This window comes from Bradyrhizobium sp. BRP56, assembly GCF_020194035.1.
Classification (GTDB): domain Bacteria; phylum Pseudomonadota; class Alphaproteobacteria; order Rhizobiales; family Xanthobacteraceae; genus Bradyrhizobium; species Bradyrhizobium australafricanum.
In genome coordinates this window covers 1-82,069 of the sequence record NZ_JADYVV010000040.1, presented here as the reverse complement: position 1 = coordinate 82,069, position 82,069 = coordinate 1, and the positions used below count along the sequence as shown (strand labels likewise).

Sequence of the window (82,069 nt, the reverse complement as noted above, 5' to 3'; positions counted from 1 at the left end):
ATGTACCGGAGACGTCGGCCGACGTCTCCGACCTGGAGCGTGAAATCGGCTTCCGCCCGCAGACGCGGATCGAGGATGGCATTGCCAGGTTTGTCGCCTGGTATCGGGCCTATCACGACGTCGATCGCACTTAGTGCGCTCATTGCGAGACCTGGTTCGAGAAAGCCTGATGGGACGTGCAGCGGGGTGCTGAAGTGGACGTTGTCGCTCGTTTGGCGGCTGCTTCGGACTGATCATCACCTCCAGCGCAGTCGCTCCGGCACAAACGGCCGACGCCTAGGTCGCTCTTTCGTTGGTCCATCCTGTGCGCTTCGCTATAGGATTTTGGTCCGGAAGAAGCCGAGGACTTGCGTAAGGTCCTTGGCGTCTTGATCTCTGGTGATCGCTCGATAAACTCTCTGCACGGCCGCTTGTGCGCGCTGATGCCTTGGAGACCGAACGAAGGAAAATGCCATGGTTGAGGTTGGCCGAGGGCTTGACCTGGAGGCGCAGCGGGCGCCGGATCTGGATCGTTATTCGGTCATGGTCGCACGAGCTAGGGCGCTTATACCGGCTTTGCACGAACGAGCGCCACGGACCGAAGAACTTCGCCGCCTGCCGCCGGAGACTGAGCGGGATCTCCTTGATAGCGGCCTTTTCCGGATCCTGCAGCCCAAGCGCGTCGGAGGCAGCGAGCTCGACTATGTTGCCCTGGTCGACTGCGCCGATGCCCTCGGTCAGGGAGACGCCTCGGTCTCCTGGAATTTTGCCAACCTTGCAAGTCACCACTGGATGCTGGCTATGTTCGCGCCCGAAGCGCAGAGCGCGGTATGGGGAGAGGATCCGGATGCGCTGATCGCGTCCTCCTTTGTCTTCCCGGCAGGTCGTGCGAGGAAGGCCGGCGGCGGATATGTTCTGAGTGGTCATTGGCCGTTTTCGTCCGGGGTGGAATCCTGCGGATGGAACATGCTCGCGAGCGTGGTCGCCTCGGATGATGAGGCCGATGGTGTCGAGTATCGGCTGTTCCTGTTGAACAGGCGGGATTACAGCATCGACGACACCTGGAATGCGGCTGGTTTGCGCGGAACGGGATCGAACGACGTGCGGGTAACCGACGCATTCGTTCCCGAGCATATGACGGTTGCCGTCAGCGATCTTGCGGGAGGTGCGACGCCGGGCAGTGTCGTCAATCCGAATGCGCTCTACATGCTTCCGGTGTTTTCGTTGTTTCCCTATGTGTTGTCCGGGGTTGGTTTGGGAAATGCGCAGGCTTGCCTTGATGACTATGTCGAGATCGCGCGACACCGCGCTTCGACATATAACCGGGCCAAGATCGGGGATCTGCAAAGCACACAGATCAAGATCGCCGAGGCGTCCGCGAAGATAGATGCCGCGCGGCTAATCATGCGCACGAACTGCGTTGAGGCACTTGCGGAGGTCCGGCGTGGCGATATCCCGGGCATCGCAGCGAAGACAAGGCTTCGGCGCGACGGTGCGTTCGCGGTCAATTTGTGCACCGAGGCGGTGTCTCTTCTATTTGCGGCGGGCGGCGCACGCAGCCTGTTCACCTCGGGGGCGTTGCAGCGCCAATTCCGCGACGCGCATGCGGTGAATTCGCATCTCGCGTTCAATTTCGACGCGGCGGGCACCAATTACGGGCGGGTGGCTCTTGGGCTGCCGTCTGAAAACCTGACGCTTTGAGGTTAGCCGGATGTCCGACTCGCCCAAACATCCGCTGGATCCCGCCAGTGAGCTCGCAAGCGATAGTTCGGCGATCGATCCCCGTGATTTCCGCAATGCGCTCGGTACGTTCGCAACAGGTGTGACGATAGTCACCGCGATGTCGGCCGAAGGAAGGCCGTATGGAATTACTTGTAATTCCTTTGCATCGGTGTCGCTCAACCCGCCACTGGTGTTGTGGAGCCTGGGCATGTTTTCGCAGGGGCTACCGATCTTCCAGAACGCCAGCCATTTTACGGTCAACGTTCTGGACGCGTCGCAACAGGCGTTGGCGATGCAGTTTGCCAGATCGTCGGATGACAAGTTCGCGGGTGTGAGCTGGACGCCGGGTCTCGGGAATGCTCCCGTGCTTGCTGATGTGGTCGCGAATTTCCAATGCCGTGCCGCCAACCGCTACTATGGCGGGGATCACGTCATTTTCCTGGGCGCGGTGGAAGCCTACGCTTATAACCGGAACAGTCCGCTGTTGTTCGCGCGCGGAGGTTTTGGCCGGTTTTTGGCTGACGGTGGTGACAAGACATCATGAATCGAAAGACGCCCGTCAAGCGTGTTCGTGCCAAGCAGAGGCGACTATCAGCTGTCGATCGTCGCAGTGAATTCGTTACCAAGGCAACCGAGCTATTTGCGGAGGAGGGATTTGGCGGCGGCACGCGTGCCCTTGCCCACAAGCTCGGCGTGACGCAGCCGCTGCTTTACCGCTACTTTCCGAGCAAGGACGATCTCATCAAGGAGGTCTACCGCAAGGTATATCTCGAGCCGCTTGAAATCGGCTGGGAGAAGGTGCTCTCGGATCGGTCACGTCCGCTCCGCGTGCGGCTCCAGGAATTTTACGAAATCTATACCGACGCGATTTTCAACCGAAGATGGCTCCGGATCTATCTCTACTCCGGCTTGAAGGGCCTCGATATCAATCGCTGGTATGTTGGCATGGTCAAGGACAAGATCCTGACGCGCATTCTCAGGGAATGCCGCCACGACGCGGGCCTCGCGACGCAAGGCAGGCCCAGCGCCGCAGAACTCGAGCTGGCCTGGGTGTTTCACGGCGGCATCTTCTATTATGGCGTACGCAAGTACATCTACGAAGCGCCTGTTCTCGAGGACAAAGCGCAGATGATCAGTGACGCGCTGGATATCTTCCTCGCGGGATTTGAGAGGATGGCCGAGAGCGCGACCGATCGTCGACGGGCGCCGATCAAGGTCGTCGGCTGACCCGCGCTACATTGTCGCCATCTGACCCCGATACCAATCTCCGATCTCGCTTGCCGTCATGAGGGCGACGCCGTCATGGCCGATGACATAATCGAGCAGGGCCTCCAGGTACTTGATACGATGCGGCACGCCCGTGATGTAGGGATGCACCGAGATGGCCATGATCCGCGCGTTCTCTGCGCCCTCAAGATACAGCCGATCGAACTGGTCAGTGCAGCGCGTCAGGAACTGTTCCGACGGAAGGTGTTGCAGCGCGTGAATGACAATGTCGTTGGTCTCGACCGAATAGGGAATCGTCGTCACGGTGCCGTGCGGCGTGGCGATGTCCTGGGGGAGATCGTCGATCACCCAATCGGCCACGTATTCGATCCCGTTGAGGCGCAGGAGATCGAGCGTGTCTTCGGTTTCGGTCAGGCCCGGGCTTTCCCATGATCGCGGCGGCTTGCCGGTAAATCCAGCAATCGTGTCGACCGCGCGCTTGATTGCGTCCGCCTGGTTCTCGACCTTGTGCATCGGGCCCTGAACAAACCCGTGTCCCATGAATTCGAATCCCGCCTCGCGCGCCGCCGACGCCACACGCGGATAGCTGTTGCAGACGTTGGCGTTCGCAGCCAGCGTCACCGGTATCTTTCGATCGGTGAGGGCTTTGAACTGCCGCCAGAAGCCGGCGCGCATGCCGTATTCATGCCACGACCAGTTCGGCACGTCGGGCAGCAGGGGCTGGCCCATCGGTGGGCTCAGCACGGTGCGTGGCATCGCATTCTCGATGCGCCATTCCTCGACATTGAGGATAACCCATACGGCAAGCTTCTTGCCGTCAGGTAATGTCAGTTTCGGTCGGTCGACCTGCGCCTGGTACGGAATGCGATCAGTAAAGGCCATGTCGAACCTCCTTCACGTCGATGATCCGGCAGCGGTGGCATTGATCCGCGGCAGGACCCTCTCGGCCATCAGGATCATCGATTGACGGCCAAGCTCGCGATCTTTCCAGTCCTTGCCGGCATAAAGCAGGGTTCCGAAGGTGCCAATGTCTTCCTGGAACGCCAGCAACTGGTCAGCCACGCTTTCAGGCGTGCCGTGGATGATCAATTTGTCGCAGATCGATTCCAGTGTGACCTCAGCGTCGGCTTGATCCCGTCGCGTCTTGAACAATTCGAGCCGGCCGCTGCGCTTCAGCTTCGTGAACAACTGGTGATAATAGTACACGTACGGACTGTCGGGCGACGTGGCATAGGCCTTCGCAGTTGCTGCATCCTTTGCCACGAACACGCTCTTGGCGACGCGCCAATTGGCAGGCTCGGCTGCCCGGTTCACGCGCGCACAACCCTCGACATATTTCGGCCAGTGGCTCTTCACCCAGGCCGGCATCAGGAAGTTTGCCGAGATTGGATCCCAGCCGCGCGCCGCCGCCTCCGTGACGCCTCTTGAGAATGGCGCCACCGCGGTTACCACGATTGGCGGGTGAGGAGCCTGCAAAGGGCGAGCGACGATTCCCTGGCCGATGTCCTCGATCAGAGTCCGCTTGACCGAGACGTTCCAATATTTGCCCTGCAGATCATAGGGCGGTTTACCAGCCCAGATATCAAGAACCTGGTTGATGGCTTCGAGGAACATGGCATTGCGGTCGGCATCGAGATTGCCGAAAACCTCCGCGTCGGACAGCAATCCACCAGGGCTGATTCCGAGGATGAAGCGGCCATCAAGCATGTGATCGAGCATGGCGACGGACGCTGCGATGGCTGCCGGATGCGTGTTTGGCAGGTTGATGGTGCCGGTTCCAAGCTTGATCTGCTTGGTTGCGGCTGCGAGCCAGGCAATGAAGGCGATGCTGGAGGTGATGTTCTCGGCCTTGTCGGTGACATGCTCGCCGACATACGCCTCGGTGAACCCGAGTTCGTCCGCGAGCAGAAAAGCCTCGCGATCCTCCCGGAGCGATTGTCGCCAATCCTTGTCGAGAGGATGGATCGGCATCGTAAAAAAACCGAGCTTCATGATCCGCCTCCCCGCGATTTGAGCTTTTGTTGGCAAGGAACCTGCGTCCTTCCCGACGCGAAGACAAGCCCTGCCGCACAAATAATCACTCGATAAACAAGCTTGACCTTTGAAGGGGGCGGCCCTCTAATCGGGCAAACCAAAATTGGGCCCGGGAGGCCACGCCCACATGAAAGCTGCGGCTTTCGCCTACGCCCGCGCGACCAGCGTCGTGAATGCGCTGGAGTTGCTCGCCATGCATGGCGACAAGGCGAAGGTTCTGTCGGGAGGTCAGAGCCTGATGCCGGCGATGAACCTTCGGCTCCTGTCCCCGGACATTCTGGTCGATATCGGCGGCCTCGCCGAGTTGCGCGGCATCACCGTAAGGGGAGACGTGCTGGTCGTCGGCGCGCTGACCCGGCACGTCGATCTGCTCGGATCGCCGGAGGTTGCACTGCACGCGCGGCTGTTGCGCGATGCCGTTGCCCACGTTGCCCATCCCGCAATTCGCAATCGCGGAACGATCGGCGGTAGCCTCGCTCACGCCGATCCTGCCTCGGAGCTGCCGGCCTGTGTTGTGGCGCTTGACGCCACCATCGTTGTTCGGGGCTCGGCCGGCGAGCGCCGGATTGCTGCGACTGAGTTTTTCAGGGGAATCTACGAAACAGCTCTGCTGCCGGACGAGTTGCTTGTCGCGGTCGAGGTGCCGGTCGCGGGCCAAGGCTCGACATTTTTCTTTCAGGAGTATGCCCGGCGGCATGGCGACTACGCTGTTGTTGGCCTCGCCGCCCGTGCGGTAGTTGCGGCCGGCGGATTCTCAGCTCTTCGGCTCGGCTTCTTTGCTGTTGGCGATCGCCCGTTGCTCGCGGCGACCGCCGGCAAGCTGATCGATGCCACCGTAACGCCGACCTTGCTCGCAGAGGCGGCGACCGCACTTGCCGATGAACTCGATCCACACGAGGACCAGCAGGCGACCGCGGCCATGCGTCGACACCTCGCGACGGTCTTGCTCCGGCGCTGCGTGGCAGCATTGCTCGCACGGCCAGAACTGGAAACGGGAGTCGGCAAGTGAACGCTCCGGTGCCGGTCTCGCTTCTGGTCAACGGCGAACCCATCGACGCCTTCGTCTTGCCGCGGCTCAATCTTGCTGATTTCCTCCGCGAAAATCTCAAGCTGACCGGAACCCACGTTGGGTGCGAGCACGGCGTTTGCGGTGCCTGCACGGTCCGACTCGATGGCGAGATCGTTCGCTCCTGTCTGATGCTGACGGTCCAGGCGCAGGGCGCGTCAGTTGAGACAATCGAGGGGCTGTCTGACAGCGGTGAAATAGCCGATCTTCAGGCGGCATTTCGCGAACGCAATGCATTGCAGTGTGGCTATTGCACGCCTGGGATGCTGATCACGGCGCAGGACCTGCTGAAGCACGTGTCCGTGCCTGATCGTCGAGCAATCCGCGAGCATCTTTCCGGCAACTATTGCCGCTGCACGGGCTATCAGGCCATCGTGGATGCGGTGGAGGCGACAGCCAAGACGCGCGCGGAGCGGGACGTATGACGGTGACGCGGGCGCCAGCAGACACGCTTTCGGTGCTTGATCGCCCGAATTCCTACATCGGCAAGGCCGTGCCGCGGCCGAACCTCGACAGGTTGCTGCAGGGGCGCGGCCAATATGTCAGTGATCTCGAATTGCCGCGGATGGCGCATGTGGTTTTTCTACGGTCGCCACATGCCCACGCCAAAATCGCAGCGATCGACGCCGACGCGGCAAGGCGCATGCCCGGTGTCGTTTCCATCGTCACAGGCCGTGAACTTGAAGCGGTCATCACGCCGTGGGTCGGGGTGCTCTCGCACCTGAAGGGACTGAAGTCAGCGCCGCAGCACGCGATCGCGGTCGACCGCGTGTGCTGGCAGGGCGAGGCCGTTGCAGCGATTGTGGCGACCAGCCGTGCGGCAGCCGAAGATGCCATGGAGCATATTTCAGTCGACTACGAGGAGCTCGAGGGGGTGACGGACACGCGAGCTGCGCTCGACCCGGCAGCTCCCGTCATTCATGCCGCGCTCGGCGACAATCTTGCCTTTGAGCGGACGCTCGACGCCGGCGACGTCGATCTTGCATTGTCGGGGTCCGAACTGGTCGAGGCCGACTTCATATTCGGGCGCCACACCGGCGTGACGCTTGAACCGCGGGCCGTCGTTGCCGACTGGAATCCGGCCGAGGCACGGCTCACGATCTATCAGGGCACGCAGGCGCCTCACATGGTGCAGAACATCGCAGCGCTCCATCTTGGGTTAAGGGAAGCGCAGGTCCGGGTGGTCTGCAAGGATGTCGGCGGCTCGTTCGGCATCAAGGTCCATATCTACGCCGACGAAATGGCGACCTACGCGCTGTCCAAACTGTTGCGCCGGCCGGTCAAGTTCGTGGCGGACCGCGTCGAGAGTTTCAACACGGACATCCACGCCCGCGATCATCGATGCAGGGGACGGATCGGCGTCAGGCCGGACGGTACGATTACGGCCTTCGAGATCGATGATCTGACGGGGATCGGCCCCTATTCGATGTATCCGCGCACCAGCGCCATCGAGGCCAATCAGGTGGTCAATCTGGTCGGTGGGCCCTACGTCACGGCGAACTATCGAGCGCGGGCGCGCGTCGTCTTCCAGAACAAGAACGTGATGTGCCAGTACCGGGCGGTTGGACACCCGATCGCCTGTTCGGTCACCGAAGGCCTGGTCGATCTGGCGGCAGCGAAGATCGGCATGGACCCCGTCGAAATCCGGCGGCGCAATCTGATCGCCGACGATGCCTATCCCTGTGCTTCACCCTCGGGTATGAAGTTCGAGCAGCTCTCGCATCACGCCTCGTTGACCAAGCTGCTTCAGATGATGGATTACGACGCGTTGCGCGCTGAGCAGGCGGCCTTGCGGGCCAGAAACGTCCATCGAGGCATCGGAATCGCGAGCTTCATCGAGGTGACCAATCCCAGCGCTGCCTTTTATGGCGTGGGCGGCGCGAAAATTTCATCGCAGGATGGTGTTGCGGTCCGGCTCGACGCGCAAGGGTCGGTGATCTGCCAGACCAGCATCACGGAACAGGGGCAAGGGTCGGAATCGCTGACGGCCCAGATCGTCGGCAGCGTGCTTGGGGTTTCGATGGAACGCGTTCGCGTCATCCTGGGCGACACCGACAACACGCCCTATGGCGGTGGCACCTGGGCCTCGCGCGGTGCCGGCATCGGCGGCGAAGCTGCATTGCAGGCAGCCAAGGGCCTGCGAGAGAACATTCTGAACGTCGCCGCGGCCATCCTGCAATCGACGCCGGACGGGCTCGATATCATCAACAACACGATCGTCAATGCCGACGACGGCGCGCCGCGCATCGAACTGAACGAGCTGGCGCGGATCGTCTATTTTCGACCGGACACCCTGCCGCCTGGTATCCAGCCCGAATTGATGGCGACCCGGCATTTCGTTCCGCGCCAATATCCCTTTGCGTTCACCAACGGCGTTCAGGCCTCATGGCTTGAGGTCGATACCGAGACCGGGTTCGTTCAGCTGCTGAAGCATTGGGTTGTCGAAGACTGCGGCACCATCATCAACCCGCAACTGGTCGACGAGCAGATCCGGGGCGGGGTCGTGCAGGGGCTCGGCGCGGCGCTGTTCGAGAAGTGCATCTACGACGAACGCGGTCAGCTGACCAATGCCAATATGGCGGACTATCTGGTCCCGATGTCCGGGGAGATGCCCGATATCGAGGTCGGCCACGTGGTGTCTCCGACGCAGGAATCGGAGCTGGGAGCCAAAGGGGCAGGGGAGGCGGGTACGGCCGGCGCGGCAGCGGCGGTTGCCAACGCGGTCAATGACGCGCTCCGGCCGTTTGGCGCAACAATTACCGAGATTCCGCTCACGCCTCAGGTTATCCTGACCGCCTTGGGACGGATCTGAGCGGAGACGTTCCGGGCAACGATAATACGATAAGCAAAGCGCAGACAGTTCTTGGGGAGGAATAGTCATGACGAAGAAGGTCACCAAAGCTGGATCGATATCACGGCGTCGTCTGCTGACGACGGCAAGCGCCGGCGCCGTTCTCGCCGTCTCGCCTTTTCGCATCAATCTGCTTCAGGCCCAGGAAGCGCCCATCAAGATCGGCTTCCCGGTTCCTTTGACCGGTCCATACGGTGCCGAGGCCCAGGACCAGGTGCGGGCGGGTCAGCTTGCTGTCGCCCAGTTCAATGATACCGGCGGTCTCAACGGCCGCAAGGCCGAGCTCGTGGTGCGCGACGACAAGCTCAATCCCGGCGAGGCGGCGACGCGGACCCTGGAATTGGTCGAGAAGGAAAAGGTGAATTTCGTCGTCGGCAGTCTGTCCGCGGCGGTTCAGCTCGCGATCAACAACGTCACCAAGGAGCGCGGCGTCATCTTCAATTCGATCAGCCAGTCCGACGCCATCAACGAGGCGGCAGATTTCAGCAAATACACGTTCCACGAAGCGCTGAACCCGCACATGACGTCAGGGGCGGTCGGTCGCTACGCCTTCACCAAATTCGGCAAGAAGGTGGCGTTTCTCACGGCGGACTATGCTTACGGTCACGAGATGGTTCGCGGCTTTCTCGAGGTCGGCAAGGAGTTCAACATCGAGAATCTCGGTGACATCCGCCATCCGTTAGGGACGACTGATTTCTCGACCCTGCTGCCACGTCTCCAGGCGCTGAAGCCCGATATTCTATGCATCAGCAATTTCGGCCGGGACCAGCAAATCGCACTGAAACAGGCAACCGACTTCGGCATCAAGAAATCAATCCAGATCATCGCGCCGCTGCTGTCGCACGCCAGTCGCGTTGCGGCGGGCCCTCAGGCATTCGAAGGCGTCGTCGGCGGCTGCTCGTTCTTCTGGGGCATCGAGGACAAGTTCGCCTCGACCAAGGCGTTCAACGACGCGTTCCGCAAGATGTATGACGGCAAATTGCCTACCGACTACGGTGCGCTCGGCTATGGCGGTGTTCGGACGGTGCTCGAGGCGGTCAAGGGCGCGGGCAGCGTGGAGACCGACAAGGTCGTCGCGGCGTTGGAGGCTCTGAAGTACGACTACTACAAGGGGCCGCAATACTATCGCAAATGCGATCACCAGTCGGTGCAATCGGTGCTCGTGATCAAGTCGAAGTCCAAGGACATGAAGAACGAGTCCGACGTGTTCGAGGTTCTATCGACCGAAGAGCCTGACGAGAAGAACCTGCGTAGCTGCGACGCGCTTGGCCACAAGAGCTGAGCCATGCGCCGGCGCGCACCGCGGGGCGGTGCGCGTCGTGCTGAGGGGGACAAATGGCGGGCCTGAGCTTTGATCTGATTGCACTGCAACTATTCGCCGGGCTGGCGCTCGGCGCGATCTATGTGCTGTTTGCGATCGGCCTCTCGCTGATCTTCGGAATGTTGACTGTCGTCAACTTCGCCCATGGCGCCTTCTACATGGTCGGCGCCTATGTCGGGCTGTACCTGATCTCGATCGGCGGCAATTTCTGGCTCTGCTTGCTGGCGGTACCGCTTCTGATCGGGCTGTTCGGCCTTGCCGTCGAGCGCGTGCTGATCCGGCCGCTCTACGGCCGCGGCATCGATTATCCGCTGCTGCTGACCTTCGGGCTGAGCTACGTCATGGTCGAATGCGTGCGCATTGCCTTCGGCAAGACCGGTTATCCTTTCGACACGCCCGAGCTTCTGCAGGGGGCTGTCAACATCGGTGTCGGATATTTTCCGCTCTACCGCCTGTTCGTGATCGGCGCGACGGCCGTCGTCTTGTTGGCGCTCTGGCTGTTTCTGGAGAAGACCAGCTTCGGGCTCATTATCCGCGCCGGCGCGCGCGATCCGCAAATCGTCCGCGTCCTTGGGGTCGACGTTTCCAGGGTCTGGTTGATCGTGTTCGGGATAGGCACCGCGATTGCGGGCTTTGCCGGGCTGTTGGCTGCGCCGCTTCAAGGCGTCATTCCCGAGATGGGCGGCACGATTCTGGCCGAGGCTTTCGTGGTTACGGTCGTAGGAGGCATGGGTTCGATCGGTGGTGCCGTACTGGCGGGCCTCCTCGTCGGTGTGGTGGTCAGCATGACCTCGCTGTTTGCACCCGAGATGGCCAAGGTATCGATCTTCGCCCTGATGGCGATCGTCCTGATCGTTCGTCCCCAAGGCTTCTTCGGCCGCGCCGGATTGATGAGCTGAGAGCCAGGGATGACCGGAGCCACCGAATCCGTCAAACAACCTCATGCCACGACGGGCAGTTGGTACGAATTCGTAACGCGCCGTCGCGCCAGCATTGTGGCCGCGGCGATCCTGATTTTCCCGTTGGTGATGCCGTTCACGGCCCTCGCGGTGAACATCCTGATCTATGGATTGTACGCCGTCGGCTTCAACCTCGTCTTTGGTTATCTCGGTCTGCTGTCGTTTGGTCACGCGGCGCTGTTCGGAACCGGTGCCTACCTTTGTGGCATCGCCATCGTGCATTTTGGCTGGCCATGGTATGCGGCCATCGCGGCCGGGATCGCCGGCGGCCTGTTGATGGCATCGTTGATTGGTGTGCTCGCGATCAGGACCCGCGGCATCTACTTCGCGATGGTGACGATGGCGCTGTCGCAATGTGTCTACTACCTGTTCTATCAGGCGGTTGACCTGACCGGCGGCGAAAACGGCCTCCGCGGCATCAACGTCCGCACCATCGATCTGTTCGGCTTGCGGCTCGACTTCATCAATCCGATGATCCGTTACTATGTCATCGCGGCTTTCGTGATTGCCGCTTTTTTCGTGATGTCGCGCATTCTCGCCTCGCCATTTGGCGCCGTCATTGAGGCCGTGCGGGAGAATGAGATGCGCGCCCGCGCGTCAGGCTATGACGTCACCAAGACCCGATTGCTGACCTTCGTTTTGTCTGGCGGCTTCTGCGGTCTCGCGGGAGCCTTGCAGGCGCTGCATCTGTCGATCGTTCCGATCGAGATCCTGCACTACGAGACGTCGGGCCTGGTCGTGATGATCGCATTGCTGGGCGGTATGGGAACGTTCTTCGGGCCGATGATCGGCGCCGCCGTCTTCCTGGTCCTGGAGAACGTGGTCTCGGTGTGGACGGTTCACTGGCAATTGATCGTTGGCGCCATCTTCATTGCATGCGTGCTGTTCTTCCCCGCCGGCATCTGGGGCACGCTGATCGCGCGAGGCAGGCGATGAGTGCCGCGGAACGTCAAACCGAGGAAATCATTCTGCGCACCAGGGGCGTCGGCAAGACGTTCGGGAAGTTTGTCGCGCTGAACAATATCTCGGCGGAGTTTTCCCGAGGAGCGATCACCTCCATTATTGGTCCGAACGGGGCCGGCAAGAGCACCTATTTCAATTTGCTGTGCGGCGCGTTTGCGCCCACCAAGGGCAGCGTTGAATTCGAGGGGAAGGATGTCACCGGCCTGCCGCAGCACCGCTTTGCGCATATGGGCATCGCAAAGTCCTTTCAGATCACCAGCGTGTTTCCGCAGCTCACGACCCGTGAAAACATCCGCGTCGGTCTGCAGGCGCTGGTGTCGAGATACGATATCTGGCGTCCCCGCGCGCGCCTGACCGAGCTCGTCGAGCGGGCGGACGAGCTGCTTGCCCTGGTCGGATTGTGGGAATCTCGCGAACGGGCCGCCAAGACGCTGGCCCATGGCGAGCAGCGGGCGCTGGAAATCGGCATGGCACTTGCCAGCCAACCCCGGTTGCTGTTGCTGGACGAGCCGACGGCCGGCATGAGCCCGGAGGAAACCCGGACCATGATGGATCTGATCGTGAAGCTCGCAAAGGAGCGTACGGTCATCCTCGTCGAGCACAAGATGAAGCTGGTGCTCGGGATCAGCGATCGCATCCTCGTGCTGCATCACGGAGAACTCCTCGCCGAAGGAACGCCGCAGGAGGTCCGGCAGAACGAGGCGGTGAAGCGGGTCTATCTCGGCCAGCGGGAGCATTGACGAATGCTGCAGATCAGCAAGCTCAATGCCTGGTACGGCGCAAGTCACGCGCTGCAAGACATCACTCTCGAGGTGACCAAAGGCGAGATCGTCTGCCTGATCGGTCGCAATGGAGCGGGCAAGACAACGACGCTGAAATCGATCATGGGGTTGATGGGACGAACGCGCGGCTCGGTCACCTTCAAGGGCAAGGAGCTGCTGAGCCGGCCGGCGCATGTGCGCTTCGCGCTGGGACTTGCCTATGTTCCCGAAGAGCGGCGGATTGTGCAGGGATTGTCGGTCCGGGAAAATTTGCGGCTCGGGCTGGTGGCATCGCCGGCCAAGAAGCGGGAAGCCGAGCTGATCGACGAGATTGCAGGAGTATTCCCACGGCTGGCCGAGCGCATGGACCAGGAGGCGGTCACGATGTCCGGCGGCGAGCAGCAGATGCTGGCGATCGCGCGGGCGATGATCGCAAAGCCCGACCTGATCATGCTGGATGAGCCTTCGGAGGGCATCATGCCGGTCCTGGTCGACGAGATGTTCGAGCTATTTCGCAACATGAAGGCGCAGGGAACGACGGTGCTGCTGGTTGAACAGAATGTCGAGCTCGCGCTTGGCATCGCCGATCGTGCCTACGTCCTTGATCAGGGGGCGGTGGTGCACCAAGCGTCGGCGCAGGCCCTGCTGGCCGACGACGAGATCAAGGAACGATATTGTTCGGTGTGAGCGGGCTGTCCGATCTCCCGCCGGCGCGAACAGACCTTACTCCGCAGCGCGCGCGATCGCGCCAGCCTTGCTTGTGGTGACGACGACCTTGATCGCGTCATCCACGCGATCCCGTGCATATCTGAGCGCCGTCGGCAGGTCTTCCAGCGGAAACGTATGCGTGTGGATCCTCGTCGCGTCGAACCGCTTTGCCGCCATCAATTCCATGGCGCGGCGAGTGGCGCTGCGGCCCTCGCCGCGGATCCCGTAAGCGTAGATGTTGTTTCGCACGAGATGCGCGATGTCCAGCGTCGCGGCCTCGTGCGGGAAGGCGGCCAGACAAATCTTGCCGCCACGATTGGCCATGTGAATGGCCTGGTTGAGTGTCGCTTCGGTGCCGGCACATTCGACGACATAGTCCGCGCCGATCCCCCCTGTTAGTTGCTTCACGACCGCAACGGCGTCTTCGTCGTTGTTGTTGATGACGCGGTCGGCCCCCAATTCCCCGCCGATCGCCAGCCGCTTGTTGCGCGTGCCGGTCAAAATCACCGGGCTTGCGCCAAGCGCCTTGGCCACAGCAACTGCGAGAAGTCCGATCGGCCCCGGGCCGATCACCACGACGCTCTCGCCCGCCACCAATCCCCCCAATTCCGTCAGGCCATACATCGACGTGCCCGCGGTCACCACGAGCGTCGCCTCCGCGTCGCTCATGCTATCCGGGACGCGCGCCAGCGTATTGATGTGGTTGACCGCGTACTCCGCGAATCCGCCGTCGGTCGTAAAGCCGTTGGCGCGGTGGCCCTTCTCCGGCTTTCCATAGTTGAGACAGGATGTGTACATGCCCTGGCGGCAGCGTTTGCATTGGCCGCAGCCGGCGTGGATTTCGACGCTGACCCGCTCACCGATCCTGAATTCGTCAACGTCCGGTCCGAGTGCGGCGACCGTGCCCATGTATTCGTGGCCTGGCGTGAAGTTCTTGTTGAAGGGCAGGCCGCCCTGAATGCTTGCCGGCGACCCGGCATGGATAATTTCGAGATCGGTGGCGCAGATCGCAACCGCGTCGATGCGCACCAGCACCTCGGCACGCGAGGGGACCGGCGTCGGCTTTTCGCAAAGCAGGAGTTGGCCGGGGTCACCAAGGACCCAGGCCTTCATCAGGCCGGGAACGGGCAGATCAGGCGATGTGTTGACGCCGGGCGGCTGGTACATGCGCTTCCTCTTTTGGCCGGCAGCCTAGCGCGAAACGACGGGCTGCCGCGAGCACCCGATGGTCGGCATCGGAGCCGTTGCATTTGCTGCACGGCAGCAAGCGCGTCGCAAAACATTCATACGCGGCCTATACTTGGTCGCCCGGTTGATGTTGAAATCCTCATTGCATCCTCTCCCAGACCGGAGCCTCCCATGAAGACCGTCCGCCTTGTCCTTGCGTTGCTGGCGCTGACGCTGATCGCGCCGTGGCAATCCGCCAGGGCGGCCGACGTGATCTGCTACAATTGTCCGCCGGAATGGGCGGATTGGGCCTCGATGCTGAAGGCGATCAAGGCGGACCTCAACTACGATATCCCGCACGACAACAAGAATTCCGGCCAGGCGCTGGCTCAGATCCTGGCCGAGAAGAGCAATCCGGTTGGCGATATCGGCTATTTCGGCGTGACCTTCGGCATGAAGGCCAAGGCCCAGGATGCGCTCGAGCCCTACAAGCCGGCGCATTGGGATCAGGTCCCGGCCGGCCTCAAGGACCCCGACGGCTACTGGACCACGATCCACTCCGGCACGCTCGGCCTGTTCGTGAACAAGGATGCGCTTGGCGGCAAGCCGGTGCCGGCCTGCTGGAAGGATCTCCTGAAGCCCGACTACAAGGGGATGGTCGGCTATCTCGATCCGTCGTCGGCGGCGGTCGGCTATGTCGGCGCGGTCGCCGTCAATCTGGCGCTCGGCGGCTCGCCAGGCAACTTCGATCCGGCGATCAGCTTCTTCAAGGAGCTGCGCAAGAACGATCCGATCGTACCCAAGCAGACGTCGTATGCCCGCGTCGTCTCCGGTGAGATGCCGATCCTGTTCGACTACGACTTCAATGCCTATCGCGCGAAATATTCGGAGAAGGGCAACTTCGAGTTTGTGATTCCCTGCGAGGGATCGGTGGTGTTTCCCTATGTCGTTGGTCTTGTGAAGAACGCACCCGACAAGGAGAAGGCCAAGAAGGTGATGGACTATCTCTTGTCCGACAAGGGGCAGGCGATCTGGACCAATGCCTATCTGCGTCCGGCCCGCCCGATCGAGCTGCCGGCTTCCGTGAAGGGGAAATTCCTCCCCGACAGCGACTATGCCCGCGCCAAGAGCGTCGACTGGGGCGAGATGGAAAACGTGCAAAAAGCCTTCGTCGACCGCTATCTCGCCGAGGTTCGCTGAGGCAATATGGTGCCCTTCGCCGGGGCACCATTCTTCCGATGTCGCAAAAATCCTTCGTTTGGTTCTGCCTGCTGCCGCTCGCGGTCGTGACCACGGCATTCTTCCTGCTGCCGATGGCACGGCTGGTGGTTGCGGGTGCCGAAGGACCGCACGGGCTCGCCGGATATCTCGCCATCCTGACCGAAGCTCGTTATCGCGCGACGCTGATCAATACCGTGTTGCTGGCTGCGGCAACGACGGTCGTCACGCTGATCGTGGCGACGATTGCCGGAATGTTTCTGCAGCGGCACCGCTTTCCCGGGCGGGCCGTGCTGATCGCGATGCTGACCTTTCCGCTGGCGTTTCCCGGCGTGGTGGTCGGCTTCATGATCATTCTGCTGGCCGGGCGGCAGGGGCTGATCGGCGATCTGTCGAACCGGATCTTCGACGAGAAATTCGTCTTCGCCTATTCGATCTACGGGTTGTTCCTCGGCTATCTCTACTTCTCGATCCCGCGCGTGATCCTCACCATCATGGCGGCAGTGCAAAAGCTCGATGTCGGTCAGGAAGAAGCCGCGCGTTCGCTCGGCGCCAGCCCATGGGCGGTGCAGCGTGACGTCGTGCTGCCGGCGCTGGCGCCAGCCTTCGTTGCGTCCGGCGCGATCGCATTTGCGACCGCGATGGGGGCCTTCGGGACTGCGTTTACGCTGGCGACGAATATCGATGTGCTGCCGATGCTGATCTATACCGAGTTCACGCTGGCCGCCAATTTCGCGACCTCGGCCGCGCTGTCGGTGGGACTTGGCCTGATCACCTGGCTCATCCTCGCGCTCGCCCGCTCGTTCAGCGGCAGCGCGGTCGCGGCGGCCGGGTGAACGCATGCGTGATCGCTTGATCTTCACCGGCCAGTTCATCTTCACGCTGCTCGTGGCGGCATTCCTGGTGGTCCCCGCGGGGTTGTCGATCTCCGCCGGCGTCACCGTCAACTACTTCCGGGGCATCCAGTCCGGCGTGACCCTGCAATGGGTCGCGCAGGTCTGGGAGCTCTATGCCGGCACCATCCTGCTCTCTTTCGTGATCGCATTCGCGACCCTTGCCGTCACACTGCTCGCCGGCGTTCCCGCAGCCTATGCGCTGCATGCGCGGGGAGGCCGGCTTGCGCGCATCGTCGAGGAGATCATCACATTGCCCTTGGCGATCCCAGGGCTTGCGATTGCGCTTGCACTGCTGCTCGCCTATGGCAGCTTCGGCGATTTTCGTCGCTCCTGGTTGTTCATCCTGGTCGGTCACGTGATCTTCACCATGCCGTTCATGGTGCGGTCGGTGATGGCGGTGTTCGCGACCGTGGACATCAAGACGCTGGATGAGGGGGCGGCTTCGCTGGGGGCGTCGCCATGGCGGCGCTTCCGCGACGTCATCGTGCCGAACGCACTGCCGGGAATTCTCGCCGGCGCGTTGATGGTGGTCACGCTGTCGCTTGGTGAATTCAACCTGACCTGGATGCTGCATACGCCGTTGACGAAGACACTGCCGATCGGGCTCGCCGACAGCTACGCCTCGATGCGGCTCGAAGTGGCGTCGGCCTATACGCTGATCTTCTTCGTGATGATCATTCCGCTCTTGGTCGCGATGCAGCTGCTGGCCGACAGGGATCACAAGCGATGAGTACGGCCGGGCACGGTGCAGCGGTGCGGATCGAGGCGTGCGGCAAGACCTTTGCCGACGGCACGCGCGCGCTCGACCCTGCTACCCTAGACATCGCGCGCGGCGAGACGCTGGTGCTGCTCGGGCCGTCCGGCTGCGGCAAGACCACGATGCTGCGCATCATCGCAGGGCTCGAGCTGCCGGATGCCGGCGGCAAGGTCCTGTTCGACGGCACGGACATGACTTCGGTCCCGATCGAACGGCGCAATGTCGGGATGGTGTTCCAGTCCTACGCCCTGTTCCCCAACATGTCGGTGGCGGACAATATCGCCTACGGGCTGAAGGTCCGCGGTGTTGCCAGGAGCGAGCGTGCCGCGCGCGTCGCCGAGCTGGTTGCTCTGACGAACATCACCGGATTGGAGAATCGCCGCATCGACCAACTTTCGGGCGGCCAGCGTCAGCGCGTCGCACTGGCACGCGCCGTCGCGATCCGGCCCGGCATCTTGCTGCTCGACGAGCCCTTGACCGCGCTCGACGCCGCGCTGCGGGACCGGCTGCGCAGCGAGCTCAACCGGCTGTTGCGCGCGCTTGGGATCACGACGATCTATGTCACCCATGATCAGGCCGAAGCCATGGAATTGGGCGACCGGATTGTCGTGATGCGGAAAGGCGCAATCGCCCAGATCGGCACGCCGCGCGAGGTCTACTTCGCGCCGAAGGACCGGTTTGTGGCGGAGTTCATCGGAGCGGCGAACATTGTCGAGGCTCCGGTCGAGAACGGCGTGTTGATCCTGCCCGGCGGGCGACTGCCGATCGAGGGTGGCGCGACGACCGCGAACGCGACCGTCATGATCCGCCCCGAAACCATTGGCGTGACAGAGGCGGGCGAGGGGATACTCTCGGGAACCGTCGATTCCGTCAGCTTTATCGGCGACCGACAGCGGCTCGTCGTGAGTGATGCATCGAGCAAGCCGCTCAATGTCGACGCCCCCAACACGGTTCAAGCCAGGATCGGCGATCGTGTCGGACTTTCGATTGCGCCCGACGCTGTTCGTCTGCTTCCCTCCGAACCACGAGAATGATCGATGCCGTCGAAACCGGTCCTCATCGCCCAGATTTCCGACCTCCACATCAAGCCGCCGGGAGCGTTCGCCTATGGCCGGGTCGATACCGCGAAGGCGCTTGAACGCTGCGTGGCGGCGATCAATGGATTCGAGCCGACGCCCGATTTCGTCGTCATCTCGGGCGACCTTGTCGATACGCCGTCGGTCGAGGAATACGACCATCTCAAACGGCTGCTCGCGCCGCTGCGCGTTCCGTTTGCCGGAATTCCCGGCAATCACGACTCGCGTGCGTGGATGCGCGCCGCGTTTCCTGCCGCACCCTATGTTCACGCGACAGGCCCGCTCGACCAGAAGATCGAGGTGGATGGCCTCGATCTGCTGCTGCTTGATTCAAGCGTTGCCGGGAAGCCTCATGGCATGCTCGAACCGTCGACACTGCAATGGCTGGACGCGAGACTGGCGGCAGCAGTCGACCGGCCCGCGCTGCTTTTCCTGCATCACCCGCCGTTCAAGGGCGGCATCTGGCACATGGACCGCCAGGACCTTTTCAATGCCGCAGAGCTGGCAGCAATCGTCAGGCGTCACCCGCGGGCGCGTTTGATCGGTTGCGGGCACGTCCATCGTGCCATGCTGACCTCCTTCGCCGGGATTCCCGCGACATTGTGCCCCGCGCCGAACCATGCGGTCGACCTGGACCTCGGAGAGCTCCGCGAACCATCGTTCAAGGTGGAACCGCCGGCATTTCACTTGCACACGTGGTTTGGCGGGCCGGATTTTGGACAATTGGTTACGCACCAGGTCCCGATCGGTCAGTTTGACGGGCCGCATCCGTTCTTTGGGCCAGACGGCAAGCTGCTGTGAGTTGGCTGCGTTGACCCCTCGTACAGACGGATCCACCAGGCGAGATTGTCGCGGATGGGCCGGGCAGTCAGATCAAGGGCAGCCCGCAGCTGCAATTGAGCGTTGCATCGACGCAGATTTATTCCAAATTGTACCTTGCATGCCTTCCATCCCAACTGCGCCGGAACGGACCTTTGTTGCTGTAGGGCCCCGGGGGGGCTATACTTCTATCTGCTTCATTGATCGATGGCTTTGTCGGCGTCCGCTGTGCTGGCGGGCCGATTGAACGCAACACAATCAGTCTGGATCACGATGACCGGAGCGCCGCCCATAGAACGAATTTCCGGCGCGCCGTTGTTTTCGAACAACAAGCTGTCGGTGTTGCGCAAGCACCCCTATTTCGCCGATCTCGAGCCCGAGGCATTCGATCAGCTCTGCCGCTATGCCAAGCACACCACGCTGAAGCGGGGCACGACGATCTTTTCCAAGGGCGATCCGGGCACCAGCCTGATTGCGGTGATCTCGGGCACGGTCAAGATCAGCATCTCGTCGCCGGATGGTCGCAACGCAATTTTGAACCTGATCGAGGCCGGAGAGATCTTCGGCGAGATCGCGCTGCTCGACGGCTTGTCGCGGACGGCCGATGCCACCGCCAACACCAATTGCGAGCTGTTCGTCATTGACCGGCGCGAGTTCATTCCGTTCGTGCGCAGCCAGCCGACGCTTGCGATGAAGTTCATCGAGCTGCTTTGCGAAAGACTGCGCCGGACCAGCGATCAGGTCGAGCAGGTCATCCTGCAGAACCTGCCCGGCCGTCTGGCCAGCGCGCTGCTGCGCCTGAGCGACAAGCACAAGCCGCAGGGGCGCGCCATCTCGATCACCCAGCAGGAGATCAGCGAGATGGTCGGGATGACGCGCGAGAGCATCAACAAGCAGCTCCGCGCGTGGGCGATACGCGGCTGGGTCAGGCTCGAGCATGGCGCGATCGTCGTGCTGAAGCCCGAGACGCTCCAGGAACTGGTCGACGCCGGGGCGAACGACGGCGAGTAGTCGCGCCGGCTGCCCGGTCGGTCGCGCATCTCACGAAACGGTGAGCTGAAGAACGCCTGTGAAGCCATTCACATCGGCCTTGCGTGCGCTGCGGTAAGTGACGCGTCAGGGGAGCACATATGGAGGAATCCATGCACAGCTCTTTCGACAAGCGGCGGCAGGACTTACAGCATAATTACCAGAGCTTCAGCATCAAGCTTGTCGCGTTGCCGCTGCTCGTCGTCGTTGCCTTGATCGGGATGCTGGTCAGTCATCCGGCGGCGGTCAGATGGATATCGGACGCGGCGCAAGCGGAGTTCGTCGGAACCGACACCGTCTACACCGATCCGATACCCAATATCGCGCAGGTGGCACCAACGGTTCGGCCGGGCAGCGAGATCCGGATGGTGAGGGCCTACTGATCGTTGATGCCGTCGTCGCGCGGCAAGGCGCGACGACAGCCGCTTGTCCGCCAGCAAGCCGTCCTCAAGCGGCTACGCCAAGCAGCTTTGCTGCGGTCCGCCCGAGAATATTGGCCTTGTCATCGTCGCTCAGCGACGACGAGGCGAAGATGTGGTCGACCGGTGCCAGTTGCCATGGATAGGGATAGTCGCTTCCCAGCACGATCTGGCCGGCGCCGACCTGGGCGGCGAGGTGCCTGATCGCCTCCGGCGTGAAGATCAGAGAGTCGAAATAAATCTGCTTCAGGTACTCCGCCGGCGCTTTCTGGAGCTTGATCTCCGGATTGCATCCCTTCGGTCCAACCAGACAGGCATGGTCCGAGCGGTCGGCATACGAGCCGAGATAACCGCCGCCATGTGCGGCGATGATCTTCAGTCCCGGGAAGCGGTCGAGCGTGCCTTCGAAGATCAAATGGGAGAGTGCGATCGTGGTCTCGAGCGGATTGCCTATCGTGTTGCCAAGCCACCCATTGCCGGAGAGCCGCTTGTTGAGCTCGGGCACGCCCTGCGGATGGATAAACAGGGGAACGCCGAGTTCCTCGGCCTTGGCCCATACCGGATGAAACTTCGGATTTGAGAATTCGGTGCCATCGACGACTCCGCCGATCGCCGCGCCCTTCAGCCCCTGCTTTTTCACCGCCATCTCCAGCTCCTGCACCGCCAGGTCCGGTGCCTGCAGCGTCAGCGAGGCGAAAGCTGCGAACCGGTCTGGCTTCGAGGCACAGAGTTCGGCGAGCTTTTCATTTTGGATTTTCACGATCTTTCCGGCCAGATCGCGGTCGCGGTCGTACCAGAACGGATTGATCGAAAGCACCTCCATGTCGACGGCCTGCGCGTCCATCGCAGCCAGCCGCTTGTCGATCTCGACAAAGGCCTCGGAGGCGCCGTTGACCGGCGGCAATTGATATTTTCCGGCGTCCGCGCCGAGCAGCGCACCCGCCTCGCGGAAATGGCAATGCGAATGGATGTCGATCGTCTTGACACGCTTGCCGTTGACCGTGACCGGCAACTGCTGGCGCGATTGCTGCGCATTTGCGTTGTGCACGAGCCCGCAGCCGCAGAACACGATGCCTGCCGCCGCCGTTGCTCCCGCTTTCAGGAAATCCCGCCTTGTGGTCATGACGATCGCCTCCCTGGTTGTTTTGTTATGGAGGGGGAGCGTAGGGATGCTGGCTATTGCTCGCAAGATCACACGCTGTGCGTGTCGCGCAATGTTGATCTGCTCAGACCGGCTTGATCCCCGCCTTTGCGACGATGTCACGCCATTTCGGCACTTCGTCTGCAGTACGCCGGCGCATGCCATCGCGCTGTTTGCGGGCAAGTCGCAGTGTAATGGATAGCATTCGGTCAGATCGGCAATGCGTCACCCTCGCTCGACTTTGATCAGGCCACGAACACGACAAACGCCAATATCACGACCGCACCGTTCAGTATGCAAGTGAAGGAATTGATCACTATCGCCACTTTCGCGAGCGCTATTTGAGCGGATTGGCGCCGCCAGCAATCTCGCTGGATCAAAGGCCACTCAGCCCTCTCGCGATTTCGCGCCGATGCCGGACATCAAAGCCCGCTGGTGCCCCCAATCGTCAATTCCCCGTCGGGCTGAAACCGCGACAGACCGCCGTCCGTCCCCATCCGCTTCATGATCCACTAACCTTGCGCTTTCACCGCATTTACTAGCTGCCCAACGCGATGTAGATGCCGATCAATTAAGACGAATTTCCTGTTAACGACGAATAGCGGGATTTTCTCAAGAGCCGACGCGATCCAGCGCTGTGCGGCGGAGCCGCGTAATCTGTTGGCGGAACGGAACGGCGATTTCATGCTAAAATGAAAGAAGCGAGGTGAAATAGAGTCTGCTTACGCCGAAGCCAAGCCGACGGTAGCACTGCCTCGTCTAGGCAACGAGGAAGCGTCCTCGTGAGGAGACGGGTTCGATGGGAGGGAAAATGGACCGAAACCTTGTGATCCTGAATGTGACTGGTTCGGAGACGATGTTGCGTTCCGACGGACATGCTGCCATTCGACTGGAGACCAAGGAGATGGGCCCCGTCGCCTTCGAGGTGAATCTTCAAGCAATTGCCGCACTTCGTCGCCACTTGGCGCGCGCCGAAATACACATTCTGCAGAGCCAGAATCAGACCAAAAACTGATTATCTTCAGAAGACGTCACTAAACTAAGCTGGCTATCAGATTGCCCCCTGAGGTCCGAGGGCGGGAATCCAATCGGAGGCGCCTGCAAGTCTAGAACGGCGTTCGTTGACCGCGGCGGGTTTTGATTCCGCCATTCGGAGGTTCGATCCCTCCCGCCTCCCTGGCATGCGAGCGTGCTTCATACGAGATACGTCGCTTGTCCAACTGTCTGGCAGAAAGAGACGTAAGGCGACCATCACTGGCACTTCGCCGCGCGCAAGCGTTAAAGACACCAGCGTTTGGCAATTTGCCGTTTTACCGAGAGCCGACGCGTATGTGTACTCATAAACGTTGGCTTGCGGTCATAAAGCGGAAGTCGCCCGGTCTGACCGCCAAGGGCGACTTTTGACCCAGCTTGAAACATCGCAGCTCTTTGCGTTTGATGTTATGATTGGGCACCAACGGCGGTGCAGCATCTGAGTTTCGGGGAGCGGCCATTGGGGCCTAAAAACGAGTCGGGATTTCAACTCAAGCCGTTGGCCAGCGAGCGGGCTCTGGAGCGCGCCGAGCGATTGGCCAATCTTCTGGCCTCCATCGTCGAGTCCAGCGACGATGCTATTGTGAGCAAGAATCTAGATGGCATTGTTACGAGTTGGAACAAGGCGGCCGAGCGCATTTTCGGTTACTCGGCCACGGAAGCTATTGGTCAGCCCATTACACTCGTGATTCCGCAAGACCGGCTCAGCGAAGAACGGGAGATTTTAACCCGCATCCGACGAGGTGAGCGCATCGACCATTTCGAGACGGTCCGGCGACGTCGGGATGGTAGCTCAATCATCGTTTCGCTAACTGTTTCTCCTGTCAAAGACGCCCACGGCAACATCGTCGGCGCATCAAAAATTGCTAGAGATATTACCCAGCAGAAGCGAACTCAGGAGCAGATTAGCATTCTGGCTCGCGAGGCGGAGCATCGAAGCAAGAACATCCTTTCTAACGTACAGGCAATTATCAACCTTTCTCAGTCCGACACCTCCGAGGGCCTCAAGGAAGTGATCAGCGGGCGCATCCAAGCGATGGCAAATGTTCACTCGCTGTTTGTTGAAACGCGGTGGATAGGAGCCGAAGTCTCGGCGATCGCCAAGCAGGAGTTTGCCCCTTACCTCGAAGAGAGTCACCAGAAGCGGATTGTGATGGAGGGGCTGCAGACGGTGTTAGAACCCATCGCTGCGCAGGCGATTGCTGTTGTCCTGCATGAGTTAGCAACCAATGCTATCAAGTATGGAGCGCTATCCAACACAAGAGGCCGGATAGAATTGGCCTGGTCGCGCGCCGAGGATGGACAGCTGGTGCTCCGCTGGACCGAACTGGGCGGACCGAGGGTAAAGGCGCCCCAACGCAAGGGATTTGGTAGTCGGCTCATCGAAGGGACGATCAATCCACTTGGCGGGAAGGTGCTCTTTGACTGGCGCGCGGAAGGGCTGGTTTGCGAAATCGCCGTTCCGACGTGAGATGCCAATCGAGCTTCGCTGCTCTCGCCGCTACAACTTTTGCTTATGGCCGATTCTGTTGAAAATGGCGGCTGTTGCGACGCAGAGATATCGGTGATTCAGTCTGTCTAGTTGGCAGGACTGAAGATCATGATAGAGCATCGGAAAGTCGAACAGGCCGCGTTGTTCTATGAGTTCTCGCTCGAAAGACATATCCCGACTGATCACTTGCTGCGGTTGATTGACAGGTTTGTCGATCTTGAACAGGTCCGGCGGGACCTGGCGCTTTTCTACAGCAGCATCGGTCGGCCTTCGATCGCTGATCATCCGGATGCTCCTGATCGGTTACTGCTTCGGTATCCGATCGGAGCGGCGCCTGTGCGATCAGGTTCACCTCAATTGGCCTACCGGTGGTTTTGCCGGCTCGGTCTGGATGGGCGGTGCCAGATCATTCGACATTCTCCAAGAACAGGCATAGGCGCTTCCGGCAGAGCGACCTCTTCCGTCGCGTGTTCGAGAGCGTGCTGCGCCACTGCATCGAGGAACGACTGGTCGGCGGCGAAGGATTTGCAGTCGATGCGAGCCTAGTCAAGGCCGATGCAAATCGGCAGAAGGCGATCGAAGGCGATAAGGGACTTGGGCAACGACGGCAATCCGGCAGGCGGAGGTATTGACCGCTAAGCGCATGATTGAGCGGTCGCTGGAGCGGTTTGATCTCTATCCGAGCCGGCTCCTCGGCGACAGTGGCTATGGCTCGGCCGAGATGCTCGCCTGGCTGGTCTATGAGCACGGCATCGAGCCGCACGTTACAGTCTTCGACAAGTCGGCCCGCACAGGCGGGATCTTCTCGCGCGACGACTTCACCTACGACCATGCTGGGGACATCTATCGTTGCCCTGGCGGCAAATTTCTTACCACGACGGGAACGTTGGTGAATGATGGTGCCACCATGCTTTACCTCGCCAGCAAGCGCGATTGTGATCGATGCACATTGAAGGCTCGGTGTTGCCCCAAGCAGGCCTCACGGAGAGTGCCGCGCTCGATCTACGAGGGCGCTCGCGACATGGCGCGCCACATCGCGAGATCGTGGGAGGGAGGCACCTCGCGCCGGCTCCGCTTGTTGGCGCACCTCAAGCGCATTCTCAAGCTCGACCGTTTGCGTTTACGAGGTCCAAACGGCGCGCGCGACGAGTTCATCCTCGCAGCCACCGCCCAAAACCTTCGAAAGATGGCCAGTTGATCCCGATGCCCACCCCGAGGCTCGCATAGGGTCGGTAGAGCAGTTCGGCCACGTCGCGACGGAGCTATTACAACGAAATACTGCCAGCCTTTTTCGACGGAATCGGTCATATGCAAACATTCTTCACCCCGGCCCGCGCCCTCTCGGCTTCGGCTCGGCCAACGGTGCGACCTCGACCGTGGCGCTCTCTAGAGCGCGCTCTCGTTCAATAGTCAGCCGAACTTGCTGACCGACCGCGGTCAGCCCGATGAGGTTGCGCATTTGCGTGGCGCTGCGGATCGGGATGTCGTTGGCCTTCAGAATGATGTCGCCGCGGCGAAGGCCCGCGCGCTCTGCGGGCGAGCCGGGACTGACCTCCTTGATACGGGCCCCCTGCGTCACACCGGCAGCGGGCGCCTCGAGATCCTCCAGCGCAACGCCGATGCGGCCACGCTCGACCCGCCCTGTCTGGGCGAGCTGCTCCATCACCTTGCGGGCCATGTTGATGGGTACCGCGAAGCCAATTCCCACATTGCCTCCTCCCGGAGAGATGATCGCCGTGTTGATGCCAACGAGTTCGCCGCGCAGATTGATCAAGCCGCCACCGGAGTTGCCGGGATTGATCGCAGCATCAGTCTGGATGAAGTCTTCATAGCCGTGCTTGCCAAGGCCGGTGCGCCCGAGCGCGCTGACAAGGCCTGACGTGACGGTCTGGCCCAGGCCGAAGGGATTACCCACCGCGATGACGAAGTCGCCGACCTGAAGCGCGTCGCTGTCGCCCAGCGCGATGGCCCTCAGCCCGACTGGCTCCTTGACCTGTAGTAGTGCGATATCGGTCGGCGCATCGCGGCCGACCACGCGACCGGCAAACTTTCGGCCATCCTTGGTTCTGATCTGCACTGCGGTCGCGTTGGCAACAACGTGGTTTGCTGTCAACACATAGCCGCGCTGGGCGTCGACAATCACGCCCGATCCGGCGGCGTTGATTTCCTTCTCCAGCTGTTTCGGAACGTCGAAGAACTCCCGAAAAAAGGGATCCTGGTACAGCGGATTGTCCTCACGCACGCGTCCCTGCACCGAGATGTTGACGACGCTCGGCGTCACCTCCTTGACCAACGGCGCAAGGGTTGGCACGCGGCCGATGTTGATGTCTGGAATTTGGGCGAGAACTGGCGGTCCGGAAAGGGTTAACACCAGCGTCGAGCCGAGCCCGAGTCGCGCAAGCCCACGCAAGTATCGCATCGTTTCTCTCCGGCAGCACACCGCGTTTATCGCCCCGTCCTCCGGGGCGGTGGCGGCGATTAACTGGTTGGCTCAAGTCGACTGTTCAAGAGCCTTCAGTGCATCGTTCGGATGAGGCGCAAAATTTTCGTAGAAGCTCTTGAACGGATTTTGTGCGTTACCTAAGTCGCTTCCGCCCGGGGACCGGTTCCCGGACCCGGATTTTTGACATCGCTGACCTAATCAGGAGGATGTGCATGCATTTCCGCCCATTGCACGATCGCGTGCTCGTGCGCCGCATTGATGCCGAGGAAAAGACCGCTGGCGGCATCATCATTCCCGACACCGCAAAGGAGAAACCGCAGGAGGGTGAAATCGTCGCCGCGGGCCCTGGCGGTCGGAATGAGCAAGGGCAATTGGTGCCCCTCGACGTTGATCCCGGCGACCGCGTGCTTTTCGGTAAGTGGTCCGGCAACGAAGTGAAAATCGACGGCCAGGACTACCTCATCATGAAGGAAAGCGATCTTCTGGGCGTGGTCGACAAGGCCGCCTCGCTCAAGAGGGCCGCCTGAGCAAGCTGGAAGCTGACAGTCATTCGAGAAAGGAGCAGATAATATGGCTGCCAAAGACGTGAAATTCTCAACTGAGGCCCGCGAGCGGATGCTGCGCGGCGTCGATACGCTCGCCAATGCGGTCAAGGTGACGCTTGGTCCCAAGGGACGCAACGTCGTCATCGAGAAATCCTTCGGCGCCCCGCGCATCACCAAGGATGGCGTCACTGTTGCCAAGGAAATCGAGCTCGAAGACAAGTTCGAGAATACGGGTGCACAGATGGTGCGCGAAGTCGCCTCGAAGACAAACGATCTCGCCGGTGACGGCACCACGACGGCGACCGTGCTAGCCCAAGCCATCGTCAAGGAAGGCGCAAAATCGGTCGCCGCCGGCATGAACCCGATGGACCTCAAGCGCGGTATCGATCTAGCGGTCGAAGCCATCGTCAAGGACCTGCAGGCGCATGCCAAGAAGGTCACCTCAAACGAGGAAATCGCGCAGATCGGCACCATTTCCGCCAACGGCGACACCGAGATCGGCCGTTTCCTTGCCGATGCCATGCAGAAAGTCGGCAATGAGGGCGTGATCACCGTCGAGGAAGCCAAGAGCCTCGATTCCGAGCTCGAAGTGGTCGAAGGCATGCAGTTCGATCGCGGTTATGTCTCGCCCTACTTCGTGACCAACGCAGAGAAGATGCGGGTCGAGCTCGAGGATCCCTACATCTTGATCCACGAGAAAAAGCTCTCCGGGCTCCAGACCATGCTGCCGCTGCTGGAGGCGGTGGTGCAGTCGGGCAAGCCACTGCTCATCGTCGCCGAGGACGTCGAGGGCGAAGCACTCGCGACTCTTGTCGTCAATCGGCTGCGCGGTGGCTTGAAAGTGGCAGCCGTCAAGGCGCCCGGGTTCGGCGACCGCCGCAAGGCCATGCTCGAGGACATTGCGATTCTCAGCGGCGGAACGGCGATATCGGAGGATCTCGGAATCAAGCTCGAGAACGTAACCCTCAACATGCTCGGGCGCGCCAAGAAGGTCGTCATCGACAAGGAGAACACGACCATCGTCAACGGCGCAGGCGCCAAGAAGGACATCGAGGCCCGCGTCACCCAAATCAAGGCGCAGATCGAGGAGACCACCTCCGACTACGATCGGGAGAAGCTGCAGGAGCGTTTGGCGAAACTCGCTGGCGGCGTCGCCGTAATCCGCGTCGGCGGTGCCACCGAGGTCGAAGTCAAGGAGAAAAAGGATCGCGTCGACGATGCAATGCATGCAACGCGCGCCGCGGTCGAGGAGGGTATCCTGCCCGGAGGCGGCGTGGCGCTTCTGCGCGCGTGGAAGGCGCTCGATGGTCTCAAAGCTTCTAATGCAGATCAGAAGGCCGGCATCGATATCGTGCGTCGCGCCATCCAGGTTCCTGCCCGGCAGATCGTCCAGAACGCCGGTGAAGACGGCTCGCTCGTCGTCGGCAAGCTGCTCGAGAACGCCGACTACAATTGGGGCTTCAACGCAGCCACGGGAGAGTACCAGGACATGGTCAAAGCGGGCGTGATCGATCCTGCCAAGGTCGTCCGCACCGCGCTGCAGGACGCGGCTTCAGTCGCCGCCTTGCTCATCACGACGGAGGCACTGGTGGCCGACAAGCCGAAGAAGGCGGAGACGGCGCCTGCCGCGCAGTCCATGGACTTCTGATCAACCCTGAGCCCGGCCGGCGACGGCCGGGCTCATCCGATCCACCACGAGAAAGCAACGATAGTACCAAGGAGCTTCAGATGAGCAGGCGCATGCAATCTCCACCACCCAACGGCGGGGCGGCTGTGATGCATTGGCTCATGTTCGCCCTCAGCCTTCCGACCATCGCTTGGATCAGCTTGCCGAAATTAGGAGGATGAGATGACAAGAAATGATACCCTTTCCGCTCGTGCTGAGACTTCAGACCGCCGGGCCCGAATGATGATTGCGGGCGCGTTCGCTTATGCGGCAATGCTGCTCCCGGCGGGTGCCTGGGGCCTGGACGGTCCGTCAAAACAGATCCCCGAGCGCGCGAACCACCTTCTGCCGCTTCCGCCCATCCCCTATCCGGATTCGATGCAGTGGATGAGCTGGAAACCGAGCCCGCCGCTGTTCAAGATGGACACGCTGCTGTTGCCAGACAGCAATGAACCCCATGTCCTTCGTCTTCCGTCCGACCTCGAGGGGACTGCCCCCCGGGTGAGCTAATGCTCCACGCGCGACCCGTCTATGGGTCACGCAGCTTCCCTGGCACGCGAGGACGGCGAACCTGCGCCTCAACCGCGCTGCCGAATTGCGGGCCCGTGCATAACTCGCTTTGGCCCTTGTTAACGAAACGGACGTCAGGTCAGGTTACCGAGGACCAAAGCCCTAAAAAATTTTTGGCCCCCTCTTGAAACCAAAAACGACTTTGCTAATTTTTTTGTCGCCACCGAACGGTGGTGTCCGGGCGCCGCATGGGTCCGGCCGTTGAGACGGGCACCGGTCGTGTCCGGTGCCGCTCGTAACCATCTTGCTCTTTGGAGGATTTGGCTATGCGCACTTATGATTTCTCGCCCCTTTGGCGTTCGACCATTGGCTTCGATCGCCTTTTTGACCTCGCGGAAATGGCCCAGCGGGCCGGCGAGGACAACTATCCGCCCTACAATATCGAACGGCTGTCTGAGGACCGCTACCAGATTTCGTTGGCGGTTGCAGGTTTTGCGCCCAACGAGATCGCGATCACGGCCGAACAGAACGTGATCACCATTGAGGGCAGCAAGTCGGAGAAGGCTGAGCGCGATTTTCTCTACCGCGGCATCTCCACCCGCAGCTTCAAGCGGCAGTTTAACCTGGCGGATTACGTTCAGGTCAAGAGCGCCGCATTCGATAACGGCTTGCTCAAAATTGAGCTGGTCCGGGAAATCCCGGAAGCCATGAAGCCGCGCCGTATCGCAATCAACGGCGTATCGGCCGACAATGTCCAGAAATTGGAAGCCAAGGCAGCCTAAGCAGGCTCCGACCGGCGCCGCGCGAGGCTTCGCGCGGCTGCCGCTCGTCGTCAATGCAAAGGAGGATACCATGCGGCCGACGACCGCTGACGACAACGTGTTTGACTTCAACGCGCTCCTGCATCCCGGCACCGCTTTCGAACATCCCAGGGATGTCGTGTGCCATGCCGGCCTGACGACGGCCGAGAAGCGGGCAATTCTGGCATCCTGGGCGTCCGACGCATCGGCGATAGCATCATGCCCGTCGCTCCGCTCGCCCGCCGGACTGAAGAAGCCCGTATCGATCGATGAAATCCTCGAGGCCCTGTGCGAACTCGACGGCGGACCCCGGAATCCTCCGGGTGGAAAGCCTTGTCGGTTGCGCTCAACCGAACGTGCCTTGGCCGCCTGAGCCGGAAGGGGACGAGTGATGATCAAGGGAAATCTTGAACGCCTGCGTGCCCATCGCGCCAATATTCGGCGCTACCGCAGGCTGCTCGCGACGCGGCTGTCGGACCTAGAGCGAGCGTATATCGCACGCCGGATGAGCGAAGAGCAGCATTCCGTGGAGGCCCTTTTGCACGAGACGTTTCCCGATCGCCTCTCGCTGCAGACGGATCGCCGACGAACAATGAACTTGGAGATGGCTCGGCTGCTGCATCCAGCCGAGGCGTTTGCTCATCCGATGGACGTTGTCGATGATTGCGACCTCACCTCGTACGAGAAACGGGCCATTCTATCGCTTTGGGCCGCGGATGCTTGCGCCTTGAAAGACGATCCAGAATTGAACCGGACAATCGATGGAGCTGTGAGCTTCGACGACATCGTGGATGCCCTGCGCCTTCTGGAGTCCGATTCGGATCGAAGGACCAATGGCTCCAACCGAAAAGGCCGACGTTTTGGCAGCCATGAGGCGGACGATAGTCCCGCTTTGTAGACCGATGCTTTTGTTGCTCTGCCGCGACCCTGACGAGAGCGCGGCAGAGGTGGGAATTTGTTGAGCGCTGCGAGGGGGAAATGTCTCAAGCTGTTTCTCAGAAATTGCCGTCGCTCGGCACCGGGCTGACGAAGTATTTAACGGAAATTAGACAATTTCCGATCCTCACTCGGGAAGAAGAGACCACTCTTGGTCGGCGATGGCGAAACCGCGGCGATCGTGAAGCGGCTTATCGCCTGGTGACAAGCCACCTGCGTCTCGTTGCGAAAATCGCCATGCGATATCGAGGTTATGGGCTACCCATTGCCGATATCATTTCCGAGGGCAATGTCGGCCTGATGCAGGCCGTGCGGCGATTCGATCCGGAGCGGGGCATCCGCCTTTCCACCTATGCCATGTGGTGGATCAAGGCAACGATCCAGGATTTTGTTCTTCGCTCATGGTCGCTGGTGAAGATCACGGCGGATGCTGCCCAGAAGAAGTTATTCTTCAAACTGAGGCAATCGAAGAGTGCGATCTCCGCCTTGGAGGACGGGGATCTGAGGCCAGAACAGGTCAAGACGATCGCCGCTCAGCTCAAGGTACCCGAACGTGAAGTCGTGAATATGGACCGTCGCCTGCGCGGCGACCTGTCCCTGAATTTACGTCACAAGGATGCCGGCGACGTCGGAGATGCCCTCGAACGGCTGGTAGATCCGTCGCCTACTCACGACGTGACGTTGGCCGAGGACCAGGAACTGGCTCAACGGCGGCAAGCTCTGACAGCAGCCATTGAGAAGCTAAGCCCCCGTGAAAGGCATATCTTCACAGCACGCTATTTGAGTGAAGATCCCCCGAAGCTCGAGGCGCTTGCCTTAGAGTACGAAATATCGCGCGAGCGTGTCCGCCAAATCGAGCAACGGTCATTTGAAAAGGTACAGTCCGCGATGCTGACAGGAGGAGCCTGTCTGAAAAGTCCATACAACATTCGAAGGAACGGTAAACACACTTTCGGCTCAGGCGCTTGACTGTACGATGCTAACGCCATTCATTCTTTGTCTGATGACCGCGAATAGCATGGCCGCGGCAGGAGCCATTTGCGCGGCACGACATATCTTGCTGCTCTTCGCGCATGGGACCGATAACGACCGTGCCATTCCGCAGATCGAGCAGCCAGGCAAGAGCGGGGCGCCTTCTGCGTTGGTTTCAAGCAATGCCTCAAAGCTGCAACTATGAGCGGGCCGTCAGTCCACGCAGCGGATTGTCCATGCGCTCGACGCTTCATGCGCACACCACCCGCAGAAGTCAGCGAGCGACTCTCTCTTGGCGATGCAATGAGCCATGCCCCGAGATGTCTCTTTCGACGCCCGCGCCACGAGCGAACAAGAGCGGACTAAGCTTGAATCCCTGATCCGCGAGGATTTTGAGCGCTGGCATCCCGGTCACAACCTGGAAGATCTGAAGCGAAGGGCTTCCTTCTCGTAAGCCTCCGAGGGAAGACGCCTTGTGGCGTGCTGGGCTGATGGTTGAGAACTGTACGTATGGACAGCCACACGATCAGTACGCTGAATCGACTTGAAGTGGTCGATAGTCGATGTCCTCGACGCAGGCCTGCTGACGCACCTTGGCGTATTGCAGCCTCTTGGAGAGCCGCTTGTCGCGTCGCAGCCACGCTTCGCGTTCGGGCAGGAGCGCAAGCCATTCGGCATGGCCGAGGCTTGCAGCATCGCCGCCGGCTTCGATGTCGGCAAAGGCTTTGGCCATGCCATGAAGGCCGAGCGCGTGGAGTTGATCGAGGGGCGGACGCGTGATGTTGGGATGAAGGATCGGCGCATTGTCCGCGGAGCGCTTGGTTGAAGGACGTCGATCATTGTTGGTGAGGATTGATTTGACCGAGCCGTAGGTGCGAGCGCCGATGTCGATCGCCCGCAGGGCGGCGGCACCGAGCCGCTCTTGCCCGTAAGATCGAGCGAGCCGGATGATGCCGGGGCGGGCGCGGAAGCCCTGCTCGGGGTGTGCCCGCTCATCGAGGATCAGGTTGCACAGCGCCGCGGTGGCAGGCCCGATCGTGGCGGCCTCCTTGCGGATGCGCTCGATGGTCCAGCCGGCGTAGCGCCGATGACTGGACGCCATGTGCTCCGGCACGGTGGTGTGCTTGTGGTTGCCGCTCATGCGCTGACGCCCGGCGATCCGCTCGCCCCTGTGGAAAATCTCGACAGTGCGGGCGGTGAAGCGCACCTCGACCCTCGGCGCGGAGGAAGCGATGCGGGACGCTGTAGTAATGCGCTTCGACCTCGACGTGATAGTCGATGCTGACCCGGCAGATCCGCCACTTCGGCGAACACTTAGGGGCTCTCCGGCAAGTCCTTCAGCGCCGGCCGGCCATCTCGTTTGCGGCGAGCCACGCCGAGCCGCCGGATCGACCGTTCCTCGTTGAGCCGGGTGAGCAAGTCGGCGATCGCCGCGTTGACCTTGGCAAGGCTGTGGAACGTGCGGTAGGGCAGCCGCCCGAGCAGCCAGCGCTCGACCATGAGAACCGCCTGCTCGACCTTGGCTTTGTCCGAGGCCGGCGCGGCCTGGCCGGCAGAATAGCGGTGTCGTAATGCGCTGCCATGTCGGCGTGGCTGCGGTTGATCCTGGGATCGTAGAGGCAGGCTTTGATCACCGCGACCTTGGTGTTGTCCGGGACCAATAGCGCTGGCACGCCGCCGATCGCCTTGAAGGCGCCGACGTGGCCGCTGATCCAGTCGGCGAGCCCCTGCGTCCAGGTCGCCTGCGCGTAGGTGGAGCTCGAAGCGCCGAGCACCGCGACGAAAATCTGTGCGGTGCGCCGCTCGCCGGTGAGCCGATCGATCACCACCGGCACGCCGTCGCCGGCATAGTCGACGAACAGCTTGTCGCCCGCCGTATGCGGACTGGCGCATCGTCACCGACAGGCGACCTTCCCAGGCGCGGTAGAGCTCGCAGAACCGCGAATAGCGATACCCGCCGGGTTCGCCCGCGATGTACTCGTCCCACAGGATCGACAGCGTCACATCCTTGCGCCGGAGTTCGCGGTGCATCAAAGCCCAGTCCGGCTCGGCCAGACGCCGCTGGCCGCGCCGGGTGCCAGGACCGGCTCCCGCGCTGGCAAACAGCCGGGCTTCCAACTCAGCGTCGGTGATGTCGTCGGGCAATGGCCAGGTCAGCCCCGCCGCCTCGAACCGGTGGATCGTCAACCGTCAACCGCACCGTCGAAGGGGCTTTCCCCACCCGCCACGCAATCTCGCGGGTCGGCATCCCGGCCGACTTCAATCTGATCACATTCCGCACATGGCGCATCGCGACATCGAGCGGAATCAGCAGGCAGGTCGGAAAACTGCCGCCACACCACGGTGTCGAAAAAGCGGCGCGGCGCCCTGACCATGATCGTCGTCGCGCGCTGCCGCGGATATCGGAACGGCCGGATGCCATAACGCCGGCACGGGCAATGAACAGCCGGACCGACCATTGGTCTGGCAGGCTGAACTTCATCTCGATCGGAGGATCGCGACGATTGACCTCCTCAAGCTTGGCCTTCAGCAGCTCTGCTGCGGCTTCAGCGGCGTCGCGTTCTCCCGCCGTGGCCGCGCCGAAATAGAGCGCCTCCACCTTTTTCAGCCGATCGCGAAGCTGGTCTTCGATCCGCATGCCCTCGCTCCTCGAAAGCAACGAGGCCATCGCACGAACCGGCCATCAACCGCGGAAAACAAGCCGTCCACACATCATCGCACCGGAACTAGGCTCCGCGGCCCTGGGCGAATGCTTACTGCGTATCGCGCAACCATCGCGCTCTAACTACTAAATTTCATGAGGAAGGCAGTGCTGCGCATGTGCAGTATTCGGCGAGCTCATTAGCAACTCCTCATCATACATGCCGTTGACCCTGTCACGCATCAGGCCATAGCACTCGCATGCAATCGTCTCGAGCCGCGTTCGGTCGATCTCTAGCATTCGTCGCTGTTCTGAAATGATGCCGCCGGCCGCTCGAAGTTTACGCATCGTTAGCGTCACGGTCGTTCGGCGCACCCCGAGGAGTTGTGCTAACGCCTCCTGCGTTAATTGAATTCGGCTGTCCGCACCTCGGTCGTGAATGTCGAGCAGCCATCGGGCCATACGGCATTCCACCGAATGGACCGCGTTGCAGGCTGCTACGTTCTGAAGCTGCAACAATTGCGTGCGAAAATGGAAACGAAGAACACGCCTAATCGCAGCGCTTTGCTCAAAGACATGCTGCAATTGTGAAACAGGTACATGGAGCGCGCTTCCGGCGACATAGGCCGTTGCCGTGACCGGCGATCGCGACCGGGAGGGACTTAGGACGGAGAGCGCGCCGACCGCTCCTTCTGAGCCCATGAGAGTGGACGCCACAATCTGACCGCCCGACATTTCGACTAAGAACGAGATGGCGCCGCTGAGGGGGAAATAGACCTGCTTGAACTCGTCTCCTGTTCGTACCAGCACAGCATCGAACCCGAAAGACGTTTTCTGAAGATGGGGCGCAAGCAAATTGAAGTCGGCTGCGGGCAACGCCGCCAAAAGTCTATTCCCAAGGCGGGTCTGGAGCGCCATCACGGATGTTCCCTGAAACCGCGCAGAAACAACCAAAGTTTGAAACCCGCGCCAAGCGCGCACGTTCCTAACTGGCCTGTTGTCCTTGATCCAAACTGCCGCTTCGGTCCAAAAGCCGGCCTTGGCGGTCAGACCGGGCGACGTCCCACCGCGGCATTCCTATGTATGGCCACCAAGCGATTTCCCGTTCCGCTCCGGTGTCGCGCGCGCCAGAAGCGCATAGGACACCCCCAATCCGAGGGGCATTTGAGGGTGAGGCGCTCATCGCGCGCGGCAGGTGACTTTTGACGCGAACCCAGAAGCCATGCGTCAGCGCCGGGAGACGGTCGAGCATCTGTTCGGCACGATGAAGGCCCGCATGGGAGCGACACACTTCCTTACCAAAACGCTCCCAAAAGTAGCGGCCGAGATGGACTCTCGGTCTTGGCCTATAATCTGACCCGGGTCATTAACATCGTCGGGACCAAGTCACTGATCTCCGCGATCATCCTCTGAGAGTGGCACGCTTCCTGGGCTTCCGAGCCGACACCCTTTGAAGCCGTTTTTACACGGGTGCGCCGGGAGACCGGCGAGGAGTAGGTGGTGCAAGTCCACTACGATGAAGGAATAGCGAACCGCATCGACCCCAAGCCGTGCGCAGGCCTCCGCGAGGATGCCGGCGAAGCATCGGCAGGGGGACGTGCAGGCCAACCATTGAGCCGCGATAGAAAACTGATTCCGAGTGCCGACGCTGACGCCGGTGTTAGTCACGACCCCGATTCATCATAGGACGACTGGCCTCAGCGCCGGCCTCCAGGCCCCCAAAGGTGCTGACGCCTTTTCTAGCGGCGCAGGAACGACGGAACGACATGGCCGACTCTTGTTTATCGGACGTTCGGATGCCGTCAGGTTTCTCGCCGAGCCGGTGCGACTGCCTGCAAAGTAGACTGCCCATATCGTGGGTCCTCGATTCGTTCTCAATCCATAGCGCGAATGGATTACCGGGGTTCTCCGTGGGAGAACGGAGTTCCTAGCTCTATTGGCGTCCGCTAAAATCGGCTCCGCAGGCCTCGACCGAATGGCGGGGATCTGACGAGGGTTACCCTCGGGAAGAGCCGGGTGCGGGAAATCCGCCCGTCCGGATCTGTGAGGGCGAAAGCCAAATGGCTGAGCTACTCGACCACAACTGGGGGCGCGGCTCGGAACTTGGCTCTGTGGTTGCTTCGCCCTGGACATTGGTCCGGCCACAAGGGGCCAATCAGGCCAACCGCTATCAGCGCGACCCCTGCGATTAATAGCCAATGCAGCAATTGCAATGAGAGCAGTAAGGCCTTTGCCATTTTCACTCCAGGACAGCGTACTCAAATGCCACGCCGCGCTCCGGGGCGTTTTCCTCGAACCATTTCTCGGCGGCCTCGATCGAAGCGAAAACTTTGATGTGGTCCTCGTCGCCGATTTACTTGGCCGCGTCCGTGTAGATCCAGACAGTTTAACTGCACGGCCTTGAAAGGTAGGGCTCGATCATTCGATCGCTCGATGTGCCGCCCGAAATGGATCCTAGTTAGCTGCGCCGGCAGACTGCGTTGGTATACGAAGTCAGTGCCCAAAGAACAACCACAGCAGGATGATCACAGGAATTGGCACGCCCAAAAGCCAAAGCAAAACGCCTCGTCCCATCGCTTCCCTCCTTATTTATTCACGCCAATGGCAACTCCGAAGACGCGGCCAATGTTCCTAGCCCACCGATCGTGTCGTCCTTGCCGTCGCGCAGGGAGCGGAAGGCGGTGGTCATCCCTCAATGAGGAGGCGCCCCAGGAACGCATTGCAGGCCCGCTCGGCTTCAGCGAACGAACTGAGGGGAGACCCGGATACGTGAGCCGCTGGCATATTCAGAAAGTCGGGGCGATATGATGCAACAAAGCCCGGCTCTCCATGCAATCCAGGTCCACTCCGGCACTCGTTGCTGATGACGAATGAATAGTCGTCGCTGCTTGCGATCCATATCTCCAGTTCAGTATCGACTCGGCGGAAGTGCAGGGCCATTCCACCCTCCACCTCCGTGATCATCCAGATGGGACGCTTAGCCCGCTCTTGTGCGGTTGGCCGCTTCGGCGCTCCCGCGCCAGCCGTTCGGCCTTTAGGCGCTTTCGATTATCGTGAATCGCTTTTTGCGCTTTGGCGTAATCCGTCATGGCTTCCGTCGGCGTGACAGCTTTGAATGCTTTGTTTGCTTCGCGCTCCGCAGCCGTCGGCGCCCGTCGGTCTCGGTCTTTAATGATTGTTGACCTCCCATTTGAGCTGGCTAATCAACGCGCGGAGCTAGTCTTCGACCCTTCAACGAACTTGAGGCTGCGATCATTTTCGGTTTCTGTCGCGGCGCACCTTTTGAAACGGCTCCGGCTCTTGGATGAGCTTGCGCTTGCGGCTGGCCGGATCGTCAGGCCTGGCTTCGGGGTCGGTCACGTTGGCGATTGCACCGGCGAACCGGAGCGCTCGGCGATCATGCCACGTGGATGTCACCGTAGAAGATGTGCCAGCATTCCTGGCGCTCGCGATCACGGCGGCGGATGAGGGCGGTCTTGGCGCATCGTCCATCTGGCTCGGCTGGCGGCGCGCGAGCTGCGACAGCTCGGCGGCCGGCCGCTTGCCGGCCTTGCCGCACTTCACGCAGCGCAGCCGGCGGACTAGGTCATGCACGCAGGTCGACATGGGGCAGGGCAGCCAGGTCGACCGCGCGACGACATCACCGACGCTGCGCTGGAAGCCCGGCTGTTTGCCAGCGCGGGAGCCGGTCCTGGCACCCGGCGGGGCCATCGCGGGCAGGCCGAGCCGGACTGGGCGGCGGTACACCGCGAACTCCGGCGCAAGCATGTGACGCTGTCGATCCTGTGGGACGAGTACATCGCGAGCGAACCCGGCGGGTATCGTTATTCGCGGTTCTGCGAGCTCTACCGCGCCTGGAAGGCCGCCTGTCGGTGACGATGCGCCAGTCCGCATGCGGCCGGCGACAAGCTGTTCGTCGACTATGCCGGCGACGGCCTGCCGGTGGTAATGCGAGCGCGCTAGGCCGCGGGGTTGCCGCAAACTGCATGACATGCTCGTATGTGCTCTGCTCGCGGAGCTCGCGCCATGTTGGATGGTGCCGGAATCGCTTGCGTCGGCGCGCGTCGAGACCGGTCGCCTGTATGTGGCCGTTGGAAGACGTGCCGGTGCGCTTGCGGCGGTAGCCCGGCGTCGCGTCGCTAGCGTAACGTGTAGGCCGTCCTCCGCGATAGCGGCGGCGACGAAGGCCGTCCGGTCCAGAATCGCACGGTCCTTGCCTTCTCGCAACATTCTTCGCGTCCTTGGCGCGAGCGTCTCGGCGATCGCTCGTCGGATTGGCATTCACCCGTCGCAGCTGTTTGCCTGGCGCCGTGATGCTCGGGCGGAACGACATTATCGCGAGCGGCACTCAAGTTGCGGGGGTGAGGTGGCGTCTGTGTCAGGCGCTGTGATCGAAAATTGCCATTGGCGAGGTGATCGTGCGCGTCGGCGTGGACGTCGACGAGGCGCAGCTACAGCGGGTGATCCGGGCGGTCCGTTCGGCATGATCTTCGGCGTGAAGGTGTTCCTGGCCAGCCATCCAGTCGACTTCCGCAAGCGTACCCCTGGCTCGAGATCCGATGCTCGCGCTGCAAGACGCCTCGGGCAATGGCCAGGTCAGCCCCGCCGCCTCGAACCGGTGGATCGTCAACCCTCAACCGCACCGTCGAGGGGGCTGTCCCCACCCGCCGCGCAATCTCGCGGGTCGGCATCCCGGCCGACTTCAATCTGATCACATCGCGCACATGGCGCATCGCAAACCTCTCCGTCGGCATCCAGGTCCCCCTTCGCAAAGCCGAAAGGCGGGACCGTATCGGAGCCAGAATAGGCCTCGTCACCCCGGGCGACATCATCCCGGAATGGTGGGCGAGATCATCTCGGAATGGCGGGCGACATCAAATCGGAACGGTGGGCGAGATCATTCCGGAATCGTGGGCGATATCGAGCGGAATCAGCAGCCTCAGTGTTCTACCCGGAGCATTGGGGCCGATCGGTGTCGTGAAAAGCTATGACAGAAGAGCGCCGAGACTGGACTCTGATAGTCGGATTTCTAAGTATTGCGGCCGTGGTGCTGGTGCTCAGCGTCATGCTTGATTAGCCGAACCGGATCGAACGGCTCCCAAATGTCGGTACTGGCCTTGCCGACTTTCCGGCCCTCGTGGATCGCCACGAAGTCGTCGGGAATCGTCTCGCTGACTATTACGATGGGGCGGAGAAACAGATCCATCACCGCTTCCGAAATGGCACCACGTAACCGTCGGCTGCGCGGATGACAACCCGGGCCAGCTCGAGCGGGTTGAAGCCGAGGTCGGCCACAGCCTCTGCCGCCCCTTGGTGCGCCAGCTCAGCGACGATTGCCTCCGTTACCTTCATCAGGCGCGCCGTTTCTGCATTGCGGTCTGCCATTGATCTGTTCTCGAGCTTCGGGCAGCCACGACCTTGCCCCCTGGTGTAATTATAAGTCTGTGTCCATTGGCGCAGGTGAGGTCAGATAGCGCACGAGACAAAAACGCGGCCCCCTGAGCAGAGACGGTCACAGCAATCTCACCGCAAACCGGGCATAGGTAGTTTTTGTCTTGAGGACTGTCGCAGACGTCAGGCACGTCGAACATCCCATCGTGCTCTCCCCGATGGATAACCACGAAGTCGTTCTTGAGTTGTCGCCGCCGATCACAGTTCGCCGCAGGGGCGGGCCTGCGGGCGCGCCCGTTAAGCGTTTGTTTTCTATGGCAGCTAGGAACGAACGGGGCCGAGCTTTGTTCGTCTGTCATCCGAATGCAGCTCTCACCATCCCCCCCGACCAAACCGCATTCGGACAGTGTGAGCGGAAGGCCGATGGCCCCAGCGTGCTCCCAAGCGCTGGGGCCGTCTCCGTCGGGAACAACTTGCAACTAACGTAGTTTAGTTCGGTACGATGAAGGAGTGGGACCAACCTATCGGCCTAAGCGCTCTCCCCGGGGCGCGGGGGCCGGTTTCTCCGGAAGTGGGGGAGCCCATGCTCAAGCCGAGCCATTTGGACGCATTAGACTATAGCTTTCTCGGATTAGTCGGAGTGTCATTCATTGCATTTGCTCTCGCCATTGGGTGGCTGCTGATCGGCTGACACGCAAACTTCGGCCTCGCTCGAGCATGATGTGCTTGCGGCGTAGATTGATGATCTCGCTCGGCCGGGCGCCGGTATTATCATCACCATGACGACCGCCCGCTCTTCCTCGTTCATCGTCTCCAGTGCGCCAGCCGCCAGGATGCGGTTAATGATCCACCACGGCGAGAAGGGTGGGCGCGGCCTCGATTTATCGCCTTCGAGCCGAGCGCCGACGACGCTGTTGTCGAGGTCAGTGAGGGCGGCGACCAGGGTGGGATGCGGATGGCGCGGGCGCGGCGGTAGATAGCGCAGCGTTGCCGCGGTATCCGAGACCATCCGGAAGCCGTCATACTTGTCCTCGAACACCCGGCCGGGATCGTCAAAAGGCGCGTCGGTCAAACTGGCCAGCATCGGCTGTAGGCGCTTTGGCAGTGTCGACTTGCGGCTCATCTCCGGGAGACCGTCGGTCGGAGAACGGCTGGGTGTGCTTGGGCCGTGGGGAGGGCGCGGAAGAATCTCGGTCAGGGCGAAGTCCGAGGACCCGCCACAAGCGGGCCCGGGCGAAGACGAATCCTTCCCACAGCCTTGCGAACCAGGAAATGCTCAAGAGCTTCGGCTTCACGATGACAAACAGCCTCTCGACGATCAGGAGGCTGAAGGCGTAGCAGGCTGCAATCATCGCCGTGCCGGTGATCCAGTGACCCTTGCCCGCCAGCGCCACGGCAGCAAGCTTCAGCGGCTCGACCGTCGCGATCGGAAGCGCCAAGAGCAGCAGCGAAGGGTAGGGTCCAAGACCTTCAATCGACCGTCTCAGGCTCATGCGCGGACGTCTCCTTGCCGAGCTAACTGCGACGACGTACGCACGTTCCGGACGCTGGAACATAGGGCGCTTCTGCCGGTTTTATGCGGCGGGCAATGCGGAAGGAAGACGAGATGCGCGCCACCATCGAAGACCGCGGCGGGGAGGCCGCCGGATCCCCCAGCCTGGAGGCCGACGCGGCTGCCTGGCGCGGCAAGCGCGGCGGTAGGCCCGTGGCCATTGCCGGCGAAGTCCTCGTGGTCCGCATTCGCCGGCGCAAGCGCTCGGTGTCATCGCCCGTTTCTTCGGCCGACCGTCCGCCGCGCCGCGCTAAAGGTCCGCGTTAGATGCGCCGCCCATGGTGGATGCTACGAAAGCAGGCGCGAAGAAATCCAAAGCTGTGACCGCTCGGGCTGAGACACGGAAGCCGCTGCCGCTCGGCCCGGGCGAGCACAAGAACGCCAGGGTCGTGTTCGCGCCGGGTCATGGCGTGGGGAGCGGCACCGAGATCGCCAGCGAGCAAAGGAGCAGGCCGCGCGCGACCGATTGCGCAAGCGCAGGCAGGTGGCGATGGAGAAAGCGCAGCGGATTTTGGATGTAGCGCGCGAGCGACACGAGCGGCGCGTAGCCAAGATCCGCGCTCAGATCGACGTGCTGGAAAATAAGCGTCGGGTCGACGACGAGCGCTGGAAAAAGGAGAGCTCGCGCTTGGAGGCCAGTGCACTCATTGGTGGAACGGGATCCCGACCGAAATCGGTCGCGTGGAGTACCGGTTCGATCCGGAGCAGGACTAGTGGAGAACTATGCCGGAATCGACGTGTCATTGGAACTGTCGAGCGTGTGCGTTGTGGATGCCCAGGGTAAAATCCTGAAGGAGGCGAAGGTCGCGAGCGAACCCGATTTTGTCCCATAATCGGCGATGTTATTATGGCCGACTGGGCCTGACCGTGGAATAATTGAGCTTTCAAATTTTCTTGGCGCGGCGCCTGCGGGCGCTGAGCGATATGGATTTATCGATGACCGGGCTTTCCCAGGACGCCGATCTTGCATGCAGGATCGCTATGCTCGAACAGAAGCTGCAGGCGAGCGCCGCGGAGGCCGATCGGCTGCAACGCGAGCTGGCACAATCGCGAGATTGCCAGACGGCTAGCGCCGACATCCTCGCCACCATTGCGGGCACCTCCGGCGACGCCGACCGAGCGCTGGAACAGATCGCTGAGACCACCGCGCGGCTGATCGGCGCCTCCAGCGTCTCGATCCAGCTCGCCGAGAACGGCGAGTGGGGCAAGGCCTACCGGTACGGCGCGAGCGCCCGGCTCATCCGCGCGGCGGTGCCGCTGACCGCCATCAAAGTCGGCGGCAAAAACATGCCCGGCGCGGTGGTCGGACGAAACCGGCAGATTCACGTGCCGGATCTCGATAATCTCGATCCCGATCTGGCCGAGTTTCCTGGCCTGCCGCACGCCCGGGCCGCTGGCACTCGAACCATGTGTGGCACGCCGCTGCGCAACCGGGGCAAGGCGATCGGCTCTCTAATCGTCCATCGCGACCGGCTCGAACCGTTTTCGGATGATGAGCTCGTGCTACTGCAAAGCTTTGCCGACCAGGCGGCGATCGCGCTCGAGAATGCGCGCCTGTTCAATGAGACTCGGGAAACGCTGGAGCGGCAGACCGCCACTGCCGACATCTTGAAGGTCATCGCCTCCTCGCCGTCCGACGTGCAGCCGGTGTTCGATGCCATCGCGAGCAGCGCTAAGCGGTTGATCGGCGGCTTTTCGACGGCGGTATTTCGCTTCGTCGACGACATTGCGCACCTTGCGGCCTTCACACCGACAAGCCCGGCCGCTGACGAGGTGCTGAGGGCCGGATTTCCGACGCCTGTCGCCCGCTTCGAGCCGTTCAGGCTCGCACAAGCTGGCACGCCGGTTCAGATCGGCGATATCGAGGCGCTTCCAGACTCGCAGATCAAGCAGATCGCTCGGGCGCGTGGCTTCCACAGCATGCTGCTCGCGCCGTTGATGAGCAATCGTGTGCCGATCGGTCTGATCAGCGTGACGCGGCTCGAAGCGGGATCGTTCGTGGATCACCACGTGCAGTTATTGCAAACCTTCGCCGACCAGGCAGTGATCGCTATCGAGAACGCACGCCTGTTCGAGCAGGTTCGGGCGAGAACGCATGAGCTGAGCGAGGCCTTGCAGCGGCAGACCGCGACCGCCGATGTACTTAAGGTGATCAGTCGCTCGGCGTTCGATCTGCGGACCGTGCTGGATGCCTTGCTCTCCTCAGCGTGTCGGCTGTGCGATGCCGACATTGGAACAATCCGTTACGAGGATGAGGGCAACTACCGGCTTGCCGCGACCTATGGCTGCAAACCCGAATGGGTCGATCACTTCCAGACCTACACGACGAGAGCAGACCGCAGCTCGATTTTCGGCCGGACTATTCTCGATGGGCGTCCCGTTCGCGTACCGGACGTGCTCGCTGATCCACACTTCAATCGCCCTCGAGCACAAGAACTCATAGGGTTTCGAGCCGCGCTCGGCGTCCCGCTCGTTCGGGAGGGCCACGCTTTCGGTGTCATTAACCTATTTCGCTTCGCTGTGGGGTCTTTCGAGGACAAGCAGATCGAGCTGGTAGCGACGTTCGCCGACCAAGCGGTGATCGCGATCGAGAACGTCAAATTGTTTGAGCAAGTGCAGGCGAAGACGCGAAGCCTTACTGAGGCGTTGAAACAGCAGACCGCGACCGCCGACGTGCTTAAGGTCATCAGCCGCTCGGCATTCGATCTGCAAACCGTGCTCGATACCTTGACCGAATCGGCCGCGCAGCTGTGCAACGCCGACATGGCGGCGATGACCCGGCAGGATGAAACCGGCGGCTACCACCATGTAACCAACTACAAATTCTCGATCGATTGGGTGAAGATCGCCGACGCCGTTCGTCTCCATCCAGGACGCGGTAGCCTGGTCGGAAGGGTACTTCTGGCGCGCAAGGCGGTCCAGATCGCCGACGTCCTCGCCGATCCCGATTACTCCTATCCGGACATGCAGCAAGCAGCCGGATATCGCGCTCTGCTCGGCGTTCCACTTCTCCGCTCGGGAGAGCCCATCGGTGTCCTATTTTTGGCCCGCAAGGTGGTTGAGCCCTTTACCGACAAGCAGGTCGAACTCGTCTCGACCTTCGCCGACCAGGCCGTCATTGCCATCGAAAACGTCCGCTTGTTCGAAGAAGTGCAATCGAAGACGCGCGATCTCTCCGAGGCCCTAACCTATCAGACCGGAAGTGCCAACATCCTCAAGGTGATCGCCTCCTCGCCGACCGACGTTGAGCCGGTCCTGCGCACCATCGTGGAAAGCGCCTGTGAGCTCTGCGAGGCCTATGATTCGGTGCTGGTCCTGAAGGAGGGAGGCGATCTGGTCGTTCGTGCGCATCACGGACCGATCGGAATGGGCACTCAGACATGGATCGACGACCGCACCTCCGTGTCGGGGCTCGCAATTGCCGAGCGGGTCCCGATACACTTGCACGACGTCCTCTCCGATGAGGGCAGCAACTTTCCTATTGCGCAGGCAATGTCACGACGGGATGGTTGCCGTACCATTCTTGCCGTGCCGATGCTAAGCGAAGGTGAGAGCATCGGTGCGATCGTACTTCGCCGTGCCGAGGTACAGTCTTTCAGCGACAAGCAGGTCACGCTCCTGCAGACCTTTGCCGATCAGGCGGTGATTGCCCTCGGCAATGTCCGCTTGTTCGAGGAGGTTCAAGCTCGCACCCGCGAACTAGCCAAATCCCTCGATGAATTGCGCGCTGCCCAAGACCGCCTGGTGCAGACCGAGAAGCTCGCCTCCCTCGGCCAGCTCACGGCCGGCATCGCGCACGAGATCAAGAACCCACTCAATTTTGTCAACAATTTCTCTGCGCTGTCCGCCGAATTGATCGGCGAGCTCACTGAGCTACTCGGAAATGCGGAACTAGATGACAGGATCCGCACCGACGTAGACGAGCTTGCGCAGATGCTGAAGGGCAACCTCGATAAGGTCGTCCAGCACGGCAAACGCGCCGATTCCATCGTCAAGAACATGTTACTGCATTCGCGCGAGGGGACGGGCGATCGTCGTCCGACCGACATCAATGCAATTGTCGAGGAAAGCCTCAACTTGGCCTATCACGGCGCCCGAGCGGAGAAATCCGGCTTTAACCTCACGCTCAAACGCGACCTCGACCCACACGCCGGAACGGCGGAGGTTTATCCGCAGGAGATTACGCGGGTGTTGCTCAACCTGATCTCCAACGGCTTCTATGCGGCCTACAAGCGCAAGGAAGCCCACGGCGACGCCTTTGAGCCGACATTGAGCGCGACCACGAGAGCTCTGGCAAATGAAGTGGAGATCAGGATCCGGGATAATGGCGTCGGGATTCCGGAGGAGGTCAAAGCGAAAATCTTCAATCCTTTCTTTACGACCAAGCCCGCCGGCGAAGGCACCGGGCTCGGCCTTTCGATGAGCCACGACATTGTCGTGAAACAGCACGGCGGCAGGATAACCGTCGAGACTGAACCGGGAGCATTTACCGAGTTCATTATCACCCTGCCGCGGATGGTGGCAGTACAAGACAATACCGGAGGCACGAGTTGAGTGTTTACATTCTCGTCGTCGACGACGAGCCCGACGTGGAAGCATTGTATCGACAGCATTTTCGGCGCGAGCTGCGCGCCGGCCGCTTTCTGATGGAGTTTGCCGCTTCCGCGCCGGCCGCGCTGCAGCGCGCCGCCGACATCCGGGATCCCTCGCTGATCTTGATCCTGTCGGACATCAACATGCCCGGAATGAGCGGGCTGGAGATGCTGCCGGAGGTGCGAGCCAGACGGCCCGACGTCCCTGTGATCATGATTACAGCCTATGGCGACGCGGAAACCCGCAAGATAGCACTGGAGCGCGGCGCCGAGGCCCTGTTGACCAAGCCGATCGACTTCGGGCAGCTTCGCCAGGAGATCGACGCCAGGCTCGGACAGCTCGCATGACCGCTACCATCCTCGTAGTCGACGACGAGCCGGATCTGGAGGCTCTCGTCCTGCAAAAATTCCGCCGGCAGATTCGCGACGGACAGGTTAGTTTCGTCTTCGCCCATGACGGCCTTGAAGCCCTGCAGTCGATCGAGGCGCATCCCGACGTCGACTTGGTTGTCTCCGACATCAACATGCCGCGCATGGACGGCTTATCGCTGCTGGCGAAACTACAGGAGGCCGAGGAAAAGAAGTCGACCATTATCGTTTCCGCCTACGGCGACATGAGCAACATCCGCACGGCGATGAACCGGGGCGCGTTTGATTTCCTTACCAAGCCGATCGATTTTGCCGACCTGGAAACGACTATTCAGAAAACGATACGTCACATCGACATGCTGCGCGAGGCGCGCCGCCGCCAGGTCGAAGCCGAGCGCGCCCACGCCTCGCTGTCCCGCTATTTCTCGCCTGAGCTTGCCAAGCGTCTTGCTACAGGCGGCGACGGTAACGACATGCAGGTGCACTGGCGTGATGTCGCCGTCATCTTCACCGACATCACGGGCTTCACCTCGCTGGTCGAAACCGCCGCGCCCGAAGTGCTGGCCGAGCTGCTTAATGAATATGTCGGCGGCCTGACCGACGTCGTCTTCGCTCATGAGGGCACGGTGGCCAAGGTGATCGGCGATGCGATCCAGGTGCTGTTCAACGCGCCCGGCGAGCAGGCCGACTACGCGAACCGCGCTATAGCCTGCGCGCAAGCGATCGATCGATGGGCGGAGGTGTTCCGCGGACGCTGGAAGGAAAAGGGTGTCGATTTCGGGGCCACACGGATCGGCGTGCACGCTGGCCCCGCCCTGGTTGGCAATTTCGGCGGCAGTCGCTTCTTCGATTACACCGCCTATGGCGATACCATCAATACCGCTGCACGGCTCGAGACAGCGAACAAGACTTTGGGAACACGGGTCTGCGTTAGTGCTGCGGTTGCGCATGCAGCGGCAGACTTCAAGGGGCGGCCGGTCGGCGACCTCCTGCTGCGCGGGCGCAGCGAACCGTTGCGCGCCTATGAACCGCTCGCCCCGGCGGAATTCGAGGCGCCGGCGACCGCGCAATACGCCCGGGCCTTTGCCAAGCTCGAGGCCGAGGACACTTCGGCCATGCCGGCCTTCGCCGCGCTGGTCGGAGTGCATGCCGATGACCCCCTTGCTGGCTTTCACCTCAAGCGGCTACTCAACGGAGGGAGGGGCGCCCGTATGCAACTCGGCTAAGTCGTGGACTGCTCGCTGTTAAGTGGTGCTTGTTGTGCGCATAGGCATACGGAGAAGGGCTCGTCCGTATTCCATTATTCCCGATGGGCGAATCCGATCGGGCAGGCCTATGCCACTCGGGCAATGAATCCGGATGAGGCTATGGGCGGCCGGCGCGTGAGGCGACAGCGATCAGTCGATAAAGAGAGGCCGCAGACTTTGCGACCTCTCTCTTTGATTTAAGCAGTCACCACCAGTGGCGGTGATGATGGCGCCAACCGTAGTGATGGCCCCGGTACCAGCCATAATGATGGCCGCGTCCCCAACCGTAGTGATGGCCGCGACCGCCATGATGACCCCAACCGTGTCCATTCCCGTGTCCGTGGCCGCCTCTGACCTGAATGACTTCACCCGCGGTGCTACCCATTGCATGTGGCGTTGCCATCGGCATGGCCGATGCCGACAGCATGGGCGTAAGCGAAAAAGCACAACCGATAACTGCGATTGCCAAGAGCCTTTTCATAAGATGGTCCTCCCGTTTTGAGCGCTAACCCAGCAGACTATCAGTCGCGCATTGCAATGCTCGCTGAACGGTGCATTCACCTACGGTTCATCGATGCCGCGCTTCGGCGCTGCCTAGACCCCTCTGGGGTCTATTGGAATCTGATGAGCCATATTCATGGAACGTCGTTCGTCGCGCGGTTGGTTGCCGGGGCTCATTCTGGAGGACAAAATGAAGCGCACAATTATCGCACTTTCTGCCGCCTGCCTTATGGCTTCGAGCACCGCCTTGTTCGCGCAAGGCGTTTCGAGCAAATCTCCCGGCCACGAGATGCAGGACAGGGGCTCCAAGAAGGGTAGCCCCGGCGCCTCAGGTTATGCGCCCGGACAGGAAATGCAGGCAAAGGGCTCGAAGTCTGGCAGCCCCGGCGCATCGGGATATGCTCCTGGTCAGACGACAGGGTCCAGCACCGGAATGAAATCGGGTGGCTCGTCAGGTCCAAGTAGCCGGCGTACGGGTCGTCCCAGCGTTCGGCCGGGGCGATCCTTATCGGACGCCGCGTTACCTTGGCCTCGGGCCCCGCGGCGCGGTGGCGAACGTTAGACCAAGAACCTTAGCTCTGAGCCGCACCGCGGCTTCGCTGCGGTTCATCTCAACGGCAATGTCGACAGCGTAACGGCCCTCCGCGATGAGCTTTTGCAGAGTATCGTCTTCAGCGGGATCCCAAGGGCGGTTCTTTGGCATTGCGATGCAAATCAGTCTTTGAGGCCAATTCGTACTGGTGAGCCTTCTCCAGCAGCGCGTCTCTGATCGGGCCGGGCGGAAGAAGAGCGGCCTGTCTTCGCGCTTCGCGTGCACAAAGCTGACTTCTTGCTCTTTCGTCATAGCTCGCCTCCAGCTCCTTGCGGACGGCCGCCGCAGAATTCCGGACTTTATCGACCGCCTTACGAAGCTCTTCCTTCGAGACACCGAGCGCATGAGCCCAGCATTTCATTTGGTCGGGCGCATGCAGATTGATCTTTGAGCGCTCGAACTGATCTTTTTGCGTAAGGCTCTCCATTCTCGAACAACTCCGGCTTGGGCGCTCCGTTCCTAACTAGGAACTGTCGGCCAAATTCGTGTGTTCATTCGATCAGGAGGTGACGACATGGCAAAGGCAGCATGGAAACGACCGGGTTCACCCATCGGCAAAAAGGGGCCAAGAAAAGCCAACCCCAAGTACAAGCGCCGTTCGCGTCAGCCCTGGACCGACAAGGAAGTCAACGGGCTTCGAGCGCTGGCAAGGGCGAACACCCCGACAGGTGTCATCAGTCTCAAGATGGAGAGACCGAAAGGCTCGATCGCTAGCAAGCGCAGCGAGAGGGCATCTCGCTGCGGCCGGTCAACCGCTCACCCTACAATCGTCGCAAGAAGACCGCGCGGCGCTAGTTTTTGGTGGGCGGGATCTCCTCGAGCACCCCACTCACATTGGGCTCCTCCACACCCTGATTAATGTCGTCGGAGCCGTTGCACGCGCATCTCATACCCGCGCCACACTGGCATCCATGCCGGTTTGTCGTCCACGCCAAGTGCGGATGGTTTTCGCAAACCCAGCCGAGGCCGCCGCAGATCGGACAATTGGGGTTGATCATGCCGCGAGCAGACGCTTGTAGCGCCGGTAAGCGTCAATGGCGTTGTTCGCGAGCATCAGCGGCCGACGCTCACCAGCCCGCGCCATGTCATCGATGTTTCTGAGAAGGAAGCGGCTCGCGTCGCCAGGATCTATGATCTCGCCGGAGCGCTCGAGGAAGTCCCAGGCGATTTGGATCGACTTTTCTACGAGGACTGGCAGGAGCTCACTCATGAGAGCAAAACCAATTTCGGTCGCGGAGGTTCCTTCTGTGACGGCATGGTAACCGCGAACGTCATCCATTTTCGATTGCCTAAATTTCCAGTCAGCATTTGCTCATCGCTAGGAACAGCCGATAGCAGGGGCAGTTGAACTGGAATCAAATGGAGCGATGACATGGCATACGAAGAACGAGAAACGGGAAGTCTTATAGGAAGTGACAAGGTCGAAGGGACTGCGGTGTACGGCTCCGACCGATCGCGTATCGGTTCGATCGAACGGGTCATGATCGACAAAGTGAGCGGGAAAGTCGCGTACGCTGTTTTGGGATTCGGCGGCTTTCTCGGGATCGGCGACGACCACTATCCGCTGCCTTGGCACTCACTGAAGTTCGACACTGGCCTCGGCGGCTACGCAACGGGCATTACTGAAGACCGGCTGAGCAGCGCGCCGAAATACAGCGACGAGCGCAGCTGGAATTGGTCGGATCCTGCGGTGGCTCGCTCGGTCGACGACTATTACCGGGGAATACCCGCTCCTTAGGCAAGGCCGCGCACAACAAGGCCGCCATGAAATCGGATGCCCTCCAGTTTCGGAGGGCAGCCCCGTTAACATATTGAACTTCCGATTGAGGAATCACGCTGGGCTGCCGTCCTCAAGACGTGGGCGGGGCGGCGGTAAATTTTGAAGTCGCTGCACTAAAGATAATGGTGAGCTATCCTGGTGGAGTCGCCGCTTTGGTCGACCTCAAGCGCGACATGGCTATCCACTAAATATGATGCCAATGCAAACGTCTTAAAGCGACCCCGATCTGGTAGTCTGGGAAGTGACCGAGGCCGCCCGCGAGCAAGGTCCGAGCCGCGGCCCGTGGTCGCGCCTGATAGACAGCTATGTGTGAGAGACACCGGTAGTGACAAAGGTCATGCCGGACGCGGCAACAATGCTCGATCGTCGCTCGGAATATCCAACTCATCCCACAAGACCAGAGAGAGAGCGTGAGCAATGTGGTGAAGCCGTAGATTGCCAAAATTGTTTGGATCATAGCAAGCCGTTCCCGCAAACCGGCGTGAAGTACGCGGTCCCTTGTATCCGGGGCTGGCGGAAGAAGCATCAGGGACCGCGCTCCGCGCTGGCGTATTCCCTAAGTCGTTGAATAGCGGAAATGGTCCACCCCGACACCACTGTTGGCCGGTTGCGCTCCACGGCAACATTAGCTCTGAGATGGGATGTGATCGGTGGAGACCTACGGGCGAAGTCGTGCGCCCCGATGCGCTGCAATATTCCTGCTGAAAATTCGAAAAAAGCGGCCCGGCCTTGGGGTAGCTCTGGGGTAGGCCGGGCCGTCAGGACATGCCGAAATGTGAGTTTCCGGCCGCGCCATGAGCGGTTCCGATTCGGGCAGCAAGAGGGCGCGCAATTCGATGTCGGGGGCGATCATTTTGCCAACTCCGCCAGATTTAGTATTTCGGCGACGATTTTACGCCGCTCCGATGTGTCGTTTGATCGATTGAACTTTTCTTCCAGCACTTGGAAGGTTGTTCTGATCAGCATGTCATCGAGCACGACCGGCAATTTATCCACGGCATTGAATCCGGCAGCAGCTGCCTCCTCAAACCCAGCCACGTATCCCTTCTTAAAGGCCTCGCGATCGTGCAGAAGATGCACGATCTTCGGCTCAATGGACGCGTTGAAGGCATGTCCGAAAACAAGAAACATACTCATGCCGCCACCGCCGTTTCAGCCTCGAACGACGCAAAGAACACGCGGGGAATTCCAGTGAATGGTACGACGACTGATTCGGGCGTACGAAGGCGCGATCTCGACCTTGGGGATAGGGGTCAACCAGGCCGAGATCGCGCTGCCTCGCCGCTGCCGACATCGCGATCATTGTTCGCCTTCATGGCCGCGTTCTGGCCGGATGGTGGCTCGATCTTGGTTGTCCGCGATGTTCACCGTGTCGGCCTTGTCGTCGGGAGCCTCGCGGCGATCCGCCATCGCCTCGACGGCTTCGATCACATGCCGTCGTACTGCCCGATCCCGGATCGAGCGAAAGGCTCTCAAGAGCCGGAATATCTGCGCGGCTTCCTTCGCCTGCCGTTCCTTCGACACGATCAGCCCTCAGCCCAGGCGGTCAATCCTAGCTGTCACACGTACTGCTGCAATCCCGGAGAATTTCGGGCGGGCATGAGGCTGGGGGCAATGAGGTGCACCCCGGCGAAGTAAACGCGGTCCCGTTCGTGCTGTCTGAGGGTCACGGCCGGGACCGTGCTCCGCTCTGGCGGATTACATAAACCGAAGATGGCGGCGGGAACGTTCCTACCGGCCGGAATGTTTCAGGTAATTGCCTCAACTTGGCTGCCGTAGTCCGGGCGACGTTATCTACTCGGTCATGTGCGCCGCCGTCTCCTCCGGGCCTTGCGCAGTAGCGTCTCACGATCTGACCCCGGAGGCATGGCTTTGACTTCCTCTCGGAGGCTCTTCGCCTCATCGACCAATCGCTCACAAGAGACCGAGTTTTCTTGAAATGGCGTCGCCTCTGCATTGGGACGGCATGTGCTCTAGGAGCAGGTGCCGCGTGTTGGCCGCCATCTCGTCACGCTGGAGCGGACTCTACTCAACGTGGAACGCCTGCATTTTCGCGGCAAATTGCCTAGCGACCTCGGGCGGGATTTCGAGCGGCTTTCGGCTAATGGGCATTACCGGAGAATAGGTATGCATGGCCGATTTAAGCTCCCGCGTAGAACGAATGGCGCATTGCCTTGCGCAGGCCAGGTTTCGGAAACTTGCAGCACGGGGCGAGCACGCTACACGTCTCCGCAACTACGGCACCAGTGCGGGCTAGAGCGCTGGTGTTTTTGTAAGAAGCGGCCCCAGCGACATGTGGGCCTGGTAGGGTGCGCGGCGGCGATCAGGGTGAGACTCCGTATTGCCTCACATATCGATGCTCCCGAGTGCGGTCGGTTGCCTCATTTATTTTGCTCCCGGCTTGGGTTTAGGAGGAGGCCGGGTGCGGAGATGGCCGGGGTTTCGGAGCGCCCGGCCTCCTCCGCTGGCACTGGCACATCATTGGGGTGTTGTGACCTCATACCCGGCGGCGTTTTCTCCGTAGGAACGAACAGTAACGCGTTCGCTTGCTCGCTGCGCCGGGATTTAAGCCGACGTTGAAGCGTTCGAAGAAGCTTGTTCGGATAGGCTCCAGGATATTCCACCTGCAACGGGGAGAGCAGTTCGCTGCCAGTCCGCCAGGGCTCCACATCAAACCATTTTCGCAGATCCGGCGTTGCCCTGATGAGCGGGGCGGGACGGCGCCGGCCTCTTTTCGCTTTGACGATTGGCCGATCCGTCGGTCGCATAGCTCCGTCCTTCTAGGCGGTTCGTACGCTTGCGGCGCGGATATCGTGCAGCAACGCGACCGGGTCGAGACCTGCAAGATCAACAATGTCGCTCCGCTCGGAGGATCGGCTCGGTCCGCCCGAGCAACCCTCGGACGCGCAGTGTAGGGCGAGCCACCTCATCGGCAGAGGCGGACATACGGTCTTACGATTCTTCTCAGGCGGCTTCGCCAGCTTCAATTTGACACTCAACCGGCGCAACCTGGCATGCGCTCGCTCGACGCGCGTGTCATGATGTTGGCCCTTGGCACTGCGTCCCTTCGCCATATCTGCTTTCCTTTTCCGGGAAGGGCTCCTGCGTCTTGCGATCGATGAACGTGTCCGGGCCGGGTTTTCTTTTGAGCAACCGGATAGATTTGGCAGAGGCCTTTACGGCCTCATCAACGATCGCTTGTCTCGCTGTTGAGAAGTGTATATGCAATTAATGACTCGCTGATCGGCCATGGACCGCGCTCCTTCGCTTGTGCAGGCGGGAGCGCTCTCGGTCTCTCAGTCACCGACGCCTAGCGTTACCGCGATCAGGTAAGACGGTCAGTCTAGTCGGTGCTCGGACGAGCAATGATATGGCCTAAAGCTATGGATCACCCGAGAGAGCGCAGTGAGGACAGTACCGATCAGCGGCTTTGCCGAGTTGGCGTCGGAATTCCTGCCGGAGAGCTTCTCCCTCCCAAGTCGTGCCATCGCACTTGATCAGCTTTCTGGCGCGAGCAAAGGCGTGGTTTTCAGCCGCATCATCGCCGACACGGACCACGATATCCAGATGGAAGGGACATACTGCTATGGCATGGGTCGTTTCCAGTGCGTAGTGCACGGCTGAACGCAAATCATCTACGTGGCTGCTTACGGGCATACGAGCCTCCTCGGACGAAACAGGGCTCGGAGTGCTAGAGCCTGAGTCCCGTAACCCTTGAACAGTCAGGTTTTCGGATGCGGCTCATCTATAGCCCGCTTGGCTGGCCTATCATTGATATAGCGCAAAAGAACTCGGCTCTATGCAAAAGCTCGGCTACTAGTTGAGATGGCCGGGCGAATGCAAATATGAGCTCGATGAACACTGCGAGTGTGCTGTGGTGCCAGCACACTTCCATCCGGACGAATACGGGTGGCGGACGGCGTTAGACGCACTTGAGTGGAGGCTGTTTACCCGCCGGACCCAGGCACGAACGCATCCACGGACGCGGCTATTCGGGTTGCCAATTCAGCAGCGGTCGGCGCGGACTGCTTTTCGAGTGGTAAGGCGACGGAATGCGCCGCCGCCAATCCGGCACCAGCGGTACAAATGGCTATCGCAATTGCAACGAGATGATCGATCCTCATGGCGATGGTCCTTCGCATCGACCCCATCAAATAACCGGGCAAATTCAAAGTTGGTTCCCCCGTCTGAGCGAGTTCCTGTGAGTGATCGCCGGAACTCCCCCAAAGACTTGAACGTTGGGTCTTGTTGTCGAGCCGACAGAAGGACACGCCGTCGCATCGGCTGCGCCGTGCCAGTGCGCGCGTTTATTTCAGAACAGCCCGACCAGGGAGAAGAGAGCGACTTCGGTCAGGAAAGCGACACTCATGATAGCGACGGTGAGAAACACGTCGCCAGCCGACAGATTTGTCATAGTGTGCCTCACATTTCGCGAAGCCCCCGTGGGTAATTCACCTATGATAAAAAGGTTCGGTTCCAGCGGACAAGCAAGCCCGATGCACGTTGCTATCGTGGCGGCAGGAAGACCTTGCGATAACGGTTGAACATTTTCATCACACTTTAGGTGGTCTGGCTCATCTAGGACGTCAAGCCAGAAATAAAGCCAGCCTGGCTGCGGCGTTCAGATGTTTCCGACGACGTAAGCAACGCGATCAGGCGTTGCGCCGGCGATGCCGACGATACATGTGCGGGGATGGCAGCGGTGTACATGGTGGCGAGCCCGCATCCTGGCGGCAAGGGGCCGGACAGAATGACGCCTTTGGTGCTGTTGATCTCGGTCGATTGCGTGCAGCCGATCGGCCGCCGGTCATTGGACTCGGCCAGATATCGCATGGCGGTCGCGCCGTTTGGAAAAACTCTCAATCGGTCGGCGATGACATCAGCGATATCTATTTGTGCGAGCAGCTTGGCGACATGAATTCCGGCGGTCGATGCCTTGGTATCCGGCACGAAGATCGCGTCAGCGGCGAGCAATGCCGCGCGCAGGCTGGCCGCGTCGTCGGCGCTGACCAACGGATCGCCGGCCCGAACGGAGAGGGCGGTTTCAACCCGGCCGATGTCCGTGATCGAGCTGCGCAAAACCAGCCCTTCGTCGGCAAGCTTCGCGATCAGAGCGGCGGTCAGGATGACGATGTCGGTCGGTACGCCGGCGCGCAATCTGTCGGCCATGGCGCCGACCGCGCCAAAATCGCCGGCAATGCCGAGGCCGGTTTCGGCTTCAAACGCGGGCTCAAGGCTGCGCACCAGGCCTTGCGCCGCCCCGCCACTCAGGATGTTCAACGTCTTCATGCGCCATGTTCCCTTCGCCCGTGGACTCGCCGCCGCGTGCCTATTTGAGCTTGTCCAATCTCTTGACGACGTCTGCCCACTTCACGATATCGGCGCGTAGGAATGCGTCGAATGCCTCCGGCGTCATGATCATCGGCGCCGCGCCCTGCGCGGCCCAGAGCTTCTCGACCTCCGGCCGCCTGATCGCCGCGTTCACAGCCGCGTTGAGCTTGTCGACGATCGGCTTCGGCGTGCCCGCCGGGGCCATCAGGCCGAGCCAGATCGTTGCCTCATAGCCGGACACGCCCGCCTCGGTCACCGTCGGAACGTTGGGCAGCACCGTCGAACGGGTCTTGCCGGTCGTTGCGAGCGCTCGCACCTGGTTTTCGGCGACATTCGGCGCCATCGCGGGAACGGCATCGATCATCATCTGGACCTGGCCGCCGATGACGCCGCCGCGGGCTTCGCCGCTATTGCGGTAGGGCACGTGCACGACGTCGATCCCGGCCATGGCTTTGAACAGCTCGCCCGCCATGTGATACGGCGTGCCCTGACCTGACGAGGCATAGTTCAGCTTTCCGGGCTGGACCTTTGCGAGGGCGATGAATTCCTGCAAGGTCTTGGCCTGCACGGCGGGGTGGACCACGATCACGAGATCCGAGGTATTCAACGACGCGATCGGCGTCAGGTCGCGCATCAGTTCATATTTGCGCTGCGGCACCAGCGATTCGTTCGCGGTCTGGGTGTTCGACATCATCAAGAGGGTGTAGCCGTCGGCCGGTGCCTTGGCGACCTCGAGCGTGCCGATCACGCCGCCGGCGCCGGTGCGGTTCTCCACCACGAAGGGCTGGCCGAGGCTTTCCTGCAAGATGCCGCCGATCTGCCGCGCGGCGACGTCGGCCGGACCGCCGGGACCGAAGGGAACGATGATCCTGCCCGGCCGTGCGGGATAGTCTTCGGCGTCAGCATATGAGCCTGACATGGACACGGTCAGCAACGCCGCGACGAACACCAAGGCGTACCGCAAGCCTGCCATTGACGGAATCCCCCAACTTTAGTCTTGTTTCTTGATCAGAAGTCTAGCTGCAACCTGAAGCTTCTGTCGACGACAGACTCCGTTTTCGCGCATCGGAATAAGAGCGGGAGGACGGTGTACTCAAACTTCGCCATCGCGTGCGGGGAATCATATGAGGAAACATCCTGGGCTATCGCGCCGCGACATGCTGAAGGGCTCGGGCGCGGTGCTGGCCGGGGCCGCCCTTTCAACGCGCGTGCTGGCTGCTGCGCCGCCAGCCGAACCGGTGACGCCGACGTTGATCGAGGCAGCGAAGAAAGAGGGGCAGGTCGTCTATTACACCTCGACCGATCTGCCGGTTGCCGAGAAGCTGGCAAGGGCATTTGAAGCGAAATATCCCGATATCACCGTGCTCGTCGAACGCACCGGGGCGGAGCGTGTGTTCCAGCGGGTCGGCCAGGAATATTCCAGCAACATTCATGCCGTCGATGTCGTCAATTCCTCCGACGCCGCACATTTCATCGTGTGGAAGCGCGAGGGCATTCTCGCGCCCTATGTTCCGGAGGAGGTCGCGAAATACTACCCCGACGAGCATCGTGATGCGGACGGGCAATTCGCAAGCTTCCGGGTCTGGCTTTCGATCATTGCCTACAACACCAATCTCGTGAAGGCCGAGGAGGCGCCCCAGAGCTTTGCCGATCTGCTGGATTCGAAATGGAAGGGCAAGATCGTCAAGGCGCATCCCGGCTATAGCGGCACCATCATGACCGCGACCTATCAGATGCAACGCGATCTCGGCTGGAGCTTCTTCGAGAAGCTCGCCAAGCAGAACATCATGCAGGTGCAGTCCTCGACGGATCCACCCAAGAAGCTCGATCTCGGCGAGCGTGCTGTCATGGCCGACGGCAACGAATACAACATCTTCCAGATGAAAGAGGCCGGCCGCCCGGTCGAGCCGGTCTACGCCACCGAGGGGTCACCGATCATCGTCGGCCCTAACGGGATCTTCAAGGACTGTCCGCACCCGAATGCCGCCAGGCTGTTTCAATCCTTCGCGCTCGGGCGTGAGGGCCAACAGCTCAATGTCGAGATCGGCGGCCTCAGATCCGTCCACGCGCAGGCCAAGGAGAAGGCTGGACGCAGGCCGCTAAAGGACATCAAGACGATGAAGGACGATCCGGTGGCGGTGGAGCGGGAAGGGGAATCGATCAAATCGCATTATACCCGCATCTTCCGAGTCTGATGGGACTGCTCAGACCAATAACTGCCCGTCCGGGCGCCTGCCGCATGGCACGTGCCCGGATTTCGCGCGAGCTGGGTCAATAATGCCCCTCGGCGGAGGCGACGTTTGATGTTACCAATTTGACCATGAACCAGCATGCCAAGGTCGATATCCGCCATTCCACCTGTCCGCACGACTGCCCCTCGGCATGTGCGCTCGACGTCGAGGTGATCGAGGGCCGCTCGATCGGCAGGGTACGCGGCTCCAAGCAGCAGACTTATACGGCCGGCGTGGTCTGCGCCAAGGTGGCGCGCTATGCCGAGCGGATTCATCACGCCGAGCGGCTGATATTTCCGCTGCGCCGGACCGGGCCGAAGGGCTCCGGCCAGTTTGCGCGGATCTCCTGGGACGAGGCGCTGGACGAGATCGCGGCGCGCTTCGACGCGGCCGAGCGGGAATTCGGCGCCGAGTCGGTCTGGCCTTACTATTACGCCGGCACCATGGGGCTTGTGATGCGCGACGGCCTCAACCGGCTGTCGCATGTGAAGAAGTATTCGCGCTTCTACGGCACGATCTGCGCAACCATCGCGCGCATCGGCTTTGCCGCCGGGACCGGCAAGATCGCCGGCGTCGATCCCCGCGAGATGGGCGTCTCCGACCTCATCGTGATCTGGGGCACCAATCCGGTGAACACCCAGGTCAATGTGATGACGCATGCATCCCGCGCGCGCAAGGAGCGCGGCGCGAAGATTGCGGCGGTCGACGTCTACAATAACGAGACCATGAAGCAGGCCGACATCAAGATCCTGCTGCGGCCGGGGACCGATGGCGCGTTCGCCTGCGCCGTGATGCATGTGCTGTTCCGCGAGGGATTTGCCGATCGCGACTATCTTGCGCGCTATACCGATTGCCCCGACGAGCTGGAAGCGCATCTGAAGACCCGCACGCCGGAATGGGCTTCAGCGATCACGGGCGTACCGGTCGAGGAGATCGAGGAGTTCGCGCGGCTGGTCGGACAGATCAAGCGCTCGTTCTTCCGTCTTGGCTACGGCTTTACCCGCAGCCGCAACGGCGCCGCCCAGATGCACGCGGCCTCGTGCATCCCCGCGGTGACCGGTGCCTGGCAGTATGAGGGCGGCGGCGCGTTCTTCAACAACGCCGCAATCTGGCGTTTCGACGAGTCGATCATCGAAGGCCACGACGCGATCGATCCCTCGACGCGGGTGCTCGATCAGTCCAAGATCGGCCGTATCCTGACCGGCGATGCCGAGGCGCTCCGGGGCGGCGGACCGGTCAAGGCGATGCTGATCCAGAACACCAACCCAATGACGGTGGCGCCCGAGCAGGCGCTGGTGCGCCAGGGCTTTGCCCGCGAGGATCTGTTCGTCGCAGTGCACGAGCAGTTCATGACCGAGACGGCCCAGATGGCCGATATCGTGCTGCCGGCGACGATGTTCATGGAGCACGACGACCTCTATTACGGCGGCGGTCATCAGCACATCTCGGTCGGCCCGAAGCTGATCGATCCGCCCGGCGAGTGCCGTTCCAATCACGAGGTGATGCAGGGGCTCGGTCGCCGGCTCAACGCCGTGCATCCCGGCTTCGACATGACGCCGCGCCAGCTGATCGACGCGACCTTGAAGAAGAGCGGGCACGGCACGATCGAGGCCCTGGAGGCCGACATTTGGCGCGACCTGCAACCTGATTTCCGCGCGTCGCATTATCTCGACGGCTTTGCCCATGCCGACAAGAAGTTCCACTTCAAGGTCGACTGGGGCAAGGTGCCGGTTGGCGCGGGCGGGCTGATGGGCGCGTGGGACAAGATGCCCTCGCTGCCCGACCACTGGACCATCATCGAGGAGGCGGACGCGCAGCATCCGTTCCGGCTCGCGACGTCACCCTCGCGCAGCTTCCTCAACACCAGTTTCAACGAGACGCCGTCGTCGCAGGCCCGCGAGGGCGCGCCGACCGTGATGATCCATCCCGACGACGCAGCCAGCCTGTCGATAGCCGACGGCGACGCGGTGACGCTCGGCAACACGCGCGGCGAGACCACGCTGACCGCGAAACTGTTCGACGGCGTTCGCCGCGGCGTGCTGATCGCCGAGTCGATCCATCCGAACAAGTCCCATATCGGCGGGCGCGGCATCAACATGTTGACCGGGGCGGAGGCCGTCGCGCCGCTCGGCGGCGCCGCGTTCCACGACAACAAGGTCTGGATCCGGAAGGCATCGGCCGCCGCATAAATCCTGCTTGCAGTCGGCGCCGATCCTGCCGCAAATGTCGGCTGACAACGGCACATTGGCCAAGAAAACAGGCAGGAAACATGACCGACAACAGCGTTCTTCTCGAAAAGCGCGGGCAGGCGTTCTGGATCACCATCAACCGCCCGGACAAGCGCAACGCGCTCAATGCCGGTGTGATCGCCGGCATCGCCAAGGGCTATCGCGAAGCGCATGACGACAAGGACGTCCGCGTCATCGTGCTCACCGGCGCGGGCGACAAGGCGTTCTGCGCCGGCGCTGATCTGCAGAACAGCGGCGCGGCCTTCTCGATGGATTTCTCGCGCCCCAATGTCGACTATGCCGACCTGCTGCGGCTGTCGCAGAGCGCGACCAAGCCCGCGATCGCGCGGGTCGGCGGCGTCTGCATGGCCGGCGGCATGGGCCTGTTATGCATGACCGACATGGCGGTGGCTGCCGATGGCGTGATCTTCGGCCTGCCCGAGGTGAAGGTCGGCGTGTTCCCGATGCAGGTGCTGAGCCTGCTGCAATCGATCGCCCCGCCGCGCCTGGTCAACGAATGGGCGCTGACCGGCGAGCCGTTCGATGCCAAGGCCGCGCAGACTGCGGGCCTTCTCAACTATGTGGTGCCGGCAGCCGAGCTCGACGCCAAGGTCGATTGGCTGATCGGCCGCATCGTCGACAAGTCGCCGACGGCGATCCGCCGCGGCAAATACGCGATGCGGGCGATCGCGTCGATGTCGTTCGACGAGAGCATCGCCTACACCGAAAGCCAGATCGCGCTGCTCGCGATGACCGAGGACGCCAAGGAAGGCCTCAAGGCGTTCGGTGAGAAGCGCAAGCCGACATGGACCGGGCGCTAGGCGGTAGACCGATCGCAAGCGTTCGTGACGCGAAATCGTGTCAGTTGCCTGAAACGAGGGCATCATGCGACGCGAGCGCAGAATCTGATGAGAGGGCCGTTCTGTTTCGTTCCTCTCGGCGCTTCTTTGCGGCCGCGATCAGCTGCTTCCGCGTGCGTTTGGCATAGGTTGGGAGTTGTTGTCTCGAGCGATGGCGGCCGGCGGCGCGTAGTTCGGCGTCCGTGAGATCGCTATCGGCGCCTTCCGTGAATCCGCCGTGACGAAAGGAGGTAAATGAGAGTTCGTGCCGAAGACCAGCCGCGATGACTATTTTTTTGACCACATGCCGAAGATAGCGAAGGTCCTTACGCTCGGTCATCCATGGGATCAAGGCAGACGATTTGCGGTGGGCATGATCACGGCGGAACACCAATCCTGAAACGACAGAGCCTTTGATCGCATCGAGTTCCGCCACCAACTCGGGGAAGAGGGGGCCGCCCTTGTCATCGAACAGAGGCCACCAGGCTTCCTCGTTATTCTTTGGATGCACAATCCTTACACTGTTTGACCGCTCTTTTGGCCGATAGTGCGCGATTTCGAAAGCGCCGAAAACATGCTCCTCGCGTTGCAACCACTCCCATGACAATAGCGCGGCCGTTCCAATAGAGTGATATCCGAGCCGTTTCGCAGCTTTCCTAAACGCGGCTAGTTCATCCCAGCTTGCCGTGGGTGTCTCCCGCATGGGCTGCCCAGGCGCACGGGATTTTAGGCCCATCCGCGAGAAGGGATTGACCTGTGGTACCATTGTTTCTTGCGCGCGTTGACCAACAAACCAGGCGCGTCTGCAAGCAGTCATAGCTGCATTTGCGAACCGTCGACGTTCGCGCTTGGCGGCGTTACCTTCTCTGTCCTTGTATTGCACGACGAGGAGCTTCGCGTAGACCGCGTCAACAAATGCTTTGGTGAAATCAGTGATTTGTTTCGAGCCGACGCGGCTGCCGTCCTTTAGTTCGTGATTGGCGAAGAGTTGCAGACCTTGGCTGTATAAGCGCTGTGTCTTGTGATCGATGTCCCTCCATCGCTGGTGCGCCCGGAAGACGCTGACGAGCCAGTCGAAAGTGCCGGGCACAGGGAGCACTGGAAGCATGTCGGTCAATCCTCCGGAACGCCAGCTGTCAAAAGCTGGCAGCAGAATACTTTCAGTTCGCTCGACCGCTGACGCGAAGTCTTGTCCCAACGCTTCAGCATGTACGGGGCAACCCTGCTTGCGGGCCCAAGTCGGCGGCTCGAAGAAGTAGCCTGGTCGACCTCCCTTCAGTCGCTTCGACCGGAAATAGCGAGGAGGCCTCGACGTGGCATCGAGCGTATTCATACAAGAGAGACCAGGTCTTCATTTTTTGATTTATCTGGTGCTGCTCCTCCGTATTGGGCACTGAAGTGATCGATGGCGGCTCTCGACCAGATTGGTTGTCGAGCCCGTCCAGTTCTGCGATGGGCAATTGGTGGCGGTGCCTCACCGCGGCCGACGGCACGCGCGAGTTCGCGCGTGTCCGCGAAACCCAGATAAGCAGCGGCCATGTCGGCAGGCATGAGCGCAGGCCAGGTGCCGATCGGTGGATAGCGGGCGGGAAGGGCGGCACGCGATGCCACGGATGTCAGCTCACGCGTCAATGCGACAACGGTCTACGCACTGAAGCTATTGCAACGGCGTGATCCCTTGGGCTCCTTGCTGACATGTGCTCATACCCTCGTCTCCCCCTCGTGCACCAACTCGAAGCACGAGGGAGCTGTGAGGTATAGTACCATCAGAAGCTCATGCAGAAATCGGCGGGCTTGGCGTGCAAATAAGTGCTGGGCGTCGACGCTGCAGCATGCGGCGCCGATGGCACAGCGATCGACGCTCTCCAGAAACATGCCGTTCAGGCCCGCGAGCGATTGCGAACGCTGCGCAGGGCGAAGCAAGCTGAGCGGTAGTTCCTCGGCAAGAAGCCTGGCATCGACCACGGAAAACGCCGCTCGACGAGAGTCAGATGATACTTGCGAATTGTCAGTTGGTATTCCGACACGTGTGTCGCTCATCTCGCATCTGGACTACAAAAGCGCTCTCGTTTGTCGGAATTGCGAAACGCCAGCCACCCAAGCTGCCCCGTGAGCGCGATGTTGATGAAGCAATTGCCACTCGCCAGGTGAACGTCGCCCTAGCGGGCCGGGCTGTCGGCTGCGCTGAAACTCCGGCTTCGCCGGATTTTCCCCCTTCGGGCGTCCATCCCTGACGCGATCGGCGCGGTCAGTTGGAGATCGTTGCCCGCGCATATGCGGGTGGAGGGACGGGCAGAGAGTAAGAGGGCGGCGACGGGAGGCCGTGACGGGTTGGAAGTTGCGAGAGAGGCTCGCGGCGCCCGTCGCGGAGACCCGCAATGTCCAAACACCATTCCCGGACGCACGCCAGGGAAGACCGGTTGAGCCTGTATGACGAAATTACCAATAAGATCATCGCCGAGCTGGAGGCTGGCCATGTACCCTGGGTTCAGCCATGGGAGAACGCTGCAGAAAAAGCACTCCCGGTCATGCCGAAAAACGTCACGACGAATCGTCCGTACAGTGGCGTGAACGTCCTGATACTCTGGAGTACGGCCCGCGAGCGTGGATTCTCAAGTCAGCGCTGGCTCACCTACCGTCAGGCGCTCACGATCGGAAGTCACATCCGCAAGGGTGAACGTGGCACGACCATCGTTCACGCTGATCGTTTCGTGCCGCGTGACGAGAGGATTCGCACGTACGAGACCGGGGAGGAGGCGCAAGCCGTCCCATTTTTGAAACGATTTACCGTCTTCAATGTCGACCAATGCGATGGTGCACTCCCCACAGAAATTGCGACCGCTGCACCGCCGCAGCGACCCGACATGATTGAACCAACGGTTGAGGCCTTGATCAAGGCGACCGGTATCGATTTCCGTATCGGTGGCAACCGTGCGTTCTACGCACCGTCTGATGACTATGTTCAAGTGCCGCCGCCTGCAGCCTACTTCGAGCCGATCAATTGGCACCGCACCGCGCTCCACGAACTTGGCCACGCGAGCGGTCATCCCTCGCGCCTCAACCGCGATCTTGGTGGTTGCTATGGTACGAAGAGATACGCATTGGAGGAATTGATTGCGGAGCTGTGTGCTGCATTCTGCTGCACATCACTCGGCATCGTACCGACTGTGCGCCACGCCGACTATATCGGCTCATGGCTTGAGATCCTGCGGGAGGATAACCGCGCAATTCTGCGTGCGGCATCGCAGGCGAGCAAAGCCGCCGACTTCTTGCTCGGATTCGTTCCAAAGCAATCCCTAGCCGCACCGACTATAGCTGTCAGAGCCGAGCAGGAAGCATGATCGGCATTTGGTGACGTACTCGAGAGGAAGAGGGCGGCGCGTGACGCCATGATGGGTTGGAGGCCGAGGGAGAGGTCCTTCGGTCGCCCGTCATGGAGACCTCAAATGACAATGGCTGCCCAAACGAGAGTGCTTTCACCCTCATTTAAGAATCCGGTTGCTCGGGCAGGTAAAGAGGAGGTGGCCTAATGCGGCGCGTTGCGTCCGAAATGGCACGTCGCCTCGCGCGTGAGGCCGAGGCGGTGTGTCGACACTATCTCTCCAACGGCTGCCGGCGGGGTCGGTATTGGGTCGTCGGGGACTGTAGAAATGCACCCGGCCGCTCGCTGTTCGTCCGGTTGAGCCAATCGCCCAAGGGGCCCGCCGGCAAGTGGACGGATGCCGCGACCGGGGAGCATGGCGACCTTCTCGACATTATCAAGACCAGCTGCGGGTTGGTCGATTTCCGTGACGTCCTCGAGGAGGCGCGGCGGTTCCTGAACATGCCTCGATCCGATCCCCGACCGGTCGGTGCTGATCGTCTGCTGCGGCAAAGCGGATCTGTAGAGTCCGCACGTCGGCTCTTTACCATGTCACAGCCGATCGGTCGGACTGTGGCCCAAATCTATCTGCGGCAACGCGGCATTAAGCCCATCCGCGACGACGGCGCGCTGCGCTTTCATGCGCGTTGCTACTATCGGCCCAACCTGGACTCTCCGCCCCTGTTCTGGCCGGCAATGATCGCTCGCGCGACCGATCTCAAGGGGCATTTCACCGGCGTACACCGGACCTGGCTTCATCCGTCGGGACAGGGCAAGGCGCCGGTCGAAACACCACGGCGTGCAATGGGCGATCTCCTCGGTAACGCGGTGCGTTTCGGGTCAGTTGACGACGTGCTGGTGGCAGGCGAGGGCATCGAAACCATGCTGTCGCTTCGTTGCGTGTTGCGGAGCATGCCGATGGTAGCAGCCCTTTCCGCCAACCACCTTGCCGCCCTACTGCTCCCGCTGTCGTTACGCAGGCTCTACATCGCGCGCGATGCGGACGCGGCTGGAATGTCGGCAGCGATGGCCTTGACGAGCCGCGCAGAGGCTGTCGGCATCGAGGTCTTCATTCTTTCGCCAAAGTTCGAGGACTTTAACGCTGACCTCTGCAAGTTGGACGCTGAATTATTCCGAGCGGCGTTACAGGATCAGCTCGCTCCTCGGGACATCGTCCAGTTGCGGCCATGAATGAGCCGCGATCGATTCGAGATTGCGGCGATCTCTCGATCGCGGATCGTCGTGATCTGCCGATGCGAGATCACCTTTGCCGGGCGGGACCGCGCCACGGCCTTCTAGAGGGCGATCGGACGGCAGGTGGACCGGCCCTGCAATGGCTGCGCACGGCTATTTTCCGCCGGCCCTGCGGTCCTTTGCATCGCGAAGCAAAATAGCCGGCCTTCGCCATCCTCCGCTCCGCTTCGGCCCGCCGGCTTGCGCCTTTGGGTTCTGGTCCGCTCCGCCCGCCGCCTTTTGATCGCCACGAAGACCGCGATAGGCGCGGCCGATCGGGCAGAAGGAGCCTCACCATGACAACCGACCGTGACGAAACCGAGTTCGAGCCGCAGCATGCCTCATCACCAACGCATCATTTGCTCAACGAGCTTCAGCTCTATGGCCATCGTCCCTTCGAGGACGAACTCGATCCCAGACCGCTTCCCGAGGGCAAAAGAATCGCGGGCGCCATTGCCGACATGTTCGACGCCCTGGTCGCGACCTTGAGCGACACCCGGCTCGAACCCGACCTGGAGAACCTGCTTTGGTCGACCGTCAATCTATTCCACCGTGCCACGGGCCGCATCGAACGTGAGCTCGACGACAATGAGCAGGCGCAACGCAGGAGCCAGTGTGAACAGAATGGATCGGAGGTTGGATCGGTTGAACTCGAACGGCTTACCGCCGAGGGCGTTACACTCATGGAACGCCGCAATGCCATGGAGCTCTTTCGAGAACTGGCCACGGATCAATTCGAGCTTCACACCGGTTCGCCCTGGCGTCCCCGCGCCGGGTCATTGGTCAATCATCGCACGCTCACGTCAGCGATGATCGATAGCCGCGACTTCCTGGCTGCCAAGCATCGGGCGGAAACCGAGGCGATGTTGCCGTCGGGGTCCAAGGTCGCGTTTACCGGAGGCGTCGATTTCAACGATCATTTCCTGGTCTGGGATCGGCTCGACAAGGTCCATGCTAAGTACCCTGATATGGTCTTGTTGCACGGCGGATCTCCGAAAGGTGCCGAACTGATCGCCGCCAAATGGGCCACCACCCGCAAGGTACCTCAGATCGCATTCAAGCCCGACTGGACCAAGCATGCCAAGGCGGCTCCGTTCAAACGGAACGACGCAATCCTCGCACTGCTGCCAATCGGCGTCATGCACTTTCCTGGCTCCGGAATACAAGACAACCTTGCCGACAAGGCCCGGAAGTTCGGCATTCCCGTCTGGAGATTCGGCGGTGTGTAACCGCCGCTTCATGCGCACCTCTTCATCAAGAGGCCCCTTAATGAACGTCTCGCCGGGGGTACTCGGGCCAGGGCCCGCCGGCATCTGCGATGCCGGCGTCGCTATCACTGCCTCTGTCCCGGGTACCCTCTTGACCGGTCTCGACGTCCGCGGGTTCACTTCGCTGCGCTCCGTCTGACACGCTATTTCATTTGAAGGGCGATGCGCTTTGCGCCCGCCTTGCCTTCTTGGCAACAGGTGTTGCGGCGCTATAACAATCGGCACCAAGGCTTGGCTTCAGATGACCATCCTTGCTGAGCCCGAAGGGTCTATCGGGGGGCCCCCGGGCCGGACGAACCTTAGCCAACTGTTTCTGCCAAGGCGCGGTGGGGATAAGTCGGTCTGTCGATCGAAATTGCTCGCGATCGAGGCGTTGATCGGTCCGCGGGATAGACCGCGGGTAACGTGGCCAACGTTGAGCGCTTGGTCCCTGACTTCTCCCACCTTGCTCGCACGATCAACGCAGCACACGGGCATCTTGTCGCAAATGCTCAAGGCGATCAATTACGCCTATTCCTTCGCGTCTGTTTTCGTCTCTTCGCCCGAACGCAGCGACATCTTGTGCAGCACAGCCGAGGTTGGCCAAGACTTCTCTGGAGGATGCCGTTCGATGACAGACCACCTGGCCTCTTGATGGCTTGATCTGGCCTAAGAGCGGCTGCGCCTCGATCGCCTGAACGCAACGCCGTGGGGCGACTTTCTTCCCCTGGGCTAACGCCCATTCCTCGCGGGACAAGAAAGTCTCCCCACTGGCGTCCTCCGCTGCGCTCCAGCCCGCATGCGGGTGCGTCGTCGCTCGTCTCTGGCCCGTAGATCGCCATCGAGGCCGCGATGGTCGCGCCTCGAAACATCAAGGAGAAGTGACATGGCTAACATCGGTTATTTCAAGAAAGTCGGCCGCGAGTTGCAGGGCGAGATCGTCACCCTGAGCCTCCAGACCAGGGGCGTCAGGATCGTACCCGAGACCAACCGATCCAACGACAATGCCCCGAGCCATCGCATCTTCGTTGGCCGCGCAGAGATCGGCGCCGCCTGGTCGAAGCGCTCCGAGGAGGGCCGCGACTACCTCTCGCTCAAGCTCGACGATCCCTCGTTCAACGCGCCGATCTACGCGAACCTGTTCGACGACGAGGAAGGTGACGGCTTTACCCTCATCTGGTCGCGGCTGCGAAAGAACGGCGACTGACGTTCGACCGCTAAAAAGAGCCCCGTCCGGTGGCCGGACGGGGCTCTTTGCATCAGCAGTCAAGACATTGCCGGCCAAGCCGCGATTAAGGCATTAAACTAGCGCACTAGATAGCGACGAAGCGTCTGAACAGAGAGATTTACGTCATCTGTCTGTCAGCGCCGCTCTTAAGGATGAAGGTGTTCCGCGCTAGTCCGTGTCAGCAATGGTCTGGGATCGACCACGCACCGTAGGCCGCGGCAGGTGTCTACAGCACTTTCCGAATTCCTGGCATCTTCGATCTTTGAGCCTTCCAGATCAGCGGCGGCGCAGAGTAAATGGTCTGGCACTGGCGGGCTCAAAGCGTGGAGGAATGTTCCCTTATAGCGTCAGCGCCCGTTTGAGATCGTCGTGCTCGAAAGCGCTGGCCATGCGGTTGATCTCGGCCGAGCGGGCGCCGACTGCCCTGGCCGTATCGCGCCAGGTCACGGTCACGGTCGCGACTTCTTTGATGATCGCGCGAGCCTGCGGCAACGTAAGTGCAAAAAATCCGGACACTGCTTCCAGCAGGTCGAGTGAACAGGTGCCTTCGTCGAGATCGATGTTCGTCGTCAGCACCCGGGCCTTGAGATCAGTTGGAACGGGATTGAGATCATATGCCGGCGAGAGAGACCAGCCCGCCTTTCCAAGCCACAGGAAGCCGTGATTAAGGAGGTGGTCGTCGACATTGGAGATCAGCACGTTGAAGGCGACACGCCGGTAGAGGGCATGAGCGTCTGTCCTTGCCTGAGCGCCGTGTTGGGCGAGGGCATCGACGATCTCGGGATAGCTGCCGCGCTCGCCATCCTTGGCGCCCATCATCGCCATCGCCGACAGGAACGGTATGCGGATCGTACCATTCCGGTCGAAGCGTCGCGATAACATGACCGGCTTGCCGGCGATGTCGATCAGCTCGTGCTGGGGAACGGCGATACCTGCCTTGCCGGCTAGCCGCAGAGCGATCTCTTCCCAGGTCTCTATGCTATAGTCATCGGTCTCCTTTGGAAATTTCGCGATGGAGAGGTGACCATGCTGGTCGATGACCGACGCCTTCGGACGTGCGCCGCCGAGGGAGGAGCCAGGGGCAAAGATGAGCTGGAGGTCCTCATCCGTTTCCTCATCCCGGAGAATCCGCTCGGTGATTTGGAGCAACCGACCAAGTTCAATCAGGGCAGGAACGCCGGCGCGAATTGGACTCTGGAAAACCTCATCGCCAGCCCAGCGGAAGCGGAGCGCGCCAAGCCGTGTCTCGTCGGCTACGCCGAGCAGGTAGTCACTTTCCGTGAGGGTGCGAACGGCTCGGCCTTCGTGTTCGGCCAGGCGACGCTCGGCGCGTTGCATGAGGCGACGACCCCAGGTATCCGGCGCCGAGTCTCCGATCGAGCCGAAAGTCGCTAGCCCGGCACGTGGTGCGAAGGCACCGCGGGTCAGCGCCAGTGCTGGCTCCAGCGAGAAGCGGTCCGGATCCTCAAGCCATGTGCCGTCATACTCGAAGAGGATGGTCTCCGCGCCTCGGACACGATTGCTCCTCGCCAGCCCGATTGGGCGCGTGCGGCCGTCCAGGTCGATATGTACTTCGAAGTCAGCCATCGTGGGACGACCTGGCCGGCCGCTGGAGGTGGACGCGCTGGGGCAGATCCGCGCTAGCCAAAGCCCGCCCGACGCTGTCGTTGCTGATGTCGGCGATCTGATTCAGGCCGTCGAGCAAACCGAGCGCCTGGAGGACGCCGGCATAAATACCGATGCCGACGTTGGTGTCCCCGGCTTCGACCCTTTGCAATGTCGAGCGAGACGTGAAGGCGCGCTCGGCCACGACCGCCATCGGAAGCCGTCTACGTCGACGGGCATCATGGATGTCCGCCCCCAGCTTGCGCACCGCGCGCCGCACGGCAGCAGGGGGGGTATGCGGGGTAGGCATCTTGTCACCTTCGCACTACAAATCGAACAAATATGTAGCACCAAGCTCACAATTTTTCCATGTGCCGGGAGTCTTGCGCAGAACAGGAAACGGTATCGAAATACCGACATCCGCCGCATTTGTCCGCCCACGCCATCCGGCTCTACGTGGCGATTTAATTCAGACATGGATTACGACCAGCGCCGCCCTCAACAAGGTTGGAGAGGCGAGTATCGTCGACGGCACTGTCTCGACGCGCCGTCGCCGTGATGGCGCGAGAGGCGCTGCTAACGAATGGCGTCTAGAAGTGGCTGTCCAAGCAGACGTTCAGAGCGGTTGAAAGCAACACGTTTTCGCCAGAAGAAAATCGCGGTGCGGCTCTCTCATCGTCTCACGCAGATCTATGGCTTCCCCAAGGTAATGGCCACCACGCGCGAATGATGGTTGATCCGCTGGTCGGGAAACTCGTCGGCAAACCGCTCACTTGGGACGGCAGCAGAATCCAGGACACCGGTACGCTGCGTAAAGTGAAGCGTGTGTAGCTGTGCTCGCCGAGGAAAATCACGATTTCAGGTCGCTGTTGAAGTACGCGCGCAGCCATAGGTCATATTCTGACGAAGCCGGATCGGTTGCCGCGTCACGCAGCCGCGTTCGGCCCAGCTTGACATATCACGGATGTCGTACCGGTCAGACTTCAAGACGAGCCGAGGGCCTCGCAACGCTTTACAGGTAATTTAGGTGGCCTACGATGTGCTCGCCCAGTCTTCTTGAGCAAGTCACCCGGCTCGGCCCCTATTGTTGAAATAGAGAGGTGGGCAGCAAGACGCTGGGGAATGCGAGCTCCTATCTGCAAGAACCGCAACCTCTGGGGCGTCGAGAATTTCGAGGAGATCGCGATCCGCCATTTGAAATTCGCGGCGCAACGGTGTGCGCACGAAGCGACGCCAGCATTGACACGCTTTGCCAATTTGTCGCCAACCTCATTCGTGGAAGGCATGATGGCCGCGCGAGAGCGGATCGTTGCTTGAACCGACGAGGATTTGCCAAGTATTCCTACGTCGGGAAGGGTTCTCCAAGTCCGACGCCGCAAAAATCATCGAAACCCGTTCTGTGCGAGGAAAGTCGTAAGCCGGAGAGTATCTTCGATTTAGTGCAAGGAATTACGGCGTTCGTGCGCGGCAAGGCTCATCAGGACACGTCTTGAGCTCGCAGGCAAAGCGAAGCGTTTGATGGAGCGTGCAAGTTAAGGACATCAGCTGCGCGACCAGCGCTGCGTCGGTCTAGTCGCGCCGTCGATCCAGCCGGATCGGCGGCGCGACGCGTAGCCGCGTCCGGCGCTCGCCGCGCCTTCGGCCCGGCTCGCGGAAGATCAAACTTATCCTAGACTTGTATCAAGAGGAACTGGGAGCCGCGTCACTGCTCAACTGACTCGTCCTTTAGAGGCCTATGACTTGCTCAACCGCCCGGGCCTCTTAAGTAAGTCGCACGGGTCAACTCCTAGCGCTTCAGAAATCTGTCCAAGTACAGTGATACTTGCCGACACATCGCCGCGCTCAATAGCGCCGACGTATCGTGCGCTCAGGCCCGCGCGCTCGGCCAACTCCTCTTGCGTCATTTCTGAATCGTGGCGTATCCGACGCAGATTGGTCGCCATGACCTCCTTGAGATCCATGGCGACATGGGAGCCAGAGCTGGAACGATCGTTCTAGGAACGATCATTCCTATTCGTCAGCAAGTATGCTATTCATTTGTCGGATGCGCTCTGAGCCACTTGCTTAAAATGTACATGGTACAAAATTCTCCCTTGGATCCCCCCGTCACCGATCGCGCGCCCGGCGACACCACTCCCACGTCCTACGACGAAAAGCACCTTGTCACCTACCTGCGCCTTTTGCAGGCGGAGGATGAGGGAGCGGACTGGCGCGAAGTCGCGCGAATAGTTCTGCATATTGATCCGGAAAGTGACCCACACCGTGCGCGAACTGCCTATGAGAGCCATCTAGCGCGCGCTAAGTGGATGACCGAACAGGGGCGTTTTTTGCGCAAAGGCGGCGCCAATTAGACGAAAACCGCCGCGCGAGATGCCGCACTGAAAAGGACTTTCCTGTCAGAGTGGTGGTCTCCGTCGCGCACCATGTGGTGCCGAAATAGGGACTTTCTACAACCAAATCGTTCACAATTATTGCACCGCAATCCCTGCTAGCTGCAATGGGGCGGAGCAATGCCTAAATTCGACTGGCGGTCGCCAGAATCCTACAAAATCCTTCAGGATGGAGAAATTACCGACATCGCCTGGGAATGTCTTCGCCGTAACGCCGATTATCGACGCGACTACGAAACAATGATCGCCATCAGCCCGGATGGCGACGTGACACCCGAATTCAGGAGGAGGTGGGGTATCTGCTTTCGCCCATGACCCGCTGAAGTCCTTCAGGGAGCATACCGTCTTCTGGGCTCCCGAGGTTCTGCCGACCGTCGTCCCAATTGCAGTGAGCGCGCCGTCTCAGGGGCCCGGCGTCGGCTCTCAACCGCTGCTCGATCTTGCGGCTGGCCAAATCCGCCGTGCTGCTGACGGTTGGCATGCAGTGCTGCGTATCGCCGCGGTTGACCATCGCGTCTGGTCGAAATCGCCGCCGACCGTTGGCGCTCGCTATGTTGCCGTGCTGCGGTTTGACCGGGATTTTGAAGAACGGGCATTTGCCGCGCGTCGGTTGTGGCGCGCTATGAACGGGCGCAGCGCCGGCCCAGCCTTTCGTGAGCTATCAAAGCAACGGCGCAAGCGCTTCAGCGAAGCCCTGCGCGCGCTCGATGCGCAAACTGCAGGCAACACATACCGTGCCATTGGAGAGGCGTTGTTCGGTGGGAAAGGAATCCCCGATAGCGCCTGGAAGACGCACGATCTCCGCAGTCGGACTATTCGGCTAGTCCAGAGCGGGCTCGCTCTCGCGCGCGGCGGCTATCGCCGACTGCTGCGGCCTAGCCGCCGAGGCGAATAGACCCACCGTCTCCGGGGGTTCGAAAATCGCCCCCTCAAACTTCGGCATCCCGCTCCGACATCGCGCTTCTCCAATATGACCGCATACACGCCGGCGCCGCAGGCAGATTGCGCTGTCATTCTGGAGTTGTCAGATGCCCGATCCGATGGCCGGTCTACCCCCGCGCTTTCTCCGCACCACAGAGGCTGCGCGTTACCTTGGCCTCTCCGGCCGTACGCTTGAGAAGCACCGGACATACGGAACGGGGCCAGTTTACCGGAAGATCGGCGGGCGTGTCGTCTATGCGCTGGATGATCTGAAAGCGTGGGCTGATCTCGGAGCCAAGACGTCGACGTCCGACCCCGGAAAGGGGACCGTGCTGCCTGCCAAGAAGCATCCTGTCCTGCGTCCTTACGCAGGCCAGGAACGTCGTTGATCGTGGTCCGAGATCAGAGATCATGCGGCGAACACTCTCCTCCGAGCGCGGCCAGCTCGAGCTTTTTCGATCTCTTCCTGGCAATCTCGCGCCCCGCGACGCGCAGGATCTGATGGCTTATCCCTTCTTCCCGCTCGCAAAAACGAAGCGTGTTATGCTGATCGACTTCCGAGCGGGTGCGATTTCCATTCGTGTTGAGGCCGCGCTGGAGCACGGCATGGCCACCATTTGGGACGCAGATGTCCTGATCTGGGCAGCTTCGCAGATCGTCGAAGCTCGCGACGCCGGATTGCGGACCTCGCGCCTGATGTCTGCAACTCCTTACGAGATTTTGACGTTCGTCGGCCGCGGCACAAGCGCGCGGGATTATGATCGGCTGAAGGCTGGTCTCGATAGACTGCAGTTAACAACGGTGCTGACCTCGATCCGTCAACCCACGGAGCGGCGGAGACATCGCTTCTCGTGGATCAACGAATGGAAGGAAACCGCCGATGCAAGCGGACGTCCGCTCGGTCTCGAGCTGATTTTGCCAGACTGGTTCTATGCCGGAGTGATCGGTGACGCTCTCGTGCTCGCGATCGATCGCGCCTATTTCGATCTGACCGGCGGCCTTGAGCGCTGGCTTTATCGTCTGGCGCGCAAACACGGCGACCGCCAGAACGGCAACGGGAGCTTTGACCTTGTGCATCTGCATGCCCAGTTGGGAAGCCTATCGCCGCTCAAGCACTTTGCGTACGACCTGCGCCAAATCGTCAGCCGGCAGACCCTGCCAGGCTATGAACTCGTGATCCGCCGCGATTCAAACGGCGCCGAGCGACTGAACTTCAAACCCATCCCTCTTGACGCGATCACCGCGCGACTTCGCAAGCGCGGTCTCATTACGGATTCGGAGGAAAATTTGTGAATCAGCTCGTGCTATCGAGGACCGCAAGCCTCGTGCCATTGAGGACCGGACCCTCGTGCTATCGGAGACCGGGATGGGGACTAACTCGTTGTTCCTTCACGCCTTACGGCCGCCGCAATTCTACTAACCGGAAATCCTCCGGATTTCTTCTAACGGACTGCGCCATTCGCGGAGCCGGCGACAATCGCCAGCAAGCATCAGATCGTCCTGCTTCGTCTCCCTATGAACAGCGCACGTCCGGCATCGCAACAGAGCTGCAGCCAGGCGATAGGAACATCTTTCGACCTCGGGGCGCCTCATGAGCGACTGCACCGAAGTCGAGCTTCTTTGGCTTGAAAGGCGCATCGAGAACCGAATTCGGTTTGGGCGCGCCACCCATGAAAAGACCCTCGACCGCAGCCGACGGCTGCTGTCGTTTGCGCCAGGCAACATCTTTGCGTTCGTCCGATGGGTGTCGAACGACTTCGGAACAGTCATCTCGCGCATCGATATTCTGCGAGCCGTGTCGCCTGGAGCGCCATATTCGACCGTGCCCTATGTGAAACCCGGCGGTGAGAGTCTCCTGCGCGTGTCAGGATGGCCGAAAGTCGAACGTGTGCTTCAACTGATCGATGCCGTCGAAGCGCTCGGCGTTAATCCGGCGGATGCCGCCCCCGACTATTGGCATCACGTTCATAACCGGCTGTCGGTCAACGAGAAGCCGCGCCCGTACACACAAACACGCCATCAGGCCTGGCTTCGCCGGCAAAAAGTCATGCGATGACGGGCCGGTTCAAGACGCTTGTTGCGATGCTCGGCGGTGCTGCGGCTCTTGTCATACCTGCCGTTCGGGAGATGGCGCCCATCTACATCTGGAATGCATCCGAGAGCGTGCCTATCGGGCTCTACCGTCTGCAGCATGCCGACAGTCTGTTCGTCTCCGAGTTGGTCGCCATTCAGCCGCCGGAACCGCTTGCGACGTTCCTTGATCTGAACGGCTATCTGCCGGTCGGTATGCCAATGCTCAAACACGTGCTGGCCCTTCCGGGCCAGACGGTCTGCAGAAATGGGCTCATAGTTTCCGTGGACGCAATCGAATTAGGCGAGGCGCGAGAACGCGATGGCCGCGGGCGGCCGCTCCCGAAATGGCAGGGCTGCCGCATCGTCGGCGCGGGCGAACTCTTCCTCATGAACGGACAGTCCGCCAACTCGCTGGACGGTCGCTATTTCGGGTTCTTGCCGGCATCGGTCGTCATCGGGCGCGCGCGGCCAGTGTGGACCTGGGAGGACTGATCGTGCGTGCATTGCGAATTCGCTTTTCCATTCCTCTGTTCGGCCAAGTGCAACACCATTCCTCCGTCCTGACCAACGATTGCGCAGGTGCCGCGCGCAGGCGCTGTCCAGGACGGCCGCAAGGCCGGCGTGAAACATCTTTACCCTGGATGGGCCTGAGCACGGCGGCATGCTCACGTCTGTTCGAAAAGGGCTTGCGGATCGTCGTGCTGCTGTTTGCTGCGCTGCCCTTGAATAGCAGTCCCGCGATAGCCGAAGGCCATCCTGCGCAGGCTGCGGCGAGCAGTCGAACCAGTGATCCCTTGGCTAATTGCGTTGACGAAGCATCGCGTCGCTTTAGCGTTCCCACGCGCTGGATACGTGCCGTCATAGACGCCGAAAGCGCCGGAGACGTGCGTGCGAAGTCACCGAAAGGCGCTATGGGCCTGATGCAAATCATGCCAGAGACGTGGGCGGAGCTGCGCGCGCGGTACGGTCTTGGCACCGATCCCTACGATCCCAGCGACAACATTCTTGCTGGCACGGCGTACCTTCGCGAACTGCACGATCGGTATGGTTCGCCAGGCTTCCTTGCGGCCTACAACGCGGGTCCTGGTCGCTACGAGGCGCATCTCGCCGGCCGTCAACTTCCCGTCGAGACCGAAGCCTATTTGCAGAAGCTCCTACCAGCTATTGGCAGCGACAATGCAGCCGTCGGCACATTCACTCGTCCACAGCCGCCTGCGGGCGTGCTCTTCATTGAGCGATCTGAAAACTCAAAGTCCGCTATCTGGCGGCGGCTTGAGTACCCGCGGAATCAGGCGCTAGCGGCCGGTTCCGGTCACGGCAGCTCGGCCCTCGTGCCTCAGGCAACAGGTCTATTCGTATCGAGATCCGATGCGGGAGGCCTGCGATGACGGCATTCGCGGGTCGGTATGCATTGGTGTGCCCCCGAGAGGAATGGGCGGCAACGCGAGGGAGGCGGGAGGCAACGACAGCGCGATGGCGAGATAAAAGGCCGCGAGGTGCGGCTTCGGACGGTCGTGATGTTTCAACGGGTTATGCTGTGTTTTCGAGAGGTGCCAGCGTTTCACGCGCCTCGCGCCTCCACGGATTTCGTAACGTTTTCAGCTTCCTGTCGCGATGTGCGGGCGCGCAATCATGAACGGCGAGGACAGATTCCGCATCCGGCCAGGCCGGATCCGCTCGTCCCGGGCTCAGCGCGCCAGACCGTTCGTCGCGCAGGTGCTTGCGGCGGCCCGGAAGGCCGGCGCACGCGTATCACGTACCGGCCAAATCACGCACGGCAATCGATCGACATTTGGGCGCGGCCGAACGGCAAGCGTGCGCGCCAACCGGTTCCTGACCAGCCGCTCGCGTGTCGTCGTCATCAAGACCCGTGTTGTGCGTCATCATGCAAGCGCAGCCCCTCTGGTGGCCCATCTCGGCTACCTCCGCCGCGAAGGCGTCACCCGCGATGGCGAGAAAGCCCGCTTGTTCGGGCCGCAGACCGATGAGGTAGATAGCCGTGCCTTTGCCGAGCGGACGGAGGGCGATCGACACCATTTCCGCTTCATCGTCTCACCCGAGGATGCCGTAGAGCTGGCCGACCTCAAGTCGTTTGCCCGGGACCTGATGAGTCAAATGGAGAACGATCTCGGCACCAAGCTTGATTGGACAGGTGTCGATCACTGGAATACGGACAACCCTCACGTTCACATCATTCTGCGCGGCCGAGCCGACGACGGCCAAGACCTCGTCATTGCCCGCGACTACATTAAGGAAGGAATGCGCGCGCGAGCGGCCGATCGCGTCACCCAGGAACTGGGGCCGCGGACCGATCTCGAAATCCGTCGCAATCTCGAGCGCCAGGTCGAAGCGGAGCACTGGACGCAGCTCGATCACCAGCTTGTCCGTGACGGCCGCGCGACCGGAATCGTGGACCTCGCGCCCGATCCAGGCGCTCAGCCGGATGAGTATCACACGCTGAAAGTCGGTCGGCTGCGCAAGCTAGAAGCGCTCGGACTCGCAGAGGAGGTCGGCCCTGGCCAATGGGCGATCGACGAGCGAGCCGAAGCGACGCTGCGCGAACTTGGCGAGCGTAGCGATATCATCAAGCGGATGCACCGCGCGCTGACTAGGCGTGGCATCGAGCGGGGATCTGCGAGCTACGTTCTTGCCACCGAGACCCTGGACACGCCGATCATTGGACGATTGGTCGACCGCGGTCTCCACGATGAATTGACAGGCACGGCTTACGCCGTGGTCGATGGTGTTGACGGGCGTACCCATCATATCAGGCTGCCCGATCTCGACGCCGTGGGCGACAGTGCTCCCGGCTCGGTCGTTGAGCTCCGCAAGTTCGATGACGCACGAGGGCAACGCCGGATCGCGCTCGCCGTCCGCTCTGATTTTGATATCGATCGGCAGATTACGGCGTCTGGTGCCACCTGGCTCGACAGGCAGAACATCGCGCGCGAGCCGGCCGCATTCTCCACTGGCGGCTTCGGCGCCGAGGTGCGGCAGGCTTTGGACGCCCGCGCCGAATATCTCATCCAGCAGGGACTTGCCGAACGACAAGGACAGCGCATCACCTTCGCTCACAGTCTGATAGATACGTTGCGCCGCCGGGAACTTGACGCGATCGGCGAAAAGCTCGTAGCCGACATAGGGCGGCCGTTCAATCGGGCGAGAAGCGGCGAATACGTTGCCGGCGTCTATCGCCAGCGTCTGGCTCTCGCGTCCGGCCGCTTCGCCATGCTCGACGACGGACTCGGATTCCAGCTCGTGCCCTGGACGCCGGCCCTCGAGCAACACCTCGGTCGGCAGGTCTCCGGCGTCGCGCGCGATGGCGGCGGCATCGACTGGAGTTTTGGGCGCAAGCGAGGGCTTGGTCTCTAGCTCTATCAGAAAGGACCTCGGACATGCCCGCCACCAGGATATTTTGGGGCCAGATCATCGCCGTCGTTGCCATCATCGTGGCGACGACCTGGGGCGCGACGGAGTGGGTGGCCTGGCGCCTCGCGTTCCAGCCTGAGTTGGGCACTCCCTGGTTTCGGCTGTTCGGTCTTCCCTTCTACCTCCCGCCGTCGTTCTTCTGGTGGTGGTACGGCTTCGACGCCTATGCGCCGTGGGTCTTCGTTGAGGGCGCCTACATTGCGGCATCGGGCGGCTTCATCTCTGTCGCAGTCGCCATTGGCATGTCGGTCTGGCGGGCCCGCGAGGCGACGAGGATTGAGACCTACGGCTCCGCCCGATGGGCCGAGGCGGAGGAGGTGAGGGCAGCTGGCCTTCTTGGCCCCGACGGAGTGGTCCTCGGGTGCTATGGTGAGGCCTATCTGCGCCATGACGGACCGGAGCATGTTCTGTGCTTCGCGCCGACCCGCTCGGGCAAGGGCGTCGGACTGGTCGTGCCATCCCTGCTGACTTGGCCGGGATCGGCGATCGTCCACGATATCAAAGGCGAGAACTGGCAGCTCACCGCCGGATTCCGCGCCCGGCATGGTCGCGTGCTGTTGTTCGATCCGACCAATCCGGAGTCCTCGGCCTACAATCCATTGCTGGAGGTTCGCCGCGGTGAATGGGAGGTGCGCGATGTCCAGAACATCGCCGACATCCTGGTCGATCCGGAAGGAAGCTTGGACAAGCGGAACCATTGGGAGAAGACCAGTCACGCGCTGCTGGTCGGCGCGATACTTCATGTCCTCTATGCTGAGGAGGACAAGACGCTCGCCGGCGTCGCTGCTTTTCTCTCAGACCCCAGGCGCCCGATCGAATCAACGCTCGCCGCGATGATGAAGACGGGGCATCTGGGGTCCAGTGGTCCGCATCCCGTGATCGCCAGCGCCGCCCGCGAGCTGTTGAACAAGTCGGAGAATGAGCGGTCCGGCGTTCTTTCGACGGCTATGTCGTTCCTCGGTCTCTATCGCGATCCCGTCGTTGCCGAGGTCACGCGACGCTGCGACTGGCGGATCATAGACCTCGCAGGCGCCAAGCATCCGACGACGCTCTACCTTGTGGTACCGCCCTCCGACATTGTCAGGACCAAGCCGCTAATCCGCCTGATCCTCAACCAGATCGGGCGCCGCCTGACGGAGGATCTTCACGCCGAGGCCGGCCGTCACCGAGTGCTTCTCATGCTGGACGAGTTTCCCGCGCTAGGACGCCTCGACTTCTTCGAGTCGGCGCTGGCTTTCATGGCAGGCTATGGGCTTAAAAGCTTTCTGATCGCGCAGTCTCTCAATCAGATCGAAAAAGCTTACGGCGCGAATAACGCGATCCTCGACAATTGCCATGTCCGGGTCAGTTTTGCCACCAACGACGAGCGCACAGCCAAGCGCGTGTCGGACGCACTCGGCACCGCGACCGAGATGCGCGCCATGAAGAATTATGCCGGTCACCGGCTGAACCCCTGGCTTGGCCATCTGATGGTTTCACGCCAGGAGACCGCGCGCCCACTGCTCACGCCCGGTGAGGTGATGCAGCTTCCGCCCACGGATGAAATCGTCATGATCGCCGGCACGCCACCCATCCGCGCGAAGAAGGCGCGCTACTACGAGGATGCTCGCCTCAAGGAGCGTATTCTGTCCCCACCCAAGCTGACGGCACCAAAAGAGCACGCAAAGTGCGAGTGGACCACGTTGCTGCTACGGGCACAGTCGCAAATCGGCGACGCGATGTGTGCATCCCAAGCCGCGGGCGATGACCCAACCGAATCCGAACACCGCCTTCAGCCTGAACTTAACCTCGTAAAGGCGGTCGAGATGAGGACATCAGTCCAGAATGAATTCGAAATCGATCCGGTTGACGACGAGGACGATGACGTTACTCGCAGCCGCCACATGAACCGTGCCATGCAAAGGGTGGCAAGACAGGCATCGCTCGATCCCGGCGACGGTATAGACCTCTGAGACTTCCATGGCAAAACCACCCCGGAAACAGCGCCTCTCGGTCTACCTCGATCCCAACGTCATGGGGCGACTTGCCGAACATGCGGCACGGCGCGGCCACTCCCGCTCATTGGTTGCAGAAGCGGCCATTGAATCTTTCCTTTCGCCAGATGCCTCAGAACGGCAGGAGGCTGCGATCGCGAGACGCCTCGACCAGTTTGATCGTCGCATGCTCCGTCTTGAGCGGGATGTCGGTATTGCGATTGAGACGCTCGCCGTATTCATCCGCTTTTGGCTAGCCACGACACCGGCATTGCCCGAACCGGCCGCACAGGCGGCACGCGCGAAGGCAGGCGAGCGGTACGATGCGTTCGTTTCAGCGCTCGGCCGTCGATTAGGGAAGGGGCCAAAGCTTCGGCAGGAAATTTCCGAAGACATTTCGATTGAAGAGGCGCCCTGAACATTTGCTCCAAGGACAGTCGGCGGTGATGCGCCAGCACCCCGTGCATGCATATTATGGAAGAAACGGAGCACAATCACACGTGTGAGCGCCCGCCGAGATCAAAATCCGGTTATAGCGACCGGGCTTGGCACCTTCCGGTTCACCTCGAATAGTGGACGTTCGCGACAGTTATGCAGACCGTCAGCTAAGGGCCGATTCCGTTGAAAAAGGCCGGCGGTATTCCGCTGTAATAGCTGGGCCGGCGAAGAGATCGAGGGGGGCCCTATGCGGGTCTTGCTATGGGCATCGCGATCAGCTTGGCCATCTTCCGGAGGTTTTGCGCGGTGGCTGCGAGAGTGAACTCATCGCGAGCGCCGTTTGGGCCTCGTAATCGTAAACGGTCGAG

The 82,069-nt window shown here is 61.2% G+C and carries 73 protein-coding genes, 1 tRNA gene and 10 pseudogenes; 58 read left to right on the top strand and 26 right to left on the bottom strand.

The annotated features are described in order from the left end of the window. From I6F38_RS26165 to I6F38_RS26150, 4 genes and pseudogenes are all read left to right on the top strand, one after another. Nucleotides 1-134, top strand: a pseudogene (locus I6F38_RS26165) (UDP-glucuronate 5-epimerase); the annotation flags it as partial. Nucleotides 135-453: 319 nt separating this feature from the next. Continuing rightward, nucleotides 454-1,680, top strand: coding sequence for an acyl-CoA dehydrogenase family protein (locus tag I6F38_RS26160; protein ID WP_225162347.1), 1,227 nt, complete (start codon nt 454-456; stop codon nt 1,678-1,680). A gap of 10 nt (nt 1,681-1,690) precedes the next feature. Beyond that, nucleotides 1,691-2,245, top strand: a complete 555-nt coding sequence (locus I6F38_RS26155; RefSeq protein ID WP_209910519.1) for a flavin reductase family protein — start codon at nt 1,691-1,693, stop codon at nt 2,243-2,245. Beyond that, complete coding sequence (locus I6F38_RS26150; protein WP_057020520.1) at nt 2,242-2,928, top strand: TetR/AcrR family transcriptional regulator; 687 nt, start codon at nt 2,242-2,244, stop codon at nt 2,926-2,928. The genes I6F38_RS26155 and I6F38_RS26150 overlap by 4 nt, the downstream gene beginning before the upstream one ends. A 6-nt stretch (nt 2,929-2,934) precedes the next feature. Here the strand turns inward: I6F38_RS26150 and I6F38_RS26145 are convergent, their stop codons facing one another. Continuing rightward, nucleotides 2,935-3,810 (bottom strand): polysaccharide deacetylase family protein, encoded by an 876-nt coding sequence (locus I6F38_RS26145; RefSeq protein ID WP_225162346.1) that lies wholly within the window; start codon nt 3,808-3,810, stop codon nt 2,935-2,937. A gap of 12 nt (nt 3,811-3,822) precedes the next feature. Further along, nucleotides 3,823-4,920, bottom strand: coding sequence for an LLM class flavin-dependent oxidoreductase (locus I6F38_RS26140; protein ID WP_225162345.1), 1,098 nt, complete (start codon nt 4,918-4,920; stop codon nt 3,823-3,825). A 169-nt stretch (nt 4,921-5,089) separates the two neighbouring features. Here I6F38_RS26140 and I6F38_RS26135 point away from each other — a divergent pair, with 169 nt between their 5' ends. The 8 genes from I6F38_RS26135 to I6F38_RS26100 all read left to right on the top strand — a co-directional run bounded on the left by I6F38_RS26135 (nt 5,090) and on the right by I6F38_RS26100 (nt 13,570). Continuing rightward, complete coding sequence (locus I6F38_RS26135) at nt 5,090-5,971, top strand: xanthine dehydrogenase family protein subunit M (RefSeq protein WP_225162344.1); 882 nt, start codon at nt 5,090-5,092, stop codon at nt 5,969-5,971. Next, a complete protein-coding gene (locus I6F38_RS26130) occupies nt 5,968-6,453 on the top strand; it encodes a (2Fe-2S)-binding protein (RefSeq protein WP_225162343.1) in 486 nt (161 codons plus the stop codon). The genes I6F38_RS26135 and I6F38_RS26130 overlap by 4 nt, the downstream gene beginning before the upstream one ends. Then, the gene (locus tag I6F38_RS26125) at nt 6,450-8,840 is read left to right on the top strand and encodes a xanthine dehydrogenase family protein molybdopterin-binding subunit (RefSeq protein WP_225162342.1); all 2,391 of its coding nucleotides are present in this window, start codon (nt 6,450-6,452) and stop codon (nt 8,838-8,840) included. The genes I6F38_RS26130 and I6F38_RS26125 overlap by 4 nt, the downstream gene beginning before the upstream one ends. Before the next feature lie 67 nt (nt 8,841-8,907). Beyond that, a complete protein-coding gene (locus I6F38_RS26120) occupies nt 8,908-10,161 on the top strand; it encodes an ABC transporter substrate-binding protein (RefSeq protein ID WP_225162341.1) in 1,254 nt (417 codons plus the stop codon). A 53-nt stretch (nt 10,162-10,214) separates the two neighbouring features. Continuing rightward, nucleotides 10,215-11,099, top strand: coding sequence for a branched-chain amino acid ABC transporter permease (locus I6F38_RS26115; protein ID WP_038377831.1), 885 nt, complete (start codon nt 10,215-10,217; stop codon nt 11,097-11,099). 9 nt (nt 11,100-11,108) lie between these two features. After that, complete coding sequence (locus I6F38_RS26110; RefSeq protein WP_225162340.1) at nt 11,109-12,095, top strand: branched-chain amino acid ABC transporter permease; 987 nt, start codon at nt 11,109-11,111, stop codon at nt 12,093-12,095. Beyond that, the gene (locus I6F38_RS26105) at nt 12,092-12,862 is read left to right on the top strand and encodes an ABC transporter ATP-binding protein (RefSeq protein WP_092082954.1); all 771 of its coding nucleotides are present in this window, start codon (nt 12,092-12,094) and stop codon (nt 12,860-12,862) included. The genes I6F38_RS26110 and I6F38_RS26105 overlap by 4 nt, the downstream gene beginning before the upstream one ends. A 3-nt stretch (nt 12,863-12,865) precedes the next feature. Next, on the top strand, nt 12,866-13,570 hold the full coding sequence (locus I6F38_RS26100) for an ABC transporter ATP-binding protein (RefSeq protein WP_168856020.1): 705 nt from the start codon (nt 12,866-12,868) through the stop codon (nt 13,568-13,570). Between the two features lie 36 nt (nt 13,571-13,606). Here the strand turns inward: I6F38_RS26100 and I6F38_RS26095 are convergent, their stop codons facing one another. Beyond that, the gene (locus I6F38_RS26095) at nt 13,607-14,620 is read right to left on the bottom strand and encodes a zinc-binding dehydrogenase (RefSeq protein ID WP_259235217.1); all 1,014 of its coding nucleotides are present in this window, start codon (nt 14,618-14,620) and stop codon (nt 13,607-13,609) included. A gap of 330 nt (nt 14,621-14,950) precedes the next feature. Here I6F38_RS26095 and I6F38_RS26090 point away from each other — a divergent pair, with 330 nt between their 5' ends. Genes I6F38_RS26090 through I6F38_RS26070 form a run of 5 tightly spaced genes read left to right on the top strand, consistent with a single transcriptional unit; the run spans nt 14,951 to nt 19,506 of the window. Continuing rightward, nucleotides 14,951-15,958, top strand: a complete 1,008-nt coding sequence (locus I6F38_RS26090; RefSeq protein ID WP_057020509.1) for an ABC transporter substrate-binding protein — start codon at nt 14,951-14,953, stop codon at nt 15,956-15,958. 38 nt (nt 15,959-15,996) lie between these two features. After that, nucleotides 15,997-16,812 carry an ABC transporter permease gene (locus tag I6F38_RS26085; protein WP_225162339.1) on the top strand — a complete coding sequence of 272 codons (816 nt, stop codon included), beginning with the start codon at nt 15,997-15,999 and terminating at the stop codon, nt 16,810-16,812. Between the two features lie 4 nt (nt 16,813-16,816). Continuing rightward, nucleotides 16,817-17,602, top strand: coding sequence for an ABC transporter permease subunit (locus tag I6F38_RS26080; RefSeq protein ID WP_028336858.1), 786 nt, complete (start codon nt 16,817-16,819; stop codon nt 17,600-17,602). Further along, nucleotides 17,599-18,663 (top strand): ABC transporter ATP-binding protein, encoded by a 1,065-nt coding sequence (locus tag I6F38_RS26075; protein ID WP_225162338.1) that lies wholly within the window; start codon nt 17,599-17,601, stop codon nt 18,661-18,663. The genes I6F38_RS26080 and I6F38_RS26075 overlap by 4 nt, the downstream gene beginning before the upstream one ends. A gap of 3 nt (nt 18,664-18,666) precedes the next feature. After that, the gene (locus I6F38_RS26070) at nt 18,667-19,506 is read left to right on the top strand and encodes a phosphodiesterase (protein ID WP_225162337.1); all 840 of its coding nucleotides are present in this window, start codon (nt 18,667-18,669) and stop codon (nt 19,504-19,506) included. A 215-nt stretch (nt 19,507-19,721) separates the two neighbouring features. Here the strand turns inward: I6F38_RS26070 and I6F38_RS26065 are convergent, their stop codons facing one another. Then, complete coding sequence (locus I6F38_RS26065; protein ID WP_225162336.1) at nt 19,722-19,874, bottom strand: hypothetical protein; 153 nt, start codon at nt 19,872-19,874, stop codon at nt 19,722-19,724. Here I6F38_RS26065 and I6F38_RS26060 point away from each other — a divergent pair. Together I6F38_RS26060 and I6F38_RS26055 are read left to right on the top strand one after the other, a co-directional pair. Then, nucleotides 19,864-20,535, top strand: coding sequence for a Crp/Fnr family transcriptional regulator (locus I6F38_RS26060; protein WP_225162335.1), 672 nt, complete (start codon nt 19,864-19,866; stop codon nt 20,533-20,535). The genes I6F38_RS26065 and I6F38_RS26060 overlap by 11 nt on opposite strands. A gap of 119 nt (nt 20,536-20,654) precedes the next feature. After that, entirely contained in the window at nt 20,655-20,936 is a 282-nt protein-coding gene (locus I6F38_RS26055; protein WP_225162334.1) for a hypothetical protein, read from the top strand. A gap of 64 nt (nt 20,937-21,000) precedes the next feature. Here I6F38_RS26055 and I6F38_RS26050 read toward each other — a convergent pair whose 3' ends face one another. After that, nucleotides 21,001-22,095, bottom strand: a complete 1,095-nt coding sequence (locus I6F38_RS26050) for an amidohydrolase family protein (RefSeq protein ID WP_225162333.1) — start codon at nt 22,093-22,095, stop codon at nt 21,001-21,003. 829 nt (nt 22,096-22,924) lie between these two features. Here I6F38_RS26050 and I6F38_RS26045 point away from each other — a divergent pair. Together I6F38_RS26045 and I6F38_RS26040 are read left to right on the top strand one after the other, a co-directional pair. Then, nucleotides 22,925-23,128, top strand: a complete 204-nt coding sequence (locus tag I6F38_RS26045) for a hypothetical protein (protein WP_016843872.1) — start codon at nt 22,925-22,927, stop codon at nt 23,126-23,128. Nucleotides 23,129-23,203: 75 nt separating this feature from the next. Then, nucleotides 23,204-23,290, top strand: a tRNA-OTHER gene (locus tag I6F38_RS26040). Here I6F38_RS26040 and I6F38_RS26035 read toward each other — a convergent pair. Beyond that, a pseudogene (locus I6F38_RS26035) lies at nt 23,291-23,443 on the bottom strand (transposase); the annotation flags it as partial. A 162-nt stretch (nt 23,444-23,605) separates the two neighbouring features. Between I6F38_RS26035 and I6F38_RS26030 the strand changes: the two are divergent. Both I6F38_RS26030 and I6F38_RS26025 read left to right on the top strand, forming a co-directional pair. After that, on the top strand, nt 23,606-24,616 hold the full coding sequence (locus I6F38_RS26030) for a PAS domain S-box protein (RefSeq protein WP_085970550.1): 1,011 nt from the start codon (nt 23,606-23,608) through the stop codon (nt 24,614-24,616). Between the two features lie 129 nt (nt 24,617-24,745). Beyond that, nucleotides 24,746-25,835 (top strand): annotated as a pseudogene (locus tag I6F38_RS26025) (IS1182 family transposase). A 123-nt stretch (nt 25,836-25,958) separates the two neighbouring features. On the opposite strand, the gene I6F38_RS26020 reads toward I6F38_RS26025, so the two are convergent. After that, entirely contained in the window at nt 25,959-27,056 is a 1,098-nt protein-coding gene (locus tag I6F38_RS26020; protein ID WP_225162332.1) for a trypsin-like peptidase domain-containing protein, read from the bottom strand. Nucleotides 27,057-27,292: 236 nt separating this feature from the next. On the opposite strand from I6F38_RS26020, the gene groES reads away from it, so the two are divergent. From groES to rpoH, 7 genes are all read left to right on the top strand, one after another. After that, complete coding sequence (gene groES, locus I6F38_RS26015; RefSeq protein WP_016844150.1) at nt 27,293-27,607, top strand: co-chaperone GroES; 315 nt, start codon at nt 27,293-27,295, stop codon at nt 27,605-27,607. Between the two features lie 43 nt (nt 27,608-27,650). After that, nucleotides 27,651-29,273 (top strand): chaperonin GroEL, encoded by a 1,623-nt coding sequence (groL, locus tag I6F38_RS26010; RefSeq protein WP_225162331.1) that lies wholly within the window; start codon nt 27,651-27,653, stop codon nt 29,271-29,273. A gap of 201 nt (nt 29,274-29,474) precedes the next feature. Next, entirely contained in the window at nt 29,475-29,801 is a 327-nt protein-coding gene (locus I6F38_RS26005; protein ID WP_225162330.1) for a hypothetical protein, read from the top strand. A gap of 326 nt (nt 29,802-30,127) precedes the next feature. Next, complete coding sequence (locus I6F38_RS26000) at nt 30,128-30,583, top strand: Hsp20 family protein (RefSeq protein ID WP_018272795.1); 456 nt, start codon at nt 30,128-30,130, stop codon at nt 30,581-30,583. Nucleotides 30,584-30,653: 70 nt separating this feature from the next. Next, on the top strand, nt 30,654-30,974 hold the full coding sequence (locus I6F38_RS25995) for a hypothetical protein (protein ID WP_038383545.1): 321 nt from the start codon (nt 30,654-30,656) through the stop codon (nt 30,972-30,974). Between the two features lie 18 nt (nt 30,975-30,992). Further along, nucleotides 30,993-31,499, top strand: coding sequence for a hypothetical protein (locus I6F38_RS25990; RefSeq protein WP_225162352.1), 507 nt, complete (start codon nt 30,993-30,995; stop codon nt 31,497-31,499). An 80-nt stretch (nt 31,500-31,579) separates the two neighbouring features. Next, nucleotides 31,580-32,506 carry an RNA polymerase sigma factor RpoH gene (gene rpoH / locus I6F38_RS25985; protein ID WP_038383543.1) on the top strand — a complete coding sequence of 309 codons (927 nt, stop codon included), beginning with the start codon at nt 31,580-31,582 and terminating at the stop codon, nt 32,504-32,506. A gap of 529 nt (nt 32,507-33,035) precedes the next feature. Here the strand turns inward: rpoH and I6F38_RS25980 are convergent. From I6F38_RS25980 to I6F38_RS25970, 3 genes and pseudogenes are all read right to left on the bottom strand, one after another. Next, nucleotides 33,036-33,290 carry an ATP-binding protein gene (locus tag I6F38_RS25980; protein ID WP_225162349.1) on the bottom strand — a complete coding sequence of 85 codons (255 nt, stop codon included), beginning with the start codon at nt 33,288-33,290 and terminating at the stop codon, nt 33,036-33,038. Continuing rightward, nucleotides 33,288-34,799, bottom strand: a pseudogene (gene istA, locus I6F38_RS25975) (IS21 family transposase); the annotation flags it as partial. The pseudogene istA and the gene I6F38_RS25980, both read right to left, overlap by 3 nt. Nucleotides 34,800-35,297: 498 nt before the next feature. Then, a complete protein-coding gene (locus I6F38_RS25970; protein WP_225162329.1) occupies nt 35,298-36,068 on the bottom strand; it encodes a Crp/Fnr family transcriptional regulator in 771 nt (256 codons plus the stop codon). 295 nt (nt 36,069-36,363) lie between these two features. Between I6F38_RS25970 and I6F38_RS25965 the strand changes: the two are divergent. Both I6F38_RS25965 and I6F38_RS25955 read left to right on the top strand, forming a co-directional pair. Then, nucleotides 36,364-36,563, top strand: a pseudogene (locus tag I6F38_RS25965) (transposase); the annotation flags it as partial. Between the two features lie 2,220 nt (nt 36,564-38,783). Then, nucleotides 38,784-39,101, top strand: a pseudogene (locus I6F38_RS25955) (IS21 family transposase); the annotation flags it as partial. 1,078 nt (nt 39,102-40,179) lie between these two features. Here the strand turns inward: I6F38_RS25955 and I6F38_RS25945 are convergent. From I6F38_RS25945 to I6F38_RS25930, 4 genes are all read right to left on the bottom strand, one after another. Then, a complete protein-coding gene (locus I6F38_RS25945; protein ID WP_016841004.1) occupies nt 40,180-40,356 on the bottom strand; it encodes a hypothetical protein in 177 nt (58 codons plus the stop codon). Beyond that, nucleotides 40,356-40,535 carry a hypothetical protein gene (locus I6F38_RS25940; RefSeq protein WP_225162327.1) on the bottom strand — a complete coding sequence of 60 codons (180 nt, stop codon included), beginning with the start codon at nt 40,533-40,535 and terminating at the stop codon, nt 40,356-40,358. The genes I6F38_RS25945 and I6F38_RS25940 overlap by 1 nt, the downstream gene beginning before the upstream one ends. Nucleotides 40,536-41,184: 649 nt before the next feature. Then, complete coding sequence (locus tag I6F38_RS25935; RefSeq protein WP_225162351.1) at nt 41,185-41,664, bottom strand: hypothetical protein; 480 nt, start codon at nt 41,662-41,664, stop codon at nt 41,185-41,187. Next, nucleotides 41,594-42,034 (bottom strand): hypothetical protein, encoded by a 441-nt coding sequence (locus tag I6F38_RS25930; RefSeq protein WP_225162326.1) that lies wholly within the window; start codon nt 42,032-42,034, stop codon nt 41,594-41,596. The genes I6F38_RS25935 and I6F38_RS25930 overlap by 71 nt, the downstream gene beginning before the upstream one ends. Nucleotides 42,035-42,147: 113 nt before the next feature. On the opposite strand from I6F38_RS25930, the gene I6F38_RS25925 reads away from it, so the two are divergent. The 5 genes and pseudogenes from I6F38_RS25925 to I6F38_RS25905 all read left to right on the top strand — a co-directional run bounded on the left by I6F38_RS25925 (nt 42,148) and on the right by I6F38_RS25905 (nt 48,280). Continuing rightward, complete coding sequence (locus I6F38_RS25925) at nt 42,148-42,360, top strand: hypothetical protein (RefSeq protein ID WP_179077185.1); 213 nt, start codon at nt 42,148-42,150, stop codon at nt 42,358-42,360. 446 nt (nt 42,361-42,806) lie between these two features. After that, nucleotides 42,807-42,914, top strand: a pseudogene (locus tag I6F38_RS44255) (IS110 family transposase); the annotation flags it as partial. Between the two features lie 115 nt (nt 42,915-43,029). Then, nucleotides 43,030-46,647, top strand: a complete 3,618-nt coding sequence (locus I6F38_RS25915; RefSeq protein ID WP_075969073.1) for a GAF domain-containing protein — start codon at nt 43,030-43,032, stop codon at nt 46,645-46,647. After that, nucleotides 46,644-47,033 (top strand): response regulator, encoded by a 390-nt coding sequence (locus tag I6F38_RS25910; RefSeq protein WP_016840998.1) that lies wholly within the window; start codon nt 46,644-46,646, stop codon nt 47,031-47,033. The genes I6F38_RS25915 and I6F38_RS25910 overlap by 4 nt, the downstream gene beginning before the upstream one ends. Continuing rightward, nucleotides 47,030-48,280: an adenylate/guanylate cyclase domain-containing protein gene (locus I6F38_RS25905; RefSeq protein ID WP_016840997.1), complete on the top strand. Its 1,251-nt coding sequence runs from the start codon at nt 47,030-47,032 to the stop codon at nt 48,278-48,280. Before I6F38_RS25910 ends, I6F38_RS25905 begins: the two co-directional genes overlap by 4 nt. A 171-nt stretch (nt 48,281-48,451) precedes the next feature. On the opposite strand, the gene I6F38_RS25900 is transcribed toward I6F38_RS25905, so the two are convergent. The 3 genes and pseudogenes from I6F38_RS25900 to I6F38_RS25890 all read right to left on the bottom strand — a co-directional run bounded on the left by I6F38_RS25900 (nt 48,452) and on the right by I6F38_RS25890 (nt 50,673). After that, nucleotides 48,452-48,631, bottom strand: coding sequence for a hypothetical protein (locus I6F38_RS25900; RefSeq protein WP_225162325.1), 180 nt, complete (start codon nt 48,629-48,631; stop codon nt 48,452-48,454). 1,025 nt (nt 48,632-49,656) lie between these two features. Then, nucleotides 49,657-49,821 (bottom strand): annotated as a pseudogene (locus I6F38_RS25895) (DUF3606 domain-containing protein); the annotation flags it as partial. 567 nt (nt 49,822-50,388) lie between these two features. Then, nucleotides 50,389-50,673 (bottom strand): hypothetical protein, encoded by a 285-nt coding sequence (locus tag I6F38_RS25890; protein ID WP_016840994.1) that lies wholly within the window; start codon nt 50,671-50,673, stop codon nt 50,389-50,391. A gap of 93 nt (nt 50,674-50,766) precedes the next feature. On the opposite strand from I6F38_RS25890, the gene I6F38_RS25885 reads away from it, so the two are divergent. Further along, complete coding sequence (locus tag I6F38_RS25885; RefSeq protein ID WP_038373630.1) at nt 50,767-51,132, top strand: PRC-barrel domain-containing protein; 366 nt, start codon at nt 50,767-50,769, stop codon at nt 51,130-51,132. An 891-nt stretch (nt 51,133-52,023) separates the two neighbouring features. On the opposite strand, the gene I6F38_RS25880 is transcribed toward I6F38_RS25885, so the two are convergent. The 3 genes and pseudogenes from I6F38_RS25880 to I6F38_RS25870 all read right to left on the bottom strand — a co-directional run. Next, nucleotides 52,024-52,311 carry a hypothetical protein gene (locus I6F38_RS25880; protein ID WP_016840992.1) on the bottom strand — a complete coding sequence of 96 codons (288 nt, stop codon included), beginning with the start codon at nt 52,309-52,311 and terminating at the stop codon, nt 52,024-52,026. 162 nt (nt 52,312-52,473) lie between these two features. After that, entirely contained in the window at nt 52,474-52,698 is a 225-nt protein-coding gene (locus I6F38_RS25875; RefSeq protein ID WP_016840991.1) for a hypothetical protein, read from the bottom strand. Nucleotides 52,699-53,652: 954 nt separating this feature from the next. Further along, nucleotides 53,653-53,975, bottom strand: a pseudogene (locus I6F38_RS25870) (ISNCY family transposase); the annotation flags it as partial. Nucleotides 53,976-54,579: 604 nt separating this feature from the next. Here I6F38_RS25870 and I6F38_RS25865 point away from each other — a divergent pair. Further along, complete coding sequence (locus I6F38_RS25865) at nt 54,580-54,798, top strand: hypothetical protein (protein WP_038386995.1); 219 nt, start codon at nt 54,580-54,582, stop codon at nt 54,796-54,798. Between the two features lie 954 nt (nt 54,799-55,752). On the opposite strand, the gene I6F38_RS25860 is transcribed toward I6F38_RS25865, so the two are convergent. Both I6F38_RS25860 and I6F38_RS25855 read right to left on the bottom strand, forming a co-directional pair. Beyond that, nucleotides 55,753-56,463 (bottom strand): substrate-binding domain-containing protein, encoded by a 711-nt coding sequence (locus tag I6F38_RS25860; RefSeq protein ID WP_225162324.1) that lies wholly within the window; start codon nt 56,461-56,463, stop codon nt 55,753-55,755. Nucleotides 56,464-56,503: 40 nt separating this feature from the next. After that, nucleotides 56,504-57,478 (bottom strand): tripartite tricarboxylate transporter substrate binding protein, encoded by a 975-nt coding sequence (locus I6F38_RS25855; RefSeq protein ID WP_038373620.1) that lies wholly within the window; start codon nt 57,476-57,478, stop codon nt 56,504-56,506. Between the two features lie 151 nt (nt 57,479-57,629). Between I6F38_RS25855 and I6F38_RS25850 the strand changes: the two genes are divergently transcribed. The 3 genes from I6F38_RS25850 to I6F38_RS25840 all read left to right on the top strand — a co-directional run bounded on the left by I6F38_RS25850 (nt 57,630) and on the right by I6F38_RS25840 (nt 61,785). Further along, on the top strand, nt 57,630-58,700 hold the full coding sequence (locus tag I6F38_RS25850) for a substrate-binding domain-containing protein (protein WP_225162323.1): 1,071 nt from the start codon (nt 57,630-57,632) through the stop codon (nt 58,698-58,700). 125 nt (nt 58,701-58,825) lie between these two features. After that, nucleotides 58,826-60,925 (top strand): molybdopterin oxidoreductase family protein, encoded by a 2,100-nt coding sequence (locus I6F38_RS25845; protein WP_225162322.1) that lies wholly within the window; start codon nt 58,826-58,828, stop codon nt 60,923-60,925. 80 nt (nt 60,926-61,005) lie between these two features. Beyond that, nucleotides 61,006-61,785, top strand: a complete 780-nt coding sequence (locus I6F38_RS25840; protein ID WP_225162321.1) for an enoyl-CoA hydratase/isomerase family protein — start codon at nt 61,006-61,008, stop codon at nt 61,783-61,785. Between the two features lie 40 nt (nt 61,786-61,825). On the opposite strand, the gene I6F38_RS25835 is transcribed toward I6F38_RS25840, so the two are convergent. Continuing rightward, nucleotides 61,826-63,136 (bottom strand): hypothetical protein, encoded by a 1,311-nt coding sequence (locus I6F38_RS25835; RefSeq protein WP_225162320.1) that lies wholly within the window; start codon nt 63,134-63,136, stop codon nt 61,826-61,828. 1,045 nt (nt 63,137-64,181) lie between these two features. Between I6F38_RS25835 and I6F38_RS25830 the strand changes: the two genes are divergently transcribed. The 4 genes from I6F38_RS25830 (at nt 64,182) to I6F38_RS25815 (ending at nt 68,851) form a co-directional block, all read left to right on the top strand. Further along, nucleotides 64,182-65,144: a zincin-like metallopeptidase domain-containing protein gene (locus I6F38_RS25830; protein WP_038375295.1), complete on the top strand. Its 963-nt coding sequence runs from the start codon at nt 64,182-64,184 to the stop codon at nt 65,142-65,144. Nucleotides 65,145-65,332: 188 nt separating this feature from the next. Then, on the top strand, nt 65,333-66,355 hold the full coding sequence (locus I6F38_RS25825; RefSeq protein ID WP_225162319.1) for a toprim domain-containing protein: 1,023 nt from the start codon (nt 65,333-65,335) through the stop codon (nt 66,353-66,355). 338 nt (nt 66,356-66,693) lie between these two features. After that, nucleotides 66,694-67,626 (top strand): DUF2493 domain-containing protein, encoded by a 933-nt coding sequence (locus I6F38_RS25820; protein WP_016843190.1) that lies wholly within the window; start codon nt 66,694-66,696, stop codon nt 67,624-67,626. Nucleotides 67,627-68,530: 904 nt separating this feature from the next. Next, nucleotides 68,531-68,851, top strand: a complete 321-nt coding sequence (locus I6F38_RS25815) for a DUF736 domain-containing protein (protein ID WP_018272761.1) — start codon at nt 68,531-68,533, stop codon at nt 68,849-68,851. 360 nt (nt 68,852-69,211) lie between these two features. On the opposite strand, the gene I6F38_RS25810 is transcribed toward I6F38_RS25815, so the two are convergent. Further along, nucleotides 69,212-70,459 (bottom strand): HipA domain-containing protein, encoded by a 1,248-nt coding sequence (locus tag I6F38_RS25810; protein ID WP_016843192.1) that lies wholly within the window; start codon nt 70,457-70,459, stop codon nt 69,212-69,214. Next, on the bottom strand, nt 70,452-70,787 hold the full coding sequence (locus tag I6F38_RS25805; protein ID WP_026193062.1) for a helix-turn-helix transcriptional regulator: 336 nt from the start codon (nt 70,785-70,787) through the stop codon (nt 70,452-70,454). The genes I6F38_RS25810 and I6F38_RS25805 overlap by 8 nt, the downstream gene beginning before the upstream one ends. A gap of 781 nt (nt 70,788-71,568) precedes the next feature. Here I6F38_RS25805 and I6F38_RS25800 point away from each other — a divergent pair. After that, nucleotides 71,569-72,013, top strand: a pseudogene (locus I6F38_RS25800) (DUF932 domain-containing protein); the annotation flags it as partial. A 197-nt stretch (nt 72,014-72,210) separates the two neighbouring features. Here I6F38_RS25800 and I6F38_RS25795 read toward each other — a convergent pair. Continuing rightward, nucleotides 72,211-72,438, bottom strand: a complete 228-nt coding sequence (locus tag I6F38_RS25795) for a helix-turn-helix transcriptional regulator (protein WP_172647563.1) — start codon at nt 72,436-72,438, stop codon at nt 72,211-72,213. 114 nt (nt 72,439-72,552) lie between these two features. On the opposite strand from I6F38_RS25795, the gene I6F38_RS25790 reads away from it, so the two are divergent. From I6F38_RS25790 to I6F38_RS25740, 11 genes are all read left to right on the top strand, one after another. Then, nucleotides 72,553-72,828 (top strand): DUF2285 domain-containing protein, encoded by a 276-nt coding sequence (locus I6F38_RS25790; RefSeq protein ID WP_172649133.1) that lies wholly within the window; start codon nt 72,553-72,555, stop codon nt 72,826-72,828. Nucleotides 72,829-72,987: 159 nt separating this feature from the next. Further along, nucleotides 72,988-73,182, top strand: coding sequence for a DUF6499 domain-containing protein (locus I6F38_RS25785; RefSeq protein WP_172647564.1), 195 nt, complete (start codon nt 72,988-72,990; stop codon nt 73,180-73,182). A gap of 73 nt (nt 73,183-73,255) precedes the next feature. Beyond that, nucleotides 73,256-73,762: a DUF2285 domain-containing protein gene (locus tag I6F38_RS25780; RefSeq protein WP_338150472.1), complete on the top strand. Its 507-nt coding sequence runs from the start codon at nt 73,256-73,258 to the stop codon at nt 73,760-73,762. Between the two features lie 133 nt (nt 73,763-73,895). Next, entirely contained in the window at nt 73,896-74,177 is a 282-nt protein-coding gene (locus tag I6F38_RS25775) for a helix-turn-helix domain-containing protein (RefSeq protein ID WP_172647565.1), read from the top strand. Nucleotides 74,178-74,199: 22 nt separating this feature from the next. Continuing rightward, a complete protein-coding gene (locus tag I6F38_RS25770) occupies nt 74,200-75,081 on the top strand; it encodes a replication initiator protein A (protein ID WP_172647566.1) in 882 nt (293 codons plus the stop codon). A 298-nt stretch (nt 75,082-75,379) separates the two neighbouring features. After that, a complete protein-coding gene (locus tag I6F38_RS25765; RefSeq protein WP_172647567.1) occupies nt 75,380-75,844 on the top strand; it encodes a DUF2840 domain-containing protein in 465 nt (154 codons plus the stop codon). Next, the gene (locus I6F38_RS25760) at nt 75,841-76,353 is read left to right on the top strand and encodes a S26 family signal peptidase (protein ID WP_172647568.1); all 513 of its coding nucleotides are present in this window, start codon (nt 75,841-75,843) and stop codon (nt 76,351-76,353) included. Before I6F38_RS25765 ends, I6F38_RS25760 begins: the two co-directional genes overlap by 4 nt. A gap of 2 nt (nt 76,354-76,355) precedes the next feature. Next, a complete protein-coding gene (locus tag I6F38_RS25755; protein WP_225162318.1) occupies nt 76,356-77,249 on the top strand; it encodes a lytic transglycosylase domain-containing protein in 894 nt (297 codons plus the stop codon). Between the two features lie 244 nt (nt 77,250-77,493). Next, on the top strand, nt 77,494-79,233 hold the full coding sequence (locus I6F38_RS25750; RefSeq protein ID WP_172647569.1) for a VirD2 family relaxase/mobilization nuclease: 1,740 nt from the start codon (nt 77,494-77,496) through the stop codon (nt 79,231-79,233). Nucleotides 79,234-79,256: 23 nt separating this feature from the next. Next, nucleotides 79,257-81,242, top strand: a complete 1,986-nt coding sequence (locus tag I6F38_RS25745; protein ID WP_172647570.1) for a conjugal transfer protein TraG — start codon at nt 79,257-79,259, stop codon at nt 81,240-81,242. A 7-nt stretch (nt 81,243-81,249) separates the two neighbouring features. Continuing rightward, entirely contained in the window at nt 81,250-81,681 is a 432-nt protein-coding gene (locus I6F38_RS25740) for a ribbon-helix-helix protein, CopG family (protein ID WP_172647571.1), read from the top strand. Nucleotides 81,682-82,069 lie beyond the last annotated feature (388 nt).

Excerpts from the sequence above, each read along its gene's own strand:
- I6F38_RS26160 (WP_225162347.1), top strand. The coding sequence starts at position 454 with ATGGTTGAGGTTGGCCGAGGGCTTGACCTGGAGGCGCAGCGGGCGCCG.
- I6F38_RS26155 (WP_209910519.1), top strand. The coding sequence starts at position 1,691 with ATGTCCGACTCGCCCAAACATCCGCTGGATCCCGCCAGTGAGCTCGCA.
- I6F38_RS26150 (WP_057020520.1), top strand. The coding sequence starts at position 2,242 with ATGAATCGAAAGACGCCCGTCAAGCGTGTTCGTGCCAAGCAGAGGCGA.
- I6F38_RS26145 (WP_225162346.1), bottom strand. The coding sequence starts at position 3,810 with ATGGCCTTTACTGATCGCATTCCGTACCAGGCGCAGGTCGACCGACCG.
- I6F38_RS26140 (WP_225162345.1), bottom strand. The coding sequence starts at position 4,920 with ATGAAGCTCGGTTTTTTTACGATGCCGATCCATCCTCTCGACAAGGAT.
- I6F38_RS26135 (WP_225162344.1), top strand. The coding sequence starts at position 5,090 with ATGAAAGCTGCGGCTTTCGCCTACGCCCGCGCGACCAGCGTCGTGAAT.
- I6F38_RS26125 (WP_225162342.1), top strand. The coding sequence starts at position 6,450 with ATGACGGTGACGCGGGCGCCAGCAGACACGCTTTCGGTGCTTGATCGC.
- I6F38_RS26120 (WP_225162341.1), top strand. The coding sequence starts at position 8,908 with ATGACGAAGAAGGTCACCAAAGCTGGATCGATATCACGGCGTCGTCTG.
- I6F38_RS26115 (WP_038377831.1), top strand. The coding sequence starts at position 10,215 with ATGGCGGGCCTGAGCTTTGATCTGATTGCACTGCAACTATTCGCCGGG.
- I6F38_RS26110 (WP_225162340.1), top strand. The coding sequence starts at position 11,109 with ATGACCGGAGCCACCGAATCCGTCAAACAACCTCATGCCACGACGGGC.
- I6F38_RS26105 (WP_092082954.1), top strand. The coding sequence starts at position 12,092 with ATGAGTGCCGCGGAACGTCAAACCGAGGAAATCATTCTGCGCACCAGG.
- I6F38_RS26100 (WP_168856020.1), top strand. The coding sequence starts at position 12,866 with ATGCTGCAGATCAGCAAGCTCAATGCCTGGTACGGCGCAAGTCACGCG.
- I6F38_RS26090 (WP_057020509.1), top strand. The coding sequence starts at position 14,951 with ATGAAGACCGTCCGCCTTGTCCTTGCGTTGCTGGCGCTGACGCTGATC.
- I6F38_RS26085 (WP_225162339.1), top strand. The coding sequence starts at position 15,997 with ATGTCGCAAAAATCCTTCGTTTGGTTCTGCCTGCTGCCGCTCGCGGTC.
- I6F38_RS26080 (WP_028336858.1), top strand. The coding sequence starts at position 16,817 with ATGCGTGATCGCTTGATCTTCACCGGCCAGTTCATCTTCACGCTGCTC.
- I6F38_RS26075 (WP_225162338.1), top strand. The coding sequence starts at position 17,599 with ATGAGTACGGCCGGGCACGGTGCAGCGGTGCGGATCGAGGCGTGCGGC.
- I6F38_RS26070 (WP_225162337.1), top strand. The coding sequence starts at position 18,667 with ATGCCGTCGAAACCGGTCCTCATCGCCCAGATTTCCGACCTCCACATC.
- I6F38_RS26055 (WP_225162334.1), top strand. The coding sequence starts at position 20,655 with ATGGAGGAATCCATGCACAGCTCTTTCGACAAGCGGCGGCAGGACTTA.
- I6F38_RS26050 (WP_225162333.1), bottom strand. The coding sequence starts at position 22,095 with ATGACCACAAGGCGGGATTTCCTGAAAGCGGGAGCAACGGCGGCGGCA.
- I6F38_RS26045 (WP_016843872.1), top strand. The coding sequence starts at position 22,925 with ATGGACCGAAACCTTGTGATCCTGAATGTGACTGGTTCGGAGACGATG.
- I6F38_RS26020 (WP_225162332.1), bottom strand. The coding sequence starts at position 27,056 with ATGCGATACTTGCGTGGGCTTGCGCGACTCGGGCTCGGCTCGACGCTG.
- groES (WP_016844150.1), top strand. The coding sequence starts at position 27,293 with ATGCATTTCCGCCCATTGCACGATCGCGTGCTCGTGCGCCGCATTGAT.
- groL (WP_225162331.1), top strand. The coding sequence starts at position 27,651 with ATGGCTGCCAAAGACGTGAAATTCTCAACTGAGGCCCGCGAGCGGATG.
- I6F38_RS26005 (WP_225162330.1), top strand. The coding sequence starts at position 29,475 with ATGACAAGAAATGATACCCTTTCCGCTCGTGCTGAGACTTCAGACCGC.
- I6F38_RS26000 (WP_018272795.1), top strand. The coding sequence starts at position 30,128 with ATGCGCACTTATGATTTCTCGCCCCTTTGGCGTTCGACCATTGGCTTC.
- I6F38_RS25995 (WP_038383545.1), top strand. The coding sequence starts at position 30,654 with ATGCGGCCGACGACCGCTGACGACAACGTGTTTGACTTCAACGCGCTC.
- I6F38_RS25990 (WP_225162352.1), top strand. The coding sequence starts at position 30,993 with ATGATCAAGGGAAATCTTGAACGCCTGCGTGCCCATCGCGCCAATATT.
- rpoH (WP_038383543.1), top strand. The coding sequence starts at position 31,580 with ATGTCTCAAGCTGTTTCTCAGAAATTGCCGTCGCTCGGCACCGGGCTG.
- I6F38_RS25970 (WP_225162329.1), bottom strand. The coding sequence starts at position 36,068 with ATGGCGCTCCAGACCCGCCTTGGGAATAGACTTTTGGCGGCGTTGCCC.
- I6F38_RS25945 (WP_016841004.1), bottom strand. The coding sequence starts at position 40,356 with ATGGATCTGTTTCTCCGCCCCATCGTAATAGTCAGCGAGACGATTCCC.
- I6F38_RS25940 (WP_225162327.1), bottom strand. The coding sequence starts at position 40,535 with ATGGCAGACCGCAATGCAGAAACGGCGCGCCTGATGAAGGTAACGGAG.
- I6F38_RS25935 (WP_225162351.1), bottom strand. The coding sequence starts at position 41,664 with ATGAGCCGCAAGTCGACACTGCCAAAGCGCCTACAGCCGATGCTGGCC.
- I6F38_RS25930 (WP_225162326.1), bottom strand. The coding sequence starts at position 42,034 with ATGAGCCTGAGACGGTCGATTGAAGGTCTTGGACCCTACCCTTCGCTG.
- I6F38_RS25925 (WP_179077185.1), top strand. The coding sequence starts at position 42,148 with ATGCGCGCCACCATCGAAGACCGCGGCGGGGAGGCCGCCGGATCCCCC.
- I6F38_RS25915 (WP_075969073.1), top strand. The coding sequence starts at position 43,030 with ATGACCGGGCTTTCCCAGGACGCCGATCTTGCATGCAGGATCGCTATG.
- I6F38_RS25905 (WP_016840997.1), top strand. The coding sequence starts at position 47,030 with ATGACCGCTACCATCCTCGTAGTCGACGACGAGCCGGATCTGGAGGCT.
- I6F38_RS25900 (WP_225162325.1), bottom strand. The coding sequence starts at position 48,631 with ATGGACACGGTTGGGGTCATCATGGCGGTCGCGGCCATCACTACGGTT.
- I6F38_RS25890 (WP_016840994.1), bottom strand. The coding sequence starts at position 50,673 with ATGGATGACGTTCGCGGTTACCATGCCGTCACAGAAGGAACCTCCGCG.
- I6F38_RS25885 (WP_038373630.1), top strand. The coding sequence starts at position 50,767 with ATGGCATACGAAGAACGAGAAACGGGAAGTCTTATAGGAAGTGACAAG.
- I6F38_RS25880 (WP_016840992.1), bottom strand. The coding sequence starts at position 52,311 with ATGAGTATGTTTCTTGTTTTCGGACATGCCTTCAACGCGTCCATTGAG.
- I6F38_RS25860 (WP_225162324.1), bottom strand. The coding sequence starts at position 56,463 with ATGAAGACGTTGAACATCCTGAGTGGCGGGGCGGCGCAAGGCCTGGTG.
- I6F38_RS25855 (WP_038373620.1), bottom strand. The coding sequence starts at position 57,478 with ATGGCAGGCTTGCGGTACGCCTTGGTGTTCGTCGCGGCGTTGCTGACC.
- I6F38_RS25850 (WP_225162323.1), top strand. The coding sequence starts at position 57,630 with ATGAGGAAACATCCTGGGCTATCGCGCCGCGACATGCTGAAGGGCTCG.
- I6F38_RS25845 (WP_225162322.1), top strand. The coding sequence starts at position 58,826 with ATGAACCAGCATGCCAAGGTCGATATCCGCCATTCCACCTGTCCGCAC.
- I6F38_RS25840 (WP_225162321.1), top strand. The coding sequence starts at position 61,006 with ATGACCGACAACAGCGTTCTTCTCGAAAAGCGCGGGCAGGCGTTCTGG.
- I6F38_RS25835 (WP_225162320.1), bottom strand. The coding sequence starts at position 63,136 with ATGAATACGCTCGATGCCACGTCGAGGCCTCCTCGCTATTTCCGGTCG.
- I6F38_RS25830 (WP_038375295.1), top strand. The coding sequence starts at position 64,182 with ATGTCCAAACACCATTCCCGGACGCACGCCAGGGAAGACCGGTTGAGC.
- I6F38_RS25825 (WP_225162319.1), top strand. The coding sequence starts at position 65,333 with ATGCGGCGCGTTGCGTCCGAAATGGCACGTCGCCTCGCGCGTGAGGCC.
- I6F38_RS25820 (WP_016843190.1), top strand. The coding sequence starts at position 66,694 with ATGACAACCGACCGTGACGAAACCGAGTTCGAGCCGCAGCATGCCTCA.
- I6F38_RS25815 (WP_018272761.1), top strand. The coding sequence starts at position 68,531 with ATGGCTAACATCGGTTATTTCAAGAAAGTCGGCCGCGAGTTGCAGGGC.
- I6F38_RS25810 (WP_016843192.1), bottom strand. The coding sequence starts at position 70,459 with ATGGCTGACTTCGAAGTACATATCGACCTGGACGGCCGCACGCGCCCA.
- I6F38_RS25805 (WP_026193062.1), bottom strand. The coding sequence starts at position 70,787 with ATGCCTACCCCGCATACCCCCCCTGCTGCCGTGCGGCGCGCGGTGCGC.
- I6F38_RS25795 (WP_172647563.1), bottom strand. The coding sequence starts at position 72,438 with ATGGATCTCAAGGAGGTCATGGCGACCAATCTGCGTCGGATACGCCAC.
- I6F38_RS25790 (WP_172649133.1), top strand. The coding sequence starts at position 72,553 with ATGGTACAAAATTCTCCCTTGGATCCCCCCGTCACCGATCGCGCGCCC.
- I6F38_RS25785 (WP_172647564.1), top strand. The coding sequence starts at position 72,988 with ATGCCTAAATTCGACTGGCGGTCGCCAGAATCCTACAAAATCCTTCAG.
- I6F38_RS25775 (WP_172647565.1), top strand. The coding sequence starts at position 73,896 with ATGCCCGATCCGATGGCCGGTCTACCCCCGCGCTTTCTCCGCACCACA.
- I6F38_RS25770 (WP_172647566.1), top strand. The coding sequence starts at position 74,200 with ATGCGGCGAACACTCTCCTCCGAGCGCGGCCAGCTCGAGCTTTTTCGA.
- I6F38_RS25765 (WP_172647567.1), top strand. The coding sequence starts at position 75,380 with ATGAGCGACTGCACCGAAGTCGAGCTTCTTTGGCTTGAAAGGCGCATC.
- I6F38_RS25760 (WP_172647568.1), top strand. The coding sequence starts at position 75,841 with ATGACGGGCCGGTTCAAGACGCTTGTTGCGATGCTCGGCGGTGCTGCG.
- I6F38_RS25750 (WP_172647569.1), top strand. The coding sequence starts at position 77,494 with ATGAACGGCGAGGACAGATTCCGCATCCGGCCAGGCCGGATCCGCTCG.
- I6F38_RS25745 (WP_172647570.1), top strand. The coding sequence starts at position 79,257 with ATGCCCGCCACCAGGATATTTTGGGGCCAGATCATCGCCGTCGTTGCC.
- I6F38_RS25740 (WP_172647571.1), top strand. The coding sequence starts at position 81,250 with ATGGCAAAACCACCCCGGAAACAGCGCCTCTCGGTCTACCTCGATCCC.